95 protein-coding genes and 2 pseudogenes are annotated in these 105,883 nt (G+C 58.6%); 67 read left to right on the top strand and 30 right to left on the bottom strand.

Going from position 1 to position 105,883, the window contains the following annotated elements; all coding sequences use genetic code 11:
- Positions 1–579 (top strand): SIS domain-containing protein (locus tag CWO91_RS02805; RefSeq protein WP_130212158.1); only part of this gene is annotated, 579 nt, incomplete at its 5' end.
- Positions 580–1,096: 517 nt separating this feature from the next.
- Here the strand turns inward: CWO91_RS02805 and CWO91_RS02810 are convergent.
- Positions 1,097–1,376, bottom strand: a pseudogene (locus tag CWO91_RS02810) (transposase); the annotation flags it as partial.
- 504 nt (positions 1,377–1,880) lie between these two features.
- Between CWO91_RS02810 and CWO91_RS02815 the strand changes: the two are divergent.
- Positions 1,881–2,564, top strand: a complete 684-nt coding sequence (locus CWO91_RS02815; RefSeq protein WP_130212159.1) for a host specificity protein — start codon at positions 1,881–1,883, stop codon at positions 2,562–2,564.
- A 210-nt stretch (positions 2,565–2,774) separates the two neighbouring features.
- Here CWO91_RS02815 and CWO91_RS02820 read toward each other — a convergent pair.
- Positions 2,775–3,243: pseudogene (locus tag CWO91_RS02820) on the bottom strand (transposase); the annotation flags it as partial.
- Between the two features lie 1,067 nt (positions 3,244–4,310).
- On the opposite strand from CWO91_RS02820, the gene CWO91_RS02825 reads away from it, so the two are divergent.
- A complete protein-coding gene (locus tag CWO91_RS02825; protein WP_130212160.1) occupies positions 4,311–6,275 on the top strand; it encodes a glycoside hydrolase family 127 protein in 1,965 nt (654 codons plus the stop codon).
- Between the two features lie 442 nt (positions 6,276–6,717).
- Positions 6,718–7,542, top strand: coding sequence for an Effector protein NopP (locus CWO91_RS02830; protein ID WP_091881570.1), 825 nt, complete (start codon positions 6,718–6,720; stop codon positions 7,540–7,542).
- A 916-nt stretch (positions 7,543–8,458) separates the two neighbouring features.
- On the opposite strand, the gene CWO91_RS02835 is transcribed toward CWO91_RS02830, so the two are convergent.
- The 4 genes from CWO91_RS02835 to dctA form a co-directional block, all read right to left on the bottom strand.
- Entirely contained in the window at positions 8,459–8,884 is a 426-nt protein-coding gene (locus CWO91_RS02835; protein WP_130212161.1) for a response regulator transcription factor, read from the bottom strand.
- Positions 8,885–8,930: 46 nt separating this feature from the next.
- Complete coding sequence (locus tag CWO91_RS02840) at positions 8,931–9,614, bottom strand: response regulator transcription factor (protein ID WP_091881579.1); 684 nt, start codon at positions 9,612–9,614, stop codon at positions 8,931–8,933.
- The gene (locus tag CWO91_RS02845; protein ID WP_130212162.1) at positions 9,611–12,283 is read right to left on the bottom strand and encodes a PAS domain S-box protein; all 2,673 of its coding nucleotides are present in this window, start codon (positions 12,281–12,283) and stop codon (positions 9,611–9,613) included. Before CWO91_RS02845 ends, CWO91_RS02840 begins: the two co-directional genes overlap by 4 nt.
- A 1,094-nt stretch (positions 12,284–13,377) precedes the next feature.
- Complete coding sequence (gene dctA, locus CWO91_RS02850) at positions 13,378–14,691, bottom strand: C4-dicarboxylate transporter DctA (protein WP_130212163.1); 1,314 nt, start codon at positions 14,689–14,691, stop codon at positions 13,378–13,380.
- A 1,166-nt stretch (positions 14,692–15,857) separates the two neighbouring features.
- Here dctA and CWO91_RS02855 point away from each other — a divergent pair.
- The 31 genes from CWO91_RS02855 to CWO91_RS03010 all read left to right on the top strand — a co-directional run bounded on the left by CWO91_RS02855 (position 15,858) and on the right by CWO91_RS03010 (position 48,091).
- A complete protein-coding gene (locus CWO91_RS02855; protein WP_165405203.1) occupies positions 15,858–16,538 on the top strand; it encodes a molybdate ABC transporter permease subunit in 681 nt (226 codons plus the stop codon).
- 111 nt (positions 16,539–16,649) lie between these two features.
- Entirely contained in the window at positions 16,650–17,912 is a 1,263-nt protein-coding gene (locus tag CWO91_RS02860; RefSeq protein WP_130212164.1) for a serine hydrolase domain-containing protein, read from the top strand.
- Positions 17,913–18,567: 655 nt separating this feature from the next.
- The gene (locus CWO91_RS02865; RefSeq protein ID WP_130212205.1) at positions 18,568–19,668 is read left to right on the top strand and encodes a hydrogenase small subunit; all 1,101 of its coding nucleotides are present in this window, start codon (positions 18,568–18,570) and stop codon (positions 19,666–19,668) included.
- Positions 19,669–19,678: 10 nt separating this feature from the next.
- On the top strand, positions 19,679–21,469 hold the full coding sequence (locus tag CWO91_RS02870) for a nickel-dependent hydrogenase large subunit (RefSeq protein ID WP_130212165.1): 1,791 nt from the start codon (positions 19,679–19,681) through the stop codon (positions 21,467–21,469).
- A gap of 4 nt (positions 21,470–21,473) precedes the next feature.
- A complete protein-coding gene (gene cybH, locus CWO91_RS02875) occupies positions 21,474–22,184 on the top strand; it encodes a Ni/Fe-hydrogenase, b-type cytochrome subunit (RefSeq protein WP_165405195.1) in 711 nt (236 codons plus the stop codon).
- A gap of 10 nt (positions 22,185–22,194) precedes the next feature.
- Positions 22,195–22,779 carry a HyaD/HybD family hydrogenase maturation endopeptidase gene (locus CWO91_RS02880; RefSeq protein WP_091881603.1) on the top strand — a complete coding sequence of 195 codons (585 nt, stop codon included), beginning with the start codon at positions 22,195–22,197 and terminating at the stop codon, positions 22,777–22,779.
- Positions 22,780–22,795: 16 nt separating this feature from the next.
- Positions 22,796–23,086, top strand: a complete 291-nt coding sequence (locus CWO91_RS02885) for a HypC/HybG/HupF family hydrogenase formation chaperone (protein ID WP_091881607.1) — start codon at positions 22,796–22,798, stop codon at positions 23,084–23,086.
- Between the two features lie 298 nt (positions 23,087–23,384).
- Positions 23,385–23,717, top strand: coding sequence for a hypothetical protein (locus CWO91_RS02890; protein ID WP_244550990.1), 333 nt, complete (start codon positions 23,385–23,387; stop codon positions 23,715–23,717).
- Positions 23,714–24,577, top strand: a complete 864-nt coding sequence (locus tag CWO91_RS02895) for a hydrogenase expression/formation protein (protein ID WP_245471102.1) — start codon at positions 23,714–23,716, stop codon at positions 24,575–24,577. The genes CWO91_RS02890 and CWO91_RS02895 overlap by 4 nt, the downstream gene beginning before the upstream one ends.
- A 100-nt stretch (positions 24,578–24,677) precedes the next feature.
- Positions 24,678–25,772 (top strand): hypothetical protein, encoded by a 1,095-nt coding sequence (locus CWO91_RS42660; protein WP_165405196.1) that lies wholly within the window; start codon positions 24,678–24,680, stop codon positions 25,770–25,772.
- Positions 25,765–26,106, top strand: a complete 342-nt coding sequence (hypA, locus tag CWO91_RS02910; protein WP_130212168.1) for a hydrogenase maturation nickel metallochaperone HypA — start codon at positions 25,765–25,767, stop codon at positions 26,104–26,106. Before CWO91_RS42660 ends, hypA begins: the two co-directional genes overlap by 8 nt.
- Positions 26,106–27,065, top strand: coding sequence for a hydrogenase nickel incorporation protein HypB (hypB, locus tag CWO91_RS02915; protein ID WP_245471108.1), 960 nt, complete (start codon positions 26,106–26,108; stop codon positions 27,063–27,065). The genes hypA and hypB overlap by 1 nt, the downstream gene beginning before the upstream one ends.
- Positions 27,062–29,305, top strand: coding sequence for a carbamoyltransferase HypF (gene hypF, locus CWO91_RS02920; protein ID WP_130212169.1), 2,244 nt, complete (start codon positions 27,062–27,064; stop codon positions 29,303–29,305). Before hypB ends, hypF begins: the two co-directional genes overlap by 4 nt.
- 55 nt (positions 29,306–29,360) lie before the next feature.
- The gene (locus tag CWO91_RS02925; RefSeq protein ID WP_349643559.1) at positions 29,361–29,540 is read left to right on the top strand and encodes a HypC/HybG/HupF family hydrogenase formation chaperone; all 180 of its coding nucleotides are present in this window, start codon (positions 29,361–29,363) and stop codon (positions 29,538–29,540) included.
- On the top strand, positions 29,537–30,679 hold the full coding sequence (gene hypD / locus CWO91_RS02930) for a hydrogenase formation protein HypD (RefSeq protein WP_130212171.1): 1,143 nt from the start codon (positions 29,537–29,539) through the stop codon (positions 30,677–30,679). The genes CWO91_RS02925 and hypD overlap by 4 nt, the downstream gene beginning before the upstream one ends.
- Positions 30,676–31,722 carry a hydrogenase expression/formation protein HypE gene (gene hypE / locus CWO91_RS02935; protein WP_130212172.1) on the top strand — a complete coding sequence of 349 codons (1,047 nt, stop codon included), beginning with the start codon at positions 30,676–30,678 and terminating at the stop codon, positions 31,720–31,722. The genes hypD and hypE overlap by 4 nt, the downstream gene beginning before the upstream one ends.
- A gap of 388 nt (positions 31,723–32,110) precedes the next feature.
- Positions 32,111–33,223, top strand: a complete 1,113-nt coding sequence (gene ald, locus CWO91_RS02940) for an alanine dehydrogenase (protein WP_130212173.1) — start codon at positions 32,111–32,113, stop codon at positions 33,221–33,223.
- 759 nt (positions 33,224–33,982) lie between these two features.
- Positions 33,983–34,177 carry a 4Fe-4S dicluster domain-containing protein gene (locus CWO91_RS02945; RefSeq protein WP_091881649.1) on the top strand — a complete coding sequence of 65 codons (195 nt, stop codon included), beginning with the start codon at positions 33,983–33,985 and terminating at the stop codon, positions 34,175–34,177.
- A 194-nt stretch (positions 34,178–34,371) separates the two neighbouring features.
- Entirely contained in the window at positions 34,372–35,868 is a 1,497-nt protein-coding gene (sufB, locus tag CWO91_RS02950; protein WP_130212174.1) for a Fe-S cluster assembly protein SufB, read from the top strand.
- Between the two features lie 66 nt (positions 35,869–35,934).
- Positions 35,935–36,687, top strand: coding sequence for a Fe-S cluster assembly ATPase SufC (sufC, locus tag CWO91_RS02955; protein ID WP_130212175.1), 753 nt, complete (start codon positions 35,935–35,937; stop codon positions 36,685–36,687).
- A 19-nt stretch (positions 36,688–36,706) separates the two neighbouring features.
- Positions 36,707–38,029, top strand: coding sequence for a Fe-S cluster assembly protein SufD (sufD, locus tag CWO91_RS02960; protein WP_130212176.1), 1,323 nt, complete (start codon positions 36,707–36,709; stop codon positions 38,027–38,029).
- Entirely contained in the window at positions 38,026–39,273 is a 1,248-nt protein-coding gene (locus CWO91_RS02965; RefSeq protein WP_130212177.1) for a cysteine desulfurase, read from the top strand. The genes sufD and CWO91_RS02965 overlap by 4 nt, the downstream gene beginning before the upstream one ends.
- A 465-nt stretch (positions 39,274–39,738) precedes the next feature.
- Positions 39,739–41,241: a nitrogenase molybdenum-iron protein alpha chain gene (gene nifD / locus CWO91_RS02970; protein ID WP_130212209.1), complete on the top strand. Its 1,503-nt coding sequence runs from the start codon at positions 39,739–39,741 to the stop codon at positions 41,239–41,241.
- Between the two features lie 66 nt (positions 41,242–41,307).
- Positions 41,308–42,864, top strand: coding sequence for a nitrogenase molybdenum-iron protein subunit beta (nifK, locus tag CWO91_RS02975; protein WP_130212178.1), 1,557 nt, complete (start codon positions 41,308–41,310; stop codon positions 42,862–42,864).
- Positions 42,865–42,961: 97 nt separating this feature from the next.
- Complete coding sequence (gene nifE, locus CWO91_RS02980; RefSeq protein ID WP_018319623.1) at positions 42,962–44,608, top strand: nitrogenase iron-molybdenum cofactor biosynthesis protein NifE; 1,647 nt, start codon at positions 42,962–42,964, stop codon at positions 44,606–44,608.
- A gap of 10 nt (positions 44,609–44,618) precedes the next feature.
- Entirely contained in the window at positions 44,619–46,028 is a 1,410-nt protein-coding gene (gene nifN, locus CWO91_RS02985) for a nitrogenase iron-molybdenum cofactor biosynthesis protein NifN (protein ID WP_091881673.1), read from the top strand.
- The gene (nifX, locus tag CWO91_RS02990; RefSeq protein ID WP_091881677.1) at positions 46,025–46,420 is read left to right on the top strand and encodes a nitrogen fixation protein NifX; all 396 of its coding nucleotides are present in this window, start codon (positions 46,025–46,027) and stop codon (positions 46,418–46,420) included. Before nifN ends, nifX begins: the two co-directional genes overlap by 4 nt.
- A gap of 6 nt (positions 46,421–46,426) precedes the next feature.
- Positions 46,427–46,903: a NifX-associated nitrogen fixation protein gene (locus CWO91_RS02995; RefSeq protein ID WP_091881680.1), complete on the top strand. Its 477-nt coding sequence runs from the start codon at positions 46,427–46,429 to the stop codon at positions 46,901–46,903.
- Positions 46,900–47,100 (top strand): CCE_0567 family metalloprotein, encoded by a 201-nt coding sequence (locus CWO91_RS03000; RefSeq protein ID WP_018319619.1) that lies wholly within the window; start codon positions 46,900–46,902, stop codon positions 47,098–47,100. The genes CWO91_RS02995 and CWO91_RS03000 overlap by 4 nt, the downstream gene beginning before the upstream one ends.
- Before the next feature lie 14 nt (positions 47,101–47,114).
- Entirely contained in the window at positions 47,115–47,414 is a 300-nt protein-coding gene (fdxB, locus tag CWO91_RS03005; protein WP_018319618.1) for a ferredoxin III, nif-specific, read from the top strand.
- Positions 47,415–47,695: 281 nt separating this feature from the next.
- Entirely contained in the window at positions 47,696–48,091 is a 396-nt protein-coding gene (locus tag CWO91_RS03010) for a Rieske (2Fe-2S) protein (RefSeq protein WP_018319617.1), read from the top strand.
- 9 nt (positions 48,092–48,100) lie between these two features.
- Here CWO91_RS03010 and CWO91_RS03015 read toward each other — a convergent pair whose 3' ends face one another.
- Positions 48,101–48,691, bottom strand: a complete 591-nt coding sequence (locus CWO91_RS03015; RefSeq protein WP_130212179.1) for a hypothetical protein — start codon at positions 48,689–48,691, stop codon at positions 48,101–48,103.
- Between the two features lie 273 nt (positions 48,692–48,964).
- On the opposite strand from CWO91_RS03015, the gene CWO91_RS03020 reads away from it, so the two are divergent.
- From CWO91_RS03020 to CWO91_RS03090, 15 genes are all read left to right on the top strand, one after another.
- Positions 48,965–49,285: a HesB/IscA family protein gene (locus CWO91_RS03020; protein WP_091881683.1), complete on the top strand. Its 321-nt coding sequence runs from the start codon at positions 48,965–48,967 to the stop codon at positions 49,283–49,285.
- A 42-nt stretch (positions 49,286–49,327) separates the two neighbouring features.
- On the top strand, positions 49,328–49,618 hold the full coding sequence (locus tag CWO91_RS03025) for a NifU family protein (protein ID WP_130212180.1): 291 nt from the start codon (positions 49,328–49,330) through the stop codon (positions 49,616–49,618).
- Entirely contained in the window at positions 49,615–50,796 is a 1,182-nt protein-coding gene (gene nifS, locus CWO91_RS03030) for a cysteine desulfurase NifS (protein ID WP_130212181.1), read from the top strand. Before CWO91_RS03025 ends, nifS begins: the two co-directional genes overlap by 4 nt.
- The gene (gene nifT / locus CWO91_RS03035) at positions 50,793–51,017 is read left to right on the top strand and encodes a putative nitrogen fixation protein NifT (protein ID WP_018319613.1); all 225 of its coding nucleotides are present in this window, start codon (positions 50,793–50,795) and stop codon (positions 51,015–51,017) included. The genes nifS and nifT overlap by 4 nt, the downstream gene beginning before the upstream one ends.
- Positions 51,014–51,874, top strand: coding sequence for an SIR2 family NAD-dependent protein deacylase (locus tag CWO91_RS03040; protein WP_130212182.1), 861 nt, complete (start codon positions 51,014–51,016; stop codon positions 51,872–51,874). The genes nifT and CWO91_RS03040 overlap by 4 nt, the downstream gene beginning before the upstream one ends.
- A gap of 343 nt (positions 51,875–52,217) precedes the next feature.
- The gene (nifB, locus tag CWO91_RS03045) at positions 52,218–53,777 is read left to right on the top strand and encodes a nitrogenase cofactor biosynthesis protein NifB (protein WP_165405197.1); all 1,560 of its coding nucleotides are present in this window, start codon (positions 52,218–52,220) and stop codon (positions 53,775–53,777) included.
- Positions 53,778–53,787: 10 nt separating this feature from the next.
- Positions 53,788–54,012 carry a 4Fe-4S binding protein gene (locus CWO91_RS03050; RefSeq protein WP_091881697.1) on the top strand — a complete coding sequence of 75 codons (225 nt, stop codon included), beginning with the start codon at positions 53,788–53,790 and terminating at the stop codon, positions 54,010–54,012.
- A gap of 360 nt (positions 54,013–54,372) precedes the next feature.
- A complete protein-coding gene (locus CWO91_RS03055) occupies positions 54,373–54,687 on the top strand; it encodes a nitrogen fixation protein NifZ (protein ID WP_130212183.1) in 315 nt (104 codons plus the stop codon).
- Positions 54,684–54,923, top strand: a complete 240-nt coding sequence (locus tag CWO91_RS03060; RefSeq protein WP_091881703.1) for a nitrogen fixation protein NifZ — start codon at positions 54,684–54,686, stop codon at positions 54,921–54,923. Before CWO91_RS03055 ends, CWO91_RS03060 begins: the two co-directional genes overlap by 4 nt.
- Before the next feature lie 15 nt (positions 54,924–54,938).
- A complete protein-coding gene (locus tag CWO91_RS03065; protein WP_130212184.1) occupies positions 54,939–55,298 on the top strand; it encodes a DUF3024 domain-containing protein in 360 nt (119 codons plus the stop codon).
- Between the two features lie 34 nt (positions 55,299–55,332).
- Positions 55,333–55,602, top strand: a complete 270-nt coding sequence (locus CWO91_RS03070) for a hypothetical protein (RefSeq protein ID WP_130212185.1) — start codon at positions 55,333–55,335, stop codon at positions 55,600–55,602.
- A 41-nt stretch (positions 55,603–55,643) separates the two neighbouring features.
- Positions 55,644–56,798 (top strand): DegT/DnrJ/EryC1/StrS family aminotransferase, encoded by a 1,155-nt coding sequence (locus tag CWO91_RS03075; protein ID WP_130212211.1) that lies wholly within the window; start codon positions 55,644–55,646, stop codon positions 56,796–56,798.
- A gap of 343 nt (positions 56,799–57,141) precedes the next feature.
- On the top strand, positions 57,142–57,363 hold the full coding sequence (locus CWO91_RS03080) for a hypothetical protein (protein ID WP_130212186.1): 222 nt from the start codon (positions 57,142–57,144) through the stop codon (positions 57,361–57,363).
- A gap of 23 nt (positions 57,364–57,386) precedes the next feature.
- The gene (locus CWO91_RS03085) at positions 57,387–57,833 is read left to right on the top strand and encodes a Rieske (2Fe-2S) protein (protein WP_433995542.1); all 447 of its coding nucleotides are present in this window, start codon (positions 57,387–57,389) and stop codon (positions 57,831–57,833) included.
- A 1,403-nt stretch (positions 57,834–59,236) separates the two neighbouring features.
- Positions 59,237–59,584, top strand: a complete 348-nt coding sequence (locus CWO91_RS03090) for a (2Fe-2S) ferredoxin domain-containing protein (RefSeq protein ID WP_130212187.1) — start codon at positions 59,237–59,239, stop codon at positions 59,582–59,584.
- 447 nt (positions 59,585–60,031) lie between these two features.
- On the opposite strand, the gene CWO91_RS03095 is transcribed toward CWO91_RS03090, so the two are convergent.
- On the bottom strand, positions 60,032–60,775 hold the full coding sequence (locus tag CWO91_RS03095) for an OmpW family outer membrane protein (RefSeq protein WP_208752974.1): 744 nt from the start codon (positions 60,773–60,775) through the stop codon (positions 60,032–60,034).
- A 381-nt stretch (positions 60,776–61,156) separates the two neighbouring features.
- Positions 61,157–61,651, bottom strand: a complete 495-nt coding sequence (locus tag CWO91_RS03100) for an ArsC/Spx/MgsR family protein (RefSeq protein ID WP_245471103.1) — start codon at positions 61,649–61,651, stop codon at positions 61,157–61,159.
- A 572-nt stretch (positions 61,652–62,223) separates the two neighbouring features.
- Between CWO91_RS03100 and nifH the strand changes: the two genes are divergently transcribed.
- From nifH to CWO91_RS03140, 7 genes are all read left to right on the top strand, one after another.
- On the top strand, positions 62,224–63,108 hold the full coding sequence (nifH, locus tag CWO91_RS03105) for a nitrogenase iron protein (protein WP_091882104.1): 885 nt from the start codon (positions 62,224–62,226) through the stop codon (positions 63,106–63,108).
- Positions 63,109–63,257: 149 nt separating this feature from the next.
- On the top strand, positions 63,258–64,049 hold the full coding sequence (locus CWO91_RS03110) for a nitrogen fixation protein NifQ (protein ID WP_130212188.1): 792 nt from the start codon (positions 63,258–63,260) through the stop codon (positions 64,047–64,049).
- A gap of 297 nt (positions 64,050–64,346) precedes the next feature.
- Entirely contained in the window at positions 64,347–65,537 is a 1,191-nt protein-coding gene (gene nifV / locus CWO91_RS03115; RefSeq protein WP_433995543.1) for a homocitrate synthase, read from the top strand.
- Between the two features lie 477 nt (positions 65,538–66,014).
- On the top strand, positions 66,015–66,356 hold the full coding sequence (nifW, locus tag CWO91_RS03120; protein WP_091881723.1) for a nitrogenase stabilizing/protective protein NifW: 342 nt from the start codon (positions 66,015–66,017) through the stop codon (positions 66,354–66,356).
- Between the two features lie 994 nt (positions 66,357–67,350).
- A complete protein-coding gene (locus CWO91_RS03130) occupies positions 67,351–68,460 on the top strand; it encodes an electron transfer flavoprotein subunit alpha/FixB family protein (RefSeq protein WP_091881727.1) in 1,110 nt (369 codons plus the stop codon).
- An 11-nt stretch (positions 68,461–68,471) separates the two neighbouring features.
- Positions 68,472–69,779, top strand: a complete 1,308-nt coding sequence (locus tag CWO91_RS03135) for an FAD-dependent oxidoreductase (RefSeq protein WP_091882111.1) — start codon at positions 68,472–68,474, stop codon at positions 69,777–69,779.
- A 38-nt stretch (positions 69,780–69,817) separates the two neighbouring features.
- On the top strand, positions 69,818–70,114 hold the full coding sequence (locus CWO91_RS03140) for a ferredoxin family protein (RefSeq protein WP_091881730.1): 297 nt from the start codon (positions 69,818–69,820) through the stop codon (positions 70,112–70,114).
- A gap of 236 nt (positions 70,115–70,350) precedes the next feature.
- Here the strand turns inward: CWO91_RS03140 and CWO91_RS03145 are convergent, their stop codons facing one another.
- Positions 70,351–70,899, bottom strand: coding sequence for a carboxymuconolactone decarboxylase family protein (locus tag CWO91_RS03145; RefSeq protein WP_091881733.1), 549 nt, complete (start codon positions 70,897–70,899; stop codon positions 70,351–70,353).
- An 8-nt stretch (positions 70,900–70,907) separates the two neighbouring features.
- Entirely contained in the window at positions 70,908–71,462 is a 555-nt protein-coding gene (locus CWO91_RS03150) for a peroxiredoxin (protein WP_091881736.1), read from the bottom strand.
- Positions 71,463–71,746: 284 nt separating this feature from the next.
- On the opposite strand from CWO91_RS03150, the gene CWO91_RS03155 reads away from it, so the two are divergent.
- On the top strand, positions 71,747–72,256 hold the full coding sequence (locus CWO91_RS03155; protein WP_349643560.1) for a Ulp1 family isopeptidase: 510 nt from the start codon (positions 71,747–71,749) through the stop codon (positions 72,254–72,256).
- A 123-nt stretch (positions 72,257–72,379) separates the two neighbouring features.
- On the opposite strand, the gene CWO91_RS03160 is transcribed toward CWO91_RS03155, so the two are convergent.
- The 5 genes from CWO91_RS03160 to CWO91_RS42665 form a co-directional block, all read right to left on the bottom strand.
- Positions 72,380–73,057, bottom strand: coding sequence for a DUF2478 domain-containing protein (locus tag CWO91_RS03160; protein ID WP_245471104.1), 678 nt, complete (start codon positions 73,055–73,057; stop codon positions 72,380–72,382).
- On the bottom strand, positions 73,054–74,235 hold the full coding sequence (modC, locus tag CWO91_RS03165) for a molybdenum ABC transporter ATP-binding protein (protein ID WP_130212190.1): 1,182 nt from the start codon (positions 74,233–74,235) through the stop codon (positions 73,054–73,056). Before modC ends, CWO91_RS03160 begins: the two co-directional genes overlap by 4 nt.
- 34 nt (positions 74,236–74,269) lie before the next feature.
- Positions 74,270–74,758 carry a hypothetical protein gene (locus tag CWO91_RS43990; RefSeq protein WP_245471105.1) on the bottom strand — a complete coding sequence of 163 codons (489 nt, stop codon included), beginning with the start codon at positions 74,756–74,758 and terminating at the stop codon, positions 74,270–74,272.
- Positions 74,759–75,442: 684 nt separating this feature from the next.
- On the bottom strand, positions 75,443–76,513 hold the full coding sequence (locus CWO91_RS03175; protein ID WP_208752975.1) for a cytochrome-c peroxidase: 1,071 nt from the start codon (positions 76,511–76,513) through the stop codon (positions 75,443–75,445).
- A 683-nt stretch (positions 76,514–77,196) separates the two neighbouring features.
- Positions 77,197–77,724 (bottom strand): hypothetical protein, encoded by a 528-nt coding sequence (locus CWO91_RS42665; RefSeq protein WP_165405200.1) that lies wholly within the window; start codon positions 77,722–77,724, stop codon positions 77,197–77,199.
- A 646-nt stretch (positions 77,725–78,370) separates the two neighbouring features.
- On the opposite strand from CWO91_RS42665, the gene CWO91_RS42670 reads away from it, so the two are divergent.
- The 3 genes from CWO91_RS42670 (at position 78,371) to CWO91_RS03200 (ending at position 83,367) form a co-directional block, all read left to right on the top strand.
- A complete protein-coding gene (locus CWO91_RS42670; protein WP_165405201.1) occupies positions 78,371–79,018 on the top strand; it encodes a hypothetical protein in 648 nt (215 codons plus the stop codon).
- Between the two features lie 1,476 nt (positions 79,019–80,494).
- Entirely contained in the window at positions 80,495–80,740 is a 246-nt protein-coding gene (locus tag CWO91_RS03195) for a hypothetical protein (protein WP_245471106.1), read from the top strand.
- A 794-nt stretch (positions 80,741–81,534) separates the two neighbouring features.
- Entirely contained in the window at positions 81,535–83,367 is a 1,833-nt protein-coding gene (locus tag CWO91_RS03200; RefSeq protein WP_130212192.1) for an NEL-type E3 ubiquitin ligase domain-containing protein, read from the top strand.
- A 271-nt stretch (positions 83,368–83,638) separates the two neighbouring features.
- On the opposite strand, the gene CWO91_RS03205 is transcribed toward CWO91_RS03200, so the two are convergent.
- Together CWO91_RS03205 and CWO91_RS03210 are read right to left on the bottom strand one after the other, a co-directional pair.
- Positions 83,639–84,358, bottom strand: coding sequence for a hypothetical protein (locus CWO91_RS03205; RefSeq protein ID WP_130212193.1), 720 nt, complete (start codon positions 84,356–84,358; stop codon positions 83,639–83,641).
- Between the two features lie 59 nt (positions 84,359–84,417).
- Positions 84,418–85,167 carry a hypothetical protein gene (locus CWO91_RS03210; RefSeq protein WP_130212194.1) on the bottom strand — a complete coding sequence of 250 codons (750 nt, stop codon included), beginning with the start codon at positions 85,165–85,167 and terminating at the stop codon, positions 84,418–84,420.
- Between the two features lie 404 nt (positions 85,168–85,571).
- Here CWO91_RS03210 and CWO91_RS03215 point away from each other — a divergent pair, with 404 nt between their 5' ends.
- On the top strand, positions 85,572–85,796 hold the full coding sequence (locus CWO91_RS03215; RefSeq protein ID WP_130212195.1) for a hypothetical protein: 225 nt from the start codon (positions 85,572–85,574) through the stop codon (positions 85,794–85,796).
- 996 nt (positions 85,797–86,792) lie between these two features.
- Here CWO91_RS03215 and CWO91_RS42675 read toward each other — a convergent pair.
- From CWO91_RS42675 to CWO91_RS03235, 3 genes are all read right to left on the bottom strand, one after another.
- Entirely contained in the window at positions 86,793–88,166 is a 1,374-nt protein-coding gene (locus tag CWO91_RS42675) for a M16 family metallopeptidase (protein ID WP_165405204.1), read from the bottom strand.
- Between the two features lie 59 nt (positions 88,167–88,225).
- Entirely contained in the window at positions 88,226–89,674 is a 1,449-nt protein-coding gene (locus CWO91_RS03230) for a M16 family metallopeptidase (protein WP_349643561.1), read from the bottom strand.
- 322 nt (positions 89,675–89,996) lie between these two features.
- Positions 89,997–90,707, bottom strand: coding sequence for a hypothetical protein (locus tag CWO91_RS03235; protein WP_245471107.1), 711 nt, complete (start codon positions 90,705–90,707; stop codon positions 89,997–89,999).
- A 1,167-nt stretch (positions 90,708–91,874) separates the two neighbouring features.
- On the opposite strand from CWO91_RS03235, the gene CWO91_RS43995 reads away from it, so the two are divergent.
- Positions 91,875–92,060, top strand: a complete 186-nt coding sequence (locus CWO91_RS43995; protein WP_091881765.1) for a hypothetical protein — start codon at positions 91,875–91,877, stop codon at positions 92,058–92,060.
- A 793-nt stretch (positions 92,061–92,853) separates the two neighbouring features.
- Here the strand turns inward: CWO91_RS43995 and CWO91_RS03245 are convergent.
- From CWO91_RS03245 to CWO91_RS03285, 9 genes are all read right to left on the bottom strand, one after another.
- Positions 92,854–93,363 carry a tetratricopeptide repeat protein gene (locus CWO91_RS03245; RefSeq protein ID WP_130212196.1) on the bottom strand — a complete coding sequence of 170 codons (510 nt, stop codon included), beginning with the start codon at positions 93,361–93,363 and terminating at the stop codon, positions 92,854–92,856.
- Positions 93,364–93,469: 106 nt separating this feature from the next.
- The gene (gene sctV / locus CWO91_RS03250) at positions 93,470–95,587 is read right to left on the bottom strand and encodes a type III secretion system export apparatus subunit SctV (protein ID WP_130212197.1); all 2,118 of its coding nucleotides are present in this window, start codon (positions 95,585–95,587) and stop codon (positions 93,470–93,472) included.
- Between the two features lie 8 nt (positions 95,588–95,595).
- The gene (locus CWO91_RS03255) at positions 95,596–96,024 is read right to left on the bottom strand and encodes a tetratricopeptide repeat protein (RefSeq protein WP_130212198.1); all 429 of its coding nucleotides are present in this window, start codon (positions 96,022–96,024) and stop codon (positions 95,596–95,598) included.
- Between the two features lie 2 nt (positions 96,025–96,026).
- Positions 96,027–96,566, bottom strand: a complete 540-nt coding sequence (locus CWO91_RS03260; RefSeq protein ID WP_130212199.1) for a hypothetical protein — start codon at positions 96,564–96,566, stop codon at positions 96,027–96,029.
- Positions 96,567–96,599: 33 nt separating this feature from the next.
- The gene (locus CWO91_RS03265) at positions 96,600–97,490 is read right to left on the bottom strand and encodes a SctD/MshK family protein (protein WP_130212200.1); all 891 of its coding nucleotides are present in this window, start codon (positions 97,488–97,490) and stop codon (positions 96,600–96,602) included.
- Positions 97,491–97,605: 115 nt separating this feature from the next.
- Positions 97,606–97,839: a nodulation protein NopA gene (locus tag CWO91_RS03270; RefSeq protein WP_084674877.1), complete on the bottom strand. Its 234-nt coding sequence runs from the start codon at positions 97,837–97,839 to the stop codon at positions 97,606–97,608.
- A 71-nt stretch (positions 97,840–97,910) separates the two neighbouring features.
- Complete coding sequence (locus tag CWO91_RS03275; protein ID WP_130212201.1) at positions 97,911–98,207, bottom strand: hypothetical protein; 297 nt, start codon at positions 98,205–98,207, stop codon at positions 97,911–97,913.
- An 866-nt stretch (positions 98,208–99,073) separates the two neighbouring features.
- On the bottom strand, positions 99,074–100,873 hold the full coding sequence (locus tag CWO91_RS03280) for an HrpF/NolX family T3SS translocon protein (RefSeq protein WP_433995544.1): 1,800 nt from the start codon (positions 100,871–100,873) through the stop codon (positions 99,074–99,076).
- A gap of 1,499 nt (positions 100,874–102,372) precedes the next feature.
- Positions 102,373–103,074, bottom strand: a complete 702-nt coding sequence (locus CWO91_RS03285) for a secretin N-terminal domain-containing protein (RefSeq protein WP_130212221.1) — start codon at positions 103,072–103,074, stop codon at positions 102,373–102,375.
- A 188-nt stretch (positions 103,075–103,262) separates the two neighbouring features.
- On the opposite strand from CWO91_RS03285, the gene CWO91_RS03290 reads away from it, so the two are divergent.
- The 4 genes from CWO91_RS03290 to sctL form a co-directional block, all read left to right on the top strand.
- Positions 103,263–103,784, top strand: coding sequence for a nodulation protein NolB (locus CWO91_RS03290; protein ID WP_130212202.1), 522 nt, complete (start codon positions 103,263–103,265; stop codon positions 103,782–103,784).
- A 17-nt stretch (positions 103,785–103,801) separates the two neighbouring features.
- Positions 103,802–104,656 carry a type III secretion system inner membrane ring lipoprotein SctJ gene (gene sctJ, locus CWO91_RS03295; RefSeq protein ID WP_245471109.1) on the top strand — a complete coding sequence of 285 codons (855 nt, stop codon included), beginning with the start codon at positions 103,802–103,804 and terminating at the stop codon, positions 104,654–104,656.
- Positions 104,657–104,677: 21 nt separating this feature from the next.
- Entirely contained in the window at positions 104,678–105,298 is a 621-nt protein-coding gene (locus CWO91_RS03300) for a nodulation protein NolU (RefSeq protein WP_130212203.1), read from the top strand.
- A partial coding sequence (gene sctL / locus CWO91_RS03305; RefSeq protein WP_130212204.1) for a type III secretion system stator protein SctL occupies positions 105,295–105,883 on the top strand: 589 nt, incomplete at its 3' end. The genes CWO91_RS03300 and sctL, both read left to right, overlap by 4 nt.

Raw genomic sequence — 105,883 nt, forward strand, 5'->3', positions numbered from 1 at the left:
GCAGGCAAAGAGCGCGGTAAGCTGTCTGAGATCGATGAGTCGAAGCTCGTGCGTGAGCTTATCGAAGTGCCGCGGTTGATTGCTGCGGCGCTGTTAATCGAGCCGCAGATCGAGAAGCTCGCGCGTTATGTCGCTGACTCGAGGGACGTGCTCTATCTCGGTCGCGGCACATCGGCCCCCCTGGCATTGGAGGGCGCACTCAAGCTGAAGGAAATTGCCTACATCCACTCAGAAGGTTATGCCGCCGGCGAGCTCAAGCACGGACCGATCGCACTGATCGATGAGGCCGTGCCTGTGGTGGTGATCGCGCCTTACGACGAGGTCTTCGAGAAGACCGTCTCGAACATGCAAGAAGTTGCCGCTCGGGGCGGCAAGATCATCCTGATCACCGATGCTAAGGGTGCTTTGGAAGCGACGGTGGACACACTCATGACCATTGTGCTGCCGGAGATGGTCGCAAGCTTTACGCCGATAGTCTATGCCATTCCGGTTCAGCTCCTGGCTTACCATACCGCCCTAGTAAGGGGCGCGGACGTGGATCAGCCGCGTAATCTAGCAAAATCGGTGACCGTCGAATGAGGCCGCAGTGTTAGTATCGGAGCATTGAGGCCTCGGCGTCGAGCCATTGGGCTCGCGTTTGGTCGCGTCGATTTCGTGGGGACGGAACCGGACAAGTTCTCGATCTTGCCGTGTCCGAAGTTGCTTGTAGCTGCCGTATGGTTGCGCGACTCAGGCCGTGCTCCGCTGAGCGGCGAGACGACGACGTCACTATGGCATGGGCGAGCTCAGAAGGAGAACGATCCCGACATCAACAGGTCAATCATAGACCCATCCAGCTAAAGAGAAGATTCCGTCGTGCTTGCGTCATCACGTCAGGACACCAATGGCAGCGAGCGTTACCTTCCTGGCATTCGACTGGAATGGTCGATAACAATCGGGAATTAGTCGCCCGTTAAGAACGATTTCAGCGGTGATTGGTCGCTGAGGGCAGCGATGATGGTGGTCAGGAAGAGACGCCAAAGAGTCCTCAGCCAGGCGAGGATGCGGCGGAAGTTATGCCCGACGGCGGAGAGGATGACGCTGGCGGCATCGCTGGACCGGTGAAGTACTGAAAATACGGGTCGTGGAGCCAGCGCTCGCACCCCCTCATCGGACAGGCCGTAAATGTGCTTGAGCAGCACCAGCCCGATCACAAAGCGGGTCGCGATCCCGGGCCGGCCGTTCTCGCTGTACAGCGGCGCGATCTCGCCGTCGATCCAGTTCCAATCGACCTTGCCGGCGAGCTGAAGCAGCGCGTGCTTCATATTGATGATCTGGTCCAGCCTGGCCCGGAACAGATCGCCCGATCCCCTCGTCCTGTGCTTCTTCGGTCGCATCGCCACCTCCGATGCGACGACGGAATCATGGCTGGCCATTCGACGGAATCCCGAAATGAAATTGCAAGTCCGATGCCCGGTGCACCAAAACCCTGCATTCGCAAACCAGTCCACACGACAAAATGCGATTCTAGCTCAATCGCTTAGCCGTTCTCCACGGACGACGCGTTAGCTTCCTCTTCACAAGAGCGCGCGACAGATGCTCAACCTAGGCGCGTCAGCTCATAGTCAGCTAGACCTCTTACCATCGTCGGTAGAGCTCGAGCGGCGCGAGCTCAGCACCCCCAACCGTACCGACAGGAGAGAGATCCGATGTATGGCCGAATTGTTGGCTCATCCAGCCAATCCACAAGCGCTACCCAGGCTGATGAATCGAGGCATTCAGATGACGAGGGCTTTGCGGAAAGGCTTGCAGGCATGGCGCCCGATGCTGGCCCAAGTTCGTCTCAAGCAGCGACACGGCCGTACTCCGTAGTTCCCCGACCTCCGATCGAAGAGATCGACATGGATACCTTCGGGGAAGAAGTGAAGGCCTTCTATAGCGATGACATCAAGCACATTGCCGATAATCCACTGGAGTACTCGGATTTCATATCCACAAAAGCTGAGCGCGCAGCAAACGTTGCTAGAACCCACGGTCACACCGACGAAGATTCGGACGAGGCGCGATATTTCGCCTATCGATTGGGTGACAAAACCGTTGGGCTTCTGAGAACAGAAGGCGGACTTCGGGTAGGAGGAAGGCGATTCAGCGCCCAGTTTCCCGGTCGAAACGTCGTCACATCCCAAGTAGATCTTCGGGTTACCCATCCGCTCGTCGAGAACGCTGGCGATATTCTACTGGAGCATCAGCTTCGGGAGGACGGCGAGCGAGCATTGATTATGTCAAAACCTGCGTTGCCAGGCATCGAGCCCCGTCTGGCTCAGATGGGCTTTGTTCCTGTGAGTGATAAGAATCACTGGGTGCTTGATCCTCACCAGCATCCCGACAAGTGGACGCATAACGCTGAAGGTAAATGGCAACGGGTAGGCAAACGTGAAGGATATCTCGCCGCCGAGAGTAGTGGTGCTCAGGCAAGAATCGAGCGAGCTTCGAGTGAAGCAAGTGATGAGACAGAGTCGTCCGGCGATGACACGTCTTGGTACTTCGAACGCCTTAATCTAGGCCCGGGGTCGGCTGCCGAATAGTCGCTGTGGGCGAGGCCGGACCTGGTGACTACTGAGCTCATTGAGTATGTTGCTGCAGGAATGGCTCGCCACTTCAAAACGAGCTTGTGTTAGGCGGCGGGATCGCGCCCGGAGTGCTGCGCCGACCTGCGCTGGGCCGCTCGCCGCCAGTCAGCGAGCACGCGTAGCCGAATTGGATCCAATCCACGCATTCCATAAGGGGCCGCGACGTGTCGAGGCCTTCGGCTGCACGATGGCGTCGACCGTGACCCGCTTGAGGTCCTGATTGCGTAACGCGCCGCCTCGTGCGCCACCCGCAGGCTCTCGGCCAGCAACAGCTCCAGCTTGTCGCCAAGCCGCTTGCGCCAGTGGATCAGGTCCGAGCGCTCGTGCGGGAAGGCGTGCTGAAAGAACTCTTCGCCGGTGAAGTACTGAAAATACGGGTCGTGGAGCCAGCGCTCGCACATTCCCTCATCGGACAGGCCGTAAATGTCTTGAGCAGCAGCAGCCCGATCACAAAGCGGGTCGCGATCCCGGGCCGGCCGTTCTCGCTGTACAGCGGCGCGATCTCGCCGTCGATCCAGTCCCAATCGACATTGCCGGCGAGCTGAAGCAGCGCGTGCTTCATATTGATGATCTGGTTCAGCCTGGCCCGGAACAGATCGCCCGATCCCCTCGTCCTGTGCTTCTTCGGTCGCATCGCCACCTCCGATGCGACGACGGAATCAAGGCTGCGATTCGACGGAATCCCGAAATGAAATTGCAAGGCTCCGATGCCCGGTGCACCAAAACCCTGCATTCGCAAACCAGCCCACAACGACAAAATGCGGCTCTAGCTCAATGGCTTAGCCGTTCTTCACGAACGACGAATTACGGACAGTTGGGAGATCCAAGTCGGCTCTTGGTTACCTAGCCTGCTATCTGCCTTGCAGGGCCAAATCAGCCTGAAGCTCGATGCACAAAAGATATCTCTAACTCATCCTCGCATCTTGCCGAAGCCGGCGAGCAAGTCGGTGCAGACGGCTTCGGGCCTCTCCGTCGCGGCTTATTCACTGGAAGCGCATACGCGCGACAACTTACTTTTCCCGATTGCCAGCATCCGCTCCATGTCGGGCAAGTTGAGCATGCACTTCGACCCCGGGACGATTGCTAGGATAAGCGTCCAGTTTCTTCCGTAGATCGCGCGTAGCAGCGGCTCATTCAATCCGGTTGGGCCACACGCGCCACCGCGGCCCTCCCACCTGCTACCTGTCATCAAAAGGATTGTTAGAAACCGGACATTCCCGCGCAAGTTCCAGGGCCTAGAATCAATAGCAGATGGTTCGCCGCACCGGAAGGACGCGGCGCGCCCGCTGTAGATGCGACAGGCGAGTACTATTGGCCATTATCTGGCCCAGCGACAACCGACCCGCTCGTATAGGAGGATCGACCGGCGACGCGGGATTTAGCACGACTGGCAAATCCGGTCGGTGGGCCAGCGATCGCATCGGGCTCATACCGCGGAGCCGCAGATATGGTTGAAAGAAGAACCGCTCCTCATTCTCGGCACGGGAATTGCTGTCCCGCTCCTCGAACGCGACTGCTGTCAACGCATGTCTGGGAGTGCTGCGCCTTAGGGCAGCCTCTCCATTTCTAGCGTTTGAACGCTCGCACCGAGAATAAGAGTGTGCAGCCGCAAATCTCAGGGCCACAACCTCAACAACGCAATCGTGGTGAGGTGGCATGCCAGGCTAGGTGTCCGTTCGCCACACTCTAAGGAGGAACGAGATGAATGATCGGAATGTGGCCGAAGTCGATCTTCACAACCTACAGGTCTCGGATCCGCTGATTGGGAGATGCCAGCAGTTGGTCAGGGAAGTGGCAATTCCCTACCAATGGGAGGTGCTAAACGATCGCAATCCCGAGGCGATACGGAGCCACGCGGTGGAGAACTTCCGCCTTGCCGCCGGACGTGCGAGGGGCGAGTTCCATGGCACGGTTTTTCAGGACAGTGACGTCGCAAAATGGCTTGAGGCGGCTGCATGGTCGCTATGCCAGACACCCAATCCAGAGCTGGAGAAAGCCGCCGATGAGCTGATTGAATTGATTGCGGCCGCTCAATGCGGCGACGGCTATATCAACACCTATTTCATACTGAACTCGCCTCAGGAGCGCTGGACCAACCTAGCAGAGTACCACGAACTTTATTGCGCGGGCCACTTGATTGAAGCGGGTGTCGCGTTCTTTCACGCGACTGGCAAACGGAGATTGCTGGAGGTCGTTTGCAGGCTTGCTGACCACCTCGGCACAGTTTTCGGCCCAGAGCGCGATCAGTTGCACGGCTACGATGGCCATCCGGAAATCGAACTTGCGTTGGCACGCCTCTACGAAGCGACAAAGGAGCAGCGATATCTCACGCTAGCCAATTATTTCGTGGAGCAACGCGGCACGGAGCCACACTTCTACGACATTGAGTACGAGAAGCGCCAGCAATCCTGCGTCCACAAATCCGACGGCACGCCTTGGATGATAAAAAACAAAGCGTATAGCCAAGCGCACTTGCCGCTTTCGGAGCAGCGGACTGCAACCGGTCATGCGGTTCGTTTTGTATACCTCATGACGGCGGTAGCTCATCTCGCGCGTCTGCGCCAGAACGAGCAGCAGCGCCAAACTTGCCTACGGCTATGGCAAAACATGGTCCAGCGCCAGATCTATATTACCGGAGGCATCGGCTCGCAAGGCGCCGGCGAAGCGTTCAGCAGCGATTACGATTTGCCAAATGATACGGCGTACGCGGAAAGTTGCGCGTCGATTGGCCTGATGATGTTCGCGCGCCGTATGCTGGAGATGGAACTGGACGGTCGCTATGCCGACGTGATGGAGCGCGCACTCTACAATACCGTTCTCGGCAGTATCGCGTTCGACGGGCGTCACTATTTCTATGTTAACCCGCTCGAAGTGCATCCCAAAACGCTCAGGTCTAATGGCATCTACAATCACGTCTCGCCGGTGCGACGACGCTGGTTTGGCTGCGCGTGCTGTCCACCGAACATCGCACGCCTTTTCACATCGATTGGTCATTACATCTACACGCCCCGCACCGACGCGCTCTATGTAAATCTCTACGTTGGTAATAGGGTGGCAATATCCGTCGAGGGACATACGCTGCGGTTGCTCATAAGCGGCAGCTATCCCTGGAGAGACGAGGTGCAAATCGCCGTCGAATTTGCGCCGCCAATTGCCCACACGCTCGCCCTGCGCCTGCCGGAATGGTGCAGCGCGCCGCAGGCGAGCCTGAACGGCGAGCCTGTGAATTGCGAGCCGCGCAAGGGCTATTTGCACATTCGCCGAACATGGCGGCAGGGAGATCGCGTCAAACTATCGCTGCCGATGCAAGTGCGTCGCGTATACGGCCATCCACAAGTTCGCAATTTGGCCGGCAAGGTGGCCATCCAGCGTGGCCCGCTAATTTATTGTCTGGAGGAAGTCGACAACGGGACCGAGTTACACAACGTTTGGCTTCATGCAGACAGCAGGTTTTCCCTTATCGAAGGAACTGGTCTCTTTAACGGCAAGATTTTGCTGCAGGCCGACGGAGCGCGGTTGCAACACGCGCATTCTGAAGAAGCGGCGCTTTATCAGTACGACAAAGTGCCTGGACAACTAGAACCGCAGCAGCTGACATTCATTCCGTGGTTCGGCTGGGCTAACCGCGGCGAAGGCGAAATGCGGATTTGGGTAAATGAGCGTTGACACCGAACGCGCGGGTCGGCTTCCACGAGTCGAAGTTAGATCACGTTTCTGGCGCAGGCGATATCTTTGGTCAAAGTCTGGAAATCGGCCAATCTATGGAAGGCGGCTCGTCCGCGAGCTCCACTGGAACGTTGAAAAGAAAACATATGAGGCGGGGCGGCGGAACTACGAAAAGAGAACGATCCGATTGGCGTCAGCAGGTCAATCATCGATCGACCCAATTCCTTATGGAGGAGCATCCTCGGACGTGCTCGCGGCCTCTCGTCAAACCTGATGATGGCACGAGCGTGCCGCCGTGTCGTTCAGAAGGAAGCTCTATGACAAGCCAGCGTGAGGGCAGCCACGTCAGGTTTTGGTAAGCCAGGCTCCCTATCAGCGCCGCTGGGCCTAACAAGCCTAAACTAGATGCGGAAATGTATGTCCGACGGGAGCACCAATCGCCATGTATAATCGGATCAATGGCTCGTCCTACTTCCAATCCTCTCACTTTGCCGAAAGTGATGAGCAAATCGACGCCGACATCTTTGCGGATGCGTTCGCCAATATGCGCTTAGCCGAATCTGGCTCGAGTGGCGGTTCATCTTCGGCAACAAGACCGTATTCGCTCGTTTCAACCCCTCCCATAATGGAGTTCAACGATCGTCAGTCATTCCGAAAAGCCGCGGAGGCCTATCATGACGACGAAATCAAGTACATCGCCGACAACCCCCAAGAGTACTCCGAGTTCGTGTCCGCCAAGGCAAAGCGAACTGCAGAACTTGCCAAAGACTACGGGACAACCCGAGATTCCGAGAATGCGCGATACTTCAGCTACCAATTGGGCAACAAGAGTGTCGGACTTCTAAGAATGGAAGGCGGCGACAGCATGACGAAGTTCGACGTCAAAAGGTGGAAGGAGCTGTTTCCTGGGCGATCCGGGACGACCTCTACCGTAGATCTTCAGGTCGTTCATCCGCTAGTCGAGAACGCTGGCGATATTCTGCTCGAGCATCAACTTCGAATGGAAGGCAAACGGCCGCTGCTCAATTTGCGTCCAGCTAATGCGGAAGCAAGAGCACGTGCGGCAAAGTTGGGGTTCGTCGAGGTTGACGCCGACAACATGGTTCTCGACCCAGAGAAGTCAGACAAGTGGATAAGGAATAGCGACGGCGAATGGCAGCGAAAAGGCACTGCTGGGTATCTTTCCAAAGATGACGACAGTGAAGGCAGTGATACCGAGATCCCAGCGAGCTCCTCACCATACGATTATGAGGATGATTTTATGTGACCACGGGGTCCCGGGATATGGCCCCATGGAGTAGGCCCATCTAGCCTGCTCCGGGCTCCCCTGCGTTTATTGGCGTTTCGGCTGGGAGTTCTTCTGAGTCGGCTCAGAATACTACCCCCACAATGCCCCTTGGCTTAGCGGTTGCTGATCCGTTTGCGCCTTGGAAGTAGGGGCTCACTGCGCAAGGCAATTGCGACAATGCTCGCTGCGGCGAGAACCTGCATGGGGTGCCGCCAAAGTGCGCCCGGCCGCCCAGGGGCCGGGCGTGCTGCGCGGAGCAGTTTGGACTGCTTGGAGGCAGAAGTCTTCTACAGATGACGCCTACGAAGTAGTAAGGGCGTGGGCGGGCGTGAGTCGGTGGGCAGGAAACGCACAGCGAACCGGCGGCCCGATGGACAAGGCTGGTCGGCATGCGTCAACGGACATAACGACGTCGTGAGCAAAGCATCGTGCAGAGCTCTTTCACCAGAAAAGCCTCAACACAAGACGTGAGGCGGTTGTCCTGGGCGAAGCTCCGTTGGCGTGGTCACTGCAGTCGGGCTGCGCACAGCCAATCTCCTGCTTTGTCGAGCGCTCTCAGCCAGCTCCGCTCTGCAATGGAATATATAGCCTCGATCCAGACGGAGTTAAGAAGTGCTTAGGGTCGTCGATTGCTTTGGGTGAGCATTACGTTGAACGTCGACCTGCAGAATGAGTCGAGCTGGCGTGCCCTCCGGCCCTCGCAGCGATAAGGTTGTTCTGCACCAATGTAGCCGCCCGGCGATAGTCGGTAAGGCATCCACAAGGCAACAATTGGCCTCTCGCTCGCCTGATTTTAGAGCAGCGTGTCCGACCGCGAAGAGGTTGATCGGTGGCGAGATCGTCGTCGCATGAGCGTTAGATCGGACATGAACTCAAGCGCTGCAGGTTGATTGCGTCAGATCCCGATTCGGCCGCCACACGCCTTCAGTGCGGTGTCGATGTACTCGATTAACGCTTGTCCGCCAAAGGGTTTGGCAAGGAAGCCAATCGCTCCGGCGCCCAGCGCTGACGCGCGCACGCGGTCGTTGGGGAAAGCAGTAATGAAAATGAACGGTGCGTCGTAACCACGCGTCCGCATCTCTGCCAACAGCTCCAAGCCGCTCATAGCCGACATCTGCACATCGGTAATGACACAGGATGTCTCGTTCAACTGCGGCGACCGCAAGAGTTCCTCGGCCGACGCAAATATTTGGACGATGTAGCCACGCGATTTCAAAAGGTTCTCTGTCGCCGCACGGACTGAGGCGTCGTCGTCAACGACGGAAATCAAAGGCGTGGACAAGACGAGCCCTCCTGACGCGGGAATAGCGGCTGCAAGCATTAGCCACCTTCGGCGAAAAGTGGGCTTGAGTGACGAAATTGTAAAATCATACTTGGGTTTGTTCAGGACGATTGGCGCGAATTCCCAGCGTCTCAGTCATTCTGATCAAGTCGGCCAGCGACCGGGCACGCATCTTTTTCATGACGTGTCCCCGGTAGATCTTGACCGTAATTTCGGCGAGCCCAAGCTCGGCGGCTACTTGCTTGTTCATCAGGCCGGCAGCGACCAGTTTCATCACCGCCTGCTCGCGCGGGCTTAAGGTCTCAAATAGAGACTGCAGGTTCGCGACGGTCTGCTGAGCCTCCCGTCTTTTGCGATCGCGTTCGGTCGCCGCAACCACGGCATCGAGCAGTTCCTGATCGCGAAACGGTTTGCTGAGAAAATCGACCGCTCCTTCCTTCATGGCCCTGACGGTCATGGGAATGTCGCCATGGCCGGTAATAAAAATGATCGGAATATGTATGTTCAACCTCGCGAGCTCGGTCTGGTACTCAAGGCCGCTCAAGCCTGGCAGCCGGACATCAAGAACTAGACAGCTAATAACGTCCGGAATTGCGCTCTGCAGCATTTCGCGGGCCGATCCGAATGCAACGACGTCCAACCCAACCGATTTAAAAAGGTTCGTAAGCGAGCGACGCATGGAGATGTCATCCTCGACGACGAAGACGATCGCCTTTGTCGAGGCCTCGGCATTGCTGCCTTCACCTGGCGAGTCAAAGCGTCCTGTCACGAGACGACCTCCTTATGCAATGGTAGGGCAAACTGGAACGTCGCGCCCGGCCCATGTCTGTGGACCATTGACAGCCGCCCTCCGTGAGCTTCCACGATCGACCGGCAGATCGAAAGACCCATTCCAAGGCCACTCGACTTGGTGGTGAAGAAGGGATCTAAGACGCGGTCCGCGTCGTTCTCGGCGACCCCGACGCCGCAATCGGTCACGGCAAGCTGCACCTGCCCCATGTCGTTCTTTGATGATTGAATCAGCAGTTCGCGCGTCCGGTCTGTAACAGCGTCCATGGCTTCGATTCCATTCATCACCAGATTGATGATCACCTGTTGTAGCTGAATCCGGTCGCCGAGGATCGTAGGCAGCGCGGCCGTCAACTCGGTTCGTAACGTCACTCGGTGGCTCGCCAGCTCTCGTGTTACCAGCCCAATGACGTCCTTAACGACCTCATTGATATCGAGCGGCACCATCTCAATCTCCCCTTTCTTCGCGAGTGCACGAACACGACGGATCACCTCGCTTGCCCGGATTGCGTCTTCGATGATCCACTCCACCGAAGAGCGCGCGGCGGAAAGATCAGGAGCTTCGCGACCCATCCAACCGAGGCACGCATCGGCGTTGCTGATAATAGCGGCGAGTGGCTGGTTTATTTCGTGGGCGATGGAAGTTGTCAGCTCTCCTAACGTCGTTACACGCGTCACATGCGCAAGCTCCGCCTGTGCCTTTCGTAGTTCTTGTTCGGCTTCATCGGCACGAATGGTAGCGGTGATGTCAGTGCTGACGCCACGGTAGCCGAGAAAATTGCCGTTTCCATCGAAAAACGGCTTGCCACTCGTGCGGACGTAGATCGGAGATCCTGTCCGATTCACGGTGCGGTAGACGAGATCCCGAAACGGGAGATGGGCCTCCAACGTCGCCCGATGCTGCCGCCACTTCTCGGGTTCCTCTTCGACGTCGCACGCAATGTCCCAGCGAAGCAGGCCCATCAATCCTGTCGCCAAAATTCCCGCAGCGCTGGTGTGCTCGGACAAGTGAGTGACCTGATGATCCGGCCCGGTCTCCCAGAGCCAGTCGGACGCTGTTTCGGCGTAGTCGCGAAAGCGCTGTTCGCTTTCGCGCAGCGCGGCAAGTGTGGTTTCCAGGCGTTCCCTAGCTGCGTGTTGCTCGGTGACATCCATATGTGTTCCGATCAGCTCGCTGACGTTACCATCGCTGCCGACCACCACGTGCGCAACGGAGTGTATGCGCCTTATCCCGCCATCTGGTAAAAGGATACGGAAATCATATTCGAACCGCCCCTCCTTGTGTTCAATCGCCTGGCGCTGCACCTCCTGCAGCCGCGGCAAGTCGTCCGGATGGATGCGCGATCGAATGGTCTCTATCGATACCGGTTCTTGTGGGCTAAAGCCAAGCAGACGATCGACCTCGGCGGAGCGATACACGAAATCTAGACCGTAGACGTCCCAGGACCAGCTGCCCGTGTGACTGAGATGCTGGGCTTCGGCCAGATAGGCCTCGCTGCGGCGCAGCTGCTGTTCTGCTCGCCTCGCCGCCGTAATATCCGTAGCTGCCCCAACAAACTCGATGTCACCAGAGGCAGTTCTCGTGGCTCGTGCCTGCGCATGGATGTGCTTCACCGAGCCGTCCGGTAGTAGCAACCGGTATTCGTGCTCGAAATCGCTCGGGTCTCGCATCGCTCGATCGATAGTTTCTTTAACCGAAGCCCTATCATCTGGATGAGTACGCTCAACGACGAGCTGCGGCCCCGGGACAGTCTCAGGATCCAATTGGAAAATCCGAAATGTTTCCTTTGACCAGAAGGCCTCGCCCGTAGTGGCGTTCCAGCTGAAGCTGCCTGTATGACTCAACTCCTGCGCCTGGGCCAAATGTGCTTCGCTCCGCTGCAGGGCAAGTTCGGTCCGCTTTCGCTCCGTGATATCTTCGCAGGCTATAAGGACAATGGGCTGGTCATCGGCCCAGAGCATGGCTTTGGCGTTTTCACGTACCCACAATACCGAGCCGTCCTTCCTGACTTTCTGGACGTCCCACGTGCGCGATTGTCCGATATCCTCAAGGCACGTCCGAACGCATTCGCGAACGAACGCGCGATCCTCCTCAAGAAATACGCCCAGCACGGATTGACCGATCAGTTCAGCACGAGCATAGCCGAGTTGTGTCGCGCCGAACGTATTGACGTTGAGGACAGTGCCGGCTTCATCGACCATGAAGTACATGGCCGGATTGTGCTCGAAGATTGCGCGCCACCGTTTTTCGCGATCCTCCAAATCGGCCGCACTCCGCTGAAGCTTGGCCGCAGCCACACGCGCAGCCTCTCTTTCCTGGCGGAGCTTTCCGATCAGGTGCGTTCCCACAATCGAGGCAATAAAGAATGCAACAACCACCGGAAGATCTTGGGGGTCATCGATTCGCAGGCTGAACGCCGGCGGCGCAAAATAGTAAGCGAGAGCAACGATGGCTAGGATGCAAAGCGCGGACGACGCGATGAAGCTGCCCATCAACGAAAACAGCAATACCACCAACAAATAGGCGAACGCCGTCGCGGCAAAATGCGCCTGAAGGTACAAGCAAGCCAGTGTTACCACGGCCAGCGTTATGCTGCCGAAGGTAAACTGAGGGGCTGAACATTTTAAACTGCTGATCTGGCTACGCATTTTGATACCGTCCGGCCTGTTCTCCGGCGGGAGAGCTATAACATTTTAGGCAAAAATGGGGCAATCCTCGGTACCAAGACCCGCTGGTGAGCGGTTCCGAGATCGATTGCTTGCTGCTGTACTGAGCACGCGCCGAGAAAAAACGCATTACAGACATACGTATAGTTGTCCTAAACCTTCCAGTATGGCGCAGGCTGACACGCCTGCAATCGAAGCTGAAATGTCTGCTTTCCTCCGCTGCCGATAGCCTCCGGGCAGGCGCTCGAGGATGCGGCCGAGGACAACCCCCTTAAGCCAGCGGTACGAGGACAGCGGCTGCAGGTCAGCCAAGACGTTGAGGCAAAACAATCAGGCGCGCCTCGCCGAACCCGGAAAGAAGAGGGACAAGCTTCCGGACCACTCATCTCGCCGGCACGATCGGTCATGCGGAAGAAAGCGCAATGGTCATGTACCGAGACACGAAGGCGAAGTAACGCGACTGCTACCTATGCGTTCAGGCCGTCACGCGTAGGTGCGGAGGACTTGTCTCGAGTGGCTAGCCGGAACCAAGTGCGCACAGTGACGCCTAACCGACCCTAGCCGCGTGCGAGCCGCCACGGCTCCGTCGAGGTGCCATCTAATCCATGCTGATCACACCCATCACAGTCTGATGCGCAGCGCGCACCTTAACAACGATCACGAGTTGCGTCAGCAAGATCGCTACCACGTCGTTGGTCGGGCGAGGCAAATGCGGTGACCGCGCACATGGGCATTTGTAGGCGGACCAACAGCTAGGTCCATCAGGCCGGACACGTTCTGTCGCAGTCCTGTTAACTTGCTCGGCAAAATGGTGCACAAGCGTTCAGATGGCCGGGAGCCTTGACCGCGAAAAACGCCCTTGAAAATGACTGTTGAAAAAAGCTCCCACTCTTTTGCTCGCGTGCGACATCTTTTCAGGGCGGCTGCCGGGGCGCAACGCGGAGCAAGGCGCAACTGGAGATCGCGCGAGAAAGTTCCGACTCGTGTCAAGTCGGTTGTGCCGCTTCGAATTACGAGAGATGTGGCTGCGCTTGCATTCGAGGCGTCTTCGAATGGCGGCGGTTAAGATTCGGGACCTACCTCATTGTGCTTGTAGTGTCGATAGTGGTGGGCTCGTTGAGCCGAGCCTGCAGCGTCGCGTGCTCGAGCTCGCCTTCCCACCAGGATACGAACACGGCGGCGATGCCATTGCCGGTGATGTTGGTAAGGGCGCGCACCTCGCTCATGAACTTGTCGATCGAAAACACGATTGCCATGCCCGGCACCAGCGCTGGGTTGACCACCGACAACGTCGCAGCGAGCGTGATGAAGCCCGCGCCGGTGACGCCGCTTGCTCCCTTCGACGTTAGCATTGCCACGAGCAGGATCGTGAGCTGCTGGCCAAAGGTGAGATCGACCCCGAGTGCCTGGGCAATGAACAATGTCGCAAGTGTCATATAGATATTGGTGCCGTCGAGGTTGAAGGAGTAGCCAGTTGGCACCACGAGGCCGACCACGGGCTTGGAGCAGCCCAGCCGCTCGAGCTTCTCCATCAATTGCGGCAGCGCGCTTTCAGAGGACGAAGTGCCGAGCACGATCAGAATCTCGTCCTTGATATAGACAATGAACTTGAAGATTGAAAAGCCGACGAGGCGCGCGATCAAACCGAGCACCACCACCACAAATAGCGCCGCCGTCGCGTAAAACAGCGCGATCAGACCGATCAAATTGCCGAGTGCTGCCGGCCCGAACTTGCCGATCGTGAAGGCCATGGCGCAGAAGGCGCCGATCGGGGCCGCTTTCATGATGATTGCGATTACGCCGAACACCGCGTGCGCCACGTCGTCAATCATGCCGCGCAGCCGCTCCCCACGGTTTCCCAGCGCCATCAGCGCAAAGCCGAATAGGATCGCGAACAGGAGAACCTGCAGAACATCGCCGCGAGCGAAGGCGCCGACCACGGTATCGGGAATGATGTTGAGAAAGAAATCGACGGTCTTCGAGGCTTCCGCCTGCTTGACGTAATTTGCGACCGCCGCAGCATCCGGCTTGACCGCAAGGCCATGGCCGATTTGGACCAGATTGCCCATAACAAGGCCCAACAGCAAGGCAAAACTGGAGACGATCTCGAAATAGACCAGCGCCTTGACGCCGACGCGCCCGACTTTCTTCGCATCTTGAATATGCGCGATACCAGATGTGACGGTGCAGAAAATAATCGGCGCGATCACCATCTTGATGAGCTTGATAAACCCGTCACCGAGCGCCTTGACCCAGTCGCTGGTCGCGACGGACGGCCATAGGCAACCGACCATGGCGCCAAGCAAGATCGCGATCAGCACCTGGACGTAGAGAATCTTATACCAAGCTTGCGACGCGCGCGCGGGCGCCGCAGTTGCCATGGTGGTCATGACGCTTCCTTCCCGAATATACTCGAATGTGAGCCGCCGCGTCGTTGAGAGGCGACAGCGTCATGCGAGACTCATCATTTTTGCCGTGTCCGATTGAAGACGGTTCCGAGAGCCGGCGCGTCGTTCCAAAGGCAGGCGTTCAGTTACGTTATCTTTCTCGCTAAGCAAGATATGCACCAGATGCCCAAACTGCGGTCGATTAAGCAGTCGCGGACAAGCCGTGATCTCCGGGTGGCATCGCTTTGAGTGCTCGGACCACGTTCGCAAGGTCGAAGAAGAAGTTGCAGCGTGACTCGTATCTTGATCGGCTGCGCGCATTAGCGGAGTCACGTCTCGGCCTGGAAACTCTAGCGTGATCGATATGCCCCGACTGCTGAGATGGATGCAACAGTACGTGACACTGGTAAAATTGATAGTTTGGATTGTAGGCATCCACGCGATGGAAGCCTGGCTTAGGAACTCGATTGCGCGAAAAAATCTTTGATGGATGCACTGCGTGTCGCTAGCGGCAAAGCTCGTTCGTGCACGGGGCACTTGTCTCCAGGCCTGTGCTAACGGTGCGCATTAGGCAGGTTGGTCGAGAGGCGGCGTTCGCTCTCGGCCCCTCGCACCTTTTGCCGCGTCGCAGAATCAGCTGACGATGATTTCTCAGCTAGGTCATTCGCCTTGCTGCCAAATGGCAGGCTTCCTGCGATCCGTTCCATTGCCAGCGTGGCGAGTGCGGCGTTTGAGCCGTCGGTAAACCAAACAGGCATCTCTCGGGGCCTCAAGCCGTTTCGTTGCGCGGCTGTCGCTGTCTGCTCGGGAACAAAGATGCCAGAAATCTGACAAAGCGTTAGGTCCACTCCACAGTGCCGTCGGCGTCTATGCGAATTTCTCTCACGTTGAGCATAGAGCGCGCCACAGTTCGCACGCGGCACAGGAATTGCTGATGACGAACGAGGAGCTGCCGCCGTCTGATGGATCGAAGCAGCCCTGTCACAGGAGTTGCCGATGAGGCGTGCGATGCTGCTCTTGCTCGCAGAAACGACGCGCGCGAATGTGGCGGCCGCCACGAAGTGCCGCGCAACGAAAGGGCGATCCGCGCCACATCCCTGGGTGAGCCGGACGTGCAGGCGATCACTGTGCCGATACGGCGACTTGCTCGCACTGTTGTGCTGACGCACATGGATGTCTTTTCGGCAGAGATTTCGCAATCCGTTGCGCTCACGATCGAGCTCGCCAGCGTGACGACCGTGATCCTCCTCGTGATTGGTGTGCCCCTCGCTTGGTGGCTAGCGCGCTCAAAGACTCTTTTGAGCGAGGCGGTGGCGACGATGATCGCCCTGCCGCTGGTGCTACCGCCGACGGCTCTCGGTTTTTGCTTACTCGTGTTGCTCGGCCCCCACGGACCGGGTGGCGTTCTCGCCGCTTTCTGGGGCGAGCGCACGCTCGCTTTTACCTTCGCAGGAATCGTGGTCGGATCGGTTCTCTCGGCGCTGCCGTTGGTGGTGCAGCCGATCCGTAACGCCTTTGTTGCGATAGGCGATCGCCCGTTGGAAACTACGCTGCCCGTTTCGCCGTTGTATGCCTTCATTGCCATCAGCGCGCCGCTGGCGCGACTGGAGTTTGTTAAAGCCGCCGTGGTTGGCTTTTCTCATACGATCGGCACATTCGGCGTGGTGATGATGATCGGCGGCAACATTCCTGGGCGCACCAAGGTGTTGTCAGCGTACGTCGTAGAGTACGTCCAAGCATCGCGCTGGCGCGAGGCGAGTGTGGTTGCCGGCGGTATGGTGATGTTCGCCTTTGCGGCAATCTTCACCTTAGCCCTCATCGACAGACACTGTGCCAGGAGAGGCACATGAGCGCAAGCGCACCGGGCCGGATAGAACCGTCTTAGGCCTACCGGCCAGACATATCCGATCACGACCGAGCAGCAGTATTGCAAGCCGATCATCCATCCTTGCGAGGCTACAATGAACAAGCTTGTTATGGCCGCGGCGGCTGCTGGAATCGGCTTCAATTCAGTGCACTCCGCGCCTCTGCCCGAAGTGAGGGCCGATGACGTCGGCGTTTCTCAGCAGCGCCTCGCCAAGCTAGACGAGTTCTTCGCTCGCGAGATCGCGAGTAAACGCGTGCCGGGCGCGGTAGTTGCAATCGCCAGAGACGGCAAGCTGATTCACTACAAGGCGTACGGGCAACTCGATCCTGCAAAAGGAAGGTCGATGCGGCTCGATGCGATGTTCGCGCTTGCGTCTATGACCAAGCCGATGGTGGCCGTTGCGGGGCTTATCCTCATGGAGCAAGGTCGCCTGCCTCTACAGGCTAGGCTTACGGATTACTACCCGGAATTCGCAGACATGAAGGTGGGAGTGCCGCAGCATGACGGCTCATTAGAATTTCAAACGCAGAGTTCTCCGATCTACATCCACGACCTATATCGCCACACATCCGGGCTCACCTATGGCGCGCCCCTCGACAGCTCAGACCAAGTGGCGCGTCTCTATCCCGATTTCGCCGCTCCGCCACTAAGGGGCGATAAGCAGGCGTTCATCGAAGCCATTACCAAGCTTCCGCTAGCGCACCAACCGGGGACGGAATTCGAATACGGCTTCTCGACCGATGTGCTGGGAGCTGTCGTGGAACAGGTCAGCGAACAGCGATTGGGCGACTATCTTGCCACCAACCTGTGGAAGCCCATCGAAATGCAGGATGCCACTTTCCATTTGTCGGAATCGCAACGCGAGCGCCTCGCGCATCCATTTCCAGACGACCCGCTGACGGGAAAGCCACAAGATATCGAGCTCCTCGAAAGTCCGACGAAGTTTGACTGCGGCGGAGCCTGCGCATTTGCGACAATCGGTGACTACGTGCGCTTTGGACAAATGCTGCTCAACGGTGGGGAGCTCGATGGGCAGCGCATTCTCGGTCCGAAGACGGTGCGCCACATGATCTCCAACCACCTCGCGCCAGAGATCAAAAATAAGGTCGCCAATGTTGAGGCGCACCGTGCCGGCTTCGGCTTCGGGCTCGGAGTGGCTGTACGCATAAACGAGGGTCTCTCGGCGGTTCCGGGCAATCCAGGTGAGTTCACCTGGACCGGCGCCTACGGGACACAATTTTTCTGCGACCCAAAGGAGCGTCTCGTCGTGGTGGTCGGAACGGCAGCGCCCGGAGAAATCCGAAAGTACTACCGCGAACAAGTCCAGTATATCGTCTATGCTGCAATAATCCGATAATTCGCTTTTCCTCGAAAGGCTCGATGAACCGGTTTGGGTAGTAGGCAGACAGGGTTGCTGGTACGGATCGATGTCGACTGAAAGTCGGCGCCGTCGCCTGCTATCCGGTCGGCCGGACCGCACCAGTGCTTCAAAAACGAGATCGCCTCCGCCATCGCGAAGAAGCTCTTGCAAGTGGGTTTGGTGACGCGATGCGCCAAGACGATCGCGCCGTGCTATCGATTGGCTCGCGCGATGAACGCTCCTAGATGATAGCTCTGAACGTCCAGCCTCTCGCCCACGATCCTGTAGCGATGCCGTGCGGCGAGTCGCTTTGAATAAGGCAGATCGGATCGATCAGACCTAAAAGGTGAAGGCAGCGTGCGCATCGCGGCTCAATCCATTGCGGCTTCTCTTCGTCGCTCGACAGCCGCTTTGGTGCGGGCTGTTTGAACCATCGTGCTGCTCTGTTGAAGTGCTCACATCGACGTCCAAAACCGGACACCATTAGCATGACAGATCAATGGCGCAGCTTGTGGCTCGCTGGCTGGGTTCGACAATCCGCAAATCCCGAAGCGGTGGCTTGGTATCTGTCAAGTGTTTCGCTTCGGTGGCCTGTTTCTTGCTGAACGTCAGCAAGTCGTTACGGCCGACGACAACTCACATGGAAGGCCTCATGGCTGGTGCAACGGAAACGTTCTACAGCGTGATCAGACGTCAGGGTATCACGCGTCGTAGTTTCCACAAATTCTGCAGTTTGACGGCCGCGAGCTTGGGACTTAGTCCGCTCGCCGCAAGCAGTATTGCCAACGCTCTGGAGACCAAGCCGCGTATGCCCGTCATCTGGCTGCACGGGCTCGAGTGTACCTGCTGCTCGGAGAGCTTTATCCGCTCAGCCCATCCCTTGATCAAGGACGCGCTGCTGTCGATGATTTCGCTCGACTATGACGATACGATCATGGCGGCGGCAGGACACCAGGCCGAAGCCATCCTGGAGGAAACTCGTGCCAAGTACAAAGGCAGGTATGTGCTCGCCGTCGAAGGCAATCCGCCGCTGAACGAAGGTGGCATGTTCTGCATTGACGGCGGCAAGCCGTTCGTTGAAAAGCTCAGGTCGATGGCGGAAGAGTCCATGGCGATCATCGCTTGGGGCACGTGTGCGTCCTGGGGATGCGTGCAAGCGGCCAAGCCCAATCCGACTGGCGCGGCGCCGATCGATAAGGTGATCACCAACAAGCCGATCATCAAGGTACCCGGGTGCCCGCCTATCGCAGAGGTCATGAGTGGCCTCGTGACTTTCATCACCACGTTCGGAAAGCTTCCCGAGCTCGATCGCCAAGGGCGTCCAAGTATGTTTTATTCCGAGCGCATTCACGACAAGTGCTATCGGCGTTCCCACTTCGATGCTGGCCAATTCGTCGAAGAGTGGGACGATAAGTACGCACGCAAGGGCTATTGCCTGTACAAGATGGGCTGCAAGGGGCCAACCACCTACAATGCCTGTTCGGCCCTTCGGTGGAACGGCGGCGTTTCATTTCCGATTCAATCCGGGCACGGCTGCTTCGGCTGCTCCGAAGACGGCTTCTGGGATAAAGGGTCATTTTACGACCGACCCACAACCATCAAGCAGTTCGGCATCGAGGAGAACGCCGACCAGATCGGCATGGCCGCTGCCGGCGTGGTTGGGCTAACCGTCGCTGCCCATGCGGCGGTCACCGCCGTGAAGCGGTTGACCCACAAGCCGGATCGCGCAGCCCACAAAAGCAAACCGAGTTGAGGGGGCGACGGTGGCCGTCCAGACACCGAATGGGTTCAATCTCGATCGTTCCGGCAGGCGAATCGTCATCGATCCGCTGACGCGGATCGAAGGCCACCTGCGCGTCGAAGCCAATCTCGATTCCGACAATGTGATCCGCAATGCGGTCTCAAGCGGGACGATGTGGCGCGGCATCGAAGTCATCCTGCGCGGGCGCGATCCGCGGGACGCCTGGGCGTTCACCGAGCGGATTTGCGGGGTCTGCACCGGCACCCATGCGCTCACTTCCGTGCGCGCGGTTGAAAATGCACTAGGAATTACGATTCCGGAGAATGCCAATTCGATCCGCAACATCATGCAGCTGTGCCTGCTCGTGCATGATCACCTCGTACATTTCTATCACCTGCACGCGCTGGATTGGGTCGACGTGGTTTCCGCGCTCAAGGCCGATCCCAAGTCGACCTCCGCGCTGGCGCAGTCTATCTCGCCCTGGCCGCTGTCGTCCCCTGGCTATTTTAAGGATTTGCAGATCCGGCTCACCAAATTCTTCGGATCAGGGCAACTCGGTCCGTTCAAGAATGGCTATTGGGGGCATCCGGCCTACAAGCTGCCACCGGAAGCGAACCTGATGGCTGTAGCACATTATCTGGAAGCGCTCGACTTCCAGAAGGAGATCGTCAAGATCCAAGCTATCTATGGTGGCAAGAACCCGCATCCGAACTGGCTGGTCGGCGGCGTGCCCTGCTCGATCAACATCGACGGAACTGGTGCGGTGGGTGCGATCAATATTGAGCGACTGAACATGGTGTCCTCGATCATCAACCGTTCGATCGAGTTTGTCGAGCAGGTCTACCTGCCCGACATTGCCGCGATCTGCTCGTTCTATAAGGACTGGCTCCATGGCGGCGGACTTTCGAGCAAAAGCGTGATGTCCTATGGCGACATCCCCGAAAACGCCAATGACTGTTCCGCGAAAAGTCTCAAGCTGCCGCGCGGGGTCATTCTTGATGGCAATCTCAAGGAGATACTGCCGATCGACCATGGTGATCCCGAGCAGATCCAGGAATTCGTCGCGCATTCATGGTATAAATACCCCAGCGATTGCTGTGGACTGCATCCCTGGGACGGTATCACCGAGCCGAGTTTTGAACTTGGGCCAAAACTCAAAGGCAGCAAGACAGATATCAAGGAACTCGACGAAGGCGGCAAGTATTCCTGGATCAAAGCGCCGCGCTGGCGCGGCCACGCCGTCGAAGTCGGGCCATTGGCGCGATACATCATCGGTTATGCGCAAGGCACAGCCGAGTTCAAGGAGCCCGCCGAGAGACTGCTCAAGGGGCTCAATCTTCCCCTGACTGCGCTGTTCTCGACGCTTGGCCGTACTGCGGCGCGGGCGCTCGAATGCCAGTGGGCGGCGCATCAGATGCGTTATTTCCAGGATAAGCTGGTAATCCACATCAAGGCAGGCAATACGGCAACTGCCAATGTCAGCAGGTGGAAGCCGGAAAGCTGGCGCAAGGAGGCCAAGGGCTACGGGTTCACTGAGGCGCCGCGCGGTGCACTCGGGCACTGGATCAAGATCAAGGACGCCAAGATCGACAATTATCAATGTGTCGTGCCGACGACGTGGAACGGATCTCCTCGCGATCCCAAGGGCAATATTGGCGCTTTTGAAGCCTCCCTGATCGGTACCCCGATGGCCGATCCGCAGCGGCCCCTGGAGATCCTGCGCACCATCCATTCCTTTGATCCGTGCTTGGCTTGCTCGACCCACGTGATGAGTCCTGACGGCCAAGAAATGGCTTCAGTCAAAGTTCGTTAGAGACATGCTGGACAACGCTCCGCAGCTCCTTGCCGCCGTCGATGCGGCACCGACTGAACGCAGCATCGGCGGTGGCGTCGCCTGCGCGCCGGTGCGACTGTGGCATTGGGTCAATGCGGCGGCCATTCTGATGCTGAGTTTAACCGGCTATCTCATTGGAACCGGGACACCGGCGATATGGGGAGAGACAAGCGGCAATTTCCTGTTCGGCTATATCCGCTTTGCTCATTTCTCGGCGGGATATGTACTCAGCGTCGGCTTTCTTCTGCGCATCTACTGGGCCTTGATGGGAAACGCGCATGCCATGCAGATCTTTTGCGTGCCGCTCTGGCGCAGGTACTTTTGGCGCGAGGTGTACCACGAGATTCGCTGGTATGCGTTCCTTAGAGTTGAGCCCGAGAGGCGCGTCGGGCACAACCGTCTTGCTCAGCTCGCAATGTTCTTCATGTTTACGCAGACGATCACGTTCATGGTCGTCACAGGCTTTGCACTTTATGGGCAAGGTGCCGGTACTGACAGCTGGCAGTACAAGCTGTTCGGCTGGATGTTTTCAATTTGGCCGAACAGTCAGGACGTCCATACCTGGCATCATCTCGGCCTGTGGGTGATCGTGATCTTTGCGCTGGTTCACATCTACGCGGTGATCCGGGACGACGTCATGTCGCGCCGGAGCATCTATTCGACGATATCGGGTGAGCGCGGGTTTCGCGATTGACTGGAAGTGGATGCCGAATCCGGAAAACAAGAAACGGATCCTGGTGCTCGGCATCGGCAATATCCTGTGGGCCGATGAGGGATTCGGCGTGCGGGTGGTCGAGGAGTTTCATCGCCGCTACGCCATCGATGACAACGTCACCGTCCTCGATGGCGGCACGCAGGGCCTCTACCTCGTCAGTTTTCTCGAGCAGGCCGATTGCCTGATCGTGTTCGATGCCATCGACTATGGATTGCTGCCCGGGCAGTTGAAGCTTGTGCGAGATGACGAAGTGCCAAAATTTACCGCCGCCAAGAAGGTGAGCCTGCATCAGACCGGCTTTCAGGAGGTTTTGAGTGCGGCCGACCTGCTTGGCCGCCGCCCGCGAGAGCTCGCTCTCATCGGCTGTCAGCCGCTGGACCTGGAGCATTGGGGCGGTCCGCTGACCGCCCCGGTGCGCTTTCAGATTGCGCCTGCGATTGAACTGGCTTGCAAACTCCTGGCGCAGTGGGACTCGCCGGCAAAACCGCGGACCGCGCCGCTGCCTGCATCAGAACGGCTGTTGGCGAACAATATCGACCATGCGAATTATGAGATGAGGGCGCAGCCGATCTAGCGGCCCGCGACTGACCATGTGCCTTGGCTTACCAATGACGATTGTCGAGACCGACGGCATCACGGCGCTGTGCGAGCATGGCAATGAACAGCGGCGCGTCTCGGTCATGCTGCTCTCCGACGCGTCGGTCGGCGCCAAGGTGCTCGTTCATATCAACAGCGCAGTGCGGCTCTTGGATGACGAGGAAGCAAGGCTGATCTCGGAAGCACTTGACGGGCTTGAGGCCAGCCTCAACGGCCAGGACTGCGATCGCTTCTTTGCGGACTTGATCGGTCATGAGCCGCAATTGCCGGAGCACCTACGCTAGCAATTCCGTTCGCCTGTTGCGCCGACTAGGCTTGCTCACAAATCGAATTCCAGTCGCACGTAACCTTTACATGGAAAATGTCAGACGCTTCGAGCCGTTGGTTCGAGCGGGAGTCGCGGCCAGGCGATGATTGGCATGCGCCTTGCTAATAGCCTGCTAGCAGAACCGAACATTATCAGAAAGGCGTGTGATGAAGTTGCAGCCGGCGCAGCATGGTCTGGCGCGGCCCGCTCCGTCCGACGTAGGGGGCGTCAGCGTCGATGCGCGCCTGGCCGCGCACGCTCCCGTGAGGGCGGCCGTGATGCCGCTGTCGGCGGCCGATCCCCTATATTTGCTCCGGATCATCCAGCTCGCATTCTTCCTTCCTGAAATGGTCAAGGCGTTTCGAAAGCAAGGCGCAGTGCCTGCGGGCGGCGTTGGTGGCGAACTGGTCGGCCGGCTCGGCCTGCGTGGCCCGTCGACGCCGAGCCTGTGCCATCGGCGCGATACACTCCGCCTGATCGGCAAAAGACCAGTCCGTTTGGTTACGATCGACCACATCTCGGTACCGATCGTTCGGCCACACGCCGGCAGCACTGCTGTCGGCAAGTGCATTGCCTCTCGATACAGCCAACGGAACGTCGCATCATGAAAACAGCGATCCGCGTTGTATCCGACGGCGTCGACCGGGCGGCGAGCGAGCTTGCCACGGGCTCTGGAGGGCTCGACGTATTCCATAGTGGGTTGACAAGTGCGAGTGCGCTCGCCAAGCGCGCTTGGCGCGATGGCGACGAGCTTGCAAGGAACTTTCCGAATGCCACCGCGCTGTTATCGAATGCCGCTGCTGCCGTTGGCAGCCAGAGAAGCGGCGCTCGGACGCAACTGTACGGACTAGCGAATCTCAGCGATCCCGAGCGCAAGCTGATTGGCGAAGTGCTCGGAGAAGGTGAGGTCGCCGGCTTGGTTGCGCTGCCAGATGGCTCTTTGGCGCAAATTCAGGAGTCGGTGCTTGCGGGAATCTGGCGCGTGCGCATCGGGACCGAGCCGGCGCACGAATATGTTGAGGTCGGGGCGATCCCGCAGATTGTGCGGCGCGCCGCAACTGACCTGACGTCCGCCGATCTTGCGATCGGTGCCGCGCCGGACGGCGCGATGAACGTGCAACCGGTGCTCGCCGAAATACGCGAGCGGGCGCGCGTCTGGCGGTTTGGCATGTGCGCGCATGTCATCAATCTCACATTGCTGCCGATGAGCGTTATCGACCTGGCATTCCTGCAGCAAAGCGTGGGCAATGGCCCGGTCGAACTCATCTTCCGCGGCTACGGCACGTGCCGAGTGCAGGCGACCGGGATCAGGAATGTCTGGTCGGTGCAGTTCTTCAATTCTACGGACGACATCATCCTTGATACGCTGGAGGTCGGCGGTGTGCCGATTGTTGCGTTGGCTGCCGACGAGGATTTCCAGGACTCTGCCGAACGCATGCAGGAAATTATTAAGGCGTACCTCACATGAAGAGCTGGGAGAACATTCGGCATCGGGTGGGATCCCGTAGACGGCGCGTGCGCAGCGACCGCCGGCATAGCTTGCGCAGGATGTTGGCGGAGCGGTGCGCATGAGCCTCGCTGCCCGCAACAAAATTGATGTCACCGTATCGCTAGCTGCCGACGTAGTCGCCGCGGTCGAGATCCTGCCGCGTGTCCGACCGCCGCTGGCGCGGCTGTTCGCCGGCAAACAGGCCTCGTCGCTGCTCAAGGTGCTGCCGCGGCTCTTCGCGTTGTGTGCCGCCGCGCAGCAAACCGCACTGCTGTCCGCGATTGAGACGGCGCGCGACGAAGCGATCACCCGCACAACAAGACAGCATCGTGTTGCGCTTATCGTTACCGAACGCATCGCGGATTTGCTACGGGGCCTCTTTGTCGGACATCTTACGCAAGACATCGCCAGTGCGGCGGCAATCCGCTCCCTGATGCGCGGAATGTCAGCGCTTGTCGGCAGCGCACAGCCAGCCTGGGGCTCCGCTCAACGCGAAGAGACAGCACGGATTGTGGCTGCGCTGGCCGCGCTCGGCATGCCGAATGAGGGTGGCGCGCTGAGGTCCGGTAGCCCATTGGCGCTTCGCATTGCAGCGCTTGATGAGATCGACCTGAAGTCAATTCCGGCGGAGCACTCGTACCTGTCTGTTGCTGACGACCGCAAAATCATTGAACGGCTGCTCGTGGATGACACGACATTTTGCTATTGTCCCGATCTCGACGGACATGCGCCCGAGACGGGTCCATGGGCGCGCCAAATGACGCGTGATCGGCTCTCGCCGAGACCAGCCGGTGCGGCCGAGCGGCTGAGGGCCAGAATTGCTGAAATCCTCCGGCTATGCGCCTGGCTCAAGGCCGGTGCTCAGATTGACTCGGCGGAGCATGGGATTGTCGAAAGATATAAGCTAGGGCCCGGCCGTGCAGCGGCCGCGGTCGAATGCGCCAGGGGGCGTCTCTTCCACGCGGTTGAGCTTGATCCTCAGGGCCGGATATCCCGCTTCGAATTCCTCGCGCCGACGGAGTGGAATTTCCACCGGCGCGGACCGCTTGTCCGGAACCTGCAGGGCGCGGTGCTGACGGCGAGACGACGTCGGGATGCAGTCCATGCAGTGATTGCATCGCTTGATCCGTGCGTCGGGTTCACCCTCAATTTTCGCGAAGTTGGCGATGCATGAAATGGCGATTTGTCTTGGCATTATTCAAATCGTCGAGGAGGAGGTACGTCATCGGTCGTTTTCGCGGGTGCGGAGCGTCTGTCTGGAGCTGGGAGCGCTGAGTCATGCCGCGCCTGAAGCGATCAGGTTCTGCTTTGCTGTCGTTGCAACGCGGACCGTTGCCGAGGGCGCGGTCCTTAACATCGTCGAACTTCCAGGCGTTGCCTGGTGCATGAGCTGTTCGAAGAGCGTCGAAATTGCACGGCGCGGTGAGCGCTGTCCCTGCTGCGGCAGTTATCAGTTGCAGGTAACCGCGGGCGAACAGATGCGGGTGAAAGAGCTGGAGATCGATTGATGTGTACCGTTTGCGGCTGCACCGAAGGGACGCCGTCGACCGAATGCGCAAAAGCGCATGATGCGGAGAGCCACGCGCGTTACTATGCCCATGTGCAGGACGATTGCGATCGCCATTATGCCCATCCTCATGCCGACCAAGCCCTGCAGCGTTCATACCATGCTCGCGATAGTCATAGTCACCATCATCGCTCTGCCCATCACCAGGCTCATGGCGGGCAGGCGCTTCTGAGCGGCGGCGCTGGGCCGGCTGCCTTGAAGGTCACGGGCATGAGCAGAGAGCGGGTCATTCAGATCGAGCGCGATATTCTTGGCAAGAATAATGGGATTGCGGCGGACAACCGCGCGCTCTTCGTAGCCGATGACCTGCTTGTATTTAATCTTTTGTCCAGTCCCGGTGCGGGTAAAACGACGCTGCTTGTCCGCGCCGTCTCCGAGCTCAAGCGTAGCCGTCCGGTCGGGGTGATCGAAGGCGACCAGCAGACCTCGAACGATGCCGAACGCATTCGGGCCGCCGGCGTGCCGGCCATTCAACTCAACACCGGCAAGGGTTGCCATCTCGATGCTGCAATGATTGGCGAGGCTTATCGCCGCTTGCCGCTGCTCACGGGCGGTATTCTCTTCATCGAGAACGTCGGTAATCTGATCTGTCCCGCAGCCTTCGATCTTGGCGAGGCCTGCAAGATCGTAGTGTTGTCGATGACCGAAGGTGAAGACAAGCCGCTCAAATATCCTGATATGTTTGCCGCTTCGTCGCTCATGGTGATCAACAAGATTGATCTGGCCCCTCTGCTTGAGTTCGATTTGGGCAAGACCATCGAATACGCCAGACGCGTCAATCCAAAGATCGACGTGCTTGTAGTTTCGGCGCGTACCGGCGAGGGTTTTGGCGCGCTCTACGCCTGGATCGATAGACAGGCGAGGCACCAGAGGCGCGCCGTAGAGGACACAAGGCGATGACCGCCGCAACCACCTGCGACCGAACGAGGCTGCGCGTGCGCGTGAGTGGGGCCGTGCAAGGGGTCGGCTTTCGTCCTTACGTCTATGGACTCGCTATGCGGTACGGATTGGCGGGGTTTGTCATCAATGGCCCCGAGGGCGTTACGATCGAGGTCGAGGGCCACCGTACCTCGGAGTTTGTCGCCACGTTGCCGCTCGAGGCGCCTCCATTGGCACGCATCGACCACATCTGCGTTCGGGAGACTGCGGCGCTCGCGGCGAAAGACTTTTCGATCGGCGCGAGCGAAGGCGGAAAATTGTCAACGCAGATCGTCGCTGATGCCGCGGCCTGCCAGCAATGCCTCAGTGAGCTGTTCGATCCAGAAAATCGGCATTACCTTTACCCCTTCATCAGTTGCTGCCATTGCGGCCCACGCTACACCATCGCCGAACGGCTTCCGTACGATCGCCACAACACCGTGATGAGGGCTTTTAGGCTGTGCGCCGCCTGCGCGGCCGAATATGCCGATCCGGCGAGCCGCAGGTTTCATGCGGAGGCGATCGCGTGTCCGACATGCGGTCCTCGGCTCAGCCACGGGATCAGCGCCATTGTCGCGGCAATCGCGGGGGGACAAATCGTGGCGATAAAGGGGCTGGGCGGATACCAGCTTCTTTGCGATGCGCGTAACCAGGACGCCGTGCAGCGTTTGCGCAGGAGAAAGCAGCGCTTTCAGAAGCCGTTCGCGGTTATGGTCGATTCCATAGAGCGCGTCAGCGAGATCGCGGAGGCGAACGCGCCCGAGCTTGCGCTGCTCGAATCCGTAGCACGTCCCATCGTCCTTCTGCCTTCACGCAACAATCTGGCGCCCGCCATAGCTCCTGGCTTATCGCGTGTGGGTGTCATGCTGCCTGTAGCGCCGCTGCATCACCTCATCTTTCATGCGCTTCGCTGTGCGGGGGCCGGCCCGATCATCGTCGCCACCAGTGCCAATCTTTGCGGCGAACCGCTCCTGATCGACGACGCGCAGGCGCTGCGGCGGCTCAAGGGAATCGCCGACCTTATCGTGACCCATGATCGCGATATCCTGACGCGTGCTGATGACTCGGTGGTGTCGGTGGTGGCTGGCCGGCCGCAATTCATTCGTCGTGCCCGTGGCTATGTTCCCGAACCGATCCGGCTTGCGAAGTCTCTGCCGCCCGTGCTCGCCGTCGGCGGCGCACTGAAATTGACTGTCACCATCACGCGGGACAACCAAGCGTTCGTCTCCCAGCATATTGGCGATCTAAATACGGCCGAAGGCATCCGTGCGTTCGAGGAGACGATCCGACACCTCACATCGAGTCTTGACGTGGAGCCTGTCGTGGTCGCCCATGATCTGCATCCCGATATGGCTTCCACCCGGTTTGCGGAAGCAAATGGCCGCGCGCTGGTGGCTGTCCAGCATCATCACGCACACGCTGCCGCAGTGATCGCCGAGCATGGCCATACGGGACCTGCGCTTGCCCTGGTGCTCGATGGCCATGGCTTTGGCTCCGAGGGCGGTAACTGGGGTGGCGAACTATTGTTGTGCGAAGGGACGAGGTGCCGACGCATCGGGCACTTAGCGCCCCTGCAAATGCCTGGTGGAGATCGTGCAGCCCGCGAGCCGTGGCGCATGGCGAGCGCAGTATTACACGGGCTCGGCCGGACTAACGAAATCGGGCCGCGCTTTGCGGCGCAACGGCAGGCCGGATGTATGTCGGCCTTGCTCGATCAGCCGGGCGGGGCCACCACGACCAGCGCGGGCCGGTTGTTCGACGCGGCAGCGGCGCTGCTGGGGATTGCGAGTTTGCAGAGCTATGAGGGCGAAGCGGCGATGAAGCTCGAGGCGCTGGTGCGGCGGACTGCGATTCTCGAAGCCGGCTGGACAATCGATGGCGGCGTGCTGTCGCTTCAGCCGCTGTTTGCGCGGTTGGTTGCAGATGACATTGACGCCGCGGTCGGAGCCGGGCTGTTTCATGGCACCTTCGCCGCCGCCTGCGTTGACTGGGTCACGCGCTCTGCGCGGACAACCGGCGTTAATACCGTCGTTCTGAGCGGCGGCTGCTTCCTGAACGCGGTGCTGGCGGATGAAATCCCGCGCGGTTGCAGCGCTGCCGGCCTTACCCCGCTGATGCCGCGGCGGGTGCCGCCCAATGATGGCGGTTTGAGCCTTGGCCAGGCCTGGATTGCCGCTCTGCAGATTGCTCAACAGTCGTCCGCCAGGGGAGGAACAGCCTGATATGTGTCTTTCGGTTCCGGCAAAGATTGCGAAAATTCTTCCCAACGACATGGCCATGGTGTCCATCGATGGCATCAGCCTGGAGATATCGATTGCTCTCATCGACGAGCTCGAGGTCGGCGATTGCGTCCTTGTCCATGTCGGCTATGCGCTGGCCAAGATCGATCCGACGGAAGCCAAGCGCACGCTGGAGCTCCTGCAGGAGCTAGGTAGCGCAGGGGAACGCCGACCATGAAATATGCCGACGAATTTCGCGACAAGGCCATCGCGCAGGGAATTGCGCGTGCGATTGGCGCCGAGGTCAGTTCGCAAAGAGCCTATCGGTTCATGGAATTTTGCGGCGGACACACTCATGCGATCTCCCGCTACGGCCTGGAGGATCTGCTGCCCGCGAACGTCCGCATGATCCACGGGCCCGGTTGTCCCGTCTGCGTTCTGCCCGCCAGCCGCATCGACATGGCGATCCGCCTCGTCGAGCGACCAGAGGTCACTCTGTGCGTCTACGGCGACCTGATGCGCGCGCCTGGGTCGCAAGGACAGTCCCTGTTGCGAGCCAAAGCGCTCGGTGCCGACATTCGGATGGTCTACTCGACGCTCGACGCTATCCGGCTCGCCGAACAGGCGCCGAGCCGCGAGGTGGTCTTCTTTGCCATCGGATTTGAGACCACGACGCCCCCGACGGCGGTGATGATCCGAATTGCCGAGAAGAAGCGGCTGAAGGGCCTCAGCGTGTTCTGCAACCACGTGCTTACACCGTCTGCAATGCACAGCATTCTCGAGAACCCGAAGATCCGCAACACCGGCGGGGTCCCAATTGACGGCTTCATCGGGCCTGCACATGTCAGCACCATTATCGGTACGCAGCCCTACGAGCCCCTGGCGGAACAATTCGAGAAGCCTATCGTGATCGCGGGATTTGAACCCCTCGACGTGATGCAGGCGATCCTGATGCTGGTGCGGCAGGTGAACCAAGACCGCTACGAGGTGGAGAACCAATACAGCCGTGCAGTGACACGCGAAGGCAATCGGCGCGCCAAGGAGGAGGTAGTGCAGATATTCGAACTGCGTGAGCAGTTTGAATGGCGTGGGCTCGGACTCGTACCCAACAGCGGACTGAAGCTGAAGCGGGCTTACACGCAATTCGACGCCGAGACGCGTTTTGCGATCCACGACCTGCGTGTCGCAGACAATCCGGCGTGCGAGTGCTGCGCGATCCTGCGTGGCGCCAAGCGGCCGGTCGATTGTAAGCTGTTTGGAACCGTCTGCACGCCGGAAACTCCCATAGGGTCCTGCATGGTGTCATCGGAAGGCGCTTGTGCGGCGTATTGGACCTATGGCCGAGTGCGCGATGAACAGTTGAGGCGGACGTCATGAGCGTAAAGGCCTATCAACGCAAGCTCGACGTCGAGAACGGACGGGTTGATCTTTCCCACGGATCCGGGGGCCGTGCCATGGCACAGCTGATCTCCGGCCTTTTTCACAAAGCCTTTGGTAATGAATGGCTCGCCCGCTGCAATGATCAGTCGGCGTTTGACGTTGCGGCAGGCAGGATGGTGATGACGACCGACGGCTATGTGGTCTCGCCGCTGTTCTTTCCCGGCGGCAATATCGGGTCACTGGCTGTGCACGGCACGATCAATGATGTCGCAATGTCCGGCGCGCGTCCCCTCTATCTGTCGGCCAGTTTTATCATCGAGGAGGGCTTCCGGTTTTCGGATCTGAAGGCGATCGCGGATTCGATGGGCGCGGCAGCGCGCGGGGCCGGCGTTTACATCATTGCCGGGGACACCAAGGTCGTCGAGCGCGGCAAGGCGGATGGTCTGTTCATCTCTACGACCGGGATCGGGATTGTGGCCGATGGGCTCGATCTCTCCGCCGACAAGGCAAGGGTCGGGGACCGTGTGCTGGTGTCCGGTAGCCTCGGCGATCATGGGGTGGCGATCATGTCAAAACGGCAGAACGTCGCTTTTCAAACCGAGGTCGTCTCGGATTCTGCAGCGTTGCATAACCTCGTAGCGGTCATGGTTGCCGCCGGCGGTGGCGGCATCCGGGTGATGCGCGACCCCACGCGCGGTGGGCTCGCCGCGACCCTCAACGAGATTGCGCATCAATCCGACCTCGGGTTCCGCCTGCAGGAAGCATCCATTCCGGTGAAGCCCGCGGTTGCGGCTACCTGCGAACTCCTTGGACTCGATCCGGTCCATGTCGCCAATGAGGGCAAGCTCGTTGCGATCGTCGCGCCTGATTTGGCCGATGCCGTGCTTGCGGCCATGAAGGCGCACCCGCTCGGGTCCGATGCAGCTGATATTGGCGAGGCGGTGGCTGACGATCGGAAATTTGTGCAGATGGCGACCGGTTTCGGCGGCCGACGAATCGTCGATTGGCTGTGGGGCGAACAATTGCCTCGGATCTGTTGAACACGCTGCGCAACGTCCAGTTTTTTGGAAACCAAATTTATGATCAATGGCCATCAGCCATCAACTCTGGAAACGATCCCTTCTATGGGCAATCCTGCCCAACCGGCAGACTGCGATCTTCGCTCTTTAACAAGTTTCGGCGAGGCTGGATTTCGGTTGTTAGCTTTTCCACGAGCCGAGAACGCAATTCGAAACGATTCACCGCCATCGCGCAGTTTCGACGGTTAAGCTCAGCGAGCATGGTCACGCGATCCGCTCGGCACCCGTGGGTTTGAAATCCTGCGAAGCTTGTCAAATATCGCTGAATTCCTGCGCCATTTTGACGGCTGGGTCGCAATATCGCTGCGCGCTTCCGATTAGAAAGGCGCTTCAGGCAGGGAGTTTTCAAATGAAGGTCGGAGTCCCCAAGGAAATCAAGGCGCACGAATATCGCGTGGGCCTTACCCCTGGAGCTGTCCGCGAATACGTGGCAGCGGGCCACCGCGTGATGATCGAGGCCAATGCCGGCGCTGGCATTGGTGCAACCGATGACGATTATCGCAATGCTGGCGCAACGATTCTAACTTCCGCAGTTGAGGTATTCGCATCGAGCGAGATGATCGTAAAGGTTAAGGAGCCTCAGCCGTCCGAATGGTGTCAGCTGCGGGAAAATCAGATCCTGTTCACTTATCTGCATCTGGCCCCCGACCCGGATCAGGCCAAGGGCCTCCTGAAATCTGGATGCACCGCGATCGCCTATGAGACCGTAACTGATGCGCATGGTGGTCTTCCACTGCTGGCGCCGATGAGCGAGGTCGCGGGTAGGCTTGCGATCGAAGCGGCGGGTAGCGCCCTGAAGCGGAGTGCAGGCGGACGAGGGCTGTTGATCGGCGGGGTACCCGGTGTTCAGCCGGCCCGAATCGTGGTGATCGGAGGTGGCGTCGTTGGCACGCACGCGGCACGCATGGCGGTCGGTCTGGGCGCAGAGGTGACCATCATCGACCGTTCGATACTCCGGCTCCGCGAGTTGGACGAGCTCTTCGAAGGACGCGTTCGCACCAGGTTTTCGACCATCGACTCCGTGGAGGAAGAGGTATTTGCGGCGGATGTGGTGATTGGTGCGGTGCTCGTTCCAGGTGCGAGCGCGCCGAAGCTGGTCCGCCGGAGCATGCTGAGCTCGATGCGCAAGGGGGCGGTGCTCGTGGACGTCGCTATCGATCAGGGCGGCTGCTTTGAGACATCGCACCCAACCACTCACGCTGAGCCAACTTACGAAGTGGATGGCGTCATTCATTATTGCGTGGCCAATATGCCCGGCGCCGTGCCGCTGACCTCGAGCCAGGCACTGAATAACGCGACGCTGCCGTTTGGTTTGGCTCTGGCCAACAAGGGTTTTTCCGCCGTGCTCGAAAATCCGCATTTGCGCGCAGGCCTCAACGTCCATCGGGGCCGGCTAACTTACAAAGCGGTGGCCGAAAGCCTCGGGCTACCCTTCTCACCGATCGAACAGGCTGCGGCCTGATCCCAGAGGCCCGTGATGGGCGTTTCCTCCCTGACTTAGGCCACCCTTCGGGGTGGCTTTTTTTCGGCTCCATCGATCTGGACCGCCGCCGGCATTTATTTGCCACGCGGAGCGAAGCGGAGGATCACCAGACGAAGGCCTGGCTTCAGTCGCCCGCACGATGCGAGACAATGTACTTTCGCCTCTTAAAGCGCATATGAATGCCGGTTTTGCCAAGTCATCCAAGGCAATTGAGAATGCGTCCCGCGGGTCCCCAGGGCGCCCGCGATCACCTCAGCGACTTTATCTGGCGCGATCGCCGCGACCTTTTCTGACTGGCTGTGGGGACGCGGACCGGACCGGTGATCACTGCGCCGGTTGTTCATCGTGGTGATGTCGCCGAAGCCGCCGCTGTCCCGGTGAGTGGAACCAACAAGATGCGGCTCGGGGTCGACCTGACACACCGGCGGAGAACTTTGTGAAGTCGCGCGGCGCTTCGATCGTAGCCGCGGCACGGCGGCTATGGGAAGGATCGCAGATCGTTCCCTGAGGTTGGCTAACGCGGTTCACCTGATCGGCTGACTGCCGTGAGATCGACCATGCGTAAACCACCGCATCGAGATCAAGTTGCTGTCATGCCCGTTGTAGGATTTGCGACACCGTGTCGAGGCGGCGAGTCGCCTTATCGAAAATAGCCCAGACGAATCAAGGTTAAACCGTCTGGCACAAGACTTGAAAGCAAGAAACTGTCCCGCACCTTTTGCTCATGGAATCGCAGTCATGGCCTACAAGATAATCGCATCCCAGTGCACCGTCTGCGGTGCGTGTGAGTACGAATGTCCCAATGCCGCGATCAGCCTGAAGAACGACATATATGTGATCAATCCGACCCAGTGTACCCAATGTGAGGGGCATTTTGACACGCCGCAATGCGCCGTCGTTTGCCCGGTGCCCGATACCTGCGTGCCAGCATAGGTGGAGTAGCCGATGAGAGGAGCTCCGGCGCGAAACATGATGAAGATGCTATCGACAGCCGCCGCCTTTTGGATCCGTCTCCTGTTTCTCTCACTCGCTGGCCCCGAGTTGGCCGTGACTTGCGCGGTCCGCTCGGAGAGATTGCGGCGCAATCCTCGGCGGCGGGAGTTGTCCTTGCGCGAGCGGAGCGGGCGATGGTAGCTGTACAAGAGACGGTCGAGCGCGTCCGGCGGATCGACGTCGACCAATATCGATATGGGTTTGAGACGCTGATCGAGTCCGACAAGGCCCCGAAGGGGCTGTCGGAAGACACCGTTCGCTTCATATCCGCAAGGAAGAGTGAACCGGCCTGGATGCTGGAATGGCGCCTGGAGGCGCATCGCCGCTGGCTGACCATGACCGAGCCGACTTGGGCGCGCGTCGACTATCCCAAGATCGACTTCCAGGACATCTACTATTACGCGGCGCCGAAGCCGAAGAAGACGCTGTCCTCGATCGACGAGATCGATCCGGAGATCCTGAAGACCTACCAGAAGCTCGGCATCCCGCTGCGGGAGGTCGCGACCCTCGAGGGCGTCGAGCCGCCACCCGGCGGCGAGCAGACGCCGAACCGCAAGATCGCGGTCGACGCGGTCTTCGATTCGGTCTCGGTTGCGACCACGTTCAAGGCCGAGCTGAAGAAGGCTGGCGTGATCTTCATGCCGATCTCGGAGGCGATCCGCGAGCACCCTGAACTGGTGCAGAAATATCTCGGCTCCGTGGTGCCGACGTCGGACAATTTCTACGCGACGCTGAACTCGGCGGTGTTCTCCGACGGCTCGTTCGTCTACGTGCCGCCGGGCGTGCGCTGCCCGATGGAGCTGTCGACCTATTTCCGCATCAACGAGCGCAACACCGGCCAGTTCGAGCGCACGCTGATCATCGCGGACAAGGGCTCTTACGTCTCCTATCTCGAGGGCTGCACCGCGCCGCAGCGCGACGAGAACCAGCTGCACGCGGCCGTGGTCGAGCTCGTGGCGCTCGACGATGCCGAGATCAAATATTCGACGGTGCAGAACTGGTATCCCGGCAATTCGGAAGGCAAGGGCGGCATCTACAATTTCGTCACCAAGCGTGGCGACTGCCGCGGCAACCATTCCAAGATCTCCTGGACCCAGGTCGAAACCGGTTCGGCGATCACCTGGAAATATCCGAGCTGCATCCTGCGCGGCGACAATTCCCGCGGCGAGTTCTACTCGATCGCGATCTCGAACGGCTTCCAGCAGGTCGATTCGGGAACCAAGATGATTCATCTCGGCAAGAACAGTTCGAGCCGCATCATCTCCAAGGGCATCGCCGCCGGCAAATCGCAGAACACCTATCGCGGCCTCGTCACCGCGCACCGCAAAGCGACCGGCGCGCGCAACTTCACCGCCTGCGATTCCTTGTTGATCGGCGACAAATGCGGCGCGCACACCGTGCCGTACATCGAAGCCAAAAATTCGTCGGCGACGTTCGAGCACGAGGCGACGACCTCGAAGATCTCCGAGGACGTGCTGTTCTACTGCATCCAGCGCGGCGTCAGCCAAGAAGAGGCCGTCGGCCTCGTCGTCAACGGCTTCGTCAAGGACGTTCTGCAAAAACTGCCGATGGAGTTCGCAGTGGAGGCGCAGAAGCTGATCTCGATCTCGCTCGACGGATCTGTCGGATAACCAAACCTCCCGCGAGCCCTCTCGAATGCGGCTCGCCAGATGACGCATTTCAGGGATCGGATCAGAATGGCGCTACTCGAAATCCGAGATTTGCAGGTTGGTGTCGAAGACCGCGAAATTATTCGCGGCCTCGATCTTGACGTCAATGCGGGTGAGGTACACGCGATCATGGGGCCGAACGGCTCCGGTAAATCGACGCTCTCTCATGTCATCGCCGGCAAGCCAGGCTATGAGATCAACGGCGGACAAATCCTGTTCAGGGGCGAGAACCTGTTGCGGATGCAGCCACATGAACGTGCCGCCAAGGGCGTGTTCCTGGCATTCCAGTATCCGGTCGAGATCCCCGGCGTGACCAACATGAACTTCCTTCGGGCGGCACTGAACGCCCAGCGCAAGGCGCGCGACCAACGGGAATTCTCCACCCCCGAATTTCTGAAAAGAGTCCGCGAGGTGGCCGGTTCGCTCAACATTCCCCAGGACATGATCAAGCGCAGCGTCAATGTCGGCTTCTCCGGCGGCGAGAAGAAGCGCAATGAAATTTTGCAGATGGCGCTGTTCGAGCCGAGATTGTGCATCCTGGACGAGATCGATTCCGGCCTCGATATCGACGCGCTGCGTATCGTCGCCAGCGGCATCAACGCCTTGCGTTCGCCGGAACGAGCGATGCTCGTGATCACCCACTATCGGCGGCTTCTCGACCATATCGTGCCGGACATTGTGCACGTGATGTCGAAAGGGCGGGTCATGAAGAGCGGCGGAAAAGAACTCGCGCTGGAGCTCGAGGCTTGTGGCTACGCCCAATTCGAAGCCGCGGCCTGACGGCTCTAGGGATTCCCCGATGAAGCAGGTTTTTGCCAAAGCCGACGCCGAACGCGCAATGGGCAATGTTTTCGCTGCGGCGCGTGGACGGCTGCCTGGTGCAGGCCCTGTCCCCCAAATCCGGGCGAGGGCATTCGAGCTCTACGAGCGTACCGGCCTCCCGCATCGGCGCATGGAGGATTGGAAATACACTGATCTACGCGCCCTGATCGGCGAGGTGCTGCCACTCGCTCCGCGACCGGATGCGGAGGCGCTGGTGCGCGCAAATGTGTCGGCCAAGCAAGTGGCTGCCGATCAGGCGGTCAAGCTCGTTTTGGTGGATGGCATATTCGCGCCGGAGCTGTCCGATTTCGGCGGGCTTGAAAATGAAGTCGTTGTGCGGTCGCTGCGAGAGGTTCTGGAGAATTCGGCCACTGCGGCCATGGCCGGTCTGGTGCTGTCGACGACGAGCGATCCGGCAATCTCGCTCAATGCCGCAATGGCGACAGATGGCCTGGTGATTACGGTCGCCGATGGCAATGCGGTGAAGCGTCCAATTCAAATCATTCACGTCGCAACCGGACTGTCGGTGTCCACCTTTACACGCTCCTATCTGCAGCTCGGTAAAGGAGCGCATGCGGCCATCGTCGAAAGTTTCGTCCCGGCTGAAGGCGCGAGCGGCTATCAAGCCAACGATGCGATAATCGCCCTGGTTGGTGACGAGGCGAGCCTTTCGCATATCCGCGTGGCAGCCGATGCCTCCGACGCCGTGAACATCTCCTCGGCGATCATCGCAGTCGGCGCCAAGGCTAAGCTCGACCTCTTCAGCATGACCTGCAGCGGCTCCATCAGTCGCTATCAGGGATTCATCACGCTGGCCGGCGAGGGAACCAAGCTTTCGGCGAATGGGGTTAATCTCATCAGGGACAAGCTGCACGCCGACACAACGATCGTGGTCGACCACGCCGTACCACATTGCACCAGTCGGGAGAAGTTCCGCGCGGTCGTCGACGATTGCGGCCGCTCGGTGTTTCAGGGCAGAATCGTCGTTCGTCCCGCCGCCCGCAAGACGGACGCCACCCTGACGACGCGAGCGTTGCTCCTATCGGACCAGGCCGAGGCCGACAATAAGCCCGAACTTGAAATCTTGGCTGACGACGTGACCTGCGGCCACGGAGCGACATCGGGTGCGCTGGACGACACTCTCGTATTCTATCTGCGCGCTCGGGGGCTACCCGAGAAGGATGCGCAGATGTTGCTGATTAAAGCGTTCCTTGGCGAGTCGATTGAGGAGATCACTTCCGAGAATCTACGCGATTTTGTGGCAGCGCAAGCTGAACACTGGCTGCAGGCGGGGCGATGAGTGCACATCCCGCCGTGAGCAATGGTAGTTACGAGGTCAACCATCTGCGTTCTGACTTTCCTGCGCTGGCCATGACGGTGTACGGCAAGCCGCTTGTTTACCTCGATAACGCTGCATCCGCGCAAAAGCCCAACGCGGTGCTTGACCGTATGATGCAGGTGTACTCCAGCGAATACGCCAACGTTCATCGCGGCTTGCACTACCTCGCTAACGCGGCGACCGAGGCGTATGAAGGCGCCCGTGCCAAGGTGGCGCAGTTTGTGAACGCGCATTTAAACGAAGAGATCATCTTCACCCGGAGCGCCACGGAGGCGATCAATCTGGTCGCCCAGACTTTTGGCCGTGAACGCATTACTCCCGGTGATGAGATCGTTCTCTCGATTATGGAACACCACTCCAACATTGTGCCATGGCACCTTCTCAGGGAACGACTCGGTGCAGTGATCAAATGGGCGCCAGTGGATGATGACGGAAACTTTTTGCTCGATGATTTTGAGCGACTGCTGACCCCGCGCACCAAGATGGTTGCAATCACACAAATGTCGAACGTGCTCGGCACGGTGTTGCCGGTGAAAGAGGTGGTGAGGATCGCGCATGCTCGTGGTATCCCGGTGCTCGTCGACGGCTCGCAGGGATGCGTCCATCTGAGCGCCGACGTCCGCGACATTGATTGCGATTTCTACGTCATGACGGGCCACAAACTCTATGGTCCGACTGGGATCGGTGTGCTTTACGGCAAGTCTGAGCATCTGGCATCGATGCCGCCCTTCAATGGCGGCGGGGAGATGATTCGCGAGGTCTCGCGTTCCGGCGTCATTTATGGTGATCCGCCACACCGGTTCGAAGCGGGTACGCCGCCGATCGTCGAAGCCATCGGTTTAGGCGCGGCTATCGATTACATCAATTCAATAGGCAAAATGCAGATCCGCAGGCACGAGAGCGTACTGCTCGCTTACGCGCAGGAGAGGCTGGCGGATATCAACTTCGTGCGCATGATCGCGACCCCGGCCGAGAAGGGACCGATCATTTGTTTTGATATGAAGGGTGCGCACGCGCATGATATTGCCACCGTCGTCGACCGCGCCGGTGTAGCGATGCGGGCTGGGGCCCACTGTGCGATGCCGCTGCTCAAGCGCTTCGGCATGCTGGCGACGTGCCGTGCGTCGCTCGGACTTTACAATACACGTGAAGAGATTGATGTGCTCGTGCGTGCGCTTATCAAGGCGCGGCAGCTGTTCTCGTGATTCGGCGAGCCTACGACGTCCTGTGGCGAGGCAGCTCGCATTGAAGTCTGGAGGATGAGGTCATGCACCTCATCGTCATCGCAGCAGGTAAGCACCTGTAGGTCTCAGCAAGCATAGATAGCATTGGCAAGCCTGTGTCGGCCAGCCGGCCTTGCAGCCGGTCTTCCTGCACGGCCGCCTTCGGCGAGCGCGATCGCAGAGTACTGCGATCGCGGACACGCTCGAGAATTGGGCGGGCAATTCACGCATAGCCAGCCCTTGTTCCTTTTCGAACAGGGCCAAACCAAGAGTTCTCTGCCCAAAGCGTGATGTCGGGTTCGCAACAACACCCCCTTTCACCGCACGAGGCGCGCTAAGCGATTTTGATTGCTGTGTTTTTTGTGCTCACGCGACGCTGGCATGCTGGTTGCAAAAGTCTTGGTCAAGAAGCCGCCCTCGCAACAGCTAACCTTTGAAGGACATCAGATGAGTCTCGCCACGACCCAGAGCATCGCAGAAATCAGGGCTCGCAACAAAGAGCTGATCGAGGAGGTGCTGAAGGTCTATCCGGAGAAAACCGCGAAACGGCGTGCCAAGCACCTCAACGTTCACCAAGCCGGCAAGTCTGACTGCGGGGTGAAGTCCAACATCAAATCCATACCTGGCGTGATGACGATCAGAGGCTGCGCCTATGCAGGGTCAAAGGGGGTGGTCTGGGGACCGATCAAGGACATGGTCCATATCAGCCATGGCCCGGTCGGCTGCGGTCAGTATTCGTGGGGCTCGCGACGCAACTATTACGTTGGCACGACGGGCATCGATAGCTTCGTGACCCTGCAGTTCACCTCCGACTTCCAAGAAAAGGATATCGTATTCGGTGGCGACAAAAAGCTGGTGAAGATCCTTGACGAAATCCAGGAGCTGTTTCCACTCAACAACGGCATCACGATCCAATCGGAATGCCCGATCGGCTTGATCGGTGACGACATCGAGGCCGTATCAAGAGCGAAATCCAAGGAATATGGCGGCAAGACCATCGTGCCGGTCCGTTGTGAGGGCTTTCGGGGCGTGTCGCAGTCACTAGGCCACCACATTGCCAACGACGCGGTGCGGGATTGGATTTTCGACCAGCTCGAGCCCGACGGCAAGCCAAAGTTCGAGCCGACGCCGTACGATGTTGCGATCATCGGAGACTACAATATTGGCGGCGACGCCTGGTCATCACGAATTCTGCTGGAGGAGATGGGCCTGCGGGTGATCGCGCAGTGGTCCGGCGACGGTTCACTGGCTGAGCTCGAGGCAACGCCGAAGGCAAAGCTCAACATTCTGCATTGCTACCGTTCCATGAACTACATCTCTCGCCACATGGAAGAGAAGTTCGGTATTCCGTGGTGCGAGTACAACTTCTTCGGACCGTCAAAGATCGCAGAGTCGCTGCGCAAGATTGCGGGTTATTTCGACGACAAGATTAAGGAAGGCGCCGAGCGGGTGATTGAAAAGTACCAACCGCTGGTGAACGCCGTGATCGCGAAATATCGCCCGCGCCTGGAGGGCAGGACGGTGATGCTGTACGTCGGCGGGCTCCGTCCGCGTCATGTGATTGGCGCATACGAGGACCTCGGGATGGAAGTCATTGGCACCGGATACGAGTTCGGTCACAACGACGACTATCAGCGCACAGCTCAGCACTACGTAAAGGACAGCACGCTCATCTACGATGACGTCAATGGCTATGAGTTCGAGCGCTTCGTCGAAAAGCTCCAGCCTGACCTTGTCGGCTCGGGCATCAAGGAAAAATACGTTTTCCAAAAGATGGGTGTGCCGTTCCGGCAGATGCACTCCTGGGACTATTCGGGTCCATATCACGGCTATGACGGCTTTGCGATCTTTGCGCGCGACATGGACATGGCCGTCAACTCGCCGGTCTGGAAGAAAACGAAGGCCCCTTGGAAGGAAGCTTCGAGGGCCAAGCTCCTGGCTGCAGAATAAAGCAACTCATCTCGCTCTCTGGGAAAGCCGGGGCGATACCAATCTCGATAGTGAAGGACTTCAACAATGGCGCAGAGTGCCGAACACGTGCTCGATCATCTCGAACTGTTCCGCGGTCCAGAATACCAGCAGATGCTGGCCAAGAAAAAGATATTCGAGAATCCTCGCGATCCCGCCGAGGTCGAACGTATCAAGGAATGGACGAAGACGGCCGAATATCGCGAAAAGAACTTTGCGCGGGAGGCGCTAGCGGTAAATCCGGCCAAGGCCTGCCAGCCGCTTGGCGCCGTATTCGCCTCTGTTGGCTTTGAGGGCACGCTGCCCTTCGTCCACGGCTCACAAGGCTGCGTGGCTTATTACCGCAGCCATCTGTCGCGGCACTTCAAGGAGCCTAGCTCCTGCGTTTCTTCGTCGATGACGGAAGACGCTGCAGTATTCGGCGGCCTAAACAACATGATCGACGGGCTCGCGAACAGCTACAACATGTACAAACCCAAGATGATTGCGGTCTCCACGACCTGCATGGCCGAGGTGATCGGCGATGACCTCAACGCTTTCATCAAGACGTCAAAAGAGAAAGGCTCGGTTCCGGCGGACTTCGACGTGCCGTTCGCCCACACGCCGGCGTTCGTCGGCAGCCACGTCACCGGTTATGACAATGCGCTCAAGGGCATTCTGGAGCATTTTTGGGACGGCAAGGCCGGAACAGCGCCGAAGCTGGAGCGCAAGCCGAACGGGGCGATCAACATCATTGGTGGGTTCGATGGCTATACCGTCGGAAACCTTCGCGAGATCAAGCGCATCTTGGCGTTGATGGGCATCCAGCACACGATTCTCGCCGATAATTCTGAAGTCTTCGATACTCCGACAGACGGCGAATTCCGGATGTATGACGGCGGCACGACGCTGGAAGATGCGGCCAACGCGGTTCACGCCAAGGCGACAATCTCCATGCAGCAGTGGTGCACCGAAAAAACGCTGCCATTCGTGGCTGAGCATGGGCAGGACGTCGTATCCTTCAACTACCCGGTGGGCTTATCCGCAACGGATGACTTTCTCGTGGCGCTGTCACGCATCAGCGGCAAGGAAATTCCCGAGCAACTCGCGCGAGAACGTGGCCGCCTGGTCGATGCCATCGCTGACTCCAGCTCGCATATCCATGGCAAGAAGTTCGCGATCTATGGCGATCCGGATCTTTGCTACGGGTTGGCTGCGTTTCTGCTCGAACTCGGCGCCGAACCGACCCATGTGCTGTCCACCAACGGCAACAAGGGGTGGCACGAAAAAATGCAGGCGCTGCTTGCTAGCTCGCCATTTGGGCAGGGGTGCCAAGCCTATCCGGGCCGAGACCTCTGGCACATGCGTTCACTCCTGTTCACCGAGCCGGTCGATTTTCTGATTGGCAACACCTATGGCAAGTATCTGGAGCGTGATACCGGAACGCCACTGATCCGCATCGGCTTTCCGGTTTTTGATCGGCATCACCATCACCGCTCCCCCCTATGGGGCTATCAGGGCGGCCTGAATGTGCTGGTGAAGATCCTGGACAAGATCTTCGACGAGATCGACAAGAAGACAAACGTTCTTGGCAAAACTGACTACAGCTTCGACATCATTCGTTGATGAGCGACCGTGCGCGTGCCATCGCCCAAGCACTCGACGATGGCACAAGCACACGACGGTTGACCATGCAATTAGTTTGCGCTGAGAGGAAAAAGGGATGAGTTCACTAGCGGCCACGGTCCAAAATATTTTCGACGAGCCGGGCTGCGCCAAGAATGGCAGTAAGTCGGAGGCTGAACGGAAGAAGGGCTGCACCAAACAGCTGCAGCCGGGTAGCGCCGCCGGCGGCTGTGCTTTCGATGGCGCCAAGGTTGCGCTGCAGCCGTTCACTGACGTCGCTCACTTGGTGCATGGTCCGATCGCGTGCGAAGGTAATTCCTGGGACAATCGCGGCGCGGCGTCGTCCGGCTCGAATCTGTGGCGCACCGCATTCACAACCGATTTGAGCGAAACCGATATTGTATTCGGAGGCGAGAAGCGGCTCTGCAAAGCGATCAAGGAGATCATCGACAAGTGCGACCCGCCCGCCATCTTCGTCTATCAAACCTGCATCCCGGCGATGATCGGCGACGACATCAACGCAGTCTGTAAGGCAGCATCTCAAAGGTTCGCAAAGCCGGTGATCCCGATCAATTCCCCGGGCTTCGTCGGCTCGAAGAACCTCGGTAATAAGCTCGCCGGCGAGGCTTTGCTCGACTATGTAATCGGGACGCAAGAACCGGACTACACCACGCCGTACGATATCAACCTGATCGGGGAATACAACCTTTCGGGAGAGCTCTGGCAAGTGAAGCCATTGCTAGACGAGCTTGGAATACGGATTCTCTCCTGCATCTCCGGCGATGGCAAATATCGCGAAGTCGCTTCATCTCATCGCGCGCGGGCGGCGATGTTGGTGTGCTCAAAGTCCATGATCAACGTCGCACGCAAGATGGAGGAACGCTACGGGATCCCGTTCTTCGAGGGGTCGTTCTACGGTATTCAAGATTCGAGCGAATCGCTGCGTCAGCTTGCCCGCTTATTGGTTGAACGCGGCGCGCCGACAGATCTGCTCCGCCGCACCGAAGCGGTGATCGCGCGCGAGGAGGCGTGGGCCTGGGCTGCGATCGAGCCGTACAAGCCACGATTCGAAGGCAAGAAGGCCTTGTTGATTACCGGCGGCGTCAAGTCATGGTCGGTCGTTGCGGCACTCCAGGAAGCCGGGCTTGAGTTAGTCGGAACCAGCGTGAAGAAATCAACCAGGGAAGACAAGGAGCGCATCAAGGAGCTCATGGGGCAGGATGCCCACATGATCGAGGACATGACGCCGCGCGAAATGTACAAGATGTTGAAGGACGCAAAAGCGGACATCATGCTATCGGGCGGCAAGTCGCAGTTCGTCGCGCTGAAAGCGGCGATGCCCTGGCTCGATATCAACCAGGAGCGCTGCCACGCCTATATGGGCTATGTCGGAATGGTTAAGCTGGTGGAGGAGATCGATAAGTCGCTCTCCAGTCCGATGTGGGAGCAGCTACGTCGACCGGCACCATGGGACGCATTGGCCAAGGCGATGGAGCAGATGCAATCGCCGGTGGCCGCGATCGACTGTGATCCGACGCTCGCCGAAACCGCGCGCCGCGCCAAGAAGATCTGCGTGTGTAACACGGTCGATCTGGGCACGATCGAGGATGCAATCTACGCGCACGGCCTGAGGAGCGTCGCAGCGGTCAGAGAGCATACCAATGCGGTCGGTGGCTGCTGCCAAAGACGCATCGAAGGTATCTTGGTGTCCGAGCCATCTGCCATGCGACAGGCCGCAGAATAGGGGAGGCGTCATGGCCATCGTCACGGCGCCGACAAAGGCCTGCGCTGTCAACCCGCTGAAGATGAGCCAGCCGATCGGCGGCGCATTCGCCTTCATGGGGCTGCGCGGGGCGATGCCGCTTCTGCACGGATCCCAGGGGTGCACATCCTTCGGGCTCACGCTCTTTGTCCGGCATTTCAAAGAGGCAGTACCGCTGCAGACCACCGCGATGAGCGAAGTCGCGACCGTACTCGGCGGCTATGAGAATCTCGAGCAGGCGATACTGAACATCTACAACCGTACCAAGCCAAAGATCATCGGAATCTGCTCGACCGGTGTCACTGAGACCAACGGCGACGATGTGGATGCCTACCTCAAGCTCATCCGGAGCAAGCATCCGCAACTTGCAAAGTTGCCACTGGTGTATGTCTCGACGCCTGATTTCAAGGGCGCGTTCCAGGACGGCTGGGAGAAGGCTGTGGCGCGCATTGTGGAGGTGCTGGTGGAAGGGCCCAGCGCCAATGGCCTGCGGGATCCATCGAAGGTGAATGTTCTGCCGGGATGTCACCTCACGCCCGGCGACCTGGATGAACTCCGTGTCATATTGGAGGATTTCGGGTTGTGCCCGTCCTTCCTCCCTGACCTCGCGGGATCGCTCGATGGGCATATCCCCGATGAGTTTACGCCAACGACCATCGGCGGCATCGGCGTCGACGAAATTGCGAGCATGGGCCGCGCCGGGTGGACGATTGCAATCGGCGCGCAGATGCGGCGAGCGGCAGAGGTCATGCAGGTCAAGACCGACGTGCCTTTTCGTGTCTTCGAGCGGCTGTGTGGTCTCTGTCCGAACGACGAATTCATGACGTTCTTGAGCGAGATCAGCGGCCGCCCCATACCATTGAAATATCGGCGCCAGCGCGGTCAGCTCGCCGATGCAATGCTGGACGCGCACTTCCATATTGGCGGTCGCAAAGTTGCGATCGGCGCTGAGCCAGACCTTCTGTTCGATCTGTCCGGCATGCTGCACGACATGGGCGCGCACGTGACCGCGGCCGTGACGACCACTCAGTCGGAGGTGATCGAGCGGATCAAGACCAAGGAGGTACTCATTGGCGATCTCGAGGATCTGGAAGGGCTTGCCAAAACAAAGCATTGCGACCTGCTGATCACGCATTCGCATGGCAGGCAAGCGGCGGCCCGGCTGAAAGTGCCGTTCTATCGTATGGGGTTTCCGATGTTCGATCGACTTGGCGCGGGACACCAACTATCCGTGGGCTATCGTGGTACCCGCAATCTGATCTTCGAAATCGCCAATCTCGTGATCGCGCACCGCGAGGAGAACGATCAGCCTACGCCCGATAGATGGCGGACTGCGGCCGGACTACCACGATGCTCGGGGTATCGCAGCTCCACCGGCGCAGCTGAGAGGTCGATTGCATGAAGGTCGCATTTGCCACTCAGGACCTGAGACGCGTCGATGCCCATTTTGGTTGGGCAAAGAATATCGCAATCTACGATGTCACGCCTGGCGGGCACGTGTTTCTCAAAGCGATTGAGTTTGAGGGCGATCTTAAGGAAGACGGTAACGACGACAAGTTGGCGCCGAAGATCGAGGCGATCAAGGATTGCGCAATCCTTTACGTCGCCGCCATTGGCGGTGCCGGGGCTGCGCGAGTGGTGGCCAACAAGATCCATCCTATCAAGGTGAATAAGCCAGAAAGCATTCTGGTGTTGCTCGAAAAACTCGAGCGCGTACTGAAGGGCACGCCACCTCCCTGGCTACGCAAGGCCATGGCAAAGGACCGACGGTGTACGTTCGAGTTCGATGAATGAGGTGATATGACCGCAAAAATAGAGCAGCAGGGCAGCGCCGTCGACGCGCCGTTCCTCAAGGAGTTGATCAAGATTTGGCGTGCTCAGGATACCAACGGAGCCTGGGAGGCGAAGAGCGATCTTGACCTGCTCGAACCCTATATCCTGGACAAGGAGAAACGGCGCGCATTGCCGATTATCGGTGATCCTGATCCCGATACGCTGTGGCGGCTTAAGCTGTTCTTCGATGCGGTCGCGCTCTCGATCGAGAGGGAAACCGGTGTGATGATCCAGCCGATCCTGGATCTGCATCATGAAGGCTTCGGCCGCATGGTGCTCATCTCAGGCCGGCTGATCGCCGTGAACAAGCAGCTGCGCGATGTGCATCGCTTCGGATTTCCTAATTTCGTAAAGCTCGCGCAGGAGGGCGACAAATATGTCAGCGACGGAATCGACCTGATTCGGAAATTTCCGGACGTGGCGAACTATTGGGGATACTCATGAGCGATCGTGAAACACTGAAGGCAGAACTAAAGAAGCTGTCTGTCAAGGCGACACAAGCCAAGATGGATCTGCACGATCTTTCGGAAGAATTGCCCGTCAACTGGACCTCAATCATGGTGGTGGCGCAGAAGGCGCACAATGCCTATGCCGAACTCGAGCGCAAGAGCCATGATTTGAAGGCGCTGGAAAATACTTAAAAGGGGCCCGACCCATGTCATTTGCAACGCGCGATGGACGCAACTGGACACCAGAATATCTGATCTCGATCAATAGCAAGAAGTGCATCGGCTGTGGCCGCTGTTTCAAGGTGTGCGGTCGAGATGTCATGACCTTGAAAGGTATCAACGAGGAGGGCGAACTTGTCGACCTCGACAATGACGAGGACGATGAAATCGAAAAGAAGGTCATGATTCTGAACGATCAGGGCGCTTGCATCGGCTGTGGTGCATGCGCCAGGGTTTGCCCGGCCAACTGCCAGACCCACGTTTCAGGCGCAGTCGAAGCTGCGTGAGCGAAGGCGGCTACCAGCCACCGCGTTAGCTCTCCGGCAAATGGTCCAGAAAGGTTGAAGCGCGAAAGCTGCAGCTGCGCAGCCAGCATGGAAAGGGCAGCAAGGCTCAATGCTCGTGCGAATTGGTCTGAATTATGCGCCCGGGCCAATGAAGTGTGCCGCAATGGCGAAGCTTGCGCGTTGGATTGCCAGAAACACGATCCGTTCCGGCACTTGTAGGGTTCTTGCAGGGGTGATTGCACAGCGACAATGAAGAACGTCTTGCAATAAACGAGCGATGAATGCAGCCAAATCCCATCTATGCGATTTGCGGCTTTAACGAGATTCCGAGCCGCCAGGCCATGGGATTCCATCTTATGGTCGTCGAAGATGACGGCAATCACCGGCCGTGGTCCATCATTGTGGTGCGCTGGGGCAAAAAGGTGCTTGGCTATGTCAATAAATGCCCGCACAACAGCGTCAATTTGGACTGGGAGCGGAACGAATTCCTCGATCCATACGGTATCCGGCTGATGTGCGGCAAGCACGGTTCGACCTTCGAACTCGGCACCGGGCGGTGCGTCGAAGGTCCATGTCAGGGTAGAGCGCTCACACCGATCGCGTTGGCGGTTCTGGATGGTGATATCTGTGTCCTCGGTGTGCGTCTTGTCGAAGACGATGCATCTCCCAACAACTGAAGACCGCGCTCAGACCGGCCGGTTTTCGTTGCGGTTTTTCACGGGCTCCATCCTCTTTAGCCCGTCGTGGTACGAGATCTCCTCATAGGACAAATCGAGATCCTTTGCGGCATCGAGGAGGTAATCAAGCTTGCCGCCCGGATCGAGCTTCTTGATGTCGTCCTTGTTGAGCCCGACCAGGTCCATCATCTCCTTCCAAACGGTGGATTCATCGCACGGTAGGACGTGGAAATTAATATCACCGAGCTTGATTCGATATTTCGCGAGCAAATCTATGTTGTTGCAGAAGATGAAGTAGCGGCCGTTTGGGCTTAAGGCACCGTCAAGGACGGTCGCGACGTCAGCAAGATAGGCGAAGGAATGCAGGTAGCCGGCCAGCACCGGAATAGTGCGTTCTCCGTCCTGCGCGATCGTCAACACCTGTTCGATCGAATAGTCCGGCGGCCGTTTCTCGTCCGCGACTTGAGTCTGGAATTTTAGTGCGACGTCGCCGCGAAAGCCGAACCGGCCCGGCTTGGTAGTCCCGCTTTTGAGTACGGCATTGAGCAGGCGGCCCTCCTTCTCAAGTCTGCCGAGTGCGGTGTTCTCGATTGCAGTCATTAAATTCTTCCTCGATCTAAGCTCTTAACCGACGCCTTGGCCGGTGCCAGATGCGATGCAAATTGCTTGCCGTTGCATGCGTCGCGGCCTTCGTCGTAGCTTAGAAAGAAAACGCGTCAATGGGCTGCGATCGCCTCAAGTAGCCTTGTCAGGAACCCGACACCGGTCCCAAAGCCAACAGCCGCGATCCGAAAAAGTGAGCATCATCAAGCGTCTGCGCGCTGGCACGTGACTTGCCCTTGGTAGCTAAATCCAAGCTGATGAGGGAAAGCCGTGATCAACCTGACGGATAGCGCAGTGAATGCAATCAAGAGCGCGATTTCATCGTCGACGCACCCGACCGGCGGGGTGCGCGTCATGATCGAAGCAGGCGGCTGCAATGGATTCAAATACAACATGGGTCTGGCCGAGGAAGCGAAGCCTGACGACACCGTGATCGAATGCGACGGGCTGAAGGTGTTCGTCGATAACAAGAGCCGTGAGCATCTGGTCGGTACGACCATCGATTTCGTGATGGCACTGGAGAGCTCTGGCTTTACCTTTCATAACCCGAACGCCACCGCGAACTGCTCCTGCGGAAAATCGTTCAGCTGATGAAAAAAATCGTTCGAGCTGATGAGGAGCAGACATCGAAGCATGCCGGCCGAACCAGAACAACTAAGGCAATCGTCGTCCACTGCGACAGACCGAGAGCGTCGCATTCGCGGCGCAATCGAAGAGATCCGACCCAATCTGCAACGCGACGGTGGCGACTGTCACCTGATCGGAATTGATGGCAGCAGGGTCATCGTCAGGCTGACCAGTGCCTGCACGTTGTGTAAGCTTTCGAGGGTGACGCTGGAAGGCATTCAGGCGCGGCTGGTCGATAAACTCGGCGAATTGGTTCGCCTGATCCCCGTAGCTGCTGCAGGCGAGGCAGTGGATTGAGCGAAAATCGAGTGCCGATTTACCTCGATAACAATGCAACGACACGGACCGATCCATCCGTCGTGCAAGCCATGTTGCCGTTCTTCACCGAGCAATTCGGCAATGCCTCGTCCACGCATGCCTTTGGCAGCGAGGTCGCAGTCGCTCTGAGGCAGGCCCGGCGTAGCTTGCGGGGCCTGCTAGGGAACGCATACGATCATGAAATCGTTTTCACATCGGGAGGGACCGAGGCCAATAATGCCGCGGTCCTCTCTGCGCTTGCGACGCAGGAAGACCGCGACGAGATCGTCACCACCTCGGTAGAGCACTCCGCCGTTCTTGCGCTAACCGAGCAATTGGCGGCAAGAGGAGTCAAGACGCACATCGTACCCGTAGATTCCCGCGGACGGCTCGACATCGAGGCGTTTCGCTGCGCGCTCGGGCCACGCACAGCGATTGCCTCGGTTATGTGGGCCAACAACGAGACCGGAACGATGTTTCCTGTGGAGTTTCTGGCCGGGTTGACCCGTGAGGCGGGCGCGCTGTTTCACACAGATGCGGTCCAGGCCATCGGTAAGGAGCGCGTGAACCTAAAGGACAGTGCGATCGACATGCTGTCGCTATCCGCGCACAAACTGCACGGCCCCAAGGGGATCGGCGCGCTATATTTGCGCAAAGGGACAAAATTCCGGTCGCTGATCTGCGGCGGATCACAGGAACGAGGGCGCCGCGGTGGGACTGAGAATATTCCCGGCATCGTCGGCCTCGGAAAGGCTGCCGAGCTTGCGGCGGAGCGGCTCGAACCGGAGCGCGTTCGCATTAGCGCGTTGCGCGACCGCCTTGAGCAGGGAATTTTGCATAATGGCGAGTGCGTTGCGCTCGGCGATATCAGCAATCGATTAGCGAACACGGCCAATATTGCCTTCGATCATCTCGAAGCCGAAGCCATCGCTCACCATCTCAATCGGGCGGGCATCGCCGTGTCGATCGGATCAGCCTGCAACTCCGGCTCAATGCAGCCATCGCATGTTCTGCGTGCCATGCAGGTGCCGGCGTGGCGGATACGCGGCGCGGTGCGCTTTTCTCTGTCGCGTGAAACCTCCTTCGCGGAGGTCGATGAGGTCGTGTGCGCAGTGTCCGACATCGTGGCTCGCCTGCGCGCCACCTCCCGCGTCACAGTCAGGGAGTTGACCTCGTGAAAATCATGATCCGCCGGTCTCCGGACGCGGGCCTGTCGATCTACGTGCCAAAAAAGGATCTCGAAGAGCCAATCGTGGAATCCGAGTACGAGACGCTATGGGGCGGCTGGATCAAAGTAGCTAATGGCTGGGTGCTCGATTTGCCCGAGATGGCGAGCGACACACGGTTACCGATCACAATCAACGCTAAAAAACGGGGCGAGAACGGGGACGATCCGTGAAGGCGCCCCCGCAGATCGACTTTGTCGATGCGGCCGATGCAAAGGCCACGCTCGTGGACATCGCTGCCGGCCTGAGGGCCGCGAGCATTGTTCCCTATCTCGGTCCTGGCCTCGCCGAATTGTGCAGATCCGATGTTCCGACCACACCAGAGGCGTTGGCCGGCTTCGCCAGCAAGGTTGCGCTGCCGCGGCGGGCTAGGGGCAATGCGTGGGCGTCGGCGCAGCATATCGAGATCAGCAAACATCGGTCCGCCGTGACGGCATTGATGACGCAGGCCTTCGCTCGGCCAGTCGAGCCGACGCGGTTGCACCATCATCTTGCGTCCTTGTCGCTGCCCGTCATAGTAGACGCCTGGTATGATGCCGCCATGCGCGCGGCGCTGGGTAAGCGCGATGGATGGGGCGAAGTGCAGGGCATCACCCGCGTCGGCATTGGGGAGAACCGCTGGTATCGCTTTTACGATTCAGTTGGCCAAGAGGTCGACAGTGCCGTGGCCGGCAGCTGGGCGACGGTGCTGTACAAGCCGCATGGCAGCGTGCAGCCGGCCAACAACTTCCTTATCTCCGACGCTGACTATGTCGAGGCGTTGACCGAAATCGACATTCAGACGCCAATTCCGGACATCGTCAAGGAAAGGCGAACCGGACAGACCTTTCTCTTCATCGGCTGTCGCTTCAACGACCAGCTGTTGCGTAGCTATGCGCGGCAGATCATCAAGCGCTCGGCCGACACCAAATATGCGATCGTTGATCCGGACGCGCTCTCTCACAACGAGCTCCGCTTCCTACTCGAGCAAGGCCTGACACCGCTTGCGATTGGGCTCCCTTGGGCGATTGAGATACTGCTGACCCATTAGTGGCCTTGTGAAGCCCGGATCCCCCAGCTCGTATCGGCATATTGCGAGAGCCGCAACGCGAAAAAACCCGTTCAGATGGAGCCGGGTTCCGGCGAGCTTAGTGCGAGAATGAATGCGCAAGCCATGGAGCTCTGCGTGAGAATGACGACGTATCTGTCGCATCGTCAACAAGAGCATCATTGCTGTTCTCAGATGCGCCAGAGACGATCGTTTCCGCTAACGCGTTGGCGTATGGCTGCAATTTCATCGTCTCCGCCATGGCATGCAAGTTGCTACCCGGCTTCTTGAGGTTCGCTCACGGATGGTCCTGGGTGGCCGATGATGCCTGCAGGGAAAGATGAAAATGAACGCGGTCGTCGAACGCGGAGAATATGCTAAAGCTGCAGTGGATAGCGGCAAGATGATGCAGCCCGCCGCCGAGCATAAGGGCTGCCGCGCTTTGGCCAAGACCGGGCAGGCGAGCTGCGGCTCGCAGGCAGGCCAAGGCGATCTGCCGACCGAAATCTGGGAAAAGGTCAAGAACCATCCATGCTACAGCGAAGAAGCGCATCATCATTACGCCCGCATGCATGTCGCGGTCGCGCCTGCCTGCAACATCCAGTGCAATTACTGCAACCGAAAATACGACTGCGCCAATGAATCGCGTCCGGGCGTGGTGAGCGAGAAGCTCACGCCTGAGCAGGCGGTAAGAAAAGTTATCGCGGTAGCGACCACCATTCCCCAGATGACGGTGCTTGGCATCGCTGGTCCCGGCGATCCCCTGGCCAATCCAGCAAAGACGTTCAAGACGTTCGAGCTGGTCGCCAAGGCGGCTCCCGACATCAAGCTGTGTCTGTCAACCAACGGACTGGCTCTGCCGGACTATATTGATACCATCGCCAGGTCCAAAATTGACCACGTCACCATCACCATCAACATGGTCGATCCCGAAATCGGCGCCAAGATCTATCCGTGGATCTTCTTCAACCACAAGCGCTACACCGGCATCGACGCGGCAAGGATACTCACCGATCGCCAGCTGCAAGGCCTCGAGATGCTTAGCGAACGGGGTATCCTGTGCAAGGTCAACTCGGTGATGATCCCAAACATCAACGACGACCACCTGGTCGAGGTCAACAGGGCGGTAAAGTCGCGTGGTGCCTTCCTTCACAATATCATGCCGCTGATCTCCGCGCCCGAGCACGGCACAGTATTTGGCCTCAACGGTCAGCGCGGACCGACGGCGCAGGAATTGAAGTCGCTGCAAGATGCTTGTGAAGGGGAGATAAAAATGATGCGGCATTGCCGCCAGTGCCGCGCCGATGCGGTCGGTCTACTCGGGGAGGATCGCAGCGCAGAGTTCACCACCGATCAGGTCATGAAAATGGACGTCCAATATGACTTAGAGATGCGCAAGGCGTATCAGGACAGGGTAGAGGATGAGCGTGCCGCCAAAATCGCGGCCGGCCAAAAGGAGCTTGCGGAATTTGCCGGAGAGATGAGCGCGATCACTCTTCTGGTGGCCGTCGCAACCAAGGGCTCGGGATTGATCAACGAGCACTTTGGGCATGCAAAGGAGTTCCAGGTGTACGAACTTTCTACATCCGGCGCCAAATTCGTCGGCCACCGCCGCGTGGACGTTTACTGCCAGAGCGGTTATGGCGAGGAGGATAGGCTTTCCGCCATCATGCATGGCATCCGTGACTGTCATGCGGTCTTCGTGTCCAAGATCGGCGGCTGCCCGAAAAGCAATCTGATCAAGGCGGGGATCGAGCCGGTCGATCAATACGCCCATGAGTTCATTGAGAAGTCGGCGATTGCCTGGTTCAGATCCTATCTGGACAAGGTGAAACGCGGGGAGATCCAGCACGCGCAGCGCGGCGACGCCGCGATCCGGCAAGGATCTCTGATCTCTGCAGCGTAAGGGGGAATATGTGCCATTCAAGATCATCGCCTCGCAGTGCACGAGCTGCTCAGCCTGTGAACCCTTATGCCCGAACGTTGCCATCTCGGAGAAGGGGGGCAGCTTTGTCATTGAAGCGGCCAAATGCACTGAATGTGTTGGCTATTTCGACGAGCCGCAATGTGTCGCCGCCTGTCCGGTCGACAATACCTGCGTGGTTGACACGTCCTTGCCTCGCTACCAGGCGCCAGCCTAAAGCGTGAACCCCCATGAACGGCATGCCGAGAGCTGGTGCTGAAAACGTCGCAAGCTTCGTGCTGCGCGTTGGCGGAGGCGCAGGCGCCGACGTTCGGTCCTCCATCACGGACGACGACTGCGCTGGATTGCCCTGCGATCGTGCTGTTGCTGGTCGGCAGCACGGCCCTGGCGAGCATTTCATTCCGCGTGGCGGTCCAAAGGCGCTTCGCGACGTCGAGAGCGGCCTTTCAGGCGGCGCTGCCATCGTCGATGTGACTGTCGATGCCGCGCGAGCACGAAATGATAGAGGATCTCGCCTGCGGTGGGCCAGGCGGCGTCCCTGCACCTCTACGAGAGAGCGATGCATGAGGAGCGGTACATGACCAGCATTGTTCGCGACAGCGACGTCGTCGAGCTCAGCGGTCCGCCCGTCTTCAGCTTTGGCCAAAAGCTGCGAGCCAATCGCACCATCCGCAATGATGGCACCTATCGCGGCAAGGAGATTGGCGACGTTTTGGTCAAGAAGGGAGAGGTGGGTTACGTCGTCTCGATCGGCACGTTCCTGCAGCAATTCTACATCTACGGCGTCGAGTTTCTGGAAAGCGGCTACCGTGTTGGCATGAAGCGCAAGGAACTAGAGCCGGTGGACGCCTGCGCGGAGATCGATGATCTGCCATTGCCGGAGGAGTCATGACCCAGCCCGGCTTTCCGAAATATCGGCGGGGCCAGCGGGTCAAAACCGCAGTCGACCTCATCAACGACCGCTCATTTCCCAATACGGAGCCCGAGGGAGTCTTGCTCGCCGCCGGAGCGACCGGCGAGATCATCAACGTCGCTATCCATACCGAAGCGAACGTGCCGATCTATATTGTCGATTTTGGTGAGCAGCTGCTCATCGGCTGTCTTGAAGAAGAAATCACAGTACTTTGAATGGAGGCTTTCGCCATGAATGCCGCGCTGATGAGAAAGGTAAAGGCCGGGCTGGTGCCTCACCCCAACGAGCTCGATCGCAAACGGATCGAGCGCGGCTTGAGCTCGCGCAAGCGCTATCTCTACGTCTCGCCGAACGTGACGCAGGTGAGGGGCGGCTACCTCGTTGAGAGCCCCTGTTGCTCGCGCAACATCGACAAGGATGGCGCTCTCATCGACGTCGCGCTGATTCTTTATGATGCCGTGAGCGGGATCTGGAAGCTGTTTCGCAAGAACCACGCGCGAGGAATTTGGGAATTTTACAGCCTTTACCATCGCTTGACTTCTGCAATCGACGAATTGAACGCGGATCCGGAGCGTCTGTTCTGGCAATGACGAACCGCCTTTGACGAGTCATAGAGGAGCCACGATGGCGCTCACCGCGGAGGAATTGATCGAAATCGAGCGGCTGCTTGCAGCCGATGGCGCCGAGATGGATCCGTTTGTCGAGCTGCGGCGCCGCTTTCCGCAGCTTGCTTGGGTGCGCTGTGATGCGTCGGATGTGGCGGATCAGCCGTTCCGGAAGTTTCCTCGTTTCGACCTTCATCTGCTCGATCGATCGGATCACTGCGTGCAGATTACGGCCGATCCAACGCGGGCGACCGGCATCGTATTGGCCAAAAGGAATGTTGGACGGTGAGCACTGAACTAGCAGAGTGTCGGCTTGATGGCGCGCACACTGTGGAGGAAAATACATTTTTCATTCCACTGTCCGATCCCGATATCACCTTCGCCGAGCTCTCTGCCGTGGAAACGCTGCTCTGTTCGCCGCAAATCTCCAACGGGCAGATCACTGAGGCGTTTGAGCAGGCTTTCGCGGCGTATCTTGGCCGCAAATATGCTGTTGCGGTCTCCAGTGGTACCATCGGGCTCCTGCTTGCGCTGAAGGCGCTCGGCATCGGCCCGGGGCAGGAGGTTATCGCCTCGCCCTACTCCTTTCGTGAGACCGCGCATGCCATCAGCCTCGCAGGCGCACGAGCAGTATTTGCCGATATCGACTATTGGTCGGGAGCATTGATCCCAGCGAAGGCCGAAGAGCGCATCACGGCCAACACGCGGGCGATTGTCGCCGGCAATCCCAACGGTCATCCCGCGCCGTGGTCTGAACTGCGCGCGGTCGCGCAGCGCCATCAGCTGCTGCTTTTGGAGGATTCCACCGAGGCGATCGGATCGAGCTACAAGGGTGAGCTCGTCGGCCGGTTTGGCGACCTCGCGGTGTTCGACTTTGCCCAGCCGGCGGCCCTAACCTGTGGCGAAGGCGCAATGGTGGTGACCGACGATATCGACATCGCGGTCGGCTTGCGTCGCCATCGCGCCCATCGCCTGGATGAACGCTCCTCCGTTGTTGTCGGTAGCACGGCACCTTACCAGGCCGGCATGAGCGATCTCACGGCTGCCTTGGGCCTGGCGCAGCTCAAGCGACTCGATGAAATCCTAGAGCGGCGTCGCTTGGTCGAGCAGCTCTACAACGCGCATATGCAGTCATTTGAGGGCATCAAGCCGCCTTATGTTGGCCCCGATGTGACCGAGGTGAACTGGTTGCTTTATCTCGTTCATCTGGGGACACGCTTCACGCGATCGGGGCGCGACGCCATTATCGATGATCTGCGAGGCGCACGGGTTGAATCCGCTGCCTATAGCCAGCCGCTGCACTTGCAACGCCACTACTTTGACTTCGGCTATCGGCGTGGCGATTTCCTGGTTACGGAAAAAATAGCCGATCGCGCTCTCGCGCTTCCGTTTCACACCCATCTCACGAGCAAGCAGATCGAGTTTATCGTCGAGACCATGAAAGATGCATCGATCAACGTGGGAGCGGGTGCAGCGATTTACTGAGATGCTCGTCATCCACGACACGGAAGAACGAGGAGTGAATTGCGATGATCGTAGTTTTTGTCGTCGCGAGAGATGAGCAAGGGGACGGAGGATAATCGTTTGTGGCAGCGTTGCCGGGCGCACATCGTGATCCACATGGCGGGAGCGCGCCGGATGCGCGGAGGCATGTACTCGTCTGGGAAGGCCGCAAGAGAAATGTTCCAAGCGAGCGCGAAGAAGACCTGCTCGATAGTAGAAAAGGCACATCCAAGGCGCGGCTTGAGGCGCCCAAACCAAGCACATCACCGTCGAGATCCTCGGTGCCCGCTCGGGATCTTTAGAGTTACCAAAACAGGGGATCGGTATGAACTCGCAACAAGTCATCATCCACGTCCGCTTCGGTCCGAACGGGAGGGTGATCCAAATCAGCGAGCGTCCGGCGAAGCTCACGCCGGACCAATGGTTTGATGTCCTCAACGCCCGTGCCAGCTCGGCTTATCGGCAGCTCGCTCGTGGCCGTGGGATTTTTCGGCTGAGCCGGACTGCGATCGATGCCTTCAAGCAGGAAACTGCGAAGCCGGGATGAGCGAACCGATAATCGGCAACCTGATGAGCGATCAGATCGAGGTTTTTGCCGTCTGTCCGGCCGATGCCATCGAGCGGAGTGGGGCCATGGGCTTTAGCCTGTCGCGGATCGATGATAGGGGCGAGAGCCGGCCCTTTCCAATTATTGTGGTGCGCACCTTCGGCAACGACTATTTTGGTTACGTCAATCGTTGTCCGCATGAGAGCGTCTGGCTCAACATCGGCTCCGGTGCGTTTTTCTCGGCGGACCGCTCCTTTCTCAGGTGCGGCCGGCACGGTGCAAGATTTGAGATCGACACTGGGATTTGCATCGACGGCCCCTGCGATGGACAATCGCTTGAGCCGGTAGCGCTCGCCGTGATCGAAGGTGACGTCTGCCTGTGCGGCGTCAAGCTTCTGGAAGACGATCGGTTTGCCGACCCGTTCGGAGACAGCGACGAAACCATGGATATCACGATCCATCCGGGCTAATGGGCCTATCGCTTTGTTGTGCTCAAGCTGCCTGAGGCGCTTTGCCGTCGGATGAGGCCGACGTACTCGTGAGCGTTGGCAGATGCGTGTCACGGCTTTTGACTTGTGAGACAAAACGGGAAACCCGCCGGATAGCGGCCTTGCACTCCGCGACCTCCGCCGCACCAAGAAGCTGCTCTTGCGCTAGCTCGCCAAATCGAGCCGGCAGGCAGGACATGCTTCTTACTGCCGGCGATATGTTCGAGCGGGAAATGCCCCCGGCGGCTGGAAGTTCGCCGAGGGCATCGTCTGGGCTGGGACAATGGCGGGACCCAGACTGACAGGACCGTTTGGGGAGGAGGAATGACGATCCTGTGTCAGAAGTTCTTTGGCCGGCCGGCGCAGCTGGCGTTATTGCCTGCGTTGCAACTGCCATGCCAAACCTCCGTTCGTGCGACGCCCTTAGCGAATGGCGCCACCATCGTCAGCTAGAGTCGGTTAGGAGCAAATGCATTAATGAGCACGTGCTCCTTGCTCCGCATTCGCCGCTGCAAGCGCGTGTTGCGAAGCGTGCGCCCAATCTGGGACCGCTGTGTTGCCGGTTTGCCGTTGCTGCCGATGGGGATTGCGGCAGGCTTGGTCTGCAGCCTCAAAGGTGGCTCGGCGATCATCCCTGCCTCGTTTGGCTCTCCCGACAGGCGCTATCTGTTGAGGCAAACGATAGATCGGCAGCGGCGGAACGCAGCGTCCAGCTTCAGGGCGAAAAAGATGCTGTAGGCTCGCGCCGGACGATGCGGCCAGCCGATCACGCGACGGCAGAACAGAGCACTCGATTCACCGGGCGATCGTCGAGAATAAAGGCTCCTCGATAGGCGGCACGAGGGTCATGAAGATCGCTGCTCATTCCAAGATATGATAGCGCAAGAGCTGGGCAAAATAACCGAGAGTCTCGGTTATTCTGCGTACGAACTGCAGAAGGTTGAAGCGGGAGGTCAAACGCTATGCGAGGTTTGTCGTGTCCGAAACAGAAGCGAACGACATTGTCGCAACCTCGGCAATAATTGTGAGTCGCGCCGGGCAAAGCAAGGGATCGTTGCAGAAACGAACGTTACGCATCTGGTGTGCAACTTGCTTTGGAGAAGTTGGATGGTGAGCAAGTGATGCGGGAGTGGAAAGATCGCGATGACGGACGAAGACGTTGGAATTGATCAAGGAGGCTGCTCCGGACGCGAAGGTATCTATCGCTGATCTTCAGCGACGACAATCACGATGGCGCCCGCTCATTTCGCCTGCTTTCGCAAGCGCGAGTGGGAATCAGTTGAATCAATTGGTCGATGCGGCGTTAAACCTTAAGAGATTATGGGGGGCGATGTGCTCGCACCTTGTCTCTTTCAGATGAAACCCATTGATCACAGGATAGGCGCATGAACTCAGAAACCGAATTCGAGCTTCCTCAACTCTATAGGCATCATGTCTTTGCCTGCAACACGCAGCGTCCGCCAACTCATCCGCACGGCAGCTGTGGCGCCTCCGGCGCGCAAGCCCTGTGGGATCGAATGGGCAAGGCGATCGAAGCGCAAGGCCTCAACGATATTGGTTTCACGATGGCAGGCTGCCTTGGCTTTTGTAACTCTGGTCCCTTGATGATCGTCTATCCCGACGGAGTGTGGTATCGTGCGACCACGCCCGAGGACGTTGACGAAATCGTAAACTCCCACCTCAAGCAGGGCAAACGTGTCGACCGTCTTGTGATGGTGCTAAAGCGAAGCTAGAGGCTTCGCTTAGCGGCCACTTGCCCGGGCTAGCAAGCATGGACGGCTTGTCCGTCCATGAGCTGGCCGCTCAGAGCTCGGATCGTCTAAGGTTGAGCGGAGGCCTCCCGCTCCGGGTCTGCGAACAACAGGTCATTGATCTTGGCGCGGCGTGCCGCCTTTTTTCTCGGGCCCAATAGGCAAATGGCGCCTTTGCAACGCGCGACGAAACAAGAATATGATCATATCTGTGTCGATCTGTTGGTGTACCGTCACTCCATGCACGCGATCCGCAGCTCACAGCGAGAGCAAGGCTGCGAATGGCTCCCCGCGTCTCGCGAGATGACGCGTCCTTGACGCGTCATCTCGCTCCGTGCTTGCACTGCGGTGAGGTTAGGGGACGCGCTCGATCAGCTCGCCGCGTCCGGGTTGATCAAACGGATTCCCCTTTCTGGTCCTGTTCTAGCGTCAGAATTTGTAAGTGACGCCGCCGCTGACAAGCCATGGGTCGATATTGGCGCGGCCGGTGACGGCAATCGCATTGTTTACGGTCGCGGAGTACTCCGGCCGCAGCCACAGCTTCTTAACGTCAAAGTTGAGGCCCCAGTGACGATCAAGCATGTAATCGAAGCCGAATTGGACCGCCGCGCCGAATTGGTTGCTGATGCGAAAATCCGTCACGGCAAGACCGGGGAGCAAAGTATTGGCTGCCGATTGGTTGAAGAATGCGGTGTAGTTGATGCCCGCGCCGATATAGGGCTTGAACTGGCCGAAATCGGTGAAGTGATATTGCAGGGTCAGTGTTGGCGGTAACAGCCAGGCTTTACCGATATCGAGGCCAGTGAGCGCGCCATTGCCGCTGATGTGATGGCTGGTCACGCCGAGAATGAGTTCGGCGGCAACGTTCTTTGTGAAAAAATAGGTGATGTCGAGCTCGGGTATGGCTCGATCGCTGATCGAAAGCCCAGAGCTTGGTGAGGACAGCGAGGGCGCCCCGGCGACACTGACCGAGCTGCCTGCGGTATCCGGCAAAACGCCAAGCACGCGCAGGCGGATCATCCATGGGTTGAACGGTTCGATCGGAGACGCTTTATAGTAGACCGGCGCCGGACCCAGATCCGCAGCCCGTACCGAGATGCTGGCCAACGAGGTCGCTAGCGCGAGGAGCGATGCCGTCGTCAGAACTGTCCTTGTTCTCATCGAATTCTCCATTCCAAAAATTCGCGCGAAGAGCCGCGCGAGATCTCTGTCACACATGGGGAATGGCGGAGGATTTGATGCCGATCAAAATGGGAGCGGCCGTAGCGCAATTATGCCGCTAAGTTGCATAAGGATCACGGCCGCGAAGCGTGGTGGTCTGTTCTGATCGTTATTCAATTCAAGAGAGCCGAATCTCTTCAAGAAACTGCCTCTCGGTTTGGTGCTCTGATCCAATGCAGGCCGCGGAGGTCATGCGTGATAAAGGCGGCAACTGCGGCGACTTCTCTCACACACTGCAAAGGCGAGAAGCGCGGCATTCGAGCGCAATATGGGCGACGCCGACTTACGGAGCAGCCACTCGCGCGGGCGTCTCAGCGAAGGTCCCGTCGCCTACTACCCATGAAGGAAGCCGGAAGTGGGAAACGTCATTCCTTGCCTCGTTTGATGGCCTTGGGGGTACGCTCCGCCGTTTCCCCACGCCTGCAGACAACGCGCGCGGTTTGCTTCGTGCAAGCATCCCTCGAGATCATCTTGCGTCTTGCGGCCAAGCAGCGAAAGCACGGGCTCATGATCGAGTCCGGCACATCGTGCCCCGTCTACGTCGATCAGCGGTCGTCGTATCAAGAGCGGATCGCCCACCATCAATGCGAGTGCGCTTGCCGCGTCGATGGTATTGGGATTGACTTCGCCTGACTTGATACGAGGCGCAGCTCGGTTGAACCAGGAGCCGACGGGCATATTGCCGAAGAAGCCGCGCAATTCCTCCGCATCCCATGGCTTCTTCAAGATATCTTGGGCGATCACGTTGTGGCCGGCGGACTTCAGCGCTTGAATCTGACGCGCGTTAGTGGCGCAGCCGGGCTTCTGATAAAAGATGATTGTCGCCACGATATACCTATTTAGGCGCGCCGAGCTGAACGATTGGCACGGCGCTGCTGCTTCCGGGAGCCCATTCGAATTTCTTGCCGATCATCTCCAATGTCAGCGCACCAAGCGCCGTACCGTATATGCAACACTGCCGCTAGTCCGCCAGGTTTCGAGCCCGACCGGCATATTCACTCTCCTCAAATCGCCCGCCTTGCGAGAAGCGCAGCAAGTTCCGTTCCACACAAGGGATCGGGAACAGGTCCCGCCAAATCGGCTTTTCGCGTTGATGGTTGTGGTCGTTGTTCGTTTTCTGACAGCCGCGCAGATCCTGTCAGATCCAAAACAGCCAGGATCACTCACCGGCTGGTTGGTTTTTAGAAACGTAATCAGAAGCTTAAGGAGCGCGGTCAAGCGTTGGCACGGCGGTTGCTAATAAGCGGCAGCAACACTGAGTGAGGGCTGAGTGCACGCCGACGCGTAAGACGAGCGATGCGCTCCTTCCCTTGAACCCGTGTGCCCCCGTTTCTGAGAGAGAAACAAGCTCGCGCGCAAGAAGCGCGCAACTTTTGGCAAATCGGTTGATGGAGAGCAACATGTCTTCACTGAGACAAATCGCGTTCTACGGGAAGGGCGGCATCGGCAAGTCGACCACTTCGCAGAACACGCTGGCGGCGCTGGCCGAGATGGGTCAGAAAATCCTGATTGTGGGGTGCGATCCGAAAGCGGACTCGACCCGCTTGATTCTGCACGCCAAGGCGCAAGACACGATTTTGAGTCTTGCAGCGAGCGCCGGCAGCGTGGAGGACCTCGAGCTCGAGGACGTAATGAAGGTCGGCTACAAGGACATTCGCTGCGTGGAGTCTGGTGGTCCTGAGCCGGGTGTCGGCTGCGCCGGCCGCGGCGTCATCACCTCGATCAATTTCCTGGAGGAGAACGGCGCCTACGAGAACATTGACTATGTCTCATACGACGTGCTCGGCGACGTCGTTTGCGGTGGCTTTGCGATGCCGATCCGCGAGAACAAGGCGCAGGAAATCTATATCGTGATGTCCGGTGAAATGATGGCGATGTATGCCGCAAACAACATTTCCAAGGGCATCCTGAAATACGCGAACTCTGGTGGCGTGCGGCTGGGCGGTCTGATCTGCAACGAGCGGCAGACCGACAAGGAGCTGGAACTGGCGGAAGCGTTGGCCAAGAAGCTAGGCACTCAGCTGATCTACTTCGTGCCGCGCGACAACGTGGTGCAGCATGCCGAGTTACGCCGCATGACGGTGCTCGAGTATGCACCCGAGTCCAAGCAGGCCGATCACTATCGCAATCTTGCGACCAAGGTTCACAACAATGGCGGCAAAGGCATCATCCCGACCCCGATCTCCATGGACGAGCTCGAGGACATGCTGATGGAGCATGGCATTATGAAGCCCGTGGACGAATCCATCATCGGCAAGACCGCCGCCGAGCTCGCGGCCTCGTAAAGGTCGCGAGTCGCGGCCTTGCAAAGGCGCGCGACGGATGCCGGTCTCCCAAACCGCCCATCCCGGGAGGCCGGCATTCTGACGATCGACCCTGACCAGAACCAGGATTCGGCGGGGCAAACCTGACCACTGTGGAAACCCACAAAATTATGTCCGAAGCGCACTTCCTTCCGTTGATGGCTGCTTGTGCCGTTGGTGCCAACAGCCAGATGCACAGGGGAATTGCAACCTACAGCCTGCTCACCGGTGTGCCTCCTGCAGATGCCGATATTGCCATTGACAGCAATCTCGATCGCCATGTCCTGGCGTCCATCCTGGCGGCTGCCACAATGGATGGTGGTTCCCTTCCCGAGAAGGCCGGCCTGTCTGGCCTTGAACTGGCGGCCTTGCTGGAGCAGTACTTTCCCTCCCTTGAGATCAAGCTCGCGGAGCAGCTCTCGGCTTTCAAGTGCGAAGACGACGACGAGATCGCAATGCTGCGCGATTTCTTGCTCAAGCAACGCTCGACGGAAGGGGATATCGGCCGCTGGCTGGCTGCGATGATCGCGCGCCGCGCCATTGAGCCAAACCATCTGTGGGAAGCTCTCGGCTTGCGCAATCGTGGCGAACTCTCTCGGCTGCTGAGCCGCCATTTCGCGCCGCTCGCCGTGCGCAATGTCAACAATATGCGCTGGAAGCGCTTCTTCTACCGCATGCTTTGCGAGGATGAAGGCCTCGTGATGTGCACAACACCCGTGTGCACGCAATGTGTCGACTTCAACCTCTGCTTCGGCGAAGAAAGCGGTGAGAGCCGGATGGCCGAGCGCCGGCGCGATTTTCTGTTGCAGGCGGCTCGGCCGGTAGTTGCCGGCGACTGGCCATCTGAACTGCCACAAGGGTCCGCGATCGCCCCGTCATCCGCGAAGGCCTCGCCGGATTTGGTAAGCCGCGCGGGAGGTTGAGGGCGCGGCTGACGCCGTTTCGAGGCGAGCGAGTGACCATGTGTCCAAAGCGGCGGCGGCCCAAAGTGCTCCGCGACAATTCTCGATATCCCGGCGCGCCGCAATTGCATTAGCGTTCGAACTCGGCGTGGCAACAGGCAAGGCGTCCGCTTCATGGGCCTGTCGCATTTGCGACAATCCATTTGCTGAAGAAGGTCCAGGACCGAAGCGTTAGCTTCGTCAGTGGGTTGCCTGGGACGGCGGGCTGGCATGCTGGTTGCTGAAGCTTAGGTAGATCAAACAATGAGGAGCTCTCGCGTGATTTCCGCCAGCACCGCCGCCAAATCGTCTTGGTCCGACCAGGTGCGCGCCAAGCCCACCGTGCTCAACGACACGACATTACGCGACGGCGAGCAGGCACCTGGCGTTGCGTTCACCACAGAGGAAAAGCTGGCGATCGCGCAGGCGCTGGCGCGGGCCGGAGTCACGGAGATCGAGGCGGGAACGCCGGCGATGGGCAACGAGGAGATCGCCGCCATTCGCGCCATTGTCGAAGCAGATCTTCCGCTGACCACCATAGCTTGGTGCCGGATGCGGAAATCGGATGTCGACGCGGCGATCGAAGCAAAGGTGTCCATGATCAATATGTCGATCCCGACCTCCGATGTCCAGATCGCGGCCAAGCTAGGTGGTCATCGCGACCTGGCGCTGGAACGGGTGAAGCGAGTGGTAGGCTATGCCTGTGCGCGCGGACTTGAGGTCGCCGTCGGTGGTGAGGACTCCTCCCGCGCCGACATCGATTTTCTCATCAGACTGATGGCAACTGCAAAAGCCGCGGGCGCGCGTCGCTTTCGTATTGCAGATACGCTCAGTGTGCTCGATCCGGACGCAACCTACGCGCTGGTCAGGAATTTGCGTGCGACCACCGATCTCGAACTCGAATTTCACGGTCACGATGATCTCGGACTCGCAACCGCCAACACGCTCTCCGCTATCAAGGCTGGCGTGAGCCACGCCTCAGTGACCGTCATCGGGCTGGGCGAGCGGGCCGGAAATGCCCCGCTCGAGGAAGTCGCGGTCGCACTCAAGCAGCTCTACGGGCGCGAGACCGGCATCATACTCCCGGAGCTCGAGAACGTCGCCGCGGTGGTTGCAGCCGCGGCCGCACGTGCGATTCCTATGAACAAGGCCATCGTCGGAGAGCATGTATTTACGCACGAATCCGGCATTCATGTCGATGGCCTTTTGAAGGATCAACGCACCTATCAATCGCTTGATCCCGTTTTGCTTGGCCGCTGCAACCGCTTTGTGATCGGCAAGCATTCCGGACTTGGGGCGATCACCGCGTTACTCGATGAACTGCAGCTCGTCGCCAGCGCCGATCAAGCCAGACAGATCCTGTCGCAAGTCCGCAAATATGCCATCGAGCACAAGCGGCCGGTCGAGCGCGAAACCCTGGCGGCGATCTGGCGCGACGTGTGCGGATGCCTGGCAACCCACCCCGCGTGAAAAGCCGTGTCCAACAGCATTTGCGTCGACCATTCGCAAACCGACGGGCCGCAAGGACGGTGTCCGATAGCGCTGATGGGCACAAGCGGCGTCCAGCTTTCGCACGTCAGATCCCCTGGCGCGATCTCACCTCCAGATCTTACTTGCCGTTCCGCCATACATGCTGTGATCTCCTACCCAATGGCGAGCCGTCCCCGGACTGCCAATCGGCGTCTTCTCGCGCGGCTGATTTCCGGTCCGGCGACCGTCCTGACGAGCGTCAACCTCGATCGTGGTTTGGCGATTGATCCCGGATCTTCATCGGAACTGACGTCGTCACCGGCGGACCTGCCGATCTGGAGCAGCGAAGTTGAGGGCACCGCTTTCCGGAGTCAGGCTTTGGCGATGCGGACAGCTGTGCGAGGCAGGACGGCAGCAGTCAACAGGAGCCGCCCCATCTCCTTAAACGTCCAGAGCTAATCCGAAGGAGGATTTTCGATGATCAACTCATCCCCGGCAGCCGGTATCCTGGATCGGCTCAGCAAGGCCTCGTCGGCAGAGGATTTTTTTTCGCTGCTTGGCGTCGATTACGACCCTAAAATCGTGAATGTCGCGCGCCTTCACATCTTAAAGCGCATGGGACAATATTTTGCCAAAGAGCAATTTGCTGGTGCCGCAGAGCCGGAAATCAGAGCTCGGTGCAAGGCGATGCTGGAGCAGGCCTATGCCGATTTCGTGGCATCGTCACCGATCGACCAGCGAGTGTTCAAGGTTTTGAAGGATGCCGTCGCAGACCCTAAGAAGGCCGCGGCCTTTGTCCCGCTGAGCGAGCTGAAGTGATCTCGCGCTCCACTGCAAGCAAGGTTTGCCCGACGGGGCGCCGTGGCAACCCGATGTGCAGCCTTCGTCTTTATCCGGGTCAACTCTCTGCAGCGAAGACCCGAGCGACGCCTGTCGTATTCCCGACCCATGTCTGGACTGGTCGTGTCCACGGTATCAGCGGCTATTTCAAGTGTCTGCCAAACCATGACTTTCGACTGACTTTCAATGGTTTTTGCAACTGGTACGACACTTGCTGTTGTCCTGCCGATCCGATCATCGATGCCGACAGATGGTAGTCGTCCGAGATGAGATTGAAGGAAGACCCATGATGCTGCTTTTACTGCCTGCCGAGCGCTGCGGCATCATCTCGTGGCCTACGATCGCGCCAGGTCCGTTCGAAATGGTCTTTGACGCGATCGAAGTTCCGTATCGACGGTGAGATGGTGGTCAATGGATAAGTCGCCCGTTCGCGCTACACCTGGAGAGGGTATGTACAGCGCCCGCATCAAACCGGTCCCCGATTCCGCGCAGGTTTGTATCCATCTCATAGCGGATAGCAACATGCGTCAGGAAGAGGGGCAACGTCGGCCCATACGGGTTGTCGGCGCTGGAGGCTCGGCATGGATGGCGTGACAGGTGCGTTGCCAGGATCGCCCTCGTCGTCACAGTCAATGTGGCGCCGCTGTGCCGAAAGTGACGCGCAGGTATTGCGCAGCGAACGGACTCGCCAACTCAGGCATGAAAGCGACCGGTCAGAATCACCGCGGCGCCCTGGCCGCCGCGGTGGCGCTCGTCGAACCCGGCGCGCAGGGGTCCAGTGTGGAAGACCTCTCCAAATCCGGCCGGACCGGTACGTCTATCGCGACGACGCGTCTTGTTGTGCGGCCGGTCGGACCAAGCAGACGGGGCAAAGCAGCCGGCCACTTGCTGACCAAAAGTGATCTTCAGTTAACGAAGCTAAAAAGCAAAACCTGTGGCGCGGGCGCGCCTATCTTTGAGGGGAATTTAGAGTATGAGCAATGTCACCAAAACGGCCATGCCGGCGGCGGCCGGCCGCGCAGCAGCCAAAAAAGAACTGCCGGAGCACTTTAAGGCGTATAAGCACGTCTGGGTCTTCGTCGAGCTGGAGCGCGGCCAGGTGCATCCGGTTTCCTGGGAGCTCATGGGTGCGGGGCGCAGGCTTGCCGACAGGCTAAAGGTGAATCTTGCCGCTGTCGTTATCGGTCCGGAGGGGCAGCACACACGTAACGCCGCGCTTGAAGCCTTTTGCTATGGCGCCGATCTGGCCTATCTTGTGAGCGACAATGTTTTGTCGGATTACCGCAACGAATCCTATACCAAAGCGCTAACCGAACTCGTCAACACCTACAAGCCCGAGATCCTTCTGTTGGGGGCGACGACGCTCGGTCGCGATCTCGCAGGTTCCGTGGCGACGACACTGTCGACGGGGCTCACTGCCGACTGCACCGCGCTGGACGTCGACGCCGATGGTTCGCTTGCGGCGACGCGTCCGACTTTTGGCGGCTCGCTGCTCTGCACGATCTATACCTTGAATTATCGTCCGCAGATGGCAACCGTCCGCCCGCGGGTCATGCCGATGCCTGAGCGCGTCGTACGCGATGCCGCTCGTATCATCGTCCATCCGCTCGGCCTTGTCGAAGACGATATTGTCACAAAAGTATTGTCGTTCCTACCCGACCGCGATGCAGAAACGTCCAATCTGGCCTATGCCGATGTCGTGGTCGCGGGCGGCCTGGGGCTGGGATCGCCTGAGAACTTTCGGTTGGTGCGCGAGCTCGCAACTCTGCTTGGCGCCGAATATGGCTGCTCGCGTCCTCTGGTGCAAAAGGGGTGGGTTACGTCTGACCGGCAAATCGGCCAAACGGGCAAAACCATCCGGCCAAAGCTCTATATTGCCGCCGGCATTTCCGGCGCGATCCAGCACCGGGTTGGCGTGGAGGGCGCGGATCTGATCGTCGCCGTCAATACTGACAAGAACGCTCCGATCTTCGACTTCGCCCATCTCGCGATCGTCAGTGATGCCATGCAATTGCTACCGGCGCTGACGGCCGCATTTCGCGCCCGGCTTTTGCCGAATTCGCGCGCCCGGATCGCCGTCTAGAGGAGATGATGATGATTGAAGAGAGATTCGATGCGATCGTGGTCGGAGCCGGTATGGCCGGCAACGCGGCGGCATTGACCATGGCCAAACGCGGCATGAAGGTGCTGCAGCTCGAGCGCGGCGAATATCCCGGATCGAAGAATGTGCAGGGCGCCATCCTCTATGCCGACATGATGGAAAAGCTCGTCCCCGAGTTTCGAGATGAGGCGCCGCTCGAACGTCACGTGATCGAACAGCGGTTCTGGATGATGGACGATCGCTCCCATGTCGGCATGCATTACCGTTCAGACGACTTCAACGAGGAACGGCCAAACCGCTACACGATTATACGCGCCCAGTTTGACAAATGGTTCTCTTCCAAGGTGCGGGAGGCTGGTGCGACTGTGCTGTGCGAGACGACGGTCACCGAGCTCGCACGGGACGAGCGTGAAAGGATCGTCGGTGTTCGTACAGATCGCCGAGACGGCGAAATACATGCCGATGTCGTCGTGCTGGCCGAAGGGGTCAATGGCCTGCTCGGGACGCGCGCGGGCCTGCGCGCGCGCCCGACGCCCGATAACGTTGCGCTCGCGGTGAAGGAGATGCACTTCTTGCCTCGCGAGACTATCGAGGCGCGCTTCAATCTCAAGGGCGATGAAGGCGTCGTGATCGAGGCGGCCGGTACCATTTCCCGCGGCATGACCGGAATGGGTTTCATCTACGCCAACAAAGAGTGCATTTCGCTCGGCATCGGTTGTCTCGTCGCCGACTTCCAGCGCACGGGTCAGACGCCCTACGGCTTGCTCGATCAATTCAAGAGGCATCCCTCTGTGGCGCCCCTGATAGCAGGGTCCGAAGTCAAGGAATATTCGGCGCATCTCATTCCTGAAGGCGGGTACAAGTCGATCCCGCAGCTTTATGGGGAAGGCTGGGTCGTAGTCGGCGATGCGGCCCAACTCAACAATGCCATTCATCGTGAGGGCTCCAATCTCGCGATGACTTCCGGCCGCATCGCCGCCGAAGCGATAGGTTTGGTGAAATCGCGCGGCGAGCCGATGAGTGCAACAAATCTGTCGATCTACAAGAAGATGCTGGACGACTCCTTCGTGATCAAAGATCTAAAGAAGTACAAGGATTTGCCGCCCCTGATGCATACCCACTCACAAAACTTCTTTCTCACCTATCCGCAGCTCATCTCCAAGGCGATGCAAAACTTTGTGCGCGTCGATGGTACGCCCAAGGCTGAGAAGGAGAAGGCGACCCTGAAATCCTTTGTCAAGGCGCGGTCATGGGCAGGTTTGTTCGGCGATGCTTGTCGTTTTGCCCGGGCCTGGCGCTGACCGCAAAAGTGTGAAGTCCAACAATGGAAGGCCAAAGCATGAATGTCGAACCCTCAATGCGCGTCGAAGACAAGCTGTATTATAACCGCTATCTTGTCGACGTCGGTCACCCTCACGTCAAGGTCCGCGCGCACACGACGCCGTCGCCGCAGCTACTTGCACTTTTGAAAGCCTGTCCCGCGCGATGCTACGAGCTCAACGACGATGGCCAGGTTGAGATAACTGTCGACGGGTGCATCGAGTGCGGCACCTGCCGCGTGATCGCCGAGCCAACCGGCGATATCCAGTGGAGTTATCCGCGTGGCGGATATGGGGTGCTGTTCAAGTTTGGGTGAGGATGAGGTGAATGTGCAGCGGAAGGCGCTCGCTCGAACCGACCTTAGAATCTCACCGCATCGTTCGCGCACTTTCGCCTCTGGCGCGGTGCGTGAAAATTTGAGCTAGGCACGCTTCAAAGGTGATGTCACGCAAGAGGTGCCTTGCGGGTATGACGCCCGTCAGGGACCCGAAAAGCACTGGTGTGGTGCCGCTGCGTGGCGCCACAACGATCGGCCGGATGGCGGAGGAGGAACTAGGCCGTCGCCTGGGTGGGGCTCGGCCCGGTGGCCTCGATTGCGGTCGCCACTGATTGCACGATTGCAGCAGTGCGCACGGCGGTCTGTATCACTTCGGAGCTAACGCCCGCGGCTCGCAGGGTCTTCTCGTGGGCATCGATACAAGCACCGCAGCCGTTTATGGCGGAAACCGCAAGCGACCACAGCTCGAAATCTGACCTATCAACACCAGGGCTTCCGATCACGTTCATACGCAACCGTGGTGGCATCGTCTTGTAGTCCGGGTTAGAGGCGAGGTGAACGAATCGGTAGTAGACGTTGTTCATCGCCATCACCGAGGCAGCGGATTTCGCCGCAGCAATCGCCACAGGCGTCATCACGGCGACCGCAGCCGATTCGATTGCGGCAATTACGGCTGCATTGCGGGTGGCGATCGCGCTCGCCAGCAGCAGCCCATATTGTCGCTGCGGCGAGAGCGTCTCATCGGCCACCAAGGACGTCAGATTGAGCCTGACGTCCTTGGCGAAATCGGGAATCGTTTTGCTCAGCTGTTCAATCGACGACATGCTGCGCCTCAAGCAACCTTCAGGGTTTCGCCGCCGATTTCGCGGTTGCATGGACAGAGCTCGTCTGTTTGCAGCGCGTCCAGAACGCGGAGCGTGTCCTTAGGACTGCGCCCGACATTGAGATTGGTCGCATAGACGTGCTGGATCGTGTTTTGGGGGTCAACAATAAAGGTGTAACGATAGGCAACCCCTTCGGGTGAACGCACGCCAAGACCATCGACGAGCGTTCCCTTTGTGTCGGCAAACTGCCAGATTGGTAGATTGTGCAGGTCGACATGTGAGCGCCGCCAAGCGAGCTTGCAGAACTCGTTGTCAGTCGAACCACCCAGCACAACCGCATCGCGGTCGGCGAATTCCTTGGAAAGCCGAGCAAATTCAGCAATCTCGGTCGGGCAGACGAAGGTAAAATCCTTGGGATAGAAGAAGATGATCTTCCACTTTTCTGGAAAGCTCGTTTCGGTCAGCGTCTCGAATGCACTCTGTCCTTCTTCTTCCTGCGCTTGAAAGCCGGGCTTCACGCCTGTGATTTCGAACGGCGGCAACTGACTTCCAATTCCGAGCATGCTGTCCTCACAAAGTTGCTTTTTGTAGATCGTGACCTCACTGGTGAAGCAAACTATATGCCATCCGTTCTCAGGATTGGAATTGTCGCAACGAAGCCAGCCCAGCGGCTTGGTACAGGCATGCTCGCGCGCTTGGAGCGTCGATCAGCACTAAGTTGACAGTCGTCTGGAGCACACACAAAAAGTCATGAGAACACTCGACCTTTGTGCGACCGCCAGCGGGCGGGTGCTCGGAGCCAGGGCCTGGCTGGGCGACGAGCAATATCCAGCGGGACTGCGAGCTCGTGTCGCAGGAGTTGCAGGGAAGCAATCCCAACCTCGCCGCCCGGATACGGTTTGTAGATCCTCTCATGGCCTTTCGGGTGGGCCAGGGTACTGAGGCCGACGCGCTCCGCGCATTCCATCGCATTGTCGATGATCGGAATGGGAATGATACAGCCGACTTCCTGTTCTTGCCGATGAACGATGCCAGCGCTACGGACCTCAATCACCGCGGCTCCCATTGGTCGCTGCTGCTGGTGGACCGCCGCGATCGCAACAATCCCGTTGCTTACCACTACGACTCCTCCAAGGGGCACAATGATAGCCCTGCAGCAATGCTCGCACAACGCGTGGGGGCCAACCTGCAAAACGCCCCCATACGCCAACAGAGGAACGGCTACGATTGCGGTGTCTTTGTGCTCGACGGTACGCGGGCGCTGGCCAGGCGGTTGGCGGGAAGACGGCAGCCAGACCTGAACCTTAGCAATCTCGTCGGCGACCGGCAGGCACTGCAGAACCGACTGAGGGGTTGATGTCGGCTTGAACTGGTTAGCGCGCGCAGCTGGTTGAACTGCGACGTCTCGCCATTGAACGTCCGCAATCGGCACGTTCGCAAGGCATCACGGTGGCACAGAGCGTGGGAGCGGCCGCCAGAGCTAAGGCTGTTTTCGGAGGCGGGGAAGGAATCTGATGGGCGATTTCGGAGTCGACTTGCTCGACAGTCTCACTGTCGTCATCAAGCCGTCCGGTATCGTCGTCCCCAAATAACCGCAGCTGGGGCTGAAGGCCCCGCTGCGCGCCACGCGCGTTGAGATATCGCACCACCACTGCTCCAAGAATTGACGATCACAAGGCAGCAGCGTGCCAACGCCCGCGGTGAAGGTTCGCCAGTCGGCAAGGCATTTCTTCGGAACGGCTGTCAGGACTGGTACGCCTCGGGTGATCGCGTCAACGAATTCGGCGCGCAGGCCCCGGCCAGCTGCTTCTTGTTTGGCGAATTTGCTGATCACGAGGAGATCGATCTTGTTGCGAAGTGCCTGGGAAACGACAGCTGCGGCCTCGGCAAGCCCATTTGTATCGAGATTACAGGACATAGCTCCGCTGCTGAGTGGCTGAGAAATCGAGATCTCTTGTCCCGTCGCAACGTCGATTGCGAGCATGATGTGCGTGCCATTTGCGCGCCTCGAGTGTCGCTGCACGATGCCGCCGATGCGTACGCCTTGCTGGGCGATATCCTGAGCGAAATCGGCCAGTAGCCTATCGACATCATCTTTTGGACGGTAGAGAATTGCCCCCACACTATACGGATCTATCTCATCCACATTATCGATCACGGCCGGGATCCTGTTGATGTGTTTCTCGTATCGGGGCATAGCTGTCGAACGTTCTCATGCGGATGTGGCGGGCGTTGCAAGCAACCGGTCGGCAGCCCGAGCGGAACGGCGCGCGCGACCTCCGCGAATACGTCCGCTCCATTGCTGAGCCGTAGCGCATCAAAGGAGCGGCGCGTGATGCGCGCCAAAAGCGGCACGCCAGAACGGCCAGTTTCAAGAGTCAGAATCAAGGTGACCTCAGCCTCGTCGAACGGCAAAGAGGCTTTGATGCGTGCCGGAAATACATTGAGGATAGAGCTTGCGCGCGGGGACTCGCACGCAATGCTGACGTCGCCGGCTGCGATGCGCAGCCGCAGCTGCGCGCCCGGTCTAAGCGGCGCTCCAGGTATCAGAAGGCGCGCCCCCTTGAGGCGGAGCATGATCAGCCCATAGCGTCCGTCATAGCCGCCGACCACGGTATCAAGACAGACTGCCGCTTCGCCGCGCCTGGCAAGCGCCGGGCCGCTCTGAACGACATTGAGGGGCCCGGCCGCAGTCACGACGCCATCTTTCATCATGACAAGATGATCGGCAAAACGCTCGATATCCGCGATGTCATGGCTGATATAGACCATCGGCAATGGGAGCTTTTCCCGCATGCGCTCGAGAAATGGCAGGATCTCGCATTTTGCGGAGCGATCGAGCACAATGAGTGGATCGTCCAGCAAAAGTAGCCGAGGCTGGCCTAACAGCGCGTTGCCAATGGCAAGTCGCTGTCGCTCGGCCGCGGAAAGATGTGATGGCGAACGCTCGAGCAGTGGCGCCAAGGCGAGCAATTCGACCACACCATCAAAATCGATCAGTGTCGGTGTCGATTTTGACGCGTTGTATAGAAGGGTGCGCCGTACAGACCAATGAGAAAGAAGAATTGGTGGCTGGAATACATATGCGACGGGACGCAGATGATGCGGTCGAAACGTCGTCTCATCCTGCCAAATCTCTCCATCGACCGCACAAAATCCGTTCGGCAGACGCTGCACGCCAGCGATGCAGCGCGCGAGTGTGGTCTTGCCGCACCCGGGCGGACCAAAAATCGCTGTGACGCCTTTGGCTGGTAGGCCGAATTGCGCATGTAGCGGAATGTTTACGAGAGAGCCCTTGAACGTAACCTCAATATAGTCCGTTTTTGCTTCTTTCATGAACCTGCGCCTGTGCTGTATCTTCCAGTCCAAGTCACGAGCACAATCGCTGCAATGGAGATGATGGCCATACTTGCGACAATCCAGTCTGTGCCGCTCCAGCACGGCGTCTCTGCTCACGTGAGGGCATAAGGTGCGGCGGCGGACTGCAGATCGGTGTTAAGACCAGAGGCTTGTTGAGCATCTCCGCGCCGCGCGCATCGTGACAATCGGACGCTGCGCGGTGCGCTTGCCAATGAGAGGCAAAGCGCCTTTCCAGCAGCGCGAGGGTCTCAGCCTGGTTGGCCGGGCCGAGGGCTTCTGCTGAATGTCCAAATGGCGCGGCTTGAGAGGTTTGACGGTAAAGATGTCGGCTCACGCCAGAACTGAATACTGGCTCGGGGCCGGAAATCCGCATCAAGGATCCCACAGCTTTCATAGCCGATTTGAAGTTTGCGCCGGTCGTCATAGTCATGGCCTCTGCATTCTCGGGTGCGAGCAGCATCAAAGCCAGATCGATCAGGATGAATCGGATAAGCCTCATTGGAACTCCGGCTCCGCCGCGACCGCTTCCTTCGCGGCAACTGATTGATCCCTACCCAGCAATCCGCGTGCCGTTTCAAGGAATATCTGCGCGGCTAGCGGCAAGGGGAGGCTTTGTATCGGGCTCCACCCGGCGTCTTAAATCGCCGCATCTTATTGTAGGGCTTTGGACGCTCGCGTCACCAACCGCACATGCGGGAGCTACGAGATGGAAGCCGAGGATGACCCATCGCCTCTCGCATTGGAGATGGTCCTTTGGCGAACATGCGGCCGTAAAACTCGTCAATGATGCACAAGTCCATGCCATCCGATTTGGCGAACCTTCCGATGTGCGCGGAGGAGAAGGTCGGCTGCCGGGCGCTTGGAAAAAGGGCTGATGTGAGATGATATGCTGCGCCCTCGAGCTACGGGAGAGCGTCTTCCTCGCAGCACCGGTTGCGGGCGCATTTCAGGGCGCGCGGGCCTTTCGTTGCAACGCGAGGTGACCCAGGAGTGAGCTGCCCAGGATAGATAATTTGACAGGCCCCTAAGGAATTCTTGCGTCAGCGACGAACGGGTTGGGACTCGAGGCTCGCAATTTGGGCCTGCTGAATGCTCCAGCTTGGACCGCGACATCGCCTGATTTCGCTGCGGCAGCGCTATCTTCCTCGCTAATCACAAGGTAGCTTGTCGCTATCGTGAAGGCCTATTTGTCTAAGGAGGGCTTTGGGGTTGCAGTGGTGCGCGTGGGCAGTATCGGGTAATCGATCTTTGGCAGCTGCCCGGTGAGCGAATTCAGAAAGGCGACAATCTCGTCAGTTTCTTCATCGCTGAGCTTTGCGCCAAGCTGAACCTCACTCATCACGCCAACCGCTTGCTTAAGACTCCAAACCTGACCAGAATGAAAGTAGGGCGGGCGCAATGCGACGTTGCGCAATGGCGCCGAACGGAAAACATACTCATCGCCGAGATCCTTGGTGACGGCAAAACGACCCTTGTCCTCCCTCGGAAGCAGGCTTTCGGCGGGCCTTTCAATGACGCCGAACGGGAAGTAATCCTGTCCACCGACGTTGATTCCGTTGTGGCAAGAGGAGCATCCCTTTTCGATGAATAGCTTTAGCCCGGCTTTCTGCTGATCGCTGAGAGCATATTCATCGCCCTCGAGGTACTGATCGAAGGGGGCGGCGGGAGTAATCAAGGTCGCCTCGAAAGCCTCGATGGCCTTGGCGAAATTTTCAAACGTAACTGGCGCCGCATCGTTGGGAAAAGCCTTACTGAACATAAGGACATAATCGGTCATTGAATTCAATGTTCTGAGCACGTGATCGGGCGTCGCATTCATTTCGACGCTGGCCTGGACGGGGCCTGCGGCCTGCGCCTTAAGATCCGCCGCGCGCCCATCCCAGAACTGCGCCACGTTGAAGACCGCGTTATAGACTGTTGGCGCACGACGTGACCCCAGCTGCCAGCGATGACCAATCGACGTCGGGCCGGCATCTACCCCGCCCGTCCCAAGATTATGACACGAGTTGCAGCTAATAACCCCGCTCGCCGATAGCCTCGGATCGAAGAACAAGGATTTGCCAAGTGTAACCTTTTCATGGGTGATAGGATTGCCCTTCACCGCTGGAACGATTGAGGGAATCGGCTTGAAAATCCGCTTGGCGGCCCTCATCAAATCCTCATTGGCGCCTGCTGCTGGCGAAACCAGAATGGCTGCGGCCACAACACTTAACCTGCCGGCCAAGGAAAGCTCGCGTACCGCTAATTTGCTCATGTGAAGTCTCGCTTTTGTTCTAGATCGTGGAATCGCGAACATAACGCGCGGTCCGCGTCCGTCCGCAGAAAGACCTGCAGCAGTCAACGACGAATGGTGTCTTCCGTGTTTCCGGCTAGGCTGCACCCAGGCTGACGCGCTGCCGGTGTTAGTAGCAACGGGCGTGCCAGCGGGGCTCAAGGTCGAAGCTGCTGAGCTGGTTTCAAGCAATTGCTCACCGTGAATAGCAGCAGGCGGCTTGAGGCTGTCGAATCGACGGTACGTGACAGCTGCGACAATCACCATCCAGCCACGGTATCCTGGCCTGTCGGTCCAAACCTCTGTGCTTCTCGGAAATCCATCGTACCGAACTCTTTGACTCTGCAGGTCAGCTGGTTGGGACCGCGAACAAAGCGAGCTGCGTCGACGCAGCTTGTCGCTGATCGTCTCGATGCCCTTTGAGCCTTCAACCCCACACTAGGCTGAGCATCATCCACCAACATCGGTGACGTTCCTCCCCGGGGGCGGCCGGTCAGGCGTGCAGTTGTCGGGAGTTCGTCCTACTGCCCCCAATGTGGCTATGCCCGGCTCAGAACGTATTCACACATGGCGGACGCTCAAAGTGCTTGAATCGGCCGTAGCGTCAGGTTGTAGGCATTGCGAAGCAGAACGCCATATTGGGAGCCAGCATCGCCACACAAGCGCTAAACGGCCGATCGCTCTTGTATCTCGGTCTTCGCAATGAGCGTGTTGCGCATGGCGGGACGATGATTCAGGAGGCCGTAATCATTGCGGCTGCCCTGCAACAGCGCGACCGCGGCTGCCGAGGCGCCCAATCCGGTACACAGATTACGCTCGCGGGGCAAAGAATAATAGTGATGGATATGCGGCTGAAGACAGGTTTGGTGAATCAAGAGCGACGAATGGGCTGGACTTGCAATGCGCATCGCTGTGCAGCCGCCCTCGTCGCGATCGCGATCGCAGCCACGTGGTGCACAGGACACGCTCGCGCGCGAGATCGGCGGGCCGAGCAAGTCTTGATGTCGTGCAGACCAGACGTGATCCGCTTCTGTGACCGCTTTACAGGGCGTAGCGATGTGGACGTGGCCATGTTTTGTCTTAGGGACAATTTCAAGAACTTGCGCGGCGAATGCCGCCGCATGATGCCAACCGCGGCGGAGAGAAACGACGGACCGAGACGGCGTCTCAACAGGCTTCCGGTCGTCCTCCATCGAGAGTGAGGCGTCCGAGTGGTAGTTGCAGAAATCGAGCGACGGTGAGGTTCAGACTGACGGGCGCCGGAGTTTGGCCAGCTTGGTGGCCGAAAGTCGATCGGGCTGAAGCATCAGCCTGCCGAGCCGCAGTTCATCTATCAGGGGGACTGAGCTCTGTGAATCGATTGGCCTCGATCAGCGATCGATAGTGCGCCCACGCGTGTTACGAGGTTGTAATGCGCTCTGAACTTCGATTTCGTACTGCAGCAGTTGCGCTTTATTCAGCGCTGCAGCCATTCGCCGACTTTGAGGCCATCGTGAGATTGCCATCGGCTCGCTGTAACTGGTCGGAAGGACAATCTGCGTAGACTGTGGCGGTTACGGCCGGACATCTGCAGGAATCCGTGCTGCCCATCAATCTATGGCGTTGTGGTCGACAACCAAGCATTTTCCGGCAGGTGGCTAAATCGCCTATAACTGGCAAAGATCGCCGGAATGTTAGCGTTGGAGGTTTGTTCGATCGCGTCTTCCTCAGATTTCTCAGCTGGGGATTAGCTTGGTCTCGACTGCCGGGCTCAAGGTACAGATAGAGCTAGGAAACCTCTTTTGTTAGCCGCCCATCGACTTCCCGAAGGAACCGCTTGATGCCATTGCGGCGTTCTCGATGGGCGCTTCAGGCGAGTCGCTTCGCCCGATCGTGATGCTCTTGGCCGAATACACCTTAGGGCTCAAGGTCAAAGGAAACGCCGTCGACAAGAGCCGTTCAAAGGCAGAAAGCTGTTCAAGCAGACGCTTCTCAACGGCCTTGCGCTCCGCGCCAGGTAGGTCCCTTTTAAGGAATCGACGGCAGCGCCAGATTTCGTTCCGCAGCCATCTGATCTCACTTAATGTATCATCAATTGAAGTCATCACAGATGTAGATCACTTCGTCCCTGGAGTATCAAGCATGGCGATCGTCATCGAGCGGCCATTCCTTGGCTCCGCATTCCTGCCGAATAATTGCATCCGGGGACTTGCGACTTCCGCCCGTTCTTTCGGCGAGCAGTTCGATGTATGCAACTCTTATCAATCAATATCACCCTACACCGCGCGTGTGACGAGAAATCGCGGCAGATCCTCGCGTTTTCACGGCGCTGCGATCGTGTGCCTTGCACAATTCCTGCGCTCCACAGGATTGATTGGTGCGCGAACAAAAACCGAGAACCGGAGAGCAGTCAAATCCATGTCCGACACGCGGACGGCTCAAGCAGGAGCTATTAACGCACAACGCATGTCCCCATGGTCGATGGCAGCGGAATTTGCAAGCGTTTGACGGCTTTGTTGCCTGTTCAGGCTGGGCGCGACCTGACTTGGGACACAGCTCGCGCCTCGGAACGTAGCGATGTCGAGCTCTAGCGGCCCAAGCCGCGTAAAGCGGTGGCGGCTTCATTGCGATCGCCTCCTCTCTGATGCTGGCCAGTCCCGCGGTGCTACCGGGCATTCGCAATCGCTTACCCGATAAATAATTTATGGGCGAGGTGGACCTCATCAACAACATGGGAAAGCCATGGGGGCGATTGTTGAGGAAGGCGAGCCAGCCTGACTGCGATCCTCGGCACGCGGCACCCAATCAAAGAAACGCACGCGCCGGGGTTGGGATCTTGGCAATCCGAGGCAAATGTCGGCTAGACGCACTGTCGAGCCAAATGAGCATTCCACGGACAATCATTGCTATCGACATCCGGCTGTGCACGGTCGGCCTCAGAAGACCGATTTAATAGCTTGAATCTCACGCTGCGACAGGTTGTAGGCTTGCTGATGCGTAAAAGATAAAGGCCCGCTTGGCAGGCGTTGATGGCGCATCGCAAAATGGAGATCGAGGGGGCGGCCTGCTGATTGCCAGCTTTTGGACGATGGCCAGGAAAGCCATTTGCACCGTCGGCACGGGGCGCCGGGCCAGCCATTGTCAAGTACACTGACTAGTTGGAGTCGCGAAATGGCATGGATGATGGAATGATACAGGCAGCAAAATATGGCTGACCCCAGCCGTAATCGCGTTCTTAGCGGTCCAGCGAAAGCGCGCTGGGTGAACCGCCCGCGCTCGCAAGCAAGTACTCCAACGGAATAGACGGTTCATATCCGGCCAGAGGCGATGACCGGCAGGACTGATGGCCGCACAGAGCCCTGCGGTGAAAGCTCGGAAGGTCTTATGTCCTTTTCAAACCAGCCTCACGAGGGCGCTAGGCGAAATCGATCGCGCCAGCGACATCCTTGAATTCTCAACAGTGGTGTTCACGCACGACAAGCAAATGCGTCGATCATTCGGTGTTCCAGCAAAAGGCGACGGTTGAGTTTCAATCTAGATTTCTGCCGAGTTTCGAGGAAAGCGTCCGCGCCGGAAGATCGTGGGGCGACGCCACGACTTGCAACGCGTTGAGCCGAAAGGCCGGAGGTCAGGCCGGCCGGGACGTTTGCGAGAGAATAGTTTCTCGTGTATCGCAACTTGACGACGTTCTGATTGGGAAGGTCGGAATTAGGGAAGCTTTCCATATTTGCAGCATCATTCGGTCGGCACTCCAAAAGAGCGGAATGCCGCTGTGGAGCTATCAGAATCGTGCAACTCACGGCTAAGCCGTACGCCCTGAGGAGAAGCGGTCCGAGCAGTGAGGTAACCGACCAAATAAATCTCTCGATTGCAGCGTTCAACGGGCATGAAGCTGTCGAAGATCACTATCCTTCGCAGCGACACTCTCGCGATGTGGTGGCCAAAGATTACAGAACTGAACAAAAAAATCAGAAGGACTAGGTCTTGAGCCAGGCGGAGAATGACGTCGTCGAGCACATGCTCTCGTCATTGACGATCAGCTTGTTGCAGAATCGTATCGCGCCCTCTGACGAGCAGGTGATGCATCATTTTGGGTTAGCCTGCGAGAGAGCGGGACTGATCGCGACGGAGGAGATAGCAATACGGATCTTGAAACGTGTTTCACGCGAGATCAACGAGGCACAGTCGATGCTCGAGTTCATTGGTCGCGGCGCGGATCGACTACATTGAGCTCGACATACAGAAGCTCTGTGTCGCACCAGTCCAGATGCAGCTGTTCGATCATTCAGTCGAACGCGTAAGGGTCAAGTGCCGCCTCATCAGCGCTTGCCCGTCGAGATGTGCGACGGTGAGCCGAGGGGCAGTCCGGTCTTCGTGGCCGATGTCAAAATGGCTGGGAACTCGTCATCGGAGAAATTTAGCGAGCCCGTGTTGTTAACATCGGGTGCGCGCCGCGTCTCGTAGCCAAGGCCGAGCGGCGTTAGGCGCGATGGGCTGCAAGCTCAGCTATATAGCGTAAGCGTTTGAACGCAGGGGGAAGTGGGGCCGCCTCGCCGCAAGCGACAGCAAAGTTGCCGGCCTAAGCGTCCCGCTGCCGGCGTGCCGGCACCCGGCACCAGTCGGCCCAGCTCGAAGTGATTCGTCTGCGGAGCGCTGAGCCTAAGCTTGAGAAATTGATGGGGGCCGTCAGTTTCCTCGCTCCGCGGTCCGTCAGCTTATCGACAGCTGGCTCTCGTATCATGAACGTCGCTGCGCGCTGGCAGGTCCGGCTCAACGGGCGGCGATCTGGCAGGGGACACCAGGATAGACTCCAATATCAACCGATCCACGAGCGAGACTTCGCCTGGGTTCGCTACACCCTCTGAAGTTACTCGGTAGCACTCGCAGCAGCGTATTCGCGCCAGCAGTGCGTGAGACCTCATTGCAGTTAGCCGGTGGAGCGTCATCCATGGCGGGGGTTACCGGTTCTAAGATGCGCCGCCCCGGCGCGTTCGCTTCATTTTGCTACCGAAGAGACGACATCGATGAATGCAGAACAGCTTGGTGCTGGTACTCCTTCCGCAACTTCCGATTCGGAAAGCTCCGAACCGGGCTCTCCGGCCGCATCGCAGTGGGGAGAGGCCTTGACGGACGTGCAGGCGTCCGCCGCCGAGGCGGCTGCCTCGCAGGACGAGGTGTTGGCGGACTGGGCTGCCGAAGACGGGCAGGGGCAACATGAGGATCGGCAACAGGCGGTAAGTCGAACGAGGGCTTGGCGGGGCACGGGTGATCTCAATGAGCCGCTAGATCTGTCGTCTCTGTCCCTGACCGCCTTGTCGGCGTCCATTCTGGCCGGGTTGCGCCGCCTGAATGTCGACGACAATCAGCTCGACAGCCTGCCCGAGACCCTTCCGGCGAGCCTCCAACGGCTCTACGCCAGCAACAATCGGCTGACCAGCCTACCCGAGCTTCCACCTGGCCTGCGGCGGCTCTATGCCATCAGCAATGGGCTGACGCGCCTGCCCGCAGAGCTGCCGCCGGGATTGCGGCGGCTGAATGTCGACAACAATCAGCTGACCAGCCTGCCCGAACCCCTTCCAGCAACGCTTCAGGAGTTGGACGCTAGCGGTAACCGCCTGACCCACCTGCCCGAGCTTCCAGCCGGGCTCCAGCGTCTGAACGTCGACTACAATCAGCTGACGAACCTGCCCGAGCCTCTTCCGGCCGAGCTCGAATGGCTCAGCGCCAGCCACAACCGGCTGACCAGCCTACCTGAGACGGTCCCGCCCGAGCTGCTGTGGCTCGGTGCCAGCAACAACCAGCTGACCAGCGTGCCCGAGACCCTGCTGACGCAGCTAAGCCGTGACTCGAGTGTTGATCTGGAGAATAATCCGCTCGCCGATTGGGTGCAGGCCGGCCTGGCAACAGCGATGCATGCCGGAAACTATGCCGGCCCGCAGGTTTTCTTCTCGACCGCGGATGGAGCGGTGGAAGTTCAGCCGCGGTCCCTGCAAGAGGTTGCCGCGGACTGGCTCGAGGGCGAGCCCACGGCAATGGCGACTTGGCAGCACTTCGCCCATGAAGCGGGGGCCGCGGACTATGCACGCTTCCTCGACAGGCTCCGGGGCACCGTGAGCTATGGCAACGAGACGTTCCGCCAAGCCGTCGCCGAAGATTTGCGGCAGGCAGCCGTCAGGCCGCGTTTGCGCAAGCAATATTTCGAGTTGGCTTCGGGAGCGAACGAGAGCTGCGAAGATCGCATTACTTTGGCCTGGAACGGCATGCAGACCGCACGCCTGAACGCTGATGTCGAGGACGGCGTCTATGACGGGCGACTGGGCGAACTGCTCCAACACGGCCGCGTCATGTTTCGCTTGGAAGCGCTGGACGGAATCGCGCGCGAGAGGGTCAACTCGCTTCGTCGTGCCGATCCCGACGCGGACGTCGATGAAATCGAGGTCTACCTTGCCTACCAGACCCAGCTGCGCGACCCGCTCGAGCTGCGGCACATCGCTCCCGACATGCGCTTCATGAACGTCTCTCACGTGACCGAGGACGATGTGGCCAGCGCCGAGGCATCGGTGCGGAATCAGGAAGCGGCGGAATTTCCGGACTATCTGGCAACGCGCTGGCAACCGTGGGAAAGCGTGATGAGGCGCATCGCGCCCGAAGATTATGCTGCCATGCAGGAGCGGCTCGTCGACGCGATGGGCGAAGAGTTTCAAACCCGTCTGAATCGCCGACTGGCCGAGGAAGGTTTGACAGGCGTTGCCGATGCCGAGCGGGTGCTCGGAGCCCAGATCCGAAACGAGATCGCCCGCGAGATCAAAAGCGCGGTCATGCACCAGGTGCTCGGGAAACTCGGCCTTGATCTATGAGCCTCCTGTGATGGAAGGGCCCGTCGATCCGCCTAGCCGCCAAGGTGAAGACAGTCATCGATCCTTTCGAGGACGGGCGTGTCTACATGAGCCATTCGGCGAATGAGCTGCCGTCAATTGCCGGTCGCGTGGTCCGTGCGGACGACCACGGTAAAGATGCGCAATCCACCTGAAGATTCGTATACCGCAATTCATGCGTTCGCGTCCCGTTGAGAGCGCCATTGAAGACTACTCATAAGCCGGACGAATAGATGGCGAGCAGATCGGAATCTCAAGTAGCCCTTGTGCAACGTAGGCTGTCGATATCCGTCCCCCGAGATCGATAGGACTTTCGCAGCATCACACTCGAATCCAGATCGCGAAACATGCTGTAATTCCGTCGGATCCATTGATGCAGCTCGGTGGACCAGTCCTTCTCGTTGCGCAGATATCCGGTGAAGGAAAAGCTAATTCGGTCTATATATCTCTTGAGGAACAGCGGAAGCGCGGGAATCCGAAGCACCCGCTCGCCATCCATCGCTTCAGGTAATCCGCCGCGCAGCACGAATTCATTGTGGACGGTGACCAGCGACCCCGGCGGAATTCGCCGCCGCAGCATTTCGTAACCGCGAAAGGAGATGCGGTCAGCGCCCGCAACGAAGAGGATGATAGGGGCGACATAGCAGCGCGCCGTCTCCTTCATGAAGCCGATCTCCTCGCACATCTTGAAGAATTCGTCGAAGGCGTGAAAGCCGAGATCGATTACCTTGGGTACCCGATCGTGGATGACAAGAGGGTCCATCAGCTGCATCTTGCCGTAAGTATCGATCACATCCGCGGTCTCCGTGATGTTGGGGAGGTAGTCGAGCAATGATGGCTCTTTCAAGTTGACATCAAATGACAGAACTGTGCCGTTTTTCAGCAGCAAGAACTCGCTCATGGCCCGAGCGATGAGAGTTTTACCGACCTGCGGGCTAGGAGAGCAGATGATGTAGATGGGGGTCGCTAACATAGCCAGCAGATCAATTTCGTTTCGTACGTGGGCCCGACCTGAGCTCGCCGAATATGCGACTACTTCTCGCCGACCCGGGTGGCGGACTTGGCGCCGGCCAGTTCCGTCAAGTTGATGCGATCAAATTCGCTCCAGACATTTGCCAGCCAGTGCCGGACATAGCCGCGCAGCACGAAGGAGTTGTTCGCGGGCTCATCGTTGCGACCCTTGTTTGCGACGAAGTCTATGAATGGGACGGATGCGACTTCCACCTGCTCATAGGCCATCTCGTTAAGCTTCGGTATGACCAACTCAGTCGCATGTTTGATGCGGTGAAAATAGGAATTGTATGTCGCTTGATCCCACTGGAAGAATTGAGTGTCGTTGATGAAGTTCTTGACCAGGTAGTACTTTGCGCCGCTCATGAAGGTCGCGGTTTCCGCGATCTCGTCTAGCGAAGCGATGGATGATCCCAGGATATGGAACACGGCAAACGTAATCTGGCCAGACCGCGCCGAGTCCAGAAATCCGATGTCGCGCAAGGAAGCCAGCGCAGAGGACAGTAAGCCTGCGCGAGCATCGATGACAGTGACGGACAGCCCTGAGTTCAGGGTATCGAAGATCTTCATCTGATCCGCCGTCGTCGTCATGTCAACTATCTCGGTGATCTCGGGATAAAAGCGCTTCAGCGTTCCCCTCGGCGACTCCGTGTCGAATGCGCGTGTTTGCACATTGTTGACGCTGAAGTAGTCCAGTAGCGTTCGTGATACGGTCGTCTTGCCGACTCCTCCCTTGTCCGCACCGACCACAATTACAACTGGCTTCACCATGGAAATCTCCTGAGACACTCGCTATTGCCGCGCGCAAAGTGCGCAACCGGCGCGTCTCTGCTTTGGGTGCGAACATGGCAGAAAGAAGGGGCAATGAATCTTCGATGCGAGAGCTCTGCAACCGATGAATGTTTTCAACATCAAGCGAGTGACGTCCTTGGATCGCAACGACGATGCAGGCCGAGAATGGGGAGTAAATCACTTGTACTGGTGATCTACGTGAGGTTTGTGGGCGGCTGGAATGCGCGCCGCCAAGAACCACGGTCTGCCTGTGGTGATCGGCGATTGCCATAGGTCATCTATTGCTGCCGCTATCTAGATTGGCATGAAGCGAGCGAATCTTACGTAGCGTCAGATTGCGAGCTCGGTGGAAGCGCAATCGAGGCGGTGCTACGCGTCCGACTATGGTTTGGCAGATCATCAAAGGTCTGCCGGATCAGATCGTCGTCTTTTCGGCAGACAGCGAAGTGGCTGGTCAATTACTGAGAGATGACCCTGAACGACCGAAATCTCACTCTGCTGAAGAATATCGAGATATGCGAGCGCTGATGCTGACGGAAATAGCAAGCATGCATCTGTTCGCGCCGAGGCGAGACTATCGTGTCATGGAGAACAAGATCGAAAGGTGAGCAGGGCGCGCCGGCCGACGGCGGTGGCGAAGCGATATCGAGGACTCTCCGTCGTCGGCGTCGAGCGATCGGGACGATCTTTGTCTTGGGCACAGAGTTCGCCGATGAGGCGACGTGGTGCAGGTCGAGAAGAATCTGCAGGGAATGAACGATGGTCTGGCGCCTGTGCGCTCTCGCTGGGCCGCTTCCTTGGGTGCGGCAGACGGTGTACATTACCGTTTTAAAGCGCCCACTCTGACCACTCTTTCGATTTGAGGCAAGCCCGCCTGAAATGGGGTGCGAGGTGCGCGTCCAGTTCTCGTTTCTTCTGGTCGGTCGCGCTTTAGATAATTGGTCTGCATACTCGGCCTCGGCGTAAAGCTACATCATGCTCACCTTCATATCCTTCATGGGACAACTACCGAAGCTTGTTAGGCATCCCCTAGAGCTGCGCTCTAGGGGGCATCGATCCCGCTGGCGCCACGGTACGAACGCCAGCCGACCAGGGTAACGCAACTCGAGCACAACTGAATGCGACTAAGGCGGATACTTACTGCAACAATCGAGGCAGGCGTGGAAAACAGGAAGTGTCGACCTCATTGCTGCCGCCGAAGGCCGCCGAAAGTAGCGATCCCCTTCCGCCGCGAAGAGCTCCGATCCGGCGATTGCTGGTCAGGCCGGAAATGAAAAGAATTAAGAACAAGCCATTTGGTAAGCGGTTATTTCCACGTCTGTGCCATTCCCCCAATGGCACGACCACAGTGGAAGCTCTGCCTCAGCGTATCGCCCTCTGAGGCCGTTTTTCTTGGTGATAGCTCTATTTTTGCAATTCGCTACCTGAAGACTTCAAGCCGGACTACCGCCTTGTTTGGCAAAGCGATTGAGCAAAAGCGGCACTCGAGCGGCCGCGTGGTAACTGCCCGATGATCGAATATCTCCGCGAGCTAAAGGCGGGTGGCTAGACGCACTCTGCGCGCAACAGGGAGGCGCTTGCTAAGCGCCTGGGCTGCTAGAAAGTCAATTCGGTGGCGCCGTCGGGGCGGCGCCTAGCTGCTCGGCGCCTGGCGGGGGTGTGGTCCCCGATGGCATGGTGGTCGGCTGCGCTGCGTCCTTTGGGGAGCGGCCGACGATAATTGTGAGCAGACCCGCGCCCCACAGCCGCTGCGCTGCTCTCTTGGCGTCCTCCAACGTCACCCCATCGACCACGGCGTTGTGCTTTTCGAAATAGTCGATGGGCAGCTTGTCAAGCTGATGCTGCAACAGCGTTCGCGCAAGCTTTGATGATGTGTTGAGAGCCAGTACTTGCGAGCCCTTCAGGTAGGACTTTGCATCATCGAGTTCCTGCTGAGTCGGTCCTTCCTCGGCGATGTGGCGGACCTGCTTCTCGATTTCTTCGACCGTTTCGCCGGCACGATCGGCGTAGGTGCCGCTATTGCCGAGAAACATGGCTGAATGATCCAACCAGACCAGGTTCTCACGGACCGAATAGGCCAGTCCGCGCTTCTCGCGGATTTCGCGGAACAGGCGCGACGTCAGGCCGGCACCGCCGAGAATGTGGTTGACGACATAGGCGGCCATGAAATCGGGCTCGCCGCGACGGACGGCTGGACCGCCAAAAGTCACAGCTGTCTGCGGCACGTCGAGCGGAATAAAGACCCGCTGCGGCGGCTTTGCTGCGACGACTTCGGGAACCGGCGTCACTTCCGCTTTGGTCGGCAGGCTGCCAAAGGACTTGTCGAGCAGTTTGCAGAGGACCCCTGGATCGACGTCGCCGACCACCGCGATCTTGAGCGTGTCTTTTGCGATCACGCGTCGGACATAGCCCTTGAGATCCGCGACCTCGATCTTCGGCACGCTTTCCAGCGAGCCTCCGGCTGGGCGAGCATAAGGATGATCGCTAAAGGCGACTTCGAGGAACTTGCGATGGGCCAGAGACGAAGGATCGGTCGAGTTGTGCCGAAGGCGCGCAAGCACAGTGGCACGGATCCGTTCGATATCGGCCGCGTCGAAACGCGGCGAGGTTAGCGCCATCCGTAAAAGTTCGAAGGCCTCGTCCGCGTTGTCCTCGAGCGTGCGCAAGGCACCGCGGAAGTGATCATGGGTCGAGCGAAAACCCAGCTCGATGGCACGACGGTCGAGCCGCTCATGAAAGGTCTTGAAGTCAAGGTCGCCGGAACCTTCCTTGAGCAGGCCAGCAACCATGTGGCCTACGCCAGGTTTTTGAGGTGGGTCCTGAGTCGCGCCGCCGGTGAAGGCAAATTCCATCGCGATCAACGGGACAGTGGAATCCTGCACGAACCAGGCTTCTATGCCGCAAGACGAAACCAGGCGCTTGATCCCGGTCCGCGCAAGCGTCCTCGTGGCCGCAAGCGAATTTGGCGAAGCGAGCATCGCGATTGGGAGCGAGGCTCCCCCGAGGAGGATCCCACGTCGTGTGCAAGGATAGATCACTAGAGCGTCTCCCCGTAGTTTGGCGTAGACTCTTTGATGAGATAGCCGGTCACCGATCGTTTTTTGTCGAGCCATTTCCGCACGGCCTCGTGCACCTGCTGTGCACTGACCGAGCGGATGCCGTCCGGCCAACCGCGAATATCGTCGATGCATAGTCCCGTTGTCAGGCCGCGGCCATACCAGCGCGCGAGCATTTCCTGATCGTCCTGGGCGTAGGTTATCTGCGCGATCAGCCGCGTCTTGACCCGATCGAGATCTTCGGTGCTCGCGGGATTACGCGTAATGTCGGCGATTACCTCGTCGATGGAGCGCTCGATCTGGCTGAGTTTGACGCCAGGTTTTGGTATGGCAGAGATCGCGAATTGCGAGGGATCGAGCGCGGCAGAGTGGTAGCTCGCTCTGGCAGCGACCGCGAGCTGCTTTTCGACCACCAGCGAGCGATAGAGATATGAGTTGACGCCGCCGCCCATCAACTGCTGTAGCACGCCAAGCACTGGACCCTCGCCGGCGGCTGCGGTGCGAGCCGACGGTACGAGATAATAGCGGTGCAGGGCTGGCTGCTCGACGCGGGAATCGGCCAACGTCACTGTGCGCGGCGCCGCCGGCGTCGGCTCCTGCGGCCGCAGGCGTTCCAGGGGAATCGATGGTTGCGTGGGGATGGCGCCAAACGTCTTCTCCAACATCGAGCGGACTTCCTTGGGAGCGACGTCTCCAGCGACAATCAGGATCGCGTTGTTCGGTGCATAGAAGCGCTTGTAGAAGGTAAGCGCGTCCTCTCGGGTCAGCTTTTCGATTTCCTGGCGCCACCCGATAATGGGGCGACCGTAGGGGTGGTTGAGGTAAAGCGCCGCCATCACCTGCTCAGCGAGCCGTTCACCTGGACGGTTAGCGACGCTCTTATTGAATTCCTCCAGCACGACGTCGCGCTCGGACAGCACGCTCTCATCTTTGAGAATGAGACCGGTCATGCGGTCGGATTCAAATTCCATCATCTTGCCGAGGTGCTCGCGCGGCACGTTCTGGAAGTAGCTGGTGTAGTCGAATCCGGTGAAGGCGTTCTGATTGCCGCCGGCGCGGAGCACGGCCTTGGAGAATTCATTCGCCGGATATTTGGAGGTGCCCTTGAACATCAGGTGTTCGAGGAAATGCGCAAGCCCCGATTTGCCAGGCGGCTCGTCGGCGGAACCGACCTTATACCAGATCATCTGAGTCACAACGGGTGTGCGATGATCCGGGATCACGACCACCTCCAAACCGTTCTGAAGCGTGAAGCTAGCTGGTCGATCTGATCTGATCGTGTCGGGAAAGACGCTACCCTCTTCAGGAAGGTATAAGTCAGTGCCATCATCCGTTCCGTGCTTGACCGCCGGCGCGGTGCGCCTCGTCGAGTCGGAGGCTTTAGCGGCGGTACCTCCCGCCTTGGCGGTGACCGAAATCCGGTTCTTCATGGCATCGCCTTTCGTTCCATACTGATCCACGTTTGTGGCGGACAAATCCGACAAAGCGGGGAGCCGCACGTCGTTTGGCAAAACAGCAGAGCAAAGGCCGGACCAATTGCCGGATGGCGTACTCACGGTCGGGCGCACGCCAACTGGACACAAAACAGAACTGGCGCGTACTATTCTGGCCAAAGGTGAACCGTCGACATGTCGTGAACACGACATTGCGCACAACGCGTCAGGACAACTTGGCGTTACTGATAGAATGGAAACTAAAAGGTGGATTGAGCGGCGATATGACGCCCGTGCAACTCTCGTTACAGATCTTGCTCTACACGATGAGTGGCTTGGCAATATTTCTCATGGTCGCGAGGCGGGAATCGGCGAGCAGCTCCTTGGAGTACACTGCGCCGAAGTAGTCGAGGACGAAGGTGCCTGAATAACGTAGATTATCGGCCGCACGGATTAGGTTATCGAGAATTGTGGCGGCTTGGTCGATGCGGTCGCGATAGCGTGCGCGGATAACGTTGACGGCGTTCATCGAGTGGACCGCCTCGTCGGCAATAACCTCCCGCAGCCAATGATGGAACGTGTCGTTCCCAAGGGCGTCATAAAATGGCTTTTCTGCTGCATAGGCGCGGCAAGTGCACATCTCATCAAACGCGATTATAACCATTAGGGAGAATTCGTCCTTCAGGTGTTCAACGATCGGACCAAAATCATGCGTTCGGGCCTCCAATCTCGCCCGAAGATCCTTTTCCGATCCGTCAGCCACAAGTTCAATGATTCGGATGAATCCGTCGGTGTGGCGCTCTTCGTCAATCGCCCAAGCGTTGAAGAATGCCGCGGCTTCATCGGAAGCAATAAGATTTCGCGCCACTAATTCTTGTTTCAGATAACGGGCGTCATATTCCGTGTACAGATCAGGCCACAATTTGTCCCAACGTGCACGGACAGCCGACGGCTCGGCGGCGAACATCGCTGGCGTAAGAGCATCGAATAATTCTTTTGGACTCCAGTTCCGTCGAAACGGCGTGATCATCCGAGTGCCCCTAATCGCGTACGCTGCAAGCGCTCCGGCGCTACATTGTTGTCATCTGTTGTCAGCCGTACGCTCGCACAGCATATGCTACAAACAAACAAAGGATGCCGTCGTCTCCTTGTTTTGGTAGGCTGATGCCCAAAGGCCTTTCGGCTGGCTGGTGCCTCCCCTTGAATGGCGCAGTAGCCTTTCATGATACACACGACCGCAAAACCAGGGACACTCGTCATTGCTAGTCGCCCGTCCAACACGGCCTCACCTGACTCCGGCGGGGCCGCCATGCTGAAAGGCACCATAGTTTCAGCAGATCCACGACACCGCCTGTTGAGGGGTAGGACTGCGGCACGTTTTGAAGCACAATTAGCGGCACACGTGGCATCGGATGGGAGGCCCGGGCCCCAATCGGATGTGCACCAAGGGGTGGTTAGTCTGCGAGATCCCGGCCGTTAGCCTCGTTCCCATAGCCTTTTACTTTTCGGCACTTGCGGCGATACTATTTGAGATGAGCATCGATGAGTATCTCTGGCCTTCTTCGATTCCGCTTAATTCTCGGCGAATCCCTGTGCACTCCCGCCGCGCAAGCGCATCGCTAAATCAAGTAAACCGAGCCACGGAAGGTTATGCGATTACCTACACGACCTCGTAGATCGCCTAGGGTTGCGGGATTAAGAGGATTTGTCACTAAGCAGCACTTCGGTTGTCGACCGGCGAGGTAACAACTGCTCAGTCTCGCTAGCTTCGATGAGACGGAGGAAGTCACAGTTGTGTGCCGTTTGCTGTTTATGGAGGCAAGGGGATGCCGACAAAGCACCGGCCCTCTCCGTCCTTCAAATCACGAATAAACGGATTGCTCACTACTCTTGAGGATTCGAAAGACAGGCCAGATCGCAGTCATCTGATTGAGATTGCAAGCCGAGACGTGCCTCGTTCCGTTAGCTATTTCTACATTCCGCTTAACTGAGACAACGGGGTGCAGAAGCGCCCGGATGGAGCACTGCCGAGCCGGCTTTTATGTGGATGTGCTCCTTGTGGAAGACGTTCATTATCGGCCCTCTCATGCCGGCAAGATTCTGCCAACCATTCACGCCTTCCACTCCGATCGCTAACGGATCGAAAACGGTTTTCGAGCAAGTTCTTGCCCGGGATAGCAGGGGAGGAGATCCACACATGACCGGACCGGCCGTTATGGAAAACGTGCGCCGCTATCGCGCGATAGCTTCGTTGTGCCGTCAGTCCGCCGCATTTCGGCCAATCCAACGGGACTCATTACTAGCGCAAGCTGCAGAGTGGGAGGAACGCGCGATCGCGGAGCTCGAGAGATACTTTAGTTCCTCGGCCGCATGTTTTCGTTGACGGCAGCGGGCGCTTCGCAGATCTACGATCGAACAATAAGTAAGGTTCACGAGGGAGAACGGTGGCCAGGTGATCCGGTTGCGCAAGCCAGCCCTGGTGAAATCATGTCGGCGTTGGCGCTACTGTCTTCAGCTGCGGCAAAGATATAAGCTGCCTGCTCGCGCATTTGGCATCTTTGTTCTTGTTCCACTTGTCGCCCCGCTTGGCGGGATCAAGCGCGATCATCGCGTTACTTACCTCAGCAAACCCCAACGCTGCTGCGCGAGCTTTCGCTGGGCGATTGAATGCGTAGAGAGGACGAGCGATTCGTCGCCATCGAGCCGGAGCTGTCGTTCCAGGAGGATATCGCCTGGGTTGTTGGCCAGCGGATGAGTGACCCTGAGATCTAATCGTCGAGGTGCTGTCATCTCGTCCAGGAAACTTATCGCGCTCGACGGAACACTTTGAGATATCAACCGCTGGCGGCTCGGAAACAAGCGAGTACGGCGGGGTTGCCATCCAAGATCGACCGGAGGAAGAATTCGATGGCGCCCAATTCTTAGTAGAGACTATGTCCTGGAAACGTTTGACTATCAGTTCAGTACGACCCATTGTTCGTGGGTCGGTCGCGGATACACTTGGCGTGTGGTTGGGTTACTGATTTGGTTATACATGCCGGTTTCATTGTACGAACTGTCGCTTCGCCGGGAATTTAACTCTTGAGCCTCCACGGCGGCTGATAATCGGCTAGCTGTCGGTAAGCTGACAGAGAGGCACCGAGCAACTGCGATCCGCTCTTGTTCGTTGGCTACGTCTAACGGTACGGTGCGTGCCGGCCATCCGCTTGCAGTTGTGGACCCGGATTGCCGTTCTGCGTCGTCCCTTCAAGGGCGAGCGACAGCTTGAGATTGTTGCTCAACATCGGATTTTCTGGGTCAATTGCCAGAGCTTGGCGGTATAGCGTTTGCGCCTCGTGATGGCGGCCCTCGTGATCGAGCACAACACCTTTGGCATTCAGTGCGCGCAGGTCGCCGGGTGCTGCAAGCAAGATGTTGTCGAGCACCTCAAGCGCCTCATCAGGGCTTTCACGCATCAGCAGGCCCCGCGCAAGAGGAATCGCTGCATCGACATTATCCGGTCGTTGCTTCAGCGCATCGCGCAAAGCCTTCTCGTCAGCATCCTGACCGAGGGCGTGAGAGATGCGCTCGCGAATAGCTGGATCGACCTCCTTGGCCCCAACCAGCTCTGCCGTAGACGCCGGCTGCTGTGAAAGACCCGACTTGTGCGAGTTAGCGCAACCCGCGAGCAGCACGATGACAAGCATGGGGAGAAAGGCCGAGCACGAATGGCGACGAAAGTTACGCCAGCGCCGCAGAACATTAATCTTACATGAATTCATAAGCGACCTCACGACCACACACCTGTGCTCGTCAGCCAGCCGCAGGGAGGAGGTCACGATGCCCGCCTGTAGGAGTCTTGTCCTTGCCAGGCGCAAGTTTGACGGAGCCAATCGGCTGGACGGTGAAATCCGAGGCGAGATCCTGATACGAGAGAACAGGTAGGTCTATTCCATTGCGGGTGAGAAAGCCGCGGACGAAGCGCCGGATATCCATCGAGCCCAGGATAACTGGCTGGTTCTGACTGCGCGCGATGCTCGAATGGATCTGGCGAAATTGTGAAAGTAGCATCTCGCTTTGCCGATCCTCCAAAACGAGGTAGGGACCGACAGCGGTCTCGCGCACCGCACCTCGCACGATATCCTCGGTCTCACGCTCGACGATAAAGGCCGCCACAACACGATGGGCGTTGGCATAGCGGTGACAGATCTGCCGCTTCAGAACGGAGCGCACATATTCGGTGAGCAGTACGGCATTTTGCTCCCGTTCGCTCCATTCTGCAAGCGCCTCCAGAACCAAACGGGTGTTCCGGATCGGGATGCCCTCGTCCAGCAAGCGACGTAGGACATCCGCGATGCGAGGGATCGGTGTCGTGCGCAGCACCTCCTTCACCAGATCGGCATATTCCTGCTCCATCCGGCTAAGCAACTGACGCGTTTCCTGAATGCCCACCAGGCGCTGTGCATAGCGTGTCAACGTCGACTGGACGCGCAAGGCGATGATTTCGCTCGGACGGTGGTGCCCTATTCCGGCAGCTTTGAGAGCAGGCGCATGGCCTTGTTCGATCCAGATCCGATTCGTGTCTGGGTCCCGCCAAAAGGGGATCCCGCTCAATTCAATGTTCGCCACGTCGTCGTTAAGTAAGAGTTGTGTCGGGTCAATGGCGCCCTCTTCCACCGGCACTCCTTCGACATCCACCCGGAATTGCGATTGGGCCAGGTGCTGTGCGCTTTGGGCGGGAATGCGTGGAATTGTGATGCCAAGATCAGCTGAAACCAGTGCCGAAACCCGTGCGACGCACTGCTCGAGTTCCCCTACGTCGATTGCCTGCATCAGGCTCGGCGCCAGCAACAGCGTAATCGGGAGTGCCTCCGCGGGCACGGTTTGCTTCTGACCTTGTGCGGAAGCGGGAGCCGAACCGGTGGGACCGGCGCTGCTCTTGGGAGCGGTCTTGCCCTCTTGCACGCCAACCTTGAGAAAGCTGGCGGCGGAGAACAGCGCGGCCAGTATGACAAAGGGGGGCAAAGGGAAGCCAGGAACGAATCCCATCACAAGCAAGACACAGGAGGCCAAGCGTAGCGCTTGTGTGCTGGCCGTAAGTTGGTTGACGATATCGGCGCCGAGATTGAGTCTGGAAGGACCGTTGACACGAGTGACAATGGTTGCGGCTGTAATTGACAGCAGCAGGGCCGGAATTTGCGAAATGAGCGCATCACCGATCGTCAGGATGGTGTATTGATGCATCGCCTCCTCGAGGGACATGCCCTTGGAGAGCGATCCGATCGTGATGCCACCCAGCATGTTGATGCAGATGACTATTAGTCCGGCTATGGCATCGCCCTTCACGAATTTCATGGCGCCGTCCATCGCGCCGTGCAGTTGGCTTTCTCGCTCCAGCGCGCCGCGCCGGCTGCGGGCTTCGTGCTGATCGATATGGCCGTTGCGCAGCTCCGCGTCGATAGCCATCTGCTTGCCCGGCAGCGCATGGAGCGTGAAGCGCGCCGATACCTCCGCCACCCGTTCGGCGCCCTTGGCGAGAACCATGAACTGCACCATGGTCACGATCAGGAATATGACAATGCCGACGGCGATGTTGCCGGATATGACGAAATCGCCGAACGTATGGATGATGCTGCCGGCATCGCCCTCGGCTAGGATCAGTCGCGTCGTTGCAACGGTAAGAGCGAGACGAAAGACGGTGGAGATCAGGATGACGCCCGGCAGGGACGAAAAGTCGAGCGGCGTGTTGAGATACAGGGCTACCATCAACAGCAATATGGCAAATCCCAGATTGAAGCCGATCAGCATGTCGATCACGACGATCGGGATCGGCATGATCATCATTCCGATCGCCAGAAGAAGCATCAACGCGACCATCAAATCCGGGTGAGCCGGCGCGCGCGTGATGAGATTTCGTAGAAGGTTGGCCATGAGAAGCCTTATTGTTGTTTGATTGCAGCTGTGCTGCCCCGCAACAAAACATAGCGTTTGAAGACGGCTTGCGCTTCGGTGATGCGGCCAGCGTGACGCAGGGCGTGGCTGCGCATCAGCATCAAGGGCGGAGCCGAAGACGGCTCGTCATCCAGTTTGTCCAGCCTGTCCAATACCGACAGTGCTTCGTCACCGCGACGCTCCGAGATGAGAGCGTAGGCCAGGATGCGGAGCAGGCCGATGTCTTGAGACTGTTCGTGAGCGACCAGCCGCAACAGAGCCAGGCTCTGGGCGCTCTGTCCGCACGCAAGGTAGACATAAGAAAGCACGCAGAGCAAATCTCGCTCCGGCGCGGAGATCAGGTCGACAGCGCCGGCTTCGGAAACGATTGGCGGCTGTGTAGATGTGAAGTGTTGCACTTTGTCTGGCCCGACCATCGCTAGCCTTTGATCAAGCCGTTGTGACTCTGCCGGAGCAGGATTAAACGTTGCAGTTCCAGTTGCAGAAGGGCGGCTCCTTCACGTGGCACCAAATCCTCTGGCGCGGCTGATAGCGTATCAGCCAAACGCTCCAGAAGAAGGCCGTGTTGCTCAGGACGCAGAACATGCGAATGACGTAAGCGCGGCGTCACGAAGGAGAGCAGACTGTGCGCGAGATTTGGCTCATTAAGCCAAGCGAGATCCGAGCCTGGCTCGATCTGACCTGGCGGGGCGCGCGCCTCGTCGAAATTGATGCGCGAAACTGCATCGATCGAACTGAGCTCGAGCGCGCTCTCGATCGTGGCGTCCACCAACCGATCCAGCACGTCACTATGACGAGAAATCGAGGTGTGGCTCTTGTCATCATTGCCACGCGTCCGGTCAATCCCGATGGACTTGGCTCGAGAATTGACCGGCGTAATGGCAGATGCATGATGATCAACGTTTGGCTCCTGAAAAGAGGTGCCGGGCTCGACGGGATTCGGGGGCAGCCTAGTCATGGCACTTTGCTTCCTTACCTACGGCCTAAAACGCTAATAGGATAGAGTGGCAAGCCGGCCATCCCGGCTCAGCAGAACACGCCCTTCCTCGATCCCGTAGACGGTCCATCCATTGCTCAAGAGCGCGCCGACGAAATACTTTTGACCAGCAATGACAATATAGGGGGCGCTCCCGCGCCAAACAGCTTGGACCCCAATTGCGGGAGGCGTCTTCTCATTCTTGATAGCCACCGCATTGACGAGCGTATAAGCGCCATTGCTATTGTGATCAAACCGCTGCTGGACGTCTCGCCATGTGGCGAGCGAGGCGGGCGTCACGGTGCCGTCGGCGGTGACAACGCCCGCCCCAGAACCGACCTTGATGCCGACAAGGCCCGCTCTGTCAATTTCCTCTTGCAGCCTCTCGGCAGCTGCATCGGTGGCCAGAGCATCAGGAGCGGTGAGCGCCAGCTTGGGTGCAATGTCCGTAGCAGGGGACGACGGACTTGACGCCACAGTGGTGTCGGTCTGGACAAAACTGGATGAGACTGCGCCAGCCGCGGCAGAGCTAATCAGGACCAAAGCGAGAAAGGCGAGCGATATACGCCGGCGGTCGATGGAGCCAGCTTGTTTGTAGTCCTCGATCGTCCAGCGAATGGACATCGCCCCGGCATGCAAAACGACAGGAAGAGGGACAACAATGGACTCGTTCGGTAAAACAGTCTCGTGCCCCTCGATCCTAACGTCCCTCGCAAGGGCCTCGATCTCGATTGAATTGGAATGGGGGGTGACACGAAGATGGTGCGGTTCGAGGCCTTGTTCGACGAAGATTAAGTCAGCATCGAGGCTGCTGCCAATCAGACACGATCCGACCCCCACTTTACTTGTCAGCCCGGAGTAACAGCCCGACAACACTTCGAAATGCGGGCAATTTGGTTCGTTCACGGTCGGTTTCCTGAACAGCGAACGGAACCGTACGGCAAAACCGTACGGCCCGTTGCGACTTCACAGACTAAGCAGCCGGGGAAAGTGGGGCGGCGACGTCGCCCCATCTCATCCCTTACTGCACCCGCTCATCGGCCGCTTTCTTGACGGTCGAGAGCTCGGTCGAGACGACGCGAAGTTCCACATCCCTCTCAGCAGCTTTTGTGCTGGTCAAAGTCAGAGCGGCGATTTGCCGTTGGAATGCCGCCTCTCCAGCAGCTTCAGCAGCCGTGGAAGCGGCTGCAGCAGTAGCGGTGCCGGCTGCCCCACCTGCAGTCGAGGTATGAGACGCACCAACATTTTTAGTCATACTATTCTCCTGTGTGCTCGAATTGCGCCGCGACCTGCGGCTCCTATTTCCTAACGTCGCAACATGCGGCGTCAGGAATCCTCCTCTGTCTCGGCCATGACGTCGTCGAAATGGCTCATTGCACTATTCGCAAATTGGAGAGCAACGGCTCCCAGGGCGACGCTGAACGCTTGCTGCATAGCGGCTTCTTGCGAGTTGCCGCCCGGAGTGGACGCGCCGCCGTTTACGGGAATGTTTGCATCAGGCGATCGGGCATGATCGTCGCGCTCGCCAGGCTTGTGAGATTCTTTTTTGCCGCCGTTTTTGCCGCCAGCCGCATGCAGGTCAGCATCAACGTGCCCAGCGGCGCTAGAACTCGTAACGCGCATCGGGTTCTCCTATGTCAATTCAATCGTGCCAATGGAGGCAGTTTCCGCCCTCCACTATGCAAGTATTAGCTTTCGACAAGCTGACGAGTCGTAGAAAATGCAATGAGCCGCTGGTCGATCATCATTAAACGTCTTCACCTGCCGACCGTATTTGAACAAGTTGCTCGCGAAAGCTGGAGATCAGATCGTTAAGACAAACAATCGTTTGTGGAGCTTGACCGGGTGAGCACGTTGCTCATCGTTTCGAAAGCTTCAATAGGCGAAATATCAAAGCCACCACTAATAAAAGCGTTTTGAGGGCCGACGTGCTGCAATCTCGGGCTCACGTCCCTTGCGATGCCTCCGAGCTCTTTCGACAATTTGCTTGCGGTCAGGCGAAGCGGCATGGAGCTTGACCTGGTCGGGAGCGAGGCGGAAAACTAGAGTGACGGCCGATTCAGCGGCCAAGAGCCGTCCCTCGGTCCTGGCGGGCCCATAGCAGATCCGTCAATCGCGACCCAAAAGAGCCCTTCGACTTCTACCGCTCTGGACCAATGTGCTCTCGATCTCGCGCAACCGGCAGGCTCCGCGGCTGCCGGTCTGTCGCGTAGTGTTAATGCATCGCGCTCTTGACAGGCGGGGTATGCAGTCGATGGAACTTCACAGCGGCAGACTGGGCTTGAGGTCGGATTCGGGCAATCGAGTGCGGCCAACATAGTTTGTACGCAGTGAAGAGCCGAAATAAGTTCCTCGGATTCGGGGCGGTCTCAAGTATGCTGGTAGAGCTTGCGCGACCTACTGCTCGGCAGAGAGGCCCAACCGCGCGGAGGCCGCGCTAGCTCGATTAGCGTTTCCAGCGTGATCCTGAGAAGATAGCGTCGCTCCGGCTAGGCGTTAGCGCCTGCAGCTTGCAAGCGCTCGGACTCGATGCGAGCCTTCAGGTTATTCAGATAATCCTCCGCGTAGGACTGGGCCACCGAGACCGGCAGGTTGATGCCGGCCGTCGCGGCTTCTTGAATTGCCTGCTTCACCAAGCCTTCTCGCATTGCTAATTTGACCTCAGGTCCGGCGATGCAGCCCACCGCCTGTGCCGCAAGGCTCAGCCCGGCTTCTTCCAGCGCTTGCTTTATGTTGCCGCCACTGATGGCAGTGTGAAGAAGATTTGCAGCTTGCGCCTCGGCTTCGAGCACCATTGACGCCAGATCGGCCAATTCACCCAAGCCTGGAATGAAGCCAAGTACACCGACTGCTGTCGCGGCCCAGTCGATTACCTTAGAGCCAACTTTGAGCACGTCATCAAGTGCGTGCATGAAGGCACCACCGTTCTTTTTGGGAGACTTGATGTCGGGCTGGTCTGCCATGCCCATCGTCATGTCCGCGACCGCGTCCTGCTCGGCAGGCGTTCGGACGGCATGCGTCTTCACTTGGTGAACGGTGCGGTTCGCACCCGACATGTTGTTGAAGAACTGGTTGAAGTCGCTGTTGCTGATGTTGCCGGAATCGACCGTATGGCCGCCGCCGAAGTCGAAGAACTTGTGGTGGGTTTTGTAGCCCGTAATCGCGTTGTTCATCAACCCAAACAACACAGGATCGGAGAGCAACTGGGAGGCCGCCTTTCGCACCTCGGGCGCGAGGCTCTTATCATCGACCATGCTCGCCAGCTTTTCCCGGGTCAGGTCACCCTTCCCGAAGAAAGCGTTTTGGTTCCTGCTGATCGTATTGAGCGTATCGAGCTCGGCTTGCGTGAGATTCATCGATGATGAAGCAACCTGCAGGAAGTCCTCTTTGTGGACCTTGTCTATCGAGCCACCGTACAACTGCTTCCATTCATCCGGGTGGTCGAGGAAGTATTGAGCGGCCGCGAGGACCTGTGGCGGGCATTTGCCGGTTTTAGCTTCGCCGTCGACGATCCGCTTGAAATCCGCAAGGCTCAGGTTCTTAGGCAGGTTGTCGGCATAGCGATAGAGCTCGCGCAATGCATCGGTCTGGGTCATAACCGATGGACCGCCATTCCGGGTGCCGTCGGAAGGGATATAGTTTTGCGTATAGCTCTTTGCCCGCTGCTCCTGGAAAGCAGCAACCTGAGGGTGGTGATCGGAGAAGCCGGAGAGATCACCTGCTTTGATCTTCCCGCCGCAGCGGCCGTCACCTTGCGAGCCTATCGCATAGAAGAGCTCTGGGTCCTGTTGCAAGGCCTCGATCGCCGCCTTTAGATCCGGCGGTGTGGAGGGATCGTTGGCCAAATCTCCAAGAGATTTCCAATCCAGCGGGCATTTATCTTTGTGTCGGTTCAGCACCGACACAATCTGCAGCTCGGCATCAGTCAGCGTGCCGCTGTTCCACGTGATCCTAGAGCTTTGTACGGGTGCCTCTGCAATCTTCGGGGCGCTCGCAGCGGAGGAGGACTCCGCGGAGGATGGCTCTGGGGCCTGCTGACATGCGTCCAGTGCGGCCTTGATCTCCGGCGGGAGGATGTTCCGCACCTCCTGCGTGAGTTCCTCCGTCAGCTGCTTGGCTGAGTCTGCAGCCGCCGGATGCTGTGGTGTGGAATGGTCATCGGCATTGTCTTTCAACGAGAAACTAGCCAGCATCGCCTCGAAGTTTGAAAGATCCCGCGCCGATGAGGGTCCGGGGGCGAGGCCGGACAAAGTCGAGCTGGCGGTTAGCGATAGGTTGTTGACTGACATTATACGTCCTCTGATTTGAGATCGCACCACAAGCCGGTCATGTGGCGCAGCCCGAGAATCGCGACGAACAACGAGCAAGAAATGTCGATAGGCTTCGATGGCTCCTACCACTTGCTTCCGATTGCTCAGTGCGCCCCCAGCGCTCAGTTCCGCTACAATCTATAGGCACATCGCCGTCTAGATATTCACGCCATATGGTAGGTTCGATTAGCTTTCCAAAAGCTGACGGCGCTCAGAGGTTTCACAACGGGACGCGCAATGATGGTGTGAGAGGCCGTGATGGGTTCTCGATATCGGAATCGGCTTGCTTGTTATGCTCGATCGCTCGCCTCCGGGCCAACTCGGTCGAATTAACGAAGCCGAGTCTGCCGCTCTGCGGATGGTCACGTGCGCTGATTCGTGCAACAACGTCGCAGGTCTCCGCAGCATCTTATGGTGAAATCACCCACGCGTAGCGACCTCGCGCCTGCGCCCAACGAGAGTGTTGGCGCTTGCGTAGATGCTGCGGACCGTATTGCCCCGAGCAGATCGAAGCTCAGCTGCGCTTGGCATTCTTCATGTCATCATGCTTAGCCGCTTGGCGAGTGTTCGCTCGAACCTACAGGCCAAAGGGAAGGGTCCAGCGACGGTTTGAGACGAATAAAACCTTCTTCTCGCCATTCCGCCGTGTGAGGCACACCCAGGATGGTGAACGTTGTTGTCCGGACACCCCTGGTAGGTATGAGATCGCGGCTTCTCAGCATTTCGATCTGAGCGGGCGTAGCTGTTTGGCCAGTAAAGACCCAGTCGTCCTTGGCGCGACGACCGCTCGCCATGGCGAAATCTCCAATTTCCGGCGGAGCAACCCCTGCGGGCAACGTGGGCCCAGCTTGAGACGGTCCAGCGTGAGGTGACCCGCCCCGCATGAGCCAAGGCTCAAGATCTTGCCAAACAAGGTCGTTGCCGAAATCGGAGGCGTCCGCGCGGTGTTGAGCGATCGGCTGTTGGGAATTGGACCGCTCGCCGCCGCTCAATGATGGCTCGACACGCGATGATCTGGCTCCGAGTTCCTGCCAAATTAGGTCCTGGCTGTATTCGGGTATTTCATGCAATGCCATTAGTTCACGCTCAAACTCCCTTAGACCGGCGGGCGACGAGCACGAGTGGGACGCTGGGCTGTTGTCCGCCGGGCTTAGCGCGTTGAAGTCCATCCTGCTCCTCCTTTTGGACAACGGAGTGGCTTTCATTCTTGTGCGACGAAGCTCATTTGCATGACGGACTTCGTGGTGTTGTTCAAAAGCTCGCATGAGGCGCTAAAGTGGCAACGCACTCACCGATGCTGCTGGCCGGAATTTTGATTCGCATCCGTGGCTCCGGCCTGGACGTTGATTGCGCCACCCTGCGGCATCGGCCATCCACACATCCGCGATCTGACAATGGCAGCAGTAGCTTTCGAAAAGCTGACAGAGGGCATAAGCAGACGCATTGCATCTCTTCCTAGGCCATCTGTTGTCATCACGTCATTTCTTACCTGCATCGGGTGTGTGGACCACGCCGTCTTGATGTGGTGCCTCCGGCGAAGGAGCGTCATTCGGTCGTCCTTCGCGAATGACCACGCTGGAGGATCCCCGAAATAGCATCAAAACCGACTCGTGCGGCGGCTTTTCGGCACCGCTCGAGTTTCGCCGTGCCTGTGCCTCCGCCGCGAGTCCTTTTATTGTTTGCTCCACAAGCGCGACAAAGCGGGGTGGACCAGAGGCGAAGACGAGGCCATCTCCCGGTACGGGTCTCACGATGTAACGCTCATCGGAGATGTTGAGCGCATCGAGTGCCGCCTTGAACGCATCAAAGCTGATTGGACTCAAGACCAAAAGACGGCTTTGCGCCTCATGCGCATCGGATACGTAGAGCACCAGCCCATCGTAGTACCATTGAAGATTATAGAGATTGATCAACCGTTCGAGGAACTCTCGCGGTGGGAGATCCGGCATTCGCCCGCGAATCCGCCCCTTCACGCCGGTGCTGACATTGACTCTGATATTTAGGTTGTTGCCGAATTCCTGCAGTGCGGCCGCGAGGTCCTGATCCAGAACTGTGTAACTATAAGGCGTCGATGGCAGCGCCAGGGGAGCGCCGAGCGCCTCGACGACGCCCAAGCAAATGAAAGCACCAGCATAGAGAACTTTCTTCAAGATGTGCAGCCTTGTGGATAAGATGAGCATTCCTGCTATTTTTACACCTGAGAACAAGCACCGAAATTCGTCCCAATTTGGAAGCCGATGCTTCGTCCCAAATTGGAAGCTAGCCGTGATCATTAGATGACAGATGCTCGTCAGTTTTTGGTCAGCTTGCTTCTCTAAGGTGCGGCCCATTCGTGTGAACGAACGGCTCATCTCACCACGTGACTGAAATGATTTCCTCCATGTTGTTTGGCGTTACGTCGATCTCTGCCAACTCCGTCGAGTGTGCCTCCAACGGCTGTTCGCCGGCACTCGCCAAGTTTGACGAGAGCCTTGCGCAGGCGGCCTCGAACCAAGGTGTCGCCTCTTCTGTGCCTGAGCGCGCGCCAGCTCCATCGCTGCCGGAAGCGCAGCGCGCAGTCACGCCGGCGAGCCCGCTGGGCGATCGCGTCCTTCAGAGCATTTCTGCTATTCACCAGGGCAAACCACTTCCGTCGGGCGCAGTTTCGCCGACGCTCGTCGGCGAGCCTGATCCTACCAAGAGTCTCCAGCTTGGGCCGGCCGCGCAACCGGTCTTGCGTGTGCAGCAAGTCGAGGTACATCCAGCGGGCAAACCTGAAGATGCGGATCATTTCGACTCGGCGCTGGCGAATCTGCGGGATGTTTACAACGGCGTCATCCAGGTTTCGCTCCTCTCCAAGGGGACAGGTGCTGTCAGTTCATCTCTGAACAAGCTTCTATCGGCGGGCTGAGCGGGCCGTTGGCTGTCTTGACGAAAGACAAGATCGGTAATGGCCGGCCCGCAAGAAAGCGGCTTCATGCTCTCTTCCTGTTGCTGCTTTTGCTGACCCTCGCCGGTTGCAAAGCTGATCTGTATACCAAAGTTCAGGAGCGTGAAGCCAACGAGATGCTTGGGCTGCTCCTGAGCAAGGGCGTCGATGCCATCCGTGTCGTCGGTAAGGATGGGACCAGCACAATTCAGGTGGAAGAAAAGCAGCTCGCCTACTCAATCGAGCTGCTGAATGACCAGGGCTTGCCGCGCCAATCCTTCAAGAGCCTTGGTGAGGTGTTCAAGGGGGCGGGCCTCGTTGCCTCTCCGGTTGAGGAGCGAGCCCGCTACGTCTATGCTCTCAGTGAAGAATTGTCGCGCACGATCAACGATATCGATGGGGTTCTCTCCGCCCGTGTTCATGTCGTTCTGCCGAAGAATGATCTTTTGCGACAGGATGCAACCCCGTCCTCGGCGTCGGTTTTCATTCGACACGCCTCCAACGCGAAGCTCTCAGCCTTGCTGCCGCAGATCAAGATGCTCGTCGCCAACAGCATCGAAGGTCTATCGTACGACAAGGTGGCGGTCGTGTTCGTGCCGGTTGAGCGGGCTCAGCATGAGGTCTCCGTTGTGCCAGCGGCAGCTTCCGCCGAACCAACCAAGTTCATCGCAACCCACATTGCGATCGGTGCAGGAGGTGCGCTCGCCGCGTTGGGCATTCTATCTTACGTGCTGCTGAGCACACGTGGGCGACAGCTTCGTCAATCCTGGCGCAAAGTGACAAATCTCGGCAGAGGTGCCAGCAAGCCAGCGGTCCAGTCCGCCGGCAAAAAACTGTCCTCAGATCCGAAATAGGCGGCAAGCAGGTCCGTATCGATGGCATCCACTGACCCAAATCATTCACTCAACCCGCATTCCGATCGCCTGCGCGAGCTTGCCGCTTTGATTCATCCCGACCGGTTTGCCAGCCATCTTGATGGGCTCCTGTCGGCCGCCACAGTGCTGCAGTTGCAGAAGACTCCGAGACTGCAGCAAAGACTGGTCGAATTGCTGCTGGGCAGTGAGCTGGTCTCGAACGGAACCGACTGGGGTAGGGACGTTCTGCTCGGGCATGATCCGCGTCGGGCGGCCCTGCTCGCCGGCAGTATCTGGCATGCCCGTTCGGTGCTCAAGCTTGTGTCAAAGCATGATGTAGCGATTCTGGTCAAAAATATTGGTGCGGAAGCTCATGCTTTCGCAATCCGACACGTATCCAGCGCCGTCGCAACCACATCGATTGACGATCCGCAGAAGCTGGCGAGCCAGATTGAACATGACGGGTGTGCCTGCCTTGGTGCTTGGCTCAAGGACGCATCAGAGCTTGACCGTGTGCGCGTTCTTTTCCGTTTACCTGTGGGAACCACCGCCGAATCCCCAGCAGCCGAACACCACAATTCAGCAGGTCAGTTACTGTCTTTGGTGGTGGCCCATTTGGCCACGGAGGAGCCAGCGGCATGACGGCCGATGAAACAGTCTTGCCAGATTGCCCGCGGATACGGCCGCTTGGTCCGCTCATACCAGCCGCGGAACTTGGTATCTGGTACGATGCGGTGCAGACGCACGCGCTAGCCGAGCGATATCTGCGGCAGGTTCGCAGTTGGGCAAGGAAAGCCTATCAGCAGGAGCGGGAGCGCGGCCATCGCGAAGGTCTTAGGTCAGGCTCGGACGAAATGGCACAGCTGATCGCCCGAGCTGCTTACGATGTGGCCCGGCGAAAAGCCGTTCTGCAACAGGAGTTGCCACAGCTCGTGATTGAGATATTGACCGATTTGTTGGGCTCCTTTGATCCGGGTGAGATGTTGGTAAGGACCGTTCGTCACGCCGTCGAGCAAAGATATGGCAGCGCAGAAGTATGCCTTCACGTCTCTCCTGTGAATGCTGATGCACTAAGGCATGAATTCGTGGCGTTCGATGGAACGGATGGTCGGCCGAAAGTCAGAATTGATCCGGACCCGGCCGTGGGGCCCGACCAGTGCGTTCTGTGGAGTGAGTTCGGCAGTGTCGATTTAGGGCTTGCCGCGCAGCTCCGCACATTGCGTCTCA

The organism is Bradyrhizobium genosp. SA-3 (genome assembly GCF_004212635.1).
In the GTDB taxonomy this organism is placed as follows: domain Bacteria; phylum Pseudomonadota; class Alphaproteobacteria; order Rhizobiales; family Xanthobacteraceae; genus Bradyrhizobium.

Bases quoted from the DNA above. Each gene is read 5' to 3' on its own strand.
- CWO91_RS02815 (WP_130212159.1), top strand. From the start codon at position 1,881: ATGGATACCTTCGGGGAAGAAGTGAAGGCCTTCTATAGCGATGACATC.
- CWO91_RS02825 (WP_130212160.1), top strand. From the start codon at position 4,311: ATGAATGATCGGAATGTGGCCGAAGTCGATCTTCACAACCTACAGGTC.
- CWO91_RS02830 (WP_091881570.1), top strand. From the start codon at position 6,718: ATGTATAATCGGATCAATGGCTCGTCCTACTTCCAATCCTCTCACTTT.
- CWO91_RS02835 (WP_130212161.1), bottom strand. From the start codon at position 8,884: ATGCTTGCAGCCGCTATTCCCGCGTCAGGAGGGCTCGTCTTGTCCACG.
- CWO91_RS02845 (WP_130212162.1), bottom strand. From the start codon at position 12,283: ATGCGTAGCCAGATCAGCAGTTTAAAATGTTCAGCCCCTCAGTTTACC.
- dctA (WP_130212163.1), bottom strand. From the start codon at position 14,691: ATGACCACCATGGCAACTGCGGCGCCCGCGCGCGCGTCGCAAGCTTGG.
- CWO91_RS02855 (WP_165405203.1), top strand. From the start codon at position 15,858: ATGGATGTCTTTTCGGCAGAGATTTCGCAATCCGTTGCGCTCACGATC.
- CWO91_RS02860 (WP_130212164.1), top strand. From the start codon at position 16,650: ATGAACAAGCTTGTTATGGCCGCGGCGGCTGCTGGAATCGGCTTCAAT.
- CWO91_RS02865 (WP_130212205.1), top strand. From the start codon at position 18,568: ATGGCTGGTGCAACGGAAACGTTCTACAGCGTGATCAGACGTCAGGGT.
- cybH (WP_165405195.1), top strand. From the start codon at position 21,474: ATGCTGGACAACGCTCCGCAGCTCCTTGCCGCCGTCGATGCGGCACCG.
- CWO91_RS02880 (WP_091881603.1), top strand. From the start codon at position 22,195: ATGCCGAATCCGGAAAACAAGAAACGGATCCTGGTGCTCGGCATCGGC.
- CWO91_RS02885 (WP_091881607.1), top strand. From the start codon at position 22,796: ATGTGCCTTGGCTTACCAATGACGATTGTCGAGACCGACGGCATCACG.
- CWO91_RS02895 (WP_245471102.1), top strand. From the start codon at position 23,714: ATGAAAACAGCGATCCGCGTTGTATCCGACGGCGTCGACCGGGCGGCG.
- CWO91_RS42660 (WP_165405196.1), top strand. From the start codon at position 24,678: ATGAGCCTCGCTGCCCGCAACAAAATTGATGTCACCGTATCGCTAGCT.
- hypA (WP_130212168.1), top strand. From the start codon at position 25,765: ATGCATGAAATGGCGATTTGTCTTGGCATTATTCAAATCGTCGAGGAG.
- hypB (WP_245471108.1), top strand. From the start codon at position 26,106: ATGTGTACCGTTTGCGGCTGCACCGAAGGGACGCCGTCGACCGAATGC.
- hypF (WP_130212169.1), top strand. From the start codon at position 27,062: ATGACCGCCGCAACCACCTGCGACCGAACGAGGCTGCGCGTGCGCGTG.
- CWO91_RS02925 (WP_349643559.1), top strand. From the start codon at position 29,361: ATGGTGTCCATCGATGGCATCAGCCTGGAGATATCGATTGCTCTCATC.
- hypD (WP_130212171.1), top strand. From the start codon at position 29,537: ATGAAATATGCCGACGAATTTCGCGACAAGGCCATCGCGCAGGGAATT.
- hypE (WP_130212172.1), top strand. From the start codon at position 30,676: ATGAGCGTAAAGGCCTATCAACGCAAGCTCGACGTCGAGAACGGACGG.
- ald (WP_130212173.1), top strand. From the start codon at position 32,111: ATGAAGGTCGGAGTCCCCAAGGAAATCAAGGCGCACGAATATCGCGTG.
- CWO91_RS02945 (WP_091881649.1), top strand. From the start codon at position 33,983: ATGGCCTACAAGATAATCGCATCCCAGTGCACCGTCTGCGGTGCGTGT.
- sufB (WP_130212174.1), top strand. From the start codon at position 34,372: ATGGTAGCTGTACAAGAGACGGTCGAGCGCGTCCGGCGGATCGACGTC.
- sufC (WP_130212175.1), top strand. From the start codon at position 35,935: ATGGCGCTACTCGAAATCCGAGATTTGCAGGTTGGTGTCGAAGACCGC.
- sufD (WP_130212176.1), top strand. From the start codon at position 36,707: ATGAAGCAGGTTTTTGCCAAAGCCGACGCCGAACGCGCAATGGGCAAT.
- CWO91_RS02965 (WP_130212177.1), top strand. From the start codon at position 38,026: ATGAGTGCACATCCCGCCGTGAGCAATGGTAGTTACGAGGTCAACCAT.
- nifD (WP_130212209.1), top strand. From the start codon at position 39,739: ATGAGTCTCGCCACGACCCAGAGCATCGCAGAAATCAGGGCTCGCAAC.
- nifK (WP_130212178.1), top strand. From the start codon at position 41,308: ATGGCGCAGAGTGCCGAACACGTGCTCGATCATCTCGAACTGTTCCGC.
- nifE (WP_018319623.1), top strand. From the start codon at position 42,962: ATGAGTTCACTAGCGGCCACGGTCCAAAATATTTTCGACGAGCCGGGC.
- nifN (WP_091881673.1), top strand. From the start codon at position 44,619: ATGGCCATCGTCACGGCGCCGACAAAGGCCTGCGCTGTCAACCCGCTG.
- nifX (WP_091881677.1), top strand. From the start codon at position 46,025: ATGAAGGTCGCATTTGCCACTCAGGACCTGAGACGCGTCGATGCCCAT.
- CWO91_RS02995 (WP_091881680.1), top strand. From the start codon at position 46,427: ATGACCGCAAAAATAGAGCAGCAGGGCAGCGCCGTCGACGCGCCGTTC.
- CWO91_RS03000 (WP_018319619.1), top strand. From the start codon at position 46,900: ATGAGCGATCGTGAAACACTGAAGGCAGAACTAAAGAAGCTGTCTGTC.
- fdxB (WP_018319618.1), top strand. From the start codon at position 47,115: ATGTCATTTGCAACGCGCGATGGACGCAACTGGACACCAGAATATCTG.
- CWO91_RS03010 (WP_018319617.1), top strand. From the start codon at position 47,696: ATGCAGCCAAATCCCATCTATGCGATTTGCGGCTTTAACGAGATTCCG.
- CWO91_RS03015 (WP_130212179.1), bottom strand. From the start codon at position 48,691: ATGACTGCAATCGAGAACACCGCACTCGGCAGACTTGAGAAGGAGGGC.
- CWO91_RS03025 (WP_130212180.1), top strand. From the start codon at position 49,328: ATGCCGGCCGAACCAGAACAACTAAGGCAATCGTCGTCCACTGCGACA.
- nifB (WP_165405197.1), top strand. From the start codon at position 52,218: ATGAACGCGGTCGTCGAACGCGGAGAATATGCTAAAGCTGCAGTGGAT.
- CWO91_RS03055 (WP_130212183.1), top strand. From the start codon at position 54,373: ATGACCAGCATTGTTCGCGACAGCGACGTCGTCGAGCTCAGCGGTCCG.
- CWO91_RS03060 (WP_091881703.1), top strand. From the start codon at position 54,684: ATGACCCAGCCCGGCTTTCCGAAATATCGGCGGGGCCAGCGGGTCAAA.
- CWO91_RS03065 (WP_130212184.1), top strand. From the start codon at position 54,939: ATGAATGCCGCGCTGATGAGAAAGGTAAAGGCCGGGCTGGTGCCTCAC.
- CWO91_RS03070 (WP_130212185.1), top strand. From the start codon at position 55,333: ATGGCGCTCACCGCGGAGGAATTGATCGAAATCGAGCGGCTGCTTGCA.
- CWO91_RS03080 (WP_130212186.1), top strand. From the start codon at position 57,142: ATGAACTCGCAACAAGTCATCATCCACGTCCGCTTCGGTCCGAACGGG.
- CWO91_RS03085 (WP_433995542.1), top strand. From the start codon at position 57,387: ATGAGCGATCAGATCGAGGTTTTTGCCGTCTGTCCGGCCGATGCCATC.
- CWO91_RS03090 (WP_130212187.1), top strand. From the start codon at position 59,237: ATGAACTCAGAAACCGAATTCGAGCTTCCTCAACTCTATAGGCATCAT.
- CWO91_RS03095 (WP_208752974.1), bottom strand. From the start codon at position 60,775: ATGGAGAATTCGATGAGAACAAGGACAGTTCTGACGACGGCATCGCTC.
- nifH (WP_091882104.1), top strand. From the start codon at position 62,224: ATGTCTTCACTGAGACAAATCGCGTTCTACGGGAAGGGCGGCATCGGC.
- CWO91_RS03110 (WP_130212188.1), top strand. From the start codon at position 63,258: ATGTCCGAAGCGCACTTCCTTCCGTTGATGGCTGCTTGTGCCGTTGGT.
- nifW (WP_091881723.1), top strand. From the start codon at position 66,015: ATGATCAACTCATCCCCGGCAGCCGGTATCCTGGATCGGCTCAGCAAG.
- CWO91_RS03130 (WP_091881727.1), top strand. From the start codon at position 67,351: ATGAGCAATGTCACCAAAACGGCCATGCCGGCGGCGGCCGGCCGCGCA.
- CWO91_RS03135 (WP_091882111.1), top strand. From the start codon at position 68,472: ATGATTGAAGAGAGATTCGATGCGATCGTGGTCGGAGCCGGTATGGCC.
- CWO91_RS03140 (WP_091881730.1), top strand. From the start codon at position 69,818: ATGAATGTCGAACCCTCAATGCGCGTCGAAGACAAGCTGTATTATAAC.
- CWO91_RS03145 (WP_091881733.1), bottom strand. From the start codon at position 70,899: ATGTCGTCGATTGAACAGCTGAGCAAAACGATTCCCGATTTCGCCAAG.
- CWO91_RS03150 (WP_091881736.1), bottom strand. From the start codon at position 71,462: ATGCTCGGAATTGGAAGTCAGTTGCCGCCGTTCGAAATCACAGGCGTG.
- modC (WP_130212190.1), bottom strand. From the start codon at position 74,235: ATGAAAGAAGCAAAAACGGACTATATTGAGGTTACGTTCAAGGGCTCT.
- CWO91_RS43990 (WP_245471105.1), bottom strand. From the start codon at position 74,758: ATGAGGCTTATCCGATTCATCCTGATCGATCTGGCTTTGATGCTGCTC.
- CWO91_RS03175 (WP_208752975.1), bottom strand. From the start codon at position 76,513: ATGAGCAAATTAGCGGTACGCGAGCTTTCCTTGGCCGGCAGGTTAAGT.
- CWO91_RS42665 (WP_165405200.1), bottom strand. From the start codon at position 77,724: ATGGAGGACGACCGGAAGCCTGTTGAGACGCCGTCTCGGTCCGTCGTT.
- CWO91_RS42670 (WP_165405201.1), top strand. From the start codon at position 78,371: ATGGGCGCTTCAGGCGAGTCGCTTCGCCCGATCGTGATGCTCTTGGCC.
- CWO91_RS03200 (WP_130212192.1), top strand. From the start codon at position 81,535: ATGAATGCAGAACAGCTTGGTGCTGGTACTCCTTCCGCAACTTCCGAT.
- CWO91_RS03205 (WP_130212193.1), bottom strand. From the start codon at position 84,358: ATGTTAGCGACCCCCATCTACATCATCTGCTCTCCTAGCCCGCAGGTC.
- CWO91_RS03210 (WP_130212194.1), bottom strand. From the start codon at position 85,167: ATGGTGAAGCCAGTTGTAATTGTGGTCGGTGCGGACAAGGGAGGAGTC.
- CWO91_RS03215 (WP_130212195.1), top strand. From the start codon at position 85,572: ATGGTTTGGCAGATCATCAAAGGTCTGCCGGATCAGATCGTCGTCTTT.
- CWO91_RS42675 (WP_165405204.1), bottom strand. From the start codon at position 88,166: ATGCTCGCTTCGCCAAATTCGCTTGCGGCCACGAGGACGCTTGCGCGG.
- CWO91_RS03230 (WP_349643561.1), bottom strand. From the start codon at position 89,674: ATGAAGAACCGGATTTCGGTCACCGCCAAGGCGGGAGGTACCGCCGCT.
- CWO91_RS03235 (WP_245471107.1), bottom strand. From the start codon at position 90,707: ATGATCACGCCGTTTCGACGGAACTGGAGTCCAAAAGAATTATTCGAT.
- CWO91_RS43995 (WP_091881765.1), top strand. From the start codon at position 91,875: ATGACCGGACCGGCCGTTATGGAAAACGTGCGCCGCTATCGCGCGATA.
- CWO91_RS03245 (WP_130212196.1), bottom strand. From the start codon at position 93,363: ATGCTTGTCATCGTGCTGCTCGCGGGTTGCGCTAACTCGCACAAGTCG.
- sctV (WP_130212197.1), bottom strand. From the start codon at position 95,587: ATGGCCAACCTTCTACGAAATCTCATCACGCGCGCGCCGGCTCACCCG.
- CWO91_RS03255 (WP_130212198.1), bottom strand. From the start codon at position 96,024: ATGGTCGGGCCAGACAAAGTGCAACACTTCACATCTACACAGCCGCCA.
- CWO91_RS03260 (WP_130212199.1), bottom strand. From the start codon at position 96,566: ATGACTAGGCTGCCCCCGAATCCCGTCGAGCCCGGCACCTCTTTTCAG.
- CWO91_RS03270 (WP_084674877.1), bottom strand. From the start codon at position 97,839: ATGACTAAAAATGTTGGTGCGTCTCATACCTCGACTGCAGGTGGGGCA.
- CWO91_RS03275 (WP_130212201.1), bottom strand. From the start codon at position 98,207: ATGCGCGTTACGAGTTCTAGCGCCGCTGGGCACGTTGATGCTGACCTG.
- CWO91_RS03280 (WP_433995544.1), bottom strand. From the start codon at position 100,873: ATGTCAGTCAACAACCTATCGCTAACCGCCAGCTCGACTTTGTCCGGC.
- CWO91_RS03285 (WP_130212221.1), bottom strand. From the start codon at position 103,074: ATGCTCATCTTATCCACAAGGCTGCACATCTTGAAGAAAGTTCTCTAT.
- CWO91_RS03290 (WP_130212202.1), top strand. From the start codon at position 103,263: ATGATTTCCTCCATGTTGTTTGGCGTTACGTCGATCTCTGCCAACTCC.
- CWO91_RS03300 (WP_130212203.1), top strand. From the start codon at position 104,678: ATGGCATCCACTGACCCAAATCATTCACTCAACCCGCATTCCGATCGC.